General features: G+C 43.9%; 84 protein-coding genes, 16 tRNA genes, 1 pseudogene and 2 riboswitches. Of the genes and pseudogenes, 19 read left to right on the forward strand and 82 right to left on the reverse strand.

Going from position 1 to position 102,653, the window contains the following annotated elements:
* Positions 1-24: 24 nt before the first annotated feature.
* From COP04_RS16020 to COP04_RS16050, 6 genes are all read right to left on the reverse strand, one after another.
* The gene (locus tag COP04_RS16020) at positions 25-1,254 is read right to left on the reverse strand and encodes a metallophosphoesterase family protein (RefSeq protein WP_100488942.1); all 1,230 of its coding nucleotides are present in this window, start codon (positions 1,252-1,254) and stop codon (positions 25-27) included.
* Between the two features lie 471 nt (positions 1,255-1,725).
* A complete protein-coding gene (locus COP04_RS16025) occupies positions 1,726-2,115 on the reverse strand; it encodes a hypothetical protein (RefSeq protein WP_162297115.1) in 390 nt (129 codons plus the stop codon).
* A 613-nt stretch (positions 2,116-2,728) separates the two neighbouring features.
* Positions 2,729-3,568, reverse strand: coding sequence for a Cof-type HAD-IIB family hydrolase (locus COP04_RS16035; RefSeq protein WP_100488945.1), 840 nt, complete (start codon positions 3,566-3,568; stop codon positions 2,729-2,731).
* A gap of 197 nt (positions 3,569-3,765) precedes the next feature.
* On the reverse strand, positions 3,766-3,960 hold the full coding sequence (locus tag COP04_RS16040; protein WP_100488946.1) for an alpha/beta-type small acid-soluble spore protein: 195 nt from the start codon (positions 3,958-3,960) through the stop codon (positions 3,766-3,768).
* A gap of 135 nt (positions 3,961-4,095) precedes the next feature.
* Positions 4,096-4,644 carry a beta-class carbonic anhydrase gene (locus tag COP04_RS16045; protein ID WP_100488947.1) on the reverse strand — a complete coding sequence of 183 codons (549 nt, stop codon included), beginning with the start codon at positions 4,642-4,644 and terminating at the stop codon, positions 4,096-4,098.
* A gap of 281 nt (positions 4,645-4,925) precedes the next feature.
* The gene (locus COP04_RS16050; RefSeq protein ID WP_100488948.1) at positions 4,926-5,126 is read right to left on the reverse strand and encodes a cold-shock protein; all 201 of its coding nucleotides are present in this window, start codon (positions 5,124-5,126) and stop codon (positions 4,926-4,928) included.
* Between the two features lie 683 nt (positions 5,127-5,809).
* Here COP04_RS16050 and COP04_RS16055 point away from each other — a divergent pair.
* Entirely contained in the window at positions 5,810-6,616 is an 807-nt protein-coding gene (locus COP04_RS16055) for a DeoR/GlpR family DNA-binding transcription regulator (protein WP_239984901.1), read from the forward strand.
* A gap of 5 nt (positions 6,617-6,621) precedes the next feature.
* Complete coding sequence (locus COP04_RS16060; protein WP_100488949.1) at positions 6,622-7,440, forward strand: Cof-type HAD-IIB family hydrolase; 819 nt, start codon at positions 6,622-6,624, stop codon at positions 7,438-7,440.
* A 21-nt stretch (positions 7,441-7,461) separates the two neighbouring features.
* Here COP04_RS16060 and COP04_RS16065 read toward each other — a convergent pair whose 3' ends face one another.
* The gene (locus COP04_RS16065) at positions 7,462-8,169 is read right to left on the reverse strand and encodes a type 1 glutamine amidotransferase (RefSeq protein WP_100488950.1); all 708 of its coding nucleotides are present in this window, start codon (positions 8,167-8,169) and stop codon (positions 7,462-7,464) included.
* 350 nt (positions 8,170-8,519) lie between these two features.
* Between COP04_RS16065 and pflB the strand changes: the two genes are divergently transcribed.
* Positions 8,520-10,775, forward strand: a complete 2,256-nt coding sequence (gene pflB, locus COP04_RS16070) for a formate C-acetyltransferase (protein ID WP_100488951.1) — start codon at positions 8,520-8,522, stop codon at positions 10,773-10,775.
* 48 nt (positions 10,776-10,823) lie between these two features.
* The gene (gene pflA, locus COP04_RS16075; protein ID WP_100488952.1) at positions 10,824-11,585 is read left to right on the forward strand and encodes a pyruvate formate-lyase-activating protein; all 762 of its coding nucleotides are present in this window, start codon (positions 10,824-10,826) and stop codon (positions 11,583-11,585) included.
* Positions 11,586-11,649: 64 nt separating this feature from the next.
* Here the strand turns inward: pflA and nagZ are convergent, their stop codons facing one another.
* The 20 genes from nagZ to COP04_RS16170 all read right to left on the reverse strand — a co-directional run bounded on the left by nagZ (position 11,650) and on the right by COP04_RS16170 (position 37,673).
* Complete coding sequence (gene nagZ, locus COP04_RS16080) at positions 11,650-13,242, reverse strand: beta-N-acetylhexosaminidase (RefSeq protein ID WP_239984902.1); 1,593 nt, start codon at positions 13,240-13,242, stop codon at positions 11,650-11,652.
* A 102-nt stretch (positions 13,243-13,344) separates the two neighbouring features.
* Positions 13,345-14,493 (reverse strand): exo-beta-N-acetylmuramidase NamZ family protein, encoded by a 1,149-nt coding sequence (locus tag COP04_RS16085; RefSeq protein ID WP_239984903.1) that lies wholly within the window; start codon positions 14,491-14,493, stop codon positions 13,345-13,347.
* A 39-nt stretch (positions 14,494-14,532) separates the two neighbouring features.
* Entirely contained in the window at positions 14,533-15,483 is a 951-nt protein-coding gene (locus COP04_RS16090; RefSeq protein WP_100488953.1) for an N-acetylglucosamine kinase, read from the reverse strand.
* A gap of 35 nt (positions 15,484-15,518) precedes the next feature.
* Entirely contained in the window at positions 15,519-16,424 is a 906-nt protein-coding gene (gene murQ, locus COP04_RS16095; RefSeq protein WP_100488954.1) for an N-acetylmuramic acid 6-phosphate etherase, read from the reverse strand.
* The gene (locus COP04_RS19760; RefSeq protein WP_157800346.1) at positions 16,414-16,590 is read right to left on the reverse strand and encodes a hypothetical protein; all 177 of its coding nucleotides are present in this window, start codon (positions 16,588-16,590) and stop codon (positions 16,414-16,416) included. Before COP04_RS19760 ends, murQ begins: the two co-directional genes overlap by 11 nt.
* Positions 16,587-17,540 (reverse strand): GNAT family N-acetyltransferase, encoded by a 954-nt coding sequence (locus COP04_RS16100; protein WP_100488955.1) that lies wholly within the window; start codon positions 17,538-17,540, stop codon positions 16,587-16,589. Before COP04_RS16100 ends, COP04_RS19760 begins: the two co-directional genes overlap by 4 nt.
* A 186-nt stretch (positions 17,541-17,726) precedes the next feature.
* Positions 17,727-18,785, reverse strand: coding sequence for a serine hydrolase domain-containing protein (locus COP04_RS16105; protein WP_239984904.1), 1,059 nt, complete (start codon positions 18,783-18,785; stop codon positions 17,727-17,729).
* A 15-nt stretch (positions 18,786-18,800) separates the two neighbouring features.
* Positions 18,801-19,637: a MurR/RpiR family transcriptional regulator gene (locus COP04_RS16110; protein WP_239984905.1), complete on the reverse strand. Its 837-nt coding sequence runs from the start codon at positions 19,635-19,637 to the stop codon at positions 18,801-18,803.
* Between the two features lie 78 nt (positions 19,638-19,715).
* Positions 19,716-20,720 (reverse strand): ABC transporter ATP-binding protein, encoded by a 1,005-nt coding sequence (locus COP04_RS16115; RefSeq protein ID WP_100488958.1) that lies wholly within the window; start codon positions 20,718-20,720, stop codon positions 19,716-19,718.
* A complete protein-coding gene (locus COP04_RS16120; RefSeq protein WP_100488959.1) occupies positions 20,707-21,729 on the reverse strand; it encodes an ABC transporter ATP-binding protein in 1,023 nt (340 codons plus the stop codon). The genes COP04_RS16115 and COP04_RS16120 overlap by 14 nt, the downstream gene beginning before the upstream one ends.
* A gap of 1 nt (position 21,730) precedes the next feature.
* Complete coding sequence (locus tag COP04_RS16125) at positions 21,731-22,648, reverse strand: ABC transporter permease (protein ID WP_100488960.1); 918 nt, start codon at positions 22,646-22,648, stop codon at positions 21,731-21,733.
* Positions 22,649-22,655: 7 nt separating this feature from the next.
* Positions 22,656-23,648, reverse strand: a complete 993-nt coding sequence (locus COP04_RS16130) for an ABC transporter permease (RefSeq protein WP_204988047.1) — start codon at positions 23,646-23,648, stop codon at positions 22,656-22,658.
* Positions 23,649-23,718: 70 nt separating this feature from the next.
* Entirely contained in the window at positions 23,719-25,533 is a 1,815-nt protein-coding gene (locus COP04_RS16135) for an ABC transporter substrate-binding protein (protein WP_239985007.1), read from the reverse strand.
* Positions 25,534-26,097: 564 nt separating this feature from the next.
* Complete coding sequence (locus COP04_RS16140) at positions 26,098-28,488, reverse strand: glycoside hydrolase family 31 protein (RefSeq protein WP_100488963.1); 2,391 nt, start codon at positions 28,486-28,488, stop codon at positions 26,098-26,100.
* Between the two features lie 324 nt (positions 28,489-28,812).
* A complete protein-coding gene (locus COP04_RS16145) occupies positions 28,813-29,643 on the reverse strand; it encodes an FTR1 family iron permease (protein WP_157800348.1) in 831 nt (276 codons plus the stop codon).
* 463 nt (positions 29,644-30,106) lie between these two features.
* Complete coding sequence (locus COP04_RS16150; protein ID WP_100488965.1) at positions 30,107-31,522, reverse strand: SpoVR family protein; 1,416 nt, start codon at positions 31,520-31,522, stop codon at positions 30,107-30,109.
* A gap of 181 nt (positions 31,523-31,703) precedes the next feature.
* Positions 31,704-33,998, reverse strand: a complete 2,295-nt coding sequence (locus COP04_RS16155) for a DUF4129 domain-containing transglutaminase family protein (protein WP_100488966.1) — start codon at positions 33,996-33,998, stop codon at positions 31,704-31,706.
* A gap of 1 nt (position 33,999) precedes the next feature.
* Complete coding sequence (locus COP04_RS16160) at positions 34,000-35,106, reverse strand: DUF58 domain-containing protein (protein ID WP_162297116.1); 1,107 nt, start codon at positions 35,104-35,106, stop codon at positions 34,000-34,002.
* 74 nt (positions 35,107-35,180) lie between these two features.
* Positions 35,181-36,146: an AAA family ATPase gene (locus COP04_RS16165; RefSeq protein ID WP_100488968.1), complete on the reverse strand. Its 966-nt coding sequence runs from the start codon at positions 36,144-36,146 to the stop codon at positions 35,181-35,183.
* A gap of 240 nt (positions 36,147-36,386) precedes the next feature.
* Positions 36,387-37,673 (reverse strand): globin-coupled sensor protein, encoded by a 1,287-nt coding sequence (locus COP04_RS16170; protein WP_100488969.1) that lies wholly within the window; start codon positions 37,671-37,673, stop codon positions 36,387-36,389.
* A 418-nt stretch (positions 37,674-38,091) separates the two neighbouring features.
* Positions 38,092-38,209, forward strand: a riboswitch (SAM riboswitch).
* Between the two features lie 95 nt (positions 38,210-38,304).
* Here COP04_RS16170 and metE point away from each other — a divergent pair.
* Together metE and COP04_RS16180 are read left to right on the forward strand one after the other, a co-directional pair.
* Complete coding sequence (metE, locus tag COP04_RS16175) at positions 38,305-40,611, forward strand: 5-methyltetrahydropteroyltriglutamate--homocysteine S-methyltransferase (protein WP_100488970.1); 2,307 nt, start codon at positions 38,305-38,307, stop codon at positions 40,609-40,611.
* 88 nt (positions 40,612-40,699) lie between these two features.
* On the forward strand, positions 40,700-41,194 hold the full coding sequence (locus COP04_RS16180; RefSeq protein ID WP_100488971.1) for an N-acetyltransferase: 495 nt from the start codon (positions 40,700-40,702) through the stop codon (positions 41,192-41,194).
* Positions 41,195-41,273: 79 nt separating this feature from the next.
* On the opposite strand, the gene COP04_RS16185 is transcribed toward COP04_RS16180, so the two are convergent.
* The 3 genes from COP04_RS16185 to COP04_RS16195 form a co-directional block, all read right to left on the reverse strand.
* Complete coding sequence (locus tag COP04_RS16185; protein WP_100488972.1) at positions 41,274-42,851, reverse strand: peptide chain release factor 3; 1,578 nt, start codon at positions 42,849-42,851, stop codon at positions 41,274-41,276.
* A gap of 219 nt (positions 42,852-43,070) precedes the next feature.
* The gene (locus tag COP04_RS16190; RefSeq protein ID WP_100488973.1) at positions 43,071-44,813 is read right to left on the reverse strand and encodes a phospho-sugar mutase; all 1,743 of its coding nucleotides are present in this window, start codon (positions 44,811-44,813) and stop codon (positions 43,071-43,073) included.
* Positions 44,814-44,918: 105 nt separating this feature from the next.
* Positions 44,919-45,587, reverse strand: coding sequence for an HAD family hydrolase (locus tag COP04_RS16195; protein ID WP_100488974.1), 669 nt, complete (start codon positions 45,585-45,587; stop codon positions 44,919-44,921).
* Positions 45,588-45,845: 258 nt separating this feature from the next.
* Here COP04_RS16195 and yhbH point away from each other — a divergent pair, with 258 nt between their 5' ends.
* Positions 45,846-47,021 carry a sporulation protein YhbH gene (gene yhbH, locus COP04_RS16200; RefSeq protein ID WP_193437427.1) on the forward strand — a complete coding sequence of 392 codons (1,176 nt, stop codon included), beginning with the start codon at positions 45,846-45,848 and terminating at the stop codon, positions 47,019-47,021.
* Between the two features lie 406 nt (positions 47,022-47,427).
* Here the strand turns inward: yhbH and lepB (COP04_RS16205) are convergent, their stop codons facing one another.
* The 6 genes from lepB (COP04_RS16205) to COP04_RS16230 form a co-directional block, all read right to left on the reverse strand.
* Entirely contained in the window at positions 47,428-47,997 is a 570-nt protein-coding gene (gene lepB / locus COP04_RS16205) for a signal peptidase I (protein WP_100488976.1), read from the reverse strand.
* 177 nt (positions 47,998-48,174) lie between these two features.
* Complete coding sequence (gene lepB / locus COP04_RS16210; RefSeq protein WP_100489732.1) at positions 48,175-48,735, reverse strand: signal peptidase I; 561 nt, start codon at positions 48,733-48,735, stop codon at positions 48,175-48,177.
* Between the two features lie 93 nt (positions 48,736-48,828).
* Positions 48,829-50,724 (reverse strand): PrkA family serine protein kinase, encoded by a 1,896-nt coding sequence (locus COP04_RS16215; protein ID WP_100488977.1) that lies wholly within the window; start codon positions 50,722-50,724, stop codon positions 48,829-48,831.
* A gap of 180 nt (positions 50,725-50,904) precedes the next feature.
* On the reverse strand, positions 50,905-51,378 hold the full coding sequence (gene trmL / locus COP04_RS16220) for a tRNA (uridine(34)/cytosine(34)/5-carboxymethylaminomethyluridine(34)-2'-O)-methyltransferase TrmL (protein ID WP_100488978.1): 474 nt from the start codon (positions 51,376-51,378) through the stop codon (positions 50,905-50,907).
* Positions 51,379-51,532: 154 nt separating this feature from the next.
* Entirely contained in the window at positions 51,533-52,435 is a 903-nt protein-coding gene (locus COP04_RS16225; protein ID WP_100488979.1) for an amidase domain-containing protein, read from the reverse strand.
* Positions 52,436-52,529: 94 nt separating this feature from the next.
* Positions 52,530-53,069, reverse strand: coding sequence for a methylated-DNA--[protein]-cysteine S-methyltransferase (locus COP04_RS16230; protein ID WP_100488980.1), 540 nt, complete (start codon positions 53,067-53,069; stop codon positions 52,530-52,532).
* Positions 53,070-53,156: 87 nt separating this feature from the next.
* Between COP04_RS16230 and COP04_RS16235 the strand changes: the two genes are divergently transcribed.
* Both COP04_RS16235 and yvfG read left to right on the forward strand, forming a co-directional pair.
* Positions 53,157-53,825: a B3/B4 domain-containing protein gene (locus tag COP04_RS16235; RefSeq protein WP_100488981.1), complete on the forward strand. Its 669-nt coding sequence runs from the start codon at positions 53,157-53,159 to the stop codon at positions 53,823-53,825.
* Positions 53,826-53,867: 42 nt separating this feature from the next.
* Positions 53,868-54,113 carry a protein YvfG gene (yvfG, locus tag COP04_RS16240; protein ID WP_100488982.1) on the forward strand — a complete coding sequence of 82 codons (246 nt, stop codon included), beginning with the start codon at positions 53,868-53,870 and terminating at the stop codon, positions 54,111-54,113.
* 132 nt (positions 54,114-54,245) lie between these two features.
* On the opposite strand, the gene COP04_RS16245 is transcribed toward yvfG, so the two are convergent.
* The 3 genes from COP04_RS16245 to COP04_RS16255 all read right to left on the reverse strand — a co-directional run bounded on the left by COP04_RS16245 (position 54,246) and on the right by COP04_RS16255 (position 59,352).
* Positions 54,246-54,968: a Crp/Fnr family transcriptional regulator gene (locus COP04_RS16245; RefSeq protein WP_100488983.1), complete on the reverse strand. Its 723-nt coding sequence runs from the start codon at positions 54,966-54,968 to the stop codon at positions 54,246-54,248.
* 229 nt (positions 54,969-55,197) lie between these two features.
* Complete coding sequence (gene odhB, locus COP04_RS16250; protein ID WP_100488984.1) at positions 55,198-56,418, reverse strand: 2-oxoglutarate dehydrogenase complex dihydrolipoyllysine-residue succinyltransferase; 1,221 nt, start codon at positions 56,416-56,418, stop codon at positions 55,198-55,200.
* A 33-nt stretch (positions 56,419-56,451) separates the two neighbouring features.
* Positions 56,452-59,352 (reverse strand): 2-oxoglutarate dehydrogenase E1 component, encoded by a 2,901-nt coding sequence (locus tag COP04_RS16255; protein ID WP_100488985.1) that lies wholly within the window; start codon positions 59,350-59,352, stop codon positions 56,452-56,454.
* A 362-nt stretch (positions 59,353-59,714) separates the two neighbouring features.
* On the opposite strand from COP04_RS16255, the gene COP04_RS16260 reads away from it, so the two are divergent.
* Positions 59,715-60,584, forward strand: a complete 870-nt coding sequence (locus COP04_RS16260) for a CvfB family protein (protein WP_100488986.1) — start codon at positions 59,715-59,717, stop codon at positions 60,582-60,584.
* Between the two features lie 70 nt (positions 60,585-60,654).
* Here COP04_RS16260 and COP04_RS16265 read toward each other — a convergent pair whose 3' ends face one another.
* The 3 genes from COP04_RS16265 to COP04_RS16275 all read right to left on the reverse strand — a co-directional run bounded on the left by COP04_RS16265 (position 60,655) and on the right by COP04_RS16275 (position 63,370).
* The gene (locus COP04_RS16265) at positions 60,655-61,476 is read right to left on the reverse strand and encodes a metal ABC transporter permease (protein ID WP_100488987.1); all 822 of its coding nucleotides are present in this window, start codon (positions 61,474-61,476) and stop codon (positions 60,655-60,657) included.
* Positions 61,477-61,561: 85 nt separating this feature from the next.
* The gene (locus COP04_RS16270) at positions 61,562-62,338 is read right to left on the reverse strand and encodes a metal ABC transporter ATP-binding protein (protein ID WP_100488988.1); all 777 of its coding nucleotides are present in this window, start codon (positions 62,336-62,338) and stop codon (positions 61,562-61,564) included.
* 141 nt (positions 62,339-62,479) lie between these two features.
* The gene (locus tag COP04_RS16275; protein ID WP_100488989.1) at positions 62,480-63,370 is read right to left on the reverse strand and encodes a metal ABC transporter solute-binding protein; all 891 of its coding nucleotides are present in this window, start codon (positions 63,368-63,370) and stop codon (positions 62,480-62,482) included.
* 243 nt (positions 63,371-63,613) lie between these two features.
* On the opposite strand from COP04_RS16275, the gene rpiB reads away from it, so the two are divergent.
* Entirely contained in the window at positions 63,614-64,084 is a 471-nt protein-coding gene (gene rpiB / locus COP04_RS16280; protein ID WP_100488990.1) for a ribose 5-phosphate isomerase B, read from the forward strand.
* Between the two features lie 292 nt (positions 64,085-64,376).
* On the opposite strand, the gene COP04_RS16285 is transcribed toward rpiB, so the two are convergent.
* Positions 64,377-65,375 (reverse strand): NAD-dependent epimerase/dehydratase family protein, encoded by a 999-nt coding sequence (locus tag COP04_RS16285; RefSeq protein WP_239984907.1) that lies wholly within the window; start codon positions 65,373-65,375, stop codon positions 64,377-64,379.
* A gap of 257 nt (positions 65,376-65,632) precedes the next feature.
* Here COP04_RS16285 and COP04_RS16290 point away from each other — a divergent pair, with 257 nt between their 5' ends.
* Both COP04_RS16290 and COP04_RS16300 read left to right on the forward strand, forming a co-directional pair.
* Positions 65,633-65,821, forward strand: coding sequence for a hypothetical protein (locus tag COP04_RS16290; protein ID WP_100488991.1), 189 nt, complete (start codon positions 65,633-65,635; stop codon positions 65,819-65,821).
* Between the two features lie 747 nt (positions 65,822-66,568).
* Positions 66,569-67,609 carry a Rossmann-fold NAD(P)-binding domain-containing protein gene (locus COP04_RS16300; RefSeq protein ID WP_100488993.1) on the forward strand — a complete coding sequence of 347 codons (1,041 nt, stop codon included), beginning with the start codon at positions 66,569-66,571 and terminating at the stop codon, positions 67,607-67,609.
* Between the two features lie 402 nt (positions 67,610-68,011).
* Here the strand turns inward: COP04_RS16300 and COP04_RS16305 are convergent, their stop codons facing one another.
* Positions 68,012-69,001, reverse strand: a complete 990-nt coding sequence (locus COP04_RS16305) for a polysaccharide biosynthesis protein (RefSeq protein WP_100488994.1) — start codon at positions 68,999-69,001, stop codon at positions 68,012-68,014.
* 1,247 nt (positions 69,002-70,248) lie between these two features.
* Between COP04_RS16305 and COP04_RS16310 the strand changes: the two genes are divergently transcribed.
* Positions 70,249-70,872, forward strand: coding sequence for a DUF1796 family putative cysteine peptidase (locus COP04_RS16310; RefSeq protein WP_100489734.1), 624 nt, complete (start codon positions 70,249-70,251; stop codon positions 70,870-70,872).
* A gap of 426 nt (positions 70,873-71,298) precedes the next feature.
* Here the strand turns inward: COP04_RS16310 and COP04_RS16315 are convergent, their stop codons facing one another.
* Positions 71,299-73,266 carry a methyl-accepting chemotaxis protein gene (locus COP04_RS16315; protein ID WP_100488995.1) on the reverse strand — a complete coding sequence of 656 codons (1,968 nt, stop codon included), beginning with the start codon at positions 73,264-73,266 and terminating at the stop codon, positions 71,299-71,301.
* A gap of 316 nt (positions 73,267-73,582) precedes the next feature.
* Here COP04_RS16315 and COP04_RS16320 point away from each other — a divergent pair, with 316 nt between their 5' ends.
* Positions 73,583-74,479, forward strand: coding sequence for a pentapeptide repeat-containing protein (locus COP04_RS16320; RefSeq protein WP_100488996.1), 897 nt, complete (start codon positions 73,583-73,585; stop codon positions 74,477-74,479).
* A 224-nt stretch (positions 74,480-74,703) separates the two neighbouring features.
* Here the strand turns inward: COP04_RS16320 and COP04_RS16325 are convergent, their stop codons facing one another.
* From COP04_RS16325 to COP04_RS16340, 4 genes are all read right to left on the reverse strand, one after another.
* A complete protein-coding gene (locus COP04_RS16325) occupies positions 74,704-75,291 on the reverse strand; it encodes a cob(I)yrinic acid a,c-diamide adenosyltransferase (protein WP_100489735.1) in 588 nt (195 codons plus the stop codon).
* Between the two features lie 293 nt (positions 75,292-75,584).
* Positions 75,585-76,343, reverse strand: coding sequence for a DUF4430 domain-containing protein (locus COP04_RS16330; RefSeq protein ID WP_100488997.1), 759 nt, complete (start codon positions 76,341-76,343; stop codon positions 75,585-75,587).
* On the reverse strand, positions 76,340-77,743 hold the full coding sequence (locus tag COP04_RS16335; RefSeq protein WP_100488998.1) for a prenyltransferase/squalene oxidase repeat-containing protein: 1,404 nt from the start codon (positions 77,741-77,743) through the stop codon (positions 76,340-76,342). The genes COP04_RS16330 and COP04_RS16335 overlap by 4 nt, the downstream gene beginning before the upstream one ends.
* 84 nt (positions 77,744-77,827) lie before the next feature.
* A riboswitch (adenosylcobalamin (AdoCbl) riboswitch) is annotated at positions 77,828-77,936 on the reverse strand.
* Between the two features lie 228 nt (positions 77,937-78,164).
* Positions 78,165-79,598 (reverse strand): MFS transporter, encoded by a 1,434-nt coding sequence (locus tag COP04_RS16340; RefSeq protein ID WP_100488999.1) that lies wholly within the window; start codon positions 79,596-79,598, stop codon positions 78,165-78,167.
* A 136-nt stretch (positions 79,599-79,734) separates the two neighbouring features.
* Here COP04_RS16340 and COP04_RS16345 point away from each other — a divergent pair, with 136 nt between their 5' ends.
* Together COP04_RS16345 and COP04_RS19765 are read left to right on the forward strand one after the other, a co-directional pair.
* Entirely contained in the window at positions 79,735-80,097 is a 363-nt protein-coding gene (locus tag COP04_RS16345) for a winged helix-turn-helix transcriptional regulator (RefSeq protein WP_100489000.1), read from the forward strand.
* A gap of 130 nt (positions 80,098-80,227) precedes the next feature.
* Positions 80,228-80,371 carry a hypothetical protein gene (locus COP04_RS19765; RefSeq protein WP_157800351.1) on the forward strand — a complete coding sequence of 48 codons (144 nt, stop codon included), beginning with the start codon at positions 80,228-80,230 and terminating at the stop codon, positions 80,369-80,371.
* Positions 80,372-80,632: 261 nt separating this feature from the next.
* On the opposite strand, the gene COP04_RS16350 is transcribed toward COP04_RS19765, so the two are convergent.
* The 3 genes and pseudogenes from COP04_RS16350 to COP04_RS16360 all read right to left on the reverse strand — a co-directional run bounded on the left by COP04_RS16350 (position 80,633) and on the right by COP04_RS16360 (position 85,011).
* Positions 80,633-82,528: a PTS fructose transporter subunit IIABC gene (locus COP04_RS16350; protein ID WP_100489001.1), complete on the reverse strand. Its 1,896-nt coding sequence runs from the start codon at positions 82,526-82,528 to the stop codon at positions 80,633-80,635.
* A 263-nt stretch (positions 82,529-82,791) separates the two neighbouring features.
* Positions 82,792-83,783: pseudogene (locus COP04_RS16355) on the reverse strand (Gfo/Idh/MocA family protein).
* Between the two features lie 430 nt (positions 83,784-84,213).
* Positions 84,214-85,011: a sulfite exporter TauE/SafE family protein gene (locus COP04_RS16360; protein WP_100489002.1), complete on the reverse strand. Its 798-nt coding sequence runs from the start codon at positions 85,009-85,011 to the stop codon at positions 84,214-84,216.
* 543 nt (positions 85,012-85,554) lie between these two features.
* Between COP04_RS16360 and COP04_RS16365 the strand changes: the two genes are divergently transcribed.
* Positions 85,555-85,860, forward strand: a complete 306-nt coding sequence (locus COP04_RS16365) for a cupin domain-containing protein (RefSeq protein WP_100489003.1) — start codon at positions 85,555-85,557, stop codon at positions 85,858-85,860.
* Positions 85,861-85,938: 78 nt separating this feature from the next.
* Here COP04_RS16365 and COP04_RS16370 read toward each other — a convergent pair whose 3' ends face one another.
* The 4 genes from COP04_RS16370 to COP04_RS16385 form a co-directional block, all read right to left on the reverse strand.
* A complete protein-coding gene (locus COP04_RS16370; protein ID WP_338062855.1) occupies positions 85,939-86,301 on the reverse strand; it encodes a DUF488 domain-containing protein in 363 nt (120 codons plus the stop codon).
* A gap of 20 nt (positions 86,302-86,321) precedes the next feature.
* Positions 86,322-86,567 carry a ferredoxin gene (locus tag COP04_RS16375; protein WP_162297117.1) on the reverse strand — a complete coding sequence of 82 codons (246 nt, stop codon included), beginning with the start codon at positions 86,565-86,567 and terminating at the stop codon, positions 86,322-86,324.
* A gap of 290 nt (positions 86,568-86,857) precedes the next feature.
* Complete coding sequence (locus COP04_RS16380) at positions 86,858-87,736, reverse strand: hypothetical protein (RefSeq protein ID WP_100489006.1); 879 nt, start codon at positions 87,734-87,736, stop codon at positions 86,858-86,860.
* Positions 87,736-88,056 (reverse strand): PadR family transcriptional regulator, encoded by a 321-nt coding sequence (locus tag COP04_RS16385; protein WP_100489007.1) that lies wholly within the window; start codon positions 88,054-88,056, stop codon positions 87,736-87,738. The genes COP04_RS16380 and COP04_RS16385 overlap by 1 nt, the downstream gene beginning before the upstream one ends.
* A 656-nt stretch (positions 88,057-88,712) precedes the next feature.
* Between COP04_RS16385 and COP04_RS16390 the strand changes: the two genes are divergently transcribed.
* The gene (locus COP04_RS16390; RefSeq protein ID WP_100489008.1) at positions 88,713-90,698 is read left to right on the forward strand and encodes an ABC transporter ATP-binding protein/permease; all 1,986 of its coding nucleotides are present in this window, start codon (positions 88,713-88,715) and stop codon (positions 90,696-90,698) included.
* Between the two features lie 432 nt (positions 90,699-91,130).
* Here COP04_RS16390 and COP04_RS16395 read toward each other — a convergent pair whose 3' ends face one another.
* The 26 genes from COP04_RS16395 to COP04_RS16525 form a co-directional block, all read right to left on the reverse strand.
* Positions 91,131-91,391, reverse strand: a complete 261-nt coding sequence (locus tag COP04_RS16395; protein ID WP_100489009.1) for a Txe/YoeB family addiction module toxin — start codon at positions 91,389-91,391, stop codon at positions 91,131-91,133.
* Positions 91,384-91,650 carry a type II toxin-antitoxin system RelB/DinJ family antitoxin gene (locus COP04_RS16400; RefSeq protein ID WP_100489010.1) on the reverse strand — a complete coding sequence of 89 codons (267 nt, stop codon included), beginning with the start codon at positions 91,648-91,650 and terminating at the stop codon, positions 91,384-91,386. The genes COP04_RS16395 and COP04_RS16400 overlap by 8 nt, the downstream gene beginning before the upstream one ends.
* A gap of 183 nt (positions 91,651-91,833) precedes the next feature.
* Positions 91,834-92,082: a hypothetical protein gene (locus COP04_RS16405; RefSeq protein WP_100489011.1), complete on the reverse strand. Its 249-nt coding sequence runs from the start codon at positions 92,080-92,082 to the stop codon at positions 91,834-91,836.
* Positions 92,083-92,100: 18 nt separating this feature from the next.
* Complete coding sequence (locus tag COP04_RS16410; RefSeq protein WP_100489012.1) at positions 92,101-92,370, reverse strand: transposase zinc-binding domain-containing protein; 270 nt, start codon at positions 92,368-92,370, stop codon at positions 92,101-92,103.
* Between the two features lie 624 nt (positions 92,371-92,994).
* On the reverse strand, positions 92,995-93,378 hold the full coding sequence (locus COP04_RS16415; protein ID WP_100489013.1) for a DUF956 family protein: 384 nt from the start codon (positions 93,376-93,378) through the stop codon (positions 92,995-92,997).
* A gap of 509 nt (positions 93,379-93,887) precedes the next feature.
* A complete protein-coding gene (locus COP04_RS16425) occupies positions 93,888-94,799 on the reverse strand; it encodes a PTS system mannose/fructose/sorbose family transporter subunit IID (protein ID WP_100489015.1) in 912 nt (303 codons plus the stop codon).
* A gap of 19 nt (positions 94,800-94,818) precedes the next feature.
* Positions 94,819-95,619, reverse strand: a complete 801-nt coding sequence (locus COP04_RS16430) for a PTS mannose/fructose/sorbose transporter subunit IIC (RefSeq protein WP_100489016.1) — start codon at positions 95,617-95,619, stop codon at positions 94,819-94,821.
* A 32-nt stretch (positions 95,620-95,651) separates the two neighbouring features.
* The gene (locus COP04_RS16435) at positions 95,652-96,617 is read right to left on the reverse strand and encodes a mannose/fructose/sorbose PTS transporter subunit IIA (RefSeq protein WP_100489017.1); all 966 of its coding nucleotides are present in this window, start codon (positions 96,615-96,617) and stop codon (positions 95,652-95,654) included.
* A gap of 193 nt (positions 96,618-96,810) precedes the next feature.
* Positions 96,811-97,308, reverse strand: coding sequence for a PTS sugar transporter subunit IIB (locus COP04_RS16440; RefSeq protein ID WP_100489018.1), 498 nt, complete (start codon positions 97,306-97,308; stop codon positions 96,811-96,813).
* Between the two features lie 280 nt (positions 97,309-97,588).
* Positions 97,589-100,441: a sigma-54-dependent transcriptional regulator gene (locus tag COP04_RS16445; RefSeq protein ID WP_193437428.1), complete on the reverse strand. Its 2,853-nt coding sequence runs from the start codon at positions 100,439-100,441 to the stop codon at positions 97,589-97,591.
* A gap of 553 nt (positions 100,442-100,994) precedes the next feature.
* Positions 100,995-101,076, reverse strand: a tRNA-Leu gene (locus COP04_RS16450).
* A 22-nt stretch (positions 101,077-101,098) separates the two neighbouring features.
* Positions 101,099-101,172: transfer RNA gene (locus COP04_RS16455), tRNA-Cys, on the reverse strand.
* A 7-nt stretch (positions 101,173-101,179) separates the two neighbouring features.
* Positions 101,180-101,254 (reverse strand) — tRNA-Gly (locus COP04_RS16460).
* A gap of 6 nt (positions 101,255-101,260) precedes the next feature.
* A tRNA-Gln gene (locus COP04_RS16465) sits at positions 101,261-101,330 on the reverse strand.
* Between the two features lie 9 nt (positions 101,331-101,339).
* A tRNA-Gly gene (locus tag COP04_RS16470) sits at positions 101,340-101,414 on the reverse strand.
* A 6-nt stretch (positions 101,415-101,420) separates the two neighbouring features.
* Positions 101,421-101,492 (reverse strand) — tRNA-Gln (locus COP04_RS16475).
* Between the two features lie 6 nt (positions 101,493-101,498).
* Positions 101,499-101,574, reverse strand: a tRNA-His gene (locus tag COP04_RS16480).
* 13 nt (positions 101,575-101,587) lie between these two features.
* Positions 101,588-101,658: transfer RNA gene (locus COP04_RS16485), tRNA-Trp, on the reverse strand.
* 10 nt (positions 101,659-101,668) lie between these two features.
* Positions 101,669-101,750: transfer RNA gene (locus tag COP04_RS16490), tRNA-Tyr, on the reverse strand.
* Between the two features lie 40 nt (positions 101,751-101,790).
* Positions 101,791-101,866: transfer RNA gene (locus COP04_RS16495), tRNA-Thr, on the reverse strand.
* Positions 101,867-101,875: 9 nt separating this feature from the next.
* Positions 101,876-101,951: transfer RNA gene (locus COP04_RS16500), tRNA-Phe, on the reverse strand.
* 77 nt (positions 101,952-102,028) lie between these two features.
* Positions 102,029-102,104: transfer RNA gene (locus tag COP04_RS16505), tRNA-Asp, on the reverse strand.
* Between the two features lie 2 nt (positions 102,105-102,106).
* Positions 102,107-102,183 (reverse strand) — tRNA-Met (locus COP04_RS16510).
* A 12-nt stretch (positions 102,184-102,195) separates the two neighbouring features.
* Positions 102,196-102,271, reverse strand: a tRNA-Val gene (locus COP04_RS16515).
* A gap of 74 nt (positions 102,272-102,345) precedes the next feature.
* Positions 102,346-102,420, reverse strand: a tRNA-Glu gene (locus tag COP04_RS16520).
* 14 nt (positions 102,421-102,434) lie between these two features.
* Positions 102,435-102,526 (reverse strand) — tRNA-Ser (locus tag COP04_RS16525).
* Positions 102,527-102,653 lie beyond the last annotated feature (127 nt).

Here is a 102,653-nt window from a genome sequence, read left to right on the forward strand (position 1 = left end):
TCCTCCCTTAATATAAGCAGGAACTTACCGGTCGCTTCTCCCGGAAATCAAGCTGTCGGCAATTAATTGTTCGGCTTGTGCCTGTATCCTGGCGATCTCCTCTTCCCGCAACGGTTCAAGGAAGCGAAGTCCGGAGTGATGCTCAAAAAGTGAACTGACTGCTTCATTCACATTTTCCTTTGTTTCGATCAATCGAAAGGTATCACCAATAAAATGGGGACTTTCGAGTATACTGCTGCGTTCCCATTCGGGACGGAGCTTGAACATTATCGGCAAAAGCCAGGCAAAATTCCCACGTTCTTCTTCTCCATCGTTCAGAGCATCAGTAAGTTCGCGAACCAGTAAATCAATTTCATTCCAAGTCTGATCCGTTTTGGAAAAAATGAGCTCTATCCGAAGAAAAACACCTGCATAATCACGGCGCAACGCATTTCTGGACTGTTCAATTGCCTTTTCCAGACGGTCCGCAGTCACTTCACCCTCAATGGACAATTCCCGTTTCTCCCACAAAATGTCCGCTGTCGGAAAAAAAGCGACACGGACCGCCTGCTGATCAATTTCTACAACTGATGCGCCTTTTTCACCGGTTTCTTTTATCGAAAGCCCCTGCAAGTCACCCGGATACCAGATCGGCAGCGGGGGCGACACTTGCTGCCGTTTATGGATATGTCCGAGTGCCCAGTAATCGAAACCTTTTTCCGCCAGCTCACCGGTCGTAAAAGGAGCATACGAATCCTCCCCATCTCCTGAGCGCAGCGCCCCATGCAGAATGCCAATATGATAATCAGCGCCCTGCTGTTTAATATATCCTGATGTCATGTCCTCAGTGACCCTGCGCTGTGCATAACTGAATCCGTACAGATTCACCCGTTCTCCGTTTTCACTCCGGAAAGGGATCACTGACGGTACAGCCGGGAAAACATGAACATTGTCCGGAAGTTTCAGCCGGTTCCATGGATCATCCAGATGATCATGGTTGCCAAAAGCGAGGTACACAGGGATATCCGCCTCACGCAGAAGTGCCATCGCCTGAATAAAGCGGCGTTGTGCAGACAGACTTCTGTGGCTGTCGTCAAACACATCCCCGGCAATAATCAAAAAATCGGGCCGCTCGGCCAGCACCCTGTCTGTCAATCGACCGAGCGCCTTGAATGTGCTTTCCTTCACCCGTTCGTGCAGCGAGCGGGGGAGTTCCGACAATCCCTCGAACGGCCTGTCCAGATGCAGATCGGCAGTATGGATGAATCGAATCATGACTTGTTTCGCCTCTCTTTTCCCACTTGTTAACATTTTATCATAATCATCAGACGATCACACGTTCTCAATCGTTACAAGCATAAGCAAATACACTGAAAAAGCCCGCATGGACTGCGATCCATACTATCAAGCGACCACCAAAAATATAACAGGATAAGCGAAAAGGCATTCTGATGTGGAATTGTAAATCTTAAAAAATTGCTCAAAATAATCCTCGCTATTTCTTCCATCTCTAAAAAAAGTTGCCTCTAAAAATCAGAGGCAACTTTTTTTATTTGTTTCTGTCACTCTTAAAGATGTCTAATACATAACTAAGCAAAATATAACCGATTGCAAGTCCGAGAAAATAGTTTCCATTGTGCCTAGTATCAACAATGATCAAAAGAAGAAAAACTAAAGTAATAACTATTCTAAAAATCCAGTATACGCTTTTACTCATTCCGTTTAATCGTCCTCCCTCCCCTTACTTTACTTATAATAAGTGTGTGAAAGAGTTTTTAAAAGGTGGTGTCTGGCACTATCGCTGTAAAAATTATAATATGTTTTTTCTGCAAGAAGTTCTTGAGAATTATTCTTGAAAAATTCCCAATAGCGATAAACAACTTCGGTGATATATGCATTGTCTGCATATGCGGTGTGGTAAATTGAGGCGACATTCAATGCAACAGCTGCTGATGCCCATGGTATGAAGGGGGTGATCGCAGCAACGATAGCCGATTCCGTAACATGTAAAAATTTCTGAGAATATTTGAAGGTTCCATAATATTGCCATGCTTTATAGGGATAGGAACCGCCACCCTGAGGCGGTTCCATTACAAGGGTATGAAGGCCTCCATATGCTGTATTACTTGAAGACAAAAGTGAATCCGACGTGACTGGTGGATAGATTGTATTTGGAAGAATTACGTTCGATTCATTTGAAGATGTATTGCTGGTTGGTAATGTTGCAGCGTGAGCTGATGAAGCAAAAGGTGAGTATAGGCTTATGATATTTTTAATGGTAACTCTTTCCTATTATTTTTTCACCGAAAACTTTTTGCGTGCTTACCGCAAAAAAATTGCGTGATTTCCGCAAAACTCCGCAAAGAACTTGCATGGTTAGCTAAAATATTACAGTGTTATGTCACTTTTTTAATAAGCCGAGAACTTATGGACAGACATGAAAATTGCGGCCCGCTCTACTCTTACGTAATGGGGTCGCTCAGGCGGCGTCCTGAGAAAAATGAAAATGTTTAGGAGACAGTCATGTTATAAAATTAACTTTATAAAGAACAACTTATTAGAAGATATTTTAGATCTCCCGGACGATCAGATTGAAGCAATTCAAAAAGCAGTTGATGAATATAAAAAATCGTTAAAAGCAAAGCAGATTCTGCACCGTTCATTAATGGTTAAGTATGTTTATACTTTCTTATAGTACAAAAAAAAGATCACCCGGAAAACGGGTCATCATTTGTATGCTCATATCAAATTAATTATGAACGCGAAGCTGCTTGCGAAAAATTTCTCTGACGGCATAAGCCACGCCGTCCATATCGTTCGACCGCGTGATCCACCCGGCGCTTTTCTTAACCTCAGGAGGGGCATTGCGCATGGCGACACCAAGACCCACTTTTTCAACCATCTCGGCATCTTCTTGGCCATCACCGACAGCAACGATCTCATGAAGCGGTATGCCGAGCTGTCCTGCAAAAAAGAGCAAACCATTGAATTTCGACGTTCCCTGGCGCACCAGTGTCAGATCATACGGAGAGGTTCTCCGTGCATCAAGCGATGGGAAATAGTCTGCCATTGCCCGCTCAATTTCATCAATCACCTTTTCATCTTCCAGTTTAATTTTGACATCTGTGGCGCCTTCATAGTTCTCCAACAGATACTGACTGAGCGTATCCACATAAGTTACCGGATAAAAAAGCGGTTCATTCATGCCAACCGTCATTTTAGCAATCAGGTTCTTCTGGCGCGGCCTGTTGCTGATCGACAGGCGCTCATGAGAGATCTGAATCTGGCACGGATAAGTTTCAAGAAACTCTGCCAGCTGAATTAATACACTATGATCGATTTTACTCGTGTAAACCGGGTGATCCATCGATGAAGAAACAAACGCCCCATTATGTGTAATAATTGGATGCGTCAATCTTAATGCTCGGGCAACTTTCGCCGCCGAGTGGAAATGCCTTTCGGAGACCAGTGTCACAACAATCCCCTTTTTCACCGCATAAGCGACGGCATCTTTTGTCTGCCGATCCAGTCGATTATTACTGTTCAAAAGGGTCCCGTCGATGTCCAGTGCGAGCAAGCGATATACCAAGGTCCTCCCCCTTTTCGGAATTCCATTTCAGATACCTCATTCCTGTTCCCAATTTATGAAAGGTTGGCTGAAAATAGAACAAGGCATGACAGGCATTGGTCTTATGAAATCCATGATCGCAGGCGAGGAGGTACATATAAAAAAGAGCGGCAAAATCGCCGCCCTCCTATCATTCATTAAATCGTTCTTTCTTTATGTTATTTCTGATAGCCACCGAACTGAGACTGTGCCTGAGCAACCAGACGTTTGGTAATTTCTCCACCAACCGAACCATTTGCTCTGGAAGTCGTATCCGGTCCAAGATTTACACCAAATTCGCTGGCGATTTCTGCTTTCATCTGATCAAGCGCTTGCTGTACACCTGGCACAACTAATTGATTTGAATTTGCCATGTGTCTCACCTCCCTTATAGGCGTATTGTGCGCCACTGAAGATTTCTATATTCCCTTTTCATATGGTAATTTGTAGAAATCAGCACCTATTCGGGAGACGGTCGAAACAGAATAAGAAAACGGTTATCCGTTCAATTATTGCACCAGTCTCAGCTCACCGGTTTTCGGATCGATGACCAGTCCATAAACCGGCGTTCCACCCGGAAAAAACGGATGGTTTTTTACAACCGCGATACTGTTTTTCACCTGCTCATCAACCGAATGAAAGCCGTTCAGCCATTTTTCCGGACTGACTCCCTGATTACGCACGGCTGCAAAAGCCTGGTCATCGATTCCGTATTTCTTTATGTCTTCGATCATATTCTTTGCATCGAGACCATACATACCGCAATCCGTATGGCCGATTACATAAACGGCTTGCGAGCCTAGCTCGTACAAAGAAACCAGTATGCTTTTCATCGTGCTGCTGTAAGGATCCTCAATCATGCCTCCCGCACACTTAATCATAATCGCATCGCCATTCTTAATATTTAACGCCCGCGGAAGCAGTTCAATCAACCGGCAATCCATACAGGTGACAATCGTCATTTTTTTTGCCGGGTGACCTGAGGTTTCAAATGGCACATAGGCTTCATTTTCCACAAACTTTTTATTAAAAGCTAAAATTTCTTCCAGCTGTGACAAAATCAATTACCTCCATATCAAGTATGTATCCGATTTTATCTTATAAAAACTTCTTCTCTTAATCCAGCCTGACGCTCAGAGAAAATATAAAGAAAACCCGGGCAAGGCCAAAACTCTGGCGCGTGCTGAGTCTTAATTGTGACAGCCGGGGATGGCCTGTGCCAAACATGCCGCAGGACGTGGCGCTTTATGTTCGGTTACTTAGCCTTTTTTGTCTTTCTTAAAGCGTAAAAAAAAGCTGTCCTCCGATTAGGGAGAACAGCTTCTTCATCAGGATCGAATCACAGCTTCGTAACGTTAGCTGCCTGCGGTCCGCGGTTTCCTTCAACAACTTCAAATTCAACAGCCTGACCTTCGTCAAGTGTCTTGAAGCCATCGCCCTGAATAGCGCTGAAATGAACGAATACGTCATTTTCGCCTTCAACTTCAATGAAACCGAAACCCTTGTCTGCATTAAACCATTTTACTGTACCTGTCTTCAAAAAAATCACTCCTAAAAATTGTTATATGCGCATGTTTTATCCGAAAGCGACCGTTCTGCCTATCACTGCAACCCGCAAAATAAGCCGGATCTTCGCTCGTGTAAATAAAAAATTCACATATTATAAAAAGTATCAATAAAGATGTTGCACATTGATAACCCTTTATAACATGAGAATTATAAATGCCAAACTTTATCACACGATATACATAAAATTTTGCCTAATATAAACAAAAATTTCAAAACGCTTTCCGGCGCCGAAACAACGAAAGCCCTACCTCTCTTCCATCCTTACGGTTCCTCTGACCGAGCCAGTATGATTCAGCGCAAAACACCCTGATTTTTCATACTATCCCTCAATTCATTCTTTACACGAAAAAAGCAACTTATTCATCCGCAGGAAAAAAAAGGAATAATCAAACCGTTTATACTAGACATTTACATCATATATCTATATTTTAAAAATGTCAACATGTACGCGAGCACAGAAAATTTAATCAAAAATGATACCGGTTAGTCAGCGGACCTTAGTTAGTGTTCAACAAATACATTGTGTATTTTTTCAAGATCTTCTACCTTCTTGGCAAATAGCAGCACTCCTTTTTGCTTCTATTTACTTATGTATTAATTTTAATTACTTGAATTTAATTATGATATAACTTATAATTACTTATGTGGAAGGAGATGATCATTATTTTTCAAGAAGAAAGACTTGTGCTGATTCTCGAACATCTGAAAGTGACACGGACCATGTCTGTCGGAGAAATCTGTAATTTGTATCATGTATCCCGCGACACCGCCAGAAGGGATATCGTCAAGCTGGTTGAGCAAGGCGCGGCTACCCGGACACATGGCGGGATTGCGCTGCCGGACTTGCAGAACACAATTCTCGCCTATCGCGACCGGATGCAGAATTATTCCGGCGAAAAGATGCGGATCGGGGCAAGAACGCTGCCGCTGCTGAATCCCAGGGGCGAGTATTTTCTTAATGCTTCAACAACAGTCTCCTGCATGGCAAAACAGTTAAGTGATGAAATGACTGTGTATACGCACTCACTCGATACGGCTGAAGTGCTGGCGGAGCATGCAACAATTGAGGTTTTTCTGCTCGGTGGGATTCTGAACACCGCAAACCGGTATTTCTTTGATATGAAAAGCGTGAATCAGCTTGAAGCGATCCGCTTCGACGGTGCTTTTCTCGGCGTTGCGGGTATCGCGGCAGACGGATTCTATTATGATGACAGAGACGATGCGTATATGAACGGAACAGCCGCTTCCAGATCCGGGCAGACAGTTGTTCTTGCGGATCATCTGAAGTTCTCGAAGAAAAGCCGCTATAAGGGGCTTGACTGGAGCGATGTCGACATTGTCATTACTGATGCAGAAGTTCCAGCAGCATTCCTGGCTTTAGCACGGTCGAAAGATACGGAGATAATCGTTGCGGAAAAACCGTTGCACTCAGACAGCAGCGCATACAAAGAAGGGGAGTAGATAAAATGACGGTAAAAATGATTTTCAGTGATATCGATGGCACATTGCTCACTTCACACCACAGAATCAGCCGGGGAACGCGTGAAGCGATTCAGGACTGTTCAAAGAAACAAATTCCTTTCATTCTTGTTTCGGCCCGTATGCCCGGTGGTATCATTCCCCTGCAGGCAGAGCTTAATATTCCCGATCCGATTGTCTGCTACGGCGGTGCACTCGTATATCGCAAGCCTGTTCCTGGTGCGTTAGACTGCCCGATGCTCAATATTTATATGGATCCAAAACTCGTGTTCAATATTCATAGCACGATTTGTAAGCGGTTCCCGGACATTTGCTTTTCAGCTTACAGTCTTAATGAATGGCTAGTCCCCGAACCGGATAACAGATGGATTGTCCAGGAGGAAGCCATTACCGGCACCCCTGCCCGCCCTTTCAAATTCAGCAGCTCTGAAGGGAATATGTCGCGGATTAATAAAACCCTGTGCATGGGCGCTCCGGCAGCTATTGATTCACTGAATGATTATTTAAAAAAAGAAAATACGCCTGCATCCATTTATAAGTCCAAGCCCACCTACCTGGAAATCACCGATCAGAAAGCCAATAAAGCAGCGGCACTGGAATTACTGATCAATCACTTTCACATCGACCGTGACGAAACTATTGCTTTCGGCGACAATTTCAACGACCTTGAGATGTTGCGCTTTGCAGGCACAGGCTTCGCCATGGGGAACGCACCGGACGCCGTCAAATCCTCGGCGGACTTCATCACAGACTCCAATGATCAGGACGGCATTGCAAAGGCGCTTAAAAAGCTCGGCATTCTTTGATCCTCGGAAAGCTTTGTCTGTTCACCGAATCACGCCGGGCAGTGATGTCATCCATTCATCAAGAAATTGAAACAACAGGATTCGATTGACATTTATTTTTTCAGCTCTGCCCGTTATGTTTTCAGGTTTCTGGATATAAGGGCCATCCACAAATTCACTTTGCGAATGGCGAATCACGCTCTCTATGTTATCTTCAGCCATTTCCAGATGAAACTGAAGCCCTATCACTCGGTTTTCAAAGATAAAAGCCTGATTCGGGCATGCTGCGGTCGACGCCATCCGTGCTGCTCCGTCAGGCAAATCAAATGTATCGCCATGCCAGTGAAGAACATCAAGCCGATCCGGAAAAGTACGAAAGGGGCTGTGAGCATCAGCTTTGAACGAGACCGGGAACCATCCGATCTCTTTTTGTCTGCCCGGAAAAATTTTAGCGCCCAGACGATCAGCCAACAACTGTGAGCCCAGACAGATTCCCAGAATAGGGATTTCCAGATTCAGCGCTTCTTTAATCAGCTTTTTTTCTTCACTCAGCCAGGGATACTTATCCTCTTCATAAACATTCATCGGGCCGCCCATAATGACCAGCATATCAATCCGGTCAATGTCCGGAACCCTGAACCCTTTTTCATAAAAAAGTGTGCCGTCCATCTGATGATGCCGTGCTTTCGCCCAATCACGAATCATACCCGGCTGTTCGAACGGAACATGCTGAAAATAATGAATGTGCATTGGCAGAACTCCTCCATGGACTGGGTGTTTGACCCAGATGAATTTCTTAGTTTCAATTATACTCCTGAATGATTGACCGTTTAGCTTTTTTATATCAGTAACCGGTGAATAGCCTTAGATCATTGGATAGTACCGCATGTCTTCACGGATTGAGGTTACAGGGACAAGCTTCTTCATTAAAAACTATTAATTATGCGCTTTCTTCCATGACTCACGCAATAGCCGAACAATATTATTAACAAAATTGACACATATCTTTAGTAAGCGATTACATAACTTCCTTTATAATTATTAGTGTGATAAAAGATTCAGTTCAATCTTCGACCATCTTATGAGGAGATGAAAGAACAATGGAAGTAATTGTAGAAAGCAACAAAAACGAATCTGCATGGAATGGATTTGTAGAAGGAAAATGGCAGAAGGAAATTGATGTCCGCGATTTTATCATCAGGAATGTAACATCCTATACTGGCAATGAATCATTTCTTGCCGGACCGACAAAGGCAACAAAACTGCTCTGGGATCAGGTTATGGATCTGTCTCAGAAAGAAAGAGAAAACGGCGGTGTACTTGACATGGACACCGAAATCGTTTCAACGATTATCTCTCACCAGCCGGGCTATCTGAATAAAGATATTGAAAAGATTGTCGGTGTACAGACTGATAAGCCTTTTAAGCGTGCGCTCATGCCGTTTGGCGGCATTCGCATGGCAAAACAGGCATGCGAAGCATATGGGTACAAAATGAGCGACGAAATCAATAAAGTTTTTACGGATTACAGAAAAACACATAACCAGGGCGTGTTTGACGCTTACACGGACGAAATGAAACTTGCCCGCCATGTCGGGATTATCACCGGTCTTCCCGATGCATACGGCCGCGGCCGGATTATCGGCGATTATCGCCGCATTGCACTGTATGGTGTTGATTTTCTCATTGAGCAGAAAAAAATCGATAAACAAAATACAAGCAATAAAATGACAGAAGAAGTTATCCGTCTGCGGGAAGAACTAACGGAACAGATCCGCGCCCTTCAGGAACTCAAAACGATGGCTGCAAGCTATGGATTCGATATTTCCAGGCCGGCGGAAAATGCGCAGGAGGCCTTCCAATGGCTGTACTTCGGCTATCTCTCTTCTGTCAAAGAGCAGAACGGGGCGGCAATGAGCCTTGGGCGCACCTCAACCTTCCTTGACATTTATATTGAAAGAGATCTGGCCAATCATGTGCTAACGGAAGAACAAGTCCAAGAACTTGTTGATCATTTTGTCATGAAGCTGCGCCTTGTAAAATTCGCGCGCACTCCGGACTACAATGAACTGTTCAGCGGCGATCCGACTTGGGTAACTGAATCAATCGGCGGTATGGCTGTTGATGGACGTCCCCTTGTGACGCGGAATTCGTTCCGTTTTCTGCATACACTCGAAAATCTCGGACCGGCTCCAGAACCAAATCTGACCGTTCTCTGGTCAAAGCGTCTCCCTGAAGCTTTCAAAAAATACTGTGCGGAGATCTCTATCCGGACGAGTGCCATTCAATATGAAAATGACGATCTGATGCGCGTAGAATATGGTGACGATTACGGCATTGCCTGCTGTGTTTCCGCAATGAGAATAGGCAAGCAAATGCAGTTCTTCGGGGCACGCGCGAACCTGGCTAAAACTTTACTGTATGCGATCAACGGAGGCAAAGACGAAGTCAAAAATGTTCAGGTTGCCCCGCCCTATGCCGCTGTAACCGGCGATGTACTCAATTATGAAGACGTGATGCGGAAATTTGACCGAATGATGGATTGGCTTGCCGATCTCTATATTAATACGCTGAATGTCATCCATTACATGCACGATAAATACAGCTATGAACGCGTGGAGATGGCCCTTCATGATACACACATTCTGCGCACGATGGCCACGGGAATTGCCGGGTTGAGTGTAGCTGCCGATTCACTCAGCGCAATCAAGTACGCTAAGGTACATGTCCTGCGCGACGAGAACGGTCTTGCCGTTGGATTTGAAACGGAAGGGGATTTCCCGAAATACGGAAATAACGATGATCGTGTGGACAGCATCGCAGTGGATCTGGTTGAACGATTCATGACGAAGCTGCGCAAAGTCGGCACATACCGCCAGTCCGTACCGACACTATCCGTTTTGACCATCACATCCAACGTAGTTTACGGCAAGAAGACGGGCAGCACTCCCGACGGACGGCTTAAAGGAGAAGCTTTTGCCCCGGGTGCCAATCCGATGCACGGTAGAGACACAAAGGGCGCGCTTGCGTCACTTTCATCGGTAGCCAAGCTGCCTTATCATGACTCTTTAGATGGCATTTCAAATACGTTCTCGATCATTCCACAGGCTCTTGGAAAACAGGAAGAAACAAGATCCGCCAACCTGATTGCGCTTCTCGACGGCTATTCCTATAAAGGGGGTCATCACATTAATATTAACGTCTTCAACCGTGAGACACTGATGGATGCTATGGATCATCCTGAGAAATATCCTCAGCTGACAATTCGGGTATCCGGTTATGCCGTTAACTTTATTAAACTGACTCGTGAACAGCAGCTGGAGGTTATCCATCGTACTTTCCACAAAGCGATTTAAGAAAAGGCTTCAATGATGAAGTGAAGTCTGGGAAGGGAGGCCGGTCCAATGGTTTTGGGAAATATCCATTCAGTCGAATCGTTTGGAACGGTTGACGGACCCGGTATACGGTTTGTTGTGTTTGTCCAGGGCTGCCCGCTTCGCTGCAGATACTGCCATAACGTAGACACCCGCGCAATCGGTATCGGGAAAGAAATGAGTGCGGAGCAAATTGTCAGTGAATTGAAAGATTATTTGCCGTTCATCCAGTCATCCGGAGGGGGCATCACAGTCAGCGGAGGAGAGCCGCTGCTTCAGATTCCTTTTCTGATCGAATTGTTTCAAGCATGCAAACAGATCGGTGTCCATACAGCGATTGACACATCCGGTGGCTGCTATGTCGATTCACCCCATTTTCATCAAATGTTCGATGAACTGGCAAAATATACCGATCTTGTTCTTCTGGATCTTAAAGAAATAGATCCGGATAAGCATAAGTGGCTGACCGGTGTGCCGAACAAAAACATTCTTGCCTTTGCCCGTTACCTGTCAGAAAAAAGGATACCGATGTGGATCCGCCATGTACTGGTACCCGGAATCACAGACTCAGAAAGTGATTTAATCGGGCTAGGCGAATTTATCAGTACGCTGGACAATGTCGAACGGGTGGAAATCCTTCCTTATCATAAACTGGGTGTATATAAATGGGAGAACATGGGATTGGATTATACGCTCGAAGGTGTCGAGCCCCCGTCCAACAATGATGTCATGAGAGCGTACAAACTGCTTCAACAGAATGTTGGAAAAGATCTTGTGGTAATGCCCGAATAATAAGCAAAAAATCCCGCTAATATTGGCGGGATTTTTTTTGATCTTTTTTCTGTGCAGACTGGCTTCACAAACTTACAGGCAGTGTCCCGCTCACTGCTTCTAAACCGAAAAGTGATCTTATGACTATACTCAAGGAAGTTAAATTAAGATCGTAAGTACAGACATAGCCGTCTGTCTCCGGTAGTAAACGGGCATCATACGGACTTTTCCCTGCGATAATCACAATCGGTGTGTCGCAATTTTGTTTCAACCGCTCGATAACCTCTATCAGCTTACTCCCCTTCGTAACCGACACAGTTAACACAACGACCGCCTGATAATTTTCCTGACCGGAGATAGCTTTTTTTAAAAATGAATCAATCGAAGGATCCTCTATCATCACCACATCTGCTGAAGGATGGACAGACTTCACGATTGATTTCAAAAGTGGCAACTGGTTTTCATGATCTTCAGCTTGCGAAAAAGTAATTTTTTTACTGTAAATAAAGAGTACTTTTGAATTTTCGCTGCCTGACAAAGGAAGAACATGACCGACATTCTTAACAAGTGTAATTCCTTCCCTGTAAATATGCTCAGCCGCCAGGCGGTGTTCTTCACCTGTTTCGACCGAAATGATCTCCTGTTCCAGTGCGGAATCCCAGTCCAGATATTTTCCTTTGAGCCGATCCATCCTTTCCATCGACATCCGGATGGATTGAGCATTAATGTTTCCAGCCTTGACAGCCCGGCCGACCGCTTCAAAAGTCTGCTGCTGCTTTGCAAAAGTATGCGAAACCACAACCAAATCAGTCCCGGCCTGGAATGCCATCACTGCACCATGTGCCGTTCCAAATCGGTCGTCAATCGCCTTCATCTCCAGACAGTCAGTCGTAATAACTCCCTGATAATGAAGTTTTTCGCGCAGAAGCCCGGTCAGCACTTTCTTTGACAGAGTAGCAGGCAAACCGTATTGCTTTTCTATGGCCGGAAAGTAGATATGGGCACTCATGATCACATCCGCTCCGGCTTCAATGCATTGTTTAAAAGGAACAAGTTCAACTTCCTCTAGTCTTGGCAAATCATGGGGAATAACAGGAAGGTCAAGATGAGAATCAATGCCGGTATCTCCATGACCGGGAAAATGCTTCAGTGTCGGTATAATTCCTTCCTCCTGCATACCCTGCATAAAAGCCTGACCCATCTCCGCTACTTCCGCCGGATCTTCTCCAAATGAACGGGTACAGATGACCGGATTCTGCGAATTGTTATTCACATCGACGACCGGGGCGAGATTCCAGTTGATCCCGACGCTCTTCAGTTCATCCGCAGTCCTTTTTGCGATTTCATAAGCATTTTTTACTGAATGTGTGGCACCGATCAACATTGAACCCGGAAATTCTGTCGCTCCTTCCCCGAGCCGTCGCACTGCTCCGTTTTCCTGATCCGTACAGATCAGCAATGGATGTTTATGTCCTGCTTTCTTGGCCTCAGTCTGCAATTCATGCGTCAGATTTCGAATCTGGTCAGGGTGATCCAGATTTCTGGAGAAGAGAATAATATTACCCAGTTTGTCTTCATCAATGAATTTTTTTATTTCAGGCGTCATCTGTTTACCATAAAATCCGAAAACCATCAGTTGTCCGAGATTATGGAGTAAATCCATGATTTGGGCCGTCATTGGGAATCACCTTCTTTTTCGTTATTCGATTGGCCTGTCACTGTCTTCTCTCCCGAAAAATTTTTCCATCCTCCAGCAGTGCCACTTCAGGGGCATGGTAGTCTAATAGAGCAAATAAGGAACGACCTGTTCTCCAAAAGACATGCAGTCCGACTCGCAGCGTTCAAAAAAGTCTCCAAAATCGTTGCCAAGAACCATTTGCTGGATTGTTGCATCTCCGGATAAGAGATTAAACATGCATCGTTTCTGTTTGCTGTCTCTAAAAGCAAAATCAGAAGGATAGGCGGCAGCAATCAGACCGACAAGACGCAGCCCTGCTTCATAAGAATGAAACTGTTTGCTGTCGGTTATATGTATCTGTACACCTCGGCAGAGCTGTCCTTGAAATTTTGAATAGTAAGGAACAAAGCTGGTAGGTCTGGCCATGGTACCATCTAAGTTAAGATCATTGAATTTCTTTGCAAGATCCGAACCGTCGATATAGGGAGCGCCGACCACTTCGAAAGGACGGGTGGTTCCTCGGCCTTCCGATAATTCCGTCCCTTCGATCAGGCACATGCCCGGATAAAGCAAAGCCATATTTTCTCCGGTTGAATTGGGTGAAGGTTGTACCCACAACAGTCCGGTGTCACTGAATAACATCGATCGCTGCCACCCTTTCATAGGAACGACGGTTAAGGCGCAGTCAAGCCCGAACTGATACTTGAAAACCCGCGCAAGTTCGCCGATCGTCAGGCCATGACGATTGGGAATCGGTTGCAGCCCGACAAAGGATAAAAAGGATGTATCCGGAATATTTCCTTCCCTGCTGAGGCCATTAATCGGATTCGGGCGGTCGAGAACAATAACCTCTTTGCCTTCATCCATGCAGGCTTCCATAACCAGACTCAGAGTAGAGATGAATGTGTAATAGCGCACGCCAATGTCCTGCAGATCGACAACGATGCAGTCAATTTCCTCTAGCATCTTCTGACTCGGCTTTCTGGTTTTTCCATAGAGACTGTAAACGGGCAATCGTGTCATTGGATCAATAGATGAATCGACAGCAGAGCCTTCCAGTCCGTCTCCCCGGATTCCATGTTCAGGGCCAAAGAGAACCGTCAGCTGAATATCGGGCTGCCGAAAAAGTAAATCAATCGTTGCATTCATCTTGCTGTCAAGTCCGGTCATATTGGTCAGAAGGCCGATTTTCTTCCCTTTCAGCAGGTCCATTCTTTCCTGAAGCAGCATCTCAATCCCCAACCGGATCACGTTCACGGCCTCCTATTCATTTGATGCAATTTTGAACAACTACGCCGGATTATAAGTCTTCAATTGCAGCTTTAGCTGATCGAGCAGCTGCGTTTTCCGGTGCTCCCACTCATTCACACATTTTGCCATCGATCCATATACCGGTGGAAATTCAGGAAAAATGAAAGGCTGAGTCAGTCGTGAACAGACCGTGCGGCGAATAGCATGACACTTCCAAACTCCGCCGACGAGTACAGTTTCAGGTTCTTGAAAAAATCTCACGATCCCGCTGCGGATCAGCGAAATCAGCTGCTCTGCCGCATCATTCAGAATCTCCCCTGCCAGCCAATCACCCTGATCCGCCTTTCCGGCCACGATTGGGACAAGTCCAGCAATAACATCTTTTGTCGATCGATAAACAACCGGTACAATGTCGGCAATTGCTTGAACATGAAAATAATCTGTCAGGGCTTTTGTCAGCTCCGTTTCTTTTTCACGTCCGTCATAAGCCATTAAAACACGTCGGATTGTCTCCCGACCTATAGCATAACCGCTTCCTTCGTCACCAAAGAGATAGCCCCATCCACCGATCCGGAAAGATTCTCCGCTCTCAGGAACACCGAAAACTATAGAACCGGTACCTGCAATAATCACAAGCCCCGGCCCACCGTCCGTTCCGCTCCACAGAGCGTTCATTGCATCACTTCCAACAGACAAATGCTCGATCCTTACCGGGCACGCAGCACGAAGGCAATCAGCCAATCTCTGTACCAGCGCCGGATGATCAGATCCGGATAAACCGGCAAAACACCCGGCAATCCTTTCCGGTTTCGAAGAAGACAGCAATCTTGAAAACAAAGAGCGAAAATGTTCGGTTACCCGTGTAAAATCCATACCATTCGGATTCGTTCCCGCACCGATCACCCGATTGACGAGCAGACCATTCGCGTTGAATAAGACAGCGTCTGTTTTTGTTCCGCCTCCGTCAATCGCTATGTAGTATCTGTCCATATCCGCACATCTCTTCTTTAGAAATTAATGACGCGTCATTCAGGCCGGGCATCCTTATCAACAGCCCGCCTGATAAATCCCTTTGCATTTTTAAGCCGCTCTAATGCCTCTTTAAGTGGGCATTGAAGCAGTATCATGATAATAGCCGCCTTGACATTTTGATTGGATTTTTGATAATAATTTTGGGCAGTGATAAGATCCACATTGGTCGCTTCCATAATGATCCTTTTCGAGCGTTCAATCAGTTTTTCATTAGTCGGCTGTACATCAACCATCAGATTTTCATAGACCTTCCCGAGACCAATCATTGATGCCGTCGAGATCATATTCAGAACCAGTTTCTGAGCTGTTCCCGCCTTCAAGCGTGTAGATCCTGTCAGTACTTCCGGTCCTGTGTCTACTTCTATTGCCACATCTGCATACCTGCTGACCTGTGAATAACGGTTACAGCTCAGGCTTGCTGTCGCAGCGCCAACCTGCCCGGCATATTTCAACGCACCAATCACATATGGAGTCCTGCCGCTCGCTGCAATGCCCACGACCAGATCTTTCTTTGTCAGAGAAAGACCTGTAAGATCCTGTGCACCCATTTCCTCCTTGTCTTCGGCACCTTCTACCGCTTCAGTGAAAGCCCGTTTCCCACCGGCAATCAAGCCAACAATTCTCTCCGGGGATGCACTGAAGGTCGGCACACATTCCACAGCATCAAGCACACCTAATCTGCCGCTTGTACCGGCGCCCGTATAAATTAACCGTCCACCGGACTGAAAAGTATGGATTGCAAGCTTGATTACCTGCTCAATCTTATCTAATTCCATAGAGACTGCCCGGGGCACATTCTGATCTTCCCGGTTCATGGCTCGCAAAACTTCATGGACGGTCATCATATCCAGATTTGTCGTTTTTTTATTTCGTGCCTCTGTCGTAAGTTTATCCAGCATCATAACCATCCTTTTTGGGCCCTTTATCGACATAAGCGGCCCAATCATCCGGCAAGGCTTTTATATGTTTCCTGCGCACAAGCTCCCTGACCTGAACCCGCTCTTTCAAATGACAAATAATAATTTCATCCTTTTTGCTTGCATCCGTGAACAATTTTCTGATCACGCTTTATTCACATTTTTTGAATAGGTCGCGTAAGCCTTCCACGGACGCGCACCGGCTTTCCTATAGAAATCCACCAATTTCGTCCAGTCAATAACAATATGTTTCAAGCCGCGCTGGCTGAGAATAGCTGTGCCGGCCTGCACAATAGCCAGTCCGTATCCCTTGCCGCGTTCATCCGGATCGATGCCAAGCGGCCCCATACCGCCTAATCCGTCCGAAAACAGCGGGGACCAGTAAACATTCTGAGCAATTTGTTTTGACTGAGGATCGTTTATTCTGCAAAAACCGATAACCTGTTCAGCTTTCTTTAGAATGACAAACTCTCGCCCGTTCCCGCCTCTTTCGAAATACTTGATCGCTTCGTACTCCCATCTCCCAGGGAAGCAGCGTTGGAGAAAATGAACGAGTGCTTCTTTATCTATTCGCGTCTTTAACAGAGAAAAATGGGCTGCCTCAACCTTTGGAATCTCCCGGACTGCCGTTTCCAGCAGTAAATCATACTCAGTTCCCCCGAATTGATACCCCCTGGCCATAAACCAATTTTTCACGTTCTGATAATGATCCGGTATCCCCGGAAAATAGTGCCAGACATCTTTCCCCAGCAAAATTTTTTTCACACCGCTCTTCACCAACACATCTTCGGCCCGTTTCAGGAGAGCTGTACCAATGCCCTTGTGCCTATCGTCAGTTTTTACCAGTAATGCCTGAATCCACCCAATTTCCGGGCTAAGGTTGGCGATCGATTCCATATATTTTTTCGCTATGATAAATCCGACGAGACCGCCCGCGTCATCAATTGCCAGACAGGATCCCGCCTTCAGAACATTGACATCTTCATAGCTGTTCTGAATGAAAAGCTCTTTTCTCATCGGAAATTCATTTCCGATTTCAAGATTCCAGAGCCTGACAATTTGATCCAGACGGACTTGAGTGAATGGTTCATAGTTCATCCGTTTCGTCTCCCAGCAAATTTATTCGGTCCGATAAAAGGCGTATAAGTGCCTAACATCAACTGATCTGCAGTGTCGAGGGCACACAGATTTCAACGGGGTCCCGGTATGTGATAAATTGTTTGGCCGTATGAACCGATAAGATTCATCTCTTCCATTGTCACACCTCCGCCCGGTGATACTTGTTCATGGTTTTAAATGATGCACTTCAGCATACTGAGTCATAAAGAGATTATGAAAGATCCTCCTGATCCGGTTCATATTGATTTGGCGGCTGATATGCACCCGGTTGCTTAATAAAATAAACCCGAGATGGTTATCCGGATCGATCCAGAAAGAGGTGCCGGTAAATCCGGTATGGCCATAACTTCGGTCAGACATGAGATAACCTGCCGGAGAAAAATGGTCATCAACAAGCTGCCAGCCCATCCCCCGATTATAATTAAACTTTTCCGTATAATTTCTTTGACTTGCCCTCAGCGTAGCAGGGGACAGGAAATAGTCCCCTGCATCCGTTCTCCCCTCATTCATGAGCATGCGCACGTAAATTTGTAAATCATGTAAATTTGAAAATAAACCGGCGTGTCCGGAAACACCCCCCATATAACGGGTATTCTCATCATGAACCGTTCCCCACTGATATTTCTTTTCATCAGGCAGCCATTCAGTTGCAGCGAGGGAATGCAGATCCGCATCAGGGTTGAAACCAGTGCTTTCCATACCCAGCGGCCGATAAATGTTTTCCTGAGCAAAAAGATTCAAGGGCTGATGCGTCAGACTTTCAACCAGGAAGCCAAGCAGGATGAAGTTCAGGTCACTGTATACCACCTTTTCGTCCGGTTTGCTGTCAATCGAGAGAATATAGTCCAGAATCTGTTCTTTCGACCACTGATATTTATAGAACGGAACAGATGGCGGAAAACCGCTTGTGTGGGTTAATAAATTTTTCAGTGTAAGTTCACCATTGACCTCGTTTCGAAAAAAAAGATGAACCGGATCGTCGATATCGAGTCTCCCCTGCTCCAGCAACAAAAAGATACTTGGCAGAGTGGCACATACCTTCGTTAAAGAAGCCAGATCAAATAATGTATCAAGCGTCATGGGTATCTTTTTATCCTTATGTGCATAGCCCACAGCGTTCTCAACAAGTGTCTCTTTCTCGTTGATCACGGCATATACAGCACCGGGAATCTGATTGATTTTAACCATTTTTTTAAAAAAATGATCCAGAGTAGCAAAATTCATGGACATGTCTCACACCTACTTAACTCGAAAACTTTTTTTAATCGCATTTAATGAACGATTGAGATATTTCAACGAGGTATCGTACTGATGCCCGGCAACAGTGAGATAGATGATATCAACAAGATTAAGCTGCACAATCCGTGATGAAGTTGCCGCGCTCCGCACATCCGATTCTGCAGAGACTGTACCGATGTGAACATCGACAAGCTGACTTAGCGTGCTATTCCCGTAACGTGTGATTCCTATGGTCTTGGCACCTGACTGTTTAGCTGCCTTTATACATTCGACAGTCTGAAGTGTCTCTCCGGAATTTGAGAAAGCGACTGCCACATCATCACTTGTTAGTGTGACAGCCGAAGTCAATTGTAAATGGTTGTCCGCGTATGCCGTACTGGCCTTATTAATGCGCATAAATTTAACCTGAGCATCTTGTGCCACAAGCTGCGAGGCCCCCGAACCGTAAAAATCGATCCGCTGCGCTTTCTCAATTAAATCAATAGCGCTCTGTAATTTTGACATGTCGAGTACCTTCAGTGTTTCATTAATTGAAAAAATGGTGTTGTTCGATACTGAAGCAGCAACCGTCCTGACATCACTGTCCGGATTGATTTCTTTATACTCATCCCCATTCATTGATGAACCTTGCAAATCACCTGCCACGCATAATTTTAATTCCTGATAGCCCTTCAGACGAAGTGTTTTGCACAATCGAATAATTGCGGATTGACTTGATCCGCTCGCCTCCGCAAGTTCACTCACCGTCATTTGAACCATCTGCTCCGGAAAATCCAAAGTGAATCTAGCCGCTTTTTGCTCTGAAGGATTCAGAGCCGGGAATGATTCTTTTAACATCGAAAGTCCACCGCTTAGCATGTCATCACCCATCCGATTGATTTATTATGTCTTGCAATCCTGATTAATGCTTAGAAATTAACGCTCTTTTTCAATAGCAACTGCGGCCACGTCACGAATCTTTGGAAAAAAGCAGGCACTGTCTCCATAATCAGCCAGCTGAGGCCGTTTTTCCCTGCAAATCTGCTCACTGAACGGACAGCGATCTGCAAAAAGGCATCCGGCCACTTCTTCACTATTTTGACGGAATTCCGAAGTCAGAACAAACCGATCCTTCCCCGGTTTTTCGATACCATTGAGAATAGGCATGGCACTTAGCAACGCCTGGGTATAAGGATGATGCGGCTTCCGTATGATCTGTTCCGTTTCCCCTTTCTCAACAATCATACCTTTATATACGACATAAAGCTTGGTATTGTTGCCAAGATATCGGACCGAGGCTATATCATGCGTAATAAATAATATAGAAATGTTGAATTTATCCCGCAAATCGCGCAGTAATTTCAAAACACCAAGTCTCAGTGAGACATCAATCATCGAAACGACTTCATCAGCAATTAGAACTTCCGGTTCCACGGTTAGCGCTCGAGCGATAATCACTCTTTGTCTCTGCCCCCCGGACAGCATGTGTGGATATTTAAAAAGGATTGTGGACGGATCCAGTCCTACCAAATTAAGCAGCTCCTCCATACGCTGCCGGACCCAATCAGATTTCTCCTTTTTCTGCTTTACCATTTTTTTCAGAGTCGCGTACATCATCTGATAAATCGTATGTGTTGGATTCAATGCCTGATAAGGATCCTGATGAATTAATTGTATCTTTTGCAGCGCATGCATACGTTCCCTGCGTTTCATCCGGGAGATATCCCTGCCATTAATAAGGATTGTCCCTTTTGTCGGCACTTCCAGTCCGCATAGCATTCTTCCAATGGTTGTTTTGCCACAGCCTGATTCCCCAATCAGAGATATGGCCCCGCCATCCGGAATTGAAAAGCTGACATTCCGAACAGCATGGATCGTCTTGCGGTCAGAGAATTTTGCCTTGATATGAAAAGTTTTTTCAAGATTTTTAATTTCTATCATCGACACCCACCCTGAAACACGCAACTTTATGCTCCCGGCCGATCTGAGCCAGTTCCGGTCTGCTTTTCAGACACCCTTCCGCCCTGATCGGGCAGCGGTCATAAAATAAACAACCGGGTTGCTGATATGTTTTATAATCCGGGGATGAACCCTTCAGAGGTTCAGCAGAGTCAATATTCCCCGAGATTCTGGGAATCGCACGAATCAGACCTCTTGTATACGGATGTTCGGGATCGGAAAGAATTTTACTGGTCCTTCCCTCCTCGACAATCTCCCCGGCATAAAAAATTTCGATTCGTTCGGAAAGATCGGCAACAACTCCGATATCGTGCGAAACTAGTGCAATCGTCAAGTGCTTTTCTTTCTGAAGTTCACGTATGATTTCCAGCACCGATGCCTGTGAAAGCATATCCAGCGCCGTAGTTGCTTCATCAAGAAAGACAACATCCGCATTCAGGACAAGTGCAAACATAATGCCAACACGCTGCCTCATACCGCCGGAAAGTTCATGCTGATAAGAGGCTAGCACCCGGTCGGCATCAAGCCCGAGCCGGGTCAGCAACTGTTTGGCGTGCCTGATCAGGCCTCGCAGATCTTTAATATCATGGGACCGGCCCAGATCCAGTATCTGCTGTCCGACGCGCCGAAGCGGGTTAAGCGAATTCTGCGCTGCCTGAAAAACGAAGCCGATTTCTTTTCCGCGTATTTTTCTCTGCTGTTCACGGCTCATCTTCAACAGGTCGCCTTGCCCGTTAAGTATCACCGATCCGCTTTCAATGTTTCCCGGTTTTGTTACTGCATTCATAATCGCCATAATCAGAGTTGATTTCCCCGATCCGGATTCACCGATGATTCCTGTAATACTGCCCTTTGGCAAATCCAAATCCACATTTCTGACTGCGGGAATCCGCCCCGTAGGTGTCGCATAGACAACATTGATATTCCGGACACGGATAGCAATCCTTTCATCCGTCTCTATTTCCGCATTTGCAGCAGAATGATTAACCATTTTACACATCCTCCCTTAAACGGGGATTGAAGATTTCGTCAATCGCATCCAAAAACAGAACAATACCCAGCGTAAGAATCAGCAATGCCAGGAGAGGGGATAACAGATATGGCAGAGCAGTCGGACTGGACATTGCTCCGGCAGAGAAAACAGCCATATTGAGCATGACCCCCCAATTATTTACATGGAAAGGAACGACGCCTAGAAAGAACAGGCCAACCTCGGCATAAATACAGCCGGTGATTGAAGTGAGCAGATTCATTCCAATGTATGAGCTGACATTTGGAAGAATTTCCCGAAACAGAATGTAGAATGGCGACAACCCAAGACCTTTCGCTGCCTCAACGAAGCCACGTTCTCGCAGAGAAAGAGTCTGTGAGCGGACAGCCCTCGCCATGCCGCCCCAACCCGTAATCCCTAAAACAAAGCCCATGGCAAGCGGTTGCCCGAAATTCCATACAGTTGACAGTACCACGAGCAATGGAAACGACGGGACCGTCAGGAAAAGATCGGTCACTCGCATAATGATCGAGTCTGACCAGCCTACAAAATATCCGGCAATAAGACCCAGAACTGTACCAAAAATAACTGTAAAAAGTGCACCAAGTGCTGCGGCAAGGAGCACATATCTTGCTCCGGTAATAATCAGAGCTAAATTGCTGGTTCCCTCAAAATCTGTTCCCAGGAGGTATTTCCAGCTTATTGGTGCATAGATGGCATTTGAATCAATCGGAAGTTCTTTAGGATACAAATTCGGGCCAATGATAGCCATCAGTGTAAAAAACAAGATGATAATGAAACCGGCAAAACGGCTTTTTTTCCTGATTATAGCCTTCCAGGCTGTTTTCAAAAATGACTGTTTGCTTTGCGCTGCAGTCTTGTATAGTTTGGGAGATTGAATTGAACGCTCTGCATTCACCTTTAAATTACCTCCTTATGCGGGGATCAACCATAGAATAGAGAAAATCGGTAACAATATTCGATATAATTACTGCAATCGTAATCAACAGGAATGCCCCGCTCATCAACGGGTAGTCTCTGGCGTCTATGGACTTGAGCAATAAATTACCCAGCCCAGGATAATCAAATATATTTTCAATAAAAACGGATCCACCAAACATAAAACCAATCGACAGTGTAAATAGAGTGAACAGTGGAAGAATTGCATTATGTGCAATATATCTAACCCTTGTTGCGGCCTTCAATCCCCTGATTTCGGAAGCTAAGATAAAATCATCACCCAGAACCGTAATCACACTTGACTTCATCGTCAGAAGCCAGCCTCCATAACTGGAAAGAGCATAGGTCGCAACCGGCAGAACAGCATGGCTGATAAGCGATGAAACAAAGGGTAAATTAAATCCTGCAGCTATTGAAGAATCATAGGGCGCTCCAAAAGGTAAAATAGGCCAAAGTGTTGTAAATACGTAGGCCAATAGCAGCCCCATAACAAATTGTGGAACACCATGAAGCAGTGAACCGGATATAGTAAGCGTAGTGCCCATCGGTGACGAACGTTTAATCGCCGCAATAACTCCCGCCAACACCCCTATTAAGAAACTTGCTACCAAACCTGTAAACACAAGAATCAAAGTCCAGGGAGCAGCGTTCAGGATTATATGCGACACACTGACCCCTTCATATGAAACCGACTGCCCAAGGTTTAAGCGCAAAAGGTTCGCAATATAAGTCATGTACTGTGAGGCAAGTGAAGAGTGCGGGATAAATCCGTACATCACACGTACTTGATTTTGAGCCTGAACAGGCGTCATGCCCTGCATGATCAACTGGTTATACTGAGCATCTACCGGATTTCCAGGCATCATTCGAACCAGAAAGAAGGTCAATGAAGCCACAACCAGAACCATTATGATCCCAGAAAAAATCCGCCATATAAGGCGGATTGAAAAATCTTTCATAAAAATTTGCATCCTCCTTCTAACTGACTTCTTTTTGTTTTATTGCATTCATCTCTGTCCTTCTTTACTTTCATTTTGAAGATTTCGGATTGACATAGCCAAGAGACATCCAGACGCCTGGTTGGTTATTCATTAAACCCATATCGTGTACAGGGAAATTGGTAAATCTGCTCGTATTGACAAACTGAATATTTACATAATCCCAAAGTTCAATAACAGGAACATATTCATTTGTCGTCAATGCCAGCTTCTGAACATTCGACCGTTGTTGACTCACTGGCAATGTATTCAGCTCATTCGTCAATTCTCCGGGATTAACCGTTTCTCCTGTTGCTAGTTTCAGAGTTTCAGGAAGGCCAATCCAGTTTCCTTGTGTCTTATCCTTCTGTGTATAATGAACCAGTTTGCCACCGACCACATTGTATCCGTCAGGCAAACCATAAATTCTTCCAAACGCTGTGTACATGCTTGCTCCTAAAGAATCCAGCCAGAAACCAACTGCATACTTTTGTGCTGCAAGATCAGCCTGATACTGAGCAAAACTGCTCACAATATTTGGATTGGCATCAATACCAAAATTCGTTAGCTCAGTCGAAATGACTTTTGCGCCCTGAATCCAGTCGCTGAATCCATCGACAGCGTAGATATTCATGGTCCACGGTTTCCCGTCAGGCATTATCCATTTACCATTTGTCTTTTTGAAACCCTCCTTTTTCAGGATGGACGTAGCTTTACTGATATTCAGATTGTAAGGATCCATTTTAGACTGTGTGGAAGGGTCGATCCAATTTTTAGCCACACTGTCGATCATTCCGTCTGTATATTTTGCTGGAGTCCCGACAACCGGCTCAGCAATTTTTTGAACGGCGTTTCGATCAATAACATAAGCTAGAGCTTTGCGAACATTTGTATTTCCATAAGGATAAAAATTTTGATCAAATGCCAGAGATGCGGCAACATAGCTTGGTGAAACCACTTTCTGATTGTTTTTTACTCTGATAATGTTATTCAGGACATTTTGTGGCATAGCTGTAAATGGTGCCGCATCCAGTTGTCCGGAAGTCAGATAATTCCAGATCTGCTGGTTCCCTGTATAATTTCTGAGTGATACACTGTCCACCTTCACTTTACTGTTCGCGTAAAAATATTTGTTTTTCACCAGATATGCTTCGCCGGGGTTAAGCCGTTGTAAAACGAATGGTCCGGCTGAGATATCGGTCTGCGGCGCGAATTGCGTGATCTTCTTGCCCAGTGCTGTCAACTCGCCCTGTGCTTTTGTGGCCAAAGCAGCTTTCGTCTTATCTGTGCCGGAATACTGAGACTGCTGGATGATTGTCCAGATATTTTTTGGAAGCTGCCCGCTGTATTGAAAATCCGGCACAACGGTCTGTTGGAGCAAATCATGCAGGAACAGATTGTACTTTGAACCAGGTAGCTGACTCAATTCAACTTTTTTCTGAGAAAGAACTTTGACAGAACCGAGAGAAAATGATTGCGCGGTGCCCTGAGTAAAAGCCACTGCCATGGATGTTTTAACATCGTTTGCAGTAACTGGTTTGCCGTTCGACCACTTTGCGTTTGGTTGTAGTTCTATTGTTGCAGTAGTTCCATTGGCATTTGTGCTCCATTTTTGTGCCAGCCCAGGATAAAACTTATTCAGATTAGTCGCTGAATCGGCTGACCAAGCCAGCTGCATTTTATCAAAACTTGTAAAAGAATTACCTGTAGCATTAAAAGGATTTTTAGGTGCTCCGGGAGAAATAGGATGATAATAATAAACAGTAGTAAACTGGGTACCCGTGTTACTGCTTGAAGAAGTATTACCACAAGCCGTCACAGACAATGCTAAAACTGCGCCCATCATAAAAAAAGAAAGCCGTTTCATTACCTTCAATACAAATTCCTCCTCCTTTTTCTTACCATATCGGTTCTGCAAATTTACGAAATACAAATAAAACACCACCTCCTTCAAGAATCTGTTAAGCAAAGCTTTTTTTCTGACCATTTTTAGCAACAGAAAAATATAATATTTTTTACCGTACAAATATAATAAATCTAAAATATTATTTCACTTAATGTCTATATGGTAGTTTCACTGTTCATGATTGTCTATACTTTTGTTAAGAAATCTTACATGAATTTTTATAGAATATTTAAAAATAATGAATAATTCAGAAGTAAAGGTTACATTTGCGCAAAAAAAGCATTATAGATCCGTATGGACCCATAATGCTTATTTAACTTTCTTGGACATTCTTTATCTTTACTGGTTTTTATTTTTTCAGGGCCAAACACTCGAACATAAACTTGTCTTCAATTTCACAGGTCACAACAGTCATTTTTAGTGACACAAAAGAGGAACAAAAAGGTTGTGCTCAGCACTTTACATGTGTAACACGATTCTTTTCTCTGATCATCTAATTAAACCAAGGGACTGTTGTTCCAATGTTTACAGCCTGACAATGATGTCTCCGGGTTCTTGCACGGAAAAGACTGTCCGATTCCCGGAAACTTCAAAGGAAACGCTTGTCTCTCCTGCTATAATTGCTGAAGGCTCCACGTTGTTCAGAATAAACTTAAATGATGTGTATCCTTTGCCATAACCGGCATGCTTTTTTTCTCCCTTTATTCTGATCCGTTTTGCCGGTTCATCTGCCTGGACATCAAATGCATAAAGATTGTAAGCGCCCTTCCGATAATCGAAACTCTCACCGTCATCCTGGTAGTGAACATAGCTGCCGATCTTCCCTTTTTCAGGCAAGTAGATGTCTAAGGTCAGCTGTTTTACAGGATTCTCACCGACATAGTTCTGTACCGGATAAAGCGGGACAATGCTGCCGGCTTTAATATAAATCGGGCAAATGTCGAGCGGTGCCTCCTTGATCGTGTACTGCCCGCCTTCAAATGTTTGTTTTGTCCAGTAATCAATCCAGGCATCTCCTTCAGGCAGATAGACCATGCGCGCTTTGTCTCCCTGTTCAACGATCGGCGCGACAAGTATATTTTCCCCGCACAAAAATTCATCATTAATTTCATAAGTTTTATCATCATTCTGGTAATGGAGTAAAAGCAGCCGGATCACCGGCAACCCGTTGGACTCTTCTTCATGCATGATATCGTAGAGATATGGAAGCAGCTTGTATCTCAGTTTGATATATTTTCTGTTGATTGCTTCTGTTTCTTTATCAAATGCCCAAGGCTCCTGATCCCTTGTGAAGATACTGGAATGGTTTCTGAACAATGGGGTGAATGCACCAACCTGAACCCAGCGCGACAGCAGTTCCGCAGTGCAATCGAAACCGAATCCGCCGACATCGGTGCCACAGAAAGTCACACCACTCAGCCCAAGGTTCATCAGCATCGGCAAAGACATTCTCAAGTGTTCCCATAGACTCTGATTATCTCCTGTCCAGACAGTAGAATATTTCTGAGTCCCGGCATAGCAGGCCCGCGTTATGACAAACGGACGCTTGCCGGTAGCCTGTTTAATGCCTTCATAAGTAGCCTTTGACATATAATGTCCGTATACATTATGCATCTCGCGATGATCGGCAGGCACGCCGTCATTATTGAACGCAACATCATCCGGAAGCGGTCCGTTAAAACTGGCCGGTTCATTCATATCATTCCAGATACCCGCCACCCCTGTATCTGTCATGATTTTCTGATTAGCCGCCCACCACTTTCTGACCTCACCATTTGGAAAATCCGGATAAAGCGAGTCGCCCGGCCAGACGCGATTTACATAGGGAACGCCGTCTTTTTCGGTCGCAAAATAGCGGTTTTTGAGACCCTGATCATAAATCGGATAACCTCTGTCTTTTTTCACGCCGGGATCAATGATTGTGACCACTTTGTATCCTTGATCCTTCAGTTCTTTTAAAGTTTTTTTCGGATCCGGAAACTTCTTCTTATCCCAGGTAAAAACCCGATAACCATCCATATAGTCAATGTCCAGATAAAGCACATCGCAGGGGATATCCTTCTCCCTGAAGGCAGCGGCAATTTCGTGCAGCCTTTCCTCAGGCGTGTAAGACCATCTGCACTGCTGATAGCCAAGTGTCCATAATTGCGGCAGCGGTGTGGTCCCGGTCAGATACGTATAACCATTTACCACCTCTTTGACCGCCGGACCATAAATAAAATAATAATTGAGATTTCCGTCAACAGCGCCGAAAGAATAATAGTTACTGTTCTCTTTACCAAGATCGAAGACGGATTCAAATGTATTATCAAAGAACAAACCGAAAGCCTGTTTCTTTTTCAGAGTAATAAAAAAGGGAATCGATTTATACATCGCTTCGAAGCTCTCAACGTGCGGATCGGGGTTATCTGTATTCCACATTTTATAATGATAGCCCTTTTTGTTCAGATGTCCGGTTTTGTCCCCCAGGCCATAAAAGAACAGCTCTTCGTCCATCTTTTTTAAAACCCGGACTTTCAGCCTGTTTTTTTCCAATTCCAGTTTGTGCCCTTCTTCGGCGGCTACATCCAGACCTTCGCCGGATCCTCTCCGTACAAATGGCTCGGCACTGCCTCTGTAATCCGCGCAAAGCAGATTTCCCGCTGCATCATAAATATCAACGAAGAACTCATCGGAAACAGCGATCTTCAGCTTTTCAGTTTTTACCACAATTTTCCCGTCCACACGGTCAACAGAAACAGCTCCCGGGTCAACTCTTAAATTTTCAACTGCCTTTGAAACGCGGCGTTCAGAAGCAATTGAGGCAAAAAAGTTAATGATTGAAGGTGTGACTATTTCAATGCTGGCATTTCTCCGCTCAAATTCAATAATAATTTTGTTCGCCTGCCGGTTATAACCTCTGATCTCACCAAACATTAGACTTACCACCTTTTTCATAACGTTCTCCGCACGGGTAATTGCTGCGCAGATAAGCGAAAGCTCATCTGCGCAGCAACCGGTCTGAAAATATACAGCGTTTTCATTATTGATCAAAACCAACTTATCACAAGCTGAATAAAATAACAACAGTTTAAAAACAGTCAGTAAGCGGCTAAAACTAATGCCCCTTCTCTGGCATATTCAACCGCAGGCATTATTCTGTTCCCAATATTCAGGAGAAAGATTTCCTATAATTACAGAAAAAAAGCAGCCATTCAGCTGCTTTATAATTGCCACATTATTGGTATTGGCACTCATTTTTCACTGCTGCGCCATTTCTTTTCTTGACTGAAGTTTATCTCCCTTAATGAATAAAAGCAAAACAATCAGCAAATACCCACACCAGATCGCGCTCTGGAGATAAGTCGGATGATCTGAGTAGCCGAACAATGCATGCAGTATACTACCAAGAACACCCTGCTGGCTCAGAACACTGCTCAAATCATACATGTACCCGGTTTCCGGAAGTACACCCACATCTGTCAGTTCGTGAACAGCATTTCCCAGCAACCCGGCCGCTACGACAATCAGCAGGCAGCCCATAATCCGGAAGAAGTAGGACAAATTGATGCGGTACGTTCCTTTGTAGATGCCATAACCGATCAGCACTGAAAGGCCAAGCCCTGCTGCAGCTCCAGACATGACCGAATAACCATTTGCTTTCTGATCACTAAGTATGGCGAGAATGAACATGGCTAGCTCAGCACCCTCACGGATCACTGTAATAAACGTCAGAAACACAAGCTGGAACATGCTGCCTTTTTGCAGCACATCAGTAATTTTCTCTCTAATGCTCCCATTCAGGTTTCTGCTGTTTTTCTTCATCCAGAACGTCATGTACGTCAGAATCGTGACCGCTAAAATGAAAATGACTGTCTCAAAATAAGCCTGATAGGCCCAGCCGCCAGTTCCGTTGACATGATAGATGATTGCTGCAAATCCCGAGGAAACAAGTGCAGCCAGGACAACTCCGGCCCAAATATATAGATATTTTTTCTTTTCTTGGATCTTATTTAAGTAGGCAAAAATGATGCCAACAATCAAAGAAATTTCCAATCCTTCCCTTAAAGCAACGAGAAAACCGGCATACATGATTTTCATCCTTTCGTTATATAGAAATGATAATCATTATCAGTTATATTATCATGTTATATAGACGGGCGCAATACTTAACGCGCCATCAAGATCATTGCCGGACCATCCGCGTGCTTTCTTGGAAATGATAAAGAAAACTTACCGATTGGCAAGCCTTTAGGCGATGCCAGAGGCCTAGTTACACTTACACTTTAATCCTTGAAATTTTTATACTTTCTTAAAGTGTAAAGAAAACTTGCCAAAGCTAAGCCTCTGGCGCGGGCTGAGCCTTAGTTGCGCTTATACTATAATTCGCTAAAATTTTATACTTTCTTTTATAGCTTTCTTTTATAGTACAAAAAATCGGAAGAAACTCCCGATTTCTCTCCATTAATCCTCTTTTTCTAGTGCTCACAGCTTATGTTATTTCCGGCATCAAGCCGCTCTTAGCCGTCACGTCTAAAAGCATCATTAAAACTTGTTATTCTTCCAATCTTTTGCGCCGGACTTCGCCATTCTCGCAGCTGAACAATGTCGGGTGTTCATCAATGATTGTCTGTAGATGAACCGGTCGGCCCCAAAGCTGGACCAGATAGGTCAGCACGCCTTCCATATCACGGACATCCAGTTCAATGCCTTCATACCTGTGCTTGAGGAGCAGTTCTCCATTGCCCCGGTAGTCTCCATCCTCCACAACAATATATGGAAAACCTCCGTTGACCCGCATCGAGACAAGCTGATCCCGCACGTTTTTCCAGTCCTTATCTGTAATCGTATAATTTTCCCCTTTTTTCTCAAACAGAAAAAGATCTTCGTGCTGAACCAGATCTTTGCTCAGATAATTTCGGATAAATGACTGGTCGGATTCAAGTTCACGGACTTCAAACATTTTTTCACGGCCTGATCCTTCCTTTATGCCCATTTTAATCATCTCTTCGCTCGGATGATTATACTTTTCTTCAATGTCTTCATAAATTTTGAGACCGAGGTAATACGGATTAATGTTCTGATGCGAAGGCTGAACCACCTGGGCATTTAGTTTTGCAAATTCGACAGCCTCACCAGATGTCAGATCCAGTTCACGCATAATCCTGGCATGCCAGAATGAAGCCCATCCTTCATTCATTATTTTTGTTTCAAGTTGCGGCCAAAAATAAAGCATCTCTTCCCTGAGCATGGTTAATATATCACGCTGCCAGTTTTCCAGTTTCCTACTGTATTCTTCGATAAAAAACAACAAGTCCTTCTCCGGCCTTTTAGGAAATTTCTCTTTAATTTCCTCCTGCCGGGTCTCGGCTTTTTCATCAAGATTCAGGAGATCCTGATAGGCAGATAATGGCCGCTTTTTCTTTTTTACCGGTTTTCCCGGCTTATTATCAAGCCAGTCACCCTTCCGTATAATGCGCGGATCCACATGTTCCTGAATGGCCAGAACGGCATCGATAAACTTCTCTACTTTTTTTCTTCCATGCTGCTCTTCATACTGGTGAATCCGTTCGGCTGTCGCACTCATGCTTTCAACCATATCCCGGCGTGTGTTGACGAATCGGACATTATTTTTGAAAAAATCGCAATGAGCCAGCACGTGGGCTACAATCATTTTATTCTGAATTAAGCTATTCGTATTCAGCAGGAATGCATAACAGGGATCCGAATTAATAACAAGCTCATAGATTTTACTCAAGCCCAGATCATACTGCATCTTCATTTTGTAAAACTGTTTGCCGAAACTCCAGTGGGAGAAGCGGGTCGGCATTCCGTAAGCTCCGAAAGTATAAATGATTTCTGCCGGACAGATTTCATAGCGCATGGGGTAAAAGTCAAGGCCGAAACCTTCTGCTATTTCGGTAATTTCATCAATTGATCTTTCCAGTGCTTTGAGCTCCTCGTTTTTCATTAGCGCCCAGCATCCTTTCCAAACCGATTTCTTCTCAGCAGCTGTTTTCTTTTTATCTTATGAAGCTGCCCTGCATATTAAAACCGTCAGTGGCATACGGCATGTGTTAAAGAAAAAGCTTGAGTAACCTTAAATAATAAGATCACTCAAGCCTCCATCTCTATATTAAATGTTTATCCCGTTATTTCTTTCTTCCATCAGCCAGCTTTATAACGAGGTGTCCGATCAGATTGCCTATTTTAATTTTTTCATTTTCTGAAAGGGTAAATTGATCCGAGTAGGCAAGCCGCTCATAGTATCCGGTCAGTTCTGACAGATCATTTCCGAGAAACTGATGATCCACTATTTCAGAAAATTCACGCAGTGTCTGTGTTTTCCTGCGGTGCAAGCCGTTTAGCCCTAAAAGACGGAACAAATTGGCGTAGGCATTCATGAACGATTTTTTATCTTTTACAACCATTTTGGCCTGCTTTTTTGCATAAAGTGCAGTCAGCCATCTGATCCGTGTCAGAAATACCAGAATGGCAGCCATTGCAAGCACAATACAGACAATCATGGGAAAAAATTTCCAGCCCGGTTTTTCCGGGCCATTCCTATGCGACATCCTTCTCACGTCACCGGTCTTTGTTTTGACCTGCTGCTGGTTCGCCCTTGTTGCGTTATTACTCTGGGGGGGCTTTGCCTGTGACTGCTGTTGACGCTGCTGATTCTGTCCCCCACCGGTGGATGCGTTTTGTCCCGCATTTTTGTTTGTACTGATCGATGCAGCCTTTCCGTTTCCCTGCGCCGCACTTGCAAACTGGCCTGGATCCGTAAAGGTCGGTGTCGGGTCGAAGCTTACCCATCCGCTGCCCGGAAAATAAACTTCGACCCATGAATGCGCGTCAGCGTTTCTGATTTCATAAACGGACCGTAACACTCTTTTACCGCCTACTCTGTCCTCGGACTCTCCCATATAAGTACCACTTGAAAATCCCTTCACCCAGCGGGCGGGAATGCCTTCAGACCTCAGTAGGACAACCATGGACGTTGAAAAGTTATCGCAGTAGCCGACATGAGAATCAAACAGGAACTGATCCACATAGTCCTGATTCTTGGCGGGACGCGGCACTCGGTTGGTCGAATAGCTAAATCTGGAAGACTTCAAATATCTGACCACCGCCATCACCTGGTCATATCTATTGCCTTGACCTGCCATGATATGACCAGCAAGTGTGCGCACACGATTTGGAAGCTCTTTCGGCAGCTGCAGATCCAGATTGCGGATTTGAATCGGGTCATTTCCCGATGTGACCTTCCGCAGAGCCGAAACCTGGAAAGTCGGTTCAAAATAGCTGATTTGCTCGGATTTTGCCGGCTGCTCTTTCTTTGTCAGCACTTGTCCGGCTTCCTGATTCAGACTCAGCTTCCCCCCCGGGACGCTTATCGCCGTCAGTTGCCCCACATAAGGTAAAATCGGAGGACTCGCCTTGAAAAAAGAAACTGACGCTGTTTCCTCTGTTACTTTTGTGCTGCCTTCATACAAGGTAAGAGCACTTTCGCTTGAAGGTTGTGTCAGTGGAATAGTGTTGGTGCCGCCGGATGCCCAGCCTTTTCCAGTATAAGTATCTTTTGAAGCAACGCGCCAATAGCTTGATCCGCCACTCACATGTGCGGTGAACAAGACCGTTGCGTCCATTCCTATAGAGCCGCCAAGATTCGAGTCATCCGAATCATAGCCAATCCGCTGGCCGGCGGAAAAAAATGAACCGCCCGCATTAAAACCTTGTAATCCCTTGTTTTGCAGAAATGCAATCGGGCTGGGCCACTGCGGCCCGGGCTTAGGGCCGGAGAAACCTAGAAACAATAACAGGGCGGCAAGGACAACGATAGAAGTCCAATATCCGAAAGATTGTCCTCTTTGATTTGTCGGCGTGTTGCCCCGCATCTCAATAAATCTCTGGATACCCAGTATCAGCAATCCTGTCAAAATCACGATGACAATCGATGGCCCTGTTTTATAAAATGTAAATGTGTCAACAAGGCTAAGACTGGCGACTGCAAGGAAAAAAAGCAGATAAAAGCGGCCTGTTTTCAGCCAGTGCCACAGCGTAAAACAAATCAGCCATAGCAGCACAAAAAAAAGAAAGGCACTGAATAAATCAGATAGTTTCCCGAGATCCCCCCGCCAAACCAGCAGCGCGTTTCTATAAATCTCACCTGTCGCAGAGAGAATCCAGCTGCGGCTGAATATCGGCTCATTTCTGTAAAAATAAAAATGAATACCGTTGCTGATCAGCATGACACCCGCCAGCGCGTTGAGCCATCCGGGCACACGAAAATAAAACAGCAGCATGGGAACTATAATGAACAAAAGAAGCAGCAGGTGATTATTTAGAATGGTCAGCACAAGCACAGGTTTGACGCATTCCCATAACATAAAAACAGCCAGACAGAAGATGGCTGCACGGAGCCATTTATTTGAAATACTCTGCATATTAGTTCCCCGCCTTCAGAATCTGCCTGAAGTCGTCACCGGCAACAAGATAAAGTGAAAAGAAAGGCGAAAGGTAATGAGCCATGCCCTCTTTTTCCGGATCATCAGTCACATAGAAAAGGGTTTGAACCTGACGGGAGGAGCGTGCGCCCGTGGTCAGCTGTTCAAAAATTTTGGAATCGGTACTTACGGCAAAAGCCGTTGTTTTCTTACGGATTGAGATTGGGAAATCACTGCTTTTCAATGCATCCTCTTTTGTCAGTTCAGCGAGAATCCGATAAGCTTCCGTCAGTTCTTTTAAATTTTTTCGGTGAAGAATCAATGCTTTTTTCGTACGGCTGCAAGTCAGCTGAACTGTATAATCTTTTTGAAGGAGGGTTTTGACAAGGGATGCCGTATAAGAAATGCTCCGCTCAAAGATGTTCTGTGAACAAGCTTCATCTGAAATATAAACAACGGAAGCCCGAGGCTCTCCTTCAGGTTCGTATTGTTTTGTCACTAATTGATTGATTTTAGCTGTCGATTTCCAGTCAAGCCAAGACAGCCTGTCGCTCGGCTGATAAGCTCGGACACCGTTGAATTGAGAAAGATCGGCGTCATTTGCCGAAAAGCGGAAAGTATTATTGCCTGCCTGACCCTCTGAAAGATTGATGGGCTGCATTTTGGGATAGACGAGAATGTCACTGCTGCACGGCAAATTAACTGTTTTCCGGTAAAAGCCAAATGGATCTTCTATTTTTAATTTGATGGAAGAGAGAGCATATTTCCCCCGCTTCATGTCTGCAATAGAACAGGAAAAAGAGGCTTTTCGCCCCAGCCAGACAGATAGGCCGGAAGATGAAGCATGGAATACAGCACCTTCTCCATACTCTGTATCTTCACGGGCTGTGACTAGGAAAAAAGGAATGAGTAATCTTTTTTTTAAAATAAGCTGTGTCCGCAGCGTATCCCCTGCAAATATTTGCCCATTTTCAACTACCCTCGATGCTTCGATCCATCGAAGCGGATAGACTGCCAAAAAGATTATGTAGAGCATCACAGGAAGAAACGCATAAAAGATAAACCAACTGACAAAGCCGCCCTGGACCATCGCAAAATAAAACATCAACCCAAAGACCGCTATTACAATCCCTAGCCTGAGTATGCTGCGTCGTTGATAGCGAAACAATGAAGAAATGTGACTCATTTGATCATTTCACTCGAAAGGATGGGGACATCAATCTGTTCAATGAGCTCCCGGATCACCGATTGTGCAGTAAATTCCGAATTAGCCGTACTTTGTCTCATTACGATTCGATGTGCGAGCACAAATGGCGCAACGGCTTTAACATCATCGGGGGTGACGTAATCCCGTTGATCAATGAAAGCATAGGCACGCGAGGCTTTCAATAAATCAAGCGCCCCCCTCGGGCTCACACCTAGATAGATCATTGGCTGCTTCCTTGTCGCAACGACAATATCGAGCAAATAATTTTTTACACTGTCTGATGCATAAACGTGTGCCACCAGTTGACGAAGCTCAAGTATATCGGAAGTAGTCAGTACAGGTTTGACACCAGCCAGTTGATTTTCACCCGACATCCTGTCCAGAATCGCAAGCTCATTTTCCCTGCTGGGATAGCCCATCGACAATTTCAACAGGAATCGGTCCAGCTGTGCCTCCGGGAGCGAATAAGTCCCCTCGTACTCGATCGGATTCTGAGTCGCCATGACGAAAAATAATTCAGGCAGAGACCGCGTCACCCCATCCACTGTAACCCGCCGCTCTGCCATACCCTCGAGCAGTGCAGACTGTGTTTTCGGCGAAGTCCGGTTAATCTCATCGGCAAGTATCACATTACCCATCAGCGGGCCCGGCCTGAATTCAAATTCTCCGCTTTTCTGATTGAAAATGGACAGTCCCGTAATATCCGAAGGAAGTAGATCCGGTGTAAATTGAATGCGTTTAAAATCAGCGCCTATTGATTGAGCGATTGCGCGGACAAGTACCGTCTTCCCCACTCCCGGGACATCTTCTATGAGTACATGCCCGCCGGCGAGCAGCGCGACGGTGATCAGCCGGATAATCTTTCTTTTCCCGACAATGACTGTTTCTACATTATTGATCATGTCTTCAATCAACTGATTCGCAGCAAGACTTTGTTTCATAGCGCTTCCTCACTTCTTAATAATATCTGACTATTAAATCTTTAATTTCTAATTTCATTGTACAAAAATGATATTTTTAATGCCAATAAACTGGTTTTACTATTTTTTCATTAATTCCAAAGTTTCACAAAGCTGATAAAAATTTGAAACTCAGAATATACCAAAGAAAAAAGAACCACACGATCATATTATTCGCATGATTCCGCTATTTTCAGTCTATTATGTTTTGATAGTCGGCCGTTACAACTTCTCCATTAGCTGGTTTGCGGCATCTGTCAGTGTTTCTGTCCCTTGGCCAAGTTTCTCCGCAACTCCTGCCATGACATCCATATATTGATCAATTTCACCGGACAGTGCACTGTTCTTATCAACTGATTTAATAATATCCTCAAATTTCTGGCCGGTTTGCTTTGATTCTGCCATTCCTTTTTCAATGATTGCTGTTGTCTTGGTCAGCGATCCAACGACATTAACCGTTACATCGGCTGAATGGGCAGTCAGGTCGGAAATCTGTGCCATCGCTTTATTTGTTTCCTCAGCCAGTTTTCTGATCTCCTGAGACACGATTGTGAAGCCCTTTCCGTATTCACCTGCTCTTGCCGCCTCGATTGCGGAGTTCAAAGCAAGGATATTTGTCTGTTCGGAGATATCTTTGACAAGGCCGGTCACCCTTCCGATTTCCTGTGAAGAACTTTCCAGATTCTGAACCATTTCCCCCATTTCTCTGACCGAACGGCTGGCATCATTAACTTGAGAAAAAAGCTGTTTCAGCTGAATCTTACCGCCCGATGCCTGTCCTTTGGCCCTTTCGGCTTCTTCACTGCTTTGATGCACTGTTTCTCTGACATGTGAGAAATGATTAAGCAAATCATGGACAGAATCATGGGTTTGCGCTGACAATTGCGTCAGATCGCTGCTGACCTGCCTGATTGCCGATCTCAGATCCTCACGTCCTTCTTCATACTCTTTCTTCAGATTTTCGGCATATTCCGCCTCATAAACTTCAAGAACAATTTGTTGCTCCAAACTGATCATTTTATTTATTGCGCAGATCATCCGCTCTGCCGCGGCAGGCTCCACTGTCAGACGAAATACAATCTGAACTAAGCTTGACTGAAGGTTCTGAAAGGTGCCCATGTAGTACGACGGGGTCAAAGCTATTTTATAATGCATTTTCCCAACGCGGACCCTTCTTTCAAGGAAGGAGTCATCAATAACCCCGGAAAAGAAATCCATGACATGGACGGCGAGTGTCTGACTCAGTTTCTCTACCGAACTGTAACGATCAATAATTTCTCGAAGTTCATCGATCTGATAGAAACTGGAATAAAAGTCTTTTGCAATCTGGTTGATTTCTTTTTTTACAAAAGGCTGTAATGTTTTAAGCAGCTGCAAATCGGAAACAGTTAAATCTAGCATTTTAAGCTTGTCCATTATTTTCGGATCATCAACAGTGATTGAAGTTCTTTCAGATTTTGCTTTCTCAAGCCAGCTCATACCCGGCCCTTTCTTAACACTAAAAACCATGCTTATCTGCCTGCTTTCTTTTTATGCCGAAAGATTTTTAAACATTGCTCCTGAGACATTGATATGCCCGGATGAACAGATCCAAGCATTTCACATTTACTGATTTGAATGTGCAATCTACGAATGACTGTTGCAAAATTTCTGTGGCTCTATTACCTATGGACCCTGCCCTGCTTCCGGAAACAGATACTTTCACTTAAAATTCTCCTCAGGAAGAGGTTTACTATAATAATATCCCCTTTAGTCCTTAAATACGCGGATAAATTTTTTACCGCTTTAATGTTTTTAAAGAATACCACTTATTTATCGGCATAAAAGTGGATTGACTTAATAGCCATTGCAACCTTCTTAAATTAAATTGACGAACAAACGGATTCATGATAAACTCTTTTTAACTTAAAAATGGTGTTTTTGTTGACTCTTATTAAGAGTGGCGGAGGGACTGGCCCTATGAAGCCCGGCAACCTTTCAATTTTTATGAAAAAGGTGCTAATTCCAGCAAAGCTTCCAAATTTGGCGGCTTTGAAAAATAAGAGGGTGCGGATGATCGATCAAGCCTCTCTAACGAATAGAGAGGCTTTTATTTTTGCCCCTCAGAGATGATCACTGATAAACAGGAGGATGGAGAAAAATGGCAAAAGTGCTGAGTTCAAATCTTGGTTATCCAAGAATCGGCGAAAAAAGAGAATGGAAGAAGGCTCTCGAGCAGTTCTGGGCCGCAAAGATTTCAAAGGACAAATTTTTGAAGACCGTGAAAAATCTGAGGCTCAATTATCTGAAAAAGCAAAGGGAAGTCGGTGTGGATCTCATACCGGTCGGCGATTTCAGCCTTTACGATCATGTGCTGGATACCGCCGTTCTGTTCGGACTGATTCCTGAACGATTCAACAAAGACGAAAAGGAAATTTCACTTGAGACCTACTTTTCAATTGCCCGCGGCAATAAAGAAACGGAAGCGTCGGAAATGACAAAGTGGTTCGATACAAACTATCACTACATCGTTCCTGAAATCAGTAATGAAACCCAACCTCATATAACATCAAACAGGCTGCTCGCGCTGTTCAATGAGGCGAAGGAAGAATTGGGAATCACCTCGAAACCGGTCATTGTCGGACCTGTAACTTTGCTGAAGCTTTCCAAGGGCTATGATCAGGAACACTTTCAGACTCTGCTGGATTCACTGATTCCACTTTACATTCAGATCTTCAGTGAATTGAAAAATGCCGGAGCTGAATGGGTGCAGATTGATGAACCAATTTTAGTAAAGACGCTGACGCCCGATGATCTCGCCGTTTTTCAGAAAGTCTATCAGGCATTCAAAGAAGGCGTTCCGGGTCTGAAACTGCTGCTGCAGACTTATTTCGAAGCGGTCGATGACTATAAAGAAGTTGTAAAATTACCGATTGACGGCATCGGTCTCGATTTTGTTTATGGCAAAAAAGCCAATCTTGAGGCAATCAAAGCTTATGGCTTTCCCCAAGATAAAGTGCTCGCAGCCGGTGTGATCGACGGACGCAACATCTGGAAAACAGATCTTGCCGCAACTTTTGATGAACTTGAAAGTTTGCTCGCCACTGTCGGGGGAAAAGATAAACTCTGGATTACCCCATCTTCCAGCCTGCTTCATGTCCCCGTCACAATCGAGAACGAGAAGGAACTGGACCCTGTCCTGAAAAACGCACTCTCGTTTGCCGATCAGAAACTGGCGGAAGCAGTGGCTCTGGCAAAAGGACTGAATGAGGGCAAAGAAAACATCACAACTATTATAGAAAAGTCCGGCAGGGACCTTGATGCACTTCAGCAGTCGGCCCACCGTAACAATAAAGATGTCCGGAAAGAGCTGGATCAGCTTGACAGCGATCTGCCGTCACGCCCGGGTTCCTACAAGCTGCGGCAGCAGATCCAGCAAGACGCATTTCAGTTGCCACTGCTGCCGACGACCACAATCGGAAGCTTCCCGCAGACAAAAGAAGTCCGCCAGGCCCGCCGCAATCTGCGAACAGGCGAATGGACGAAAAAACAGTATGACCAGTTTATAAAAGATGAAACGGCCAAGTGGATCAGTATTCAGGAAGATATCGGCATTGATGTGCTTGTTCACGGAGAATTTGAGCGGAACGATATGGTAGAATACTTCGGTGAAAAACTGGCCGGATTCGCATTCACCCGTTTCGGCTGGGTACAATCCTATGGTTCACGCTGTGTAAAGCCACCGCTGATATTCGGAGATGTCGCATGGAACTCGCCGATAACCGTTGGAGAAAGTGCCTACGCCCAGTCGCTGACCAAAAAACCGGTCAAAGGCATGCTGACGGGCCCTGTCACGATCTATAATTGGTCATTTGTTCGCAATGATATCAACCAAGCCGACGTGTTTAACCAAATCGCACTTGCACTGAAAAAAGAAATCCATTCGCTTGAAGAAGCGGACATTCGAATGATTCAGGTCGACGAACCGGCGCTGCGTGAAGGTCTCCCGCTGAAGGAAGAAAAAAAGGCCGATTATCTGCACAGTGCCATCTACGCATTCCGCCTGACTACTTCATCTGTCAATAATGATACCCAGATTCATACGCATATGTGCTATTCAGAGTTCGATGAAATCATCGAAGCTATCGATGCGCTGGATACCGATGTCATTTCGATTGAAGGCGCCCGCAGCCACGGTGAAATGATATCAACTTTTGAAGCATTCAAGTATAAAAAAGGAATTGGTCTGGGTGTATACGACATCCACAGCCCGCGTATCCCGAGCGTTGACGAAATGAAATCCTACGCCGAACGGGCACTGAAAGTACTGGATCCGAAAATCTTCTGGATCAATCCGGACTGCGGCCTGAAAACCCGCCGGCCGGAAGAAGCCATTCCGGCATTAAAAAACATGGTTGAAGCCGCTCAAGAAGTCCGCGCCGAACTCGGAGACATAGTTGAAAAATAAAAAAATATTATCCGGAAGAGCCGTGGCATTGCCACGGCTCTTTCTAGTTGTGATGGGATCAATCTTTTAATTACAAGGAGGACAGAATATGCATCGTGTCAGAAAAGCAGAAAGTAAGGAGATGGATACGATTTATATGATGGGATATGACGTCTGGTCCAATCATTCGGCACCCAATGAATATCTGGAAATTTGCAGACATTCAGTCAAGTATAAGCAAGGAGAATGGTACGTTCTGACGGAGCTAGGGACAAATAGATTGCTCAGTTCACTCATTGTATATAAACTCGATCTTCACGATCAAACAGTAATCAGAGGAATTGGTTCAATAGCCACGGTAGGTTATTGTCGAAAAGCGGGAAATGCAACTGAACTTGTTAAAACTGTAATTAGTATTTTGACAAAGCAGGATGCTTGCGATGATTTTTTCTTATATAGCGATATTGGAGCACAATTTTACAACAAGTTAGGCTTTAATGCACTCCCCCGCTCCCGGCAAAAATATAAAGAAAGTATCTGCATGTACTATTCACAAACAAAAGATACCCCTTCTTCTGACTGTAAGATCCCTGATTATTTTTAAACTAATGTAGTTCTCTGTCTTTTGTAATTAAAAAGCAGAAGAGATAGGGCTTTCTCGCTCTACCTCTTCTGCTCTATATTCACATATTATGACTCGAATCCCGCAGTTCAATCTTCGGGTTCTTCTGCTGGAACCAGCGCAGCGAGAAATCATTTTCAAAGATGATCACCGGCCGGTCTTTATAATCGGTCACTACGAGATTATTCGAATTACGGCGCAGCTCTTCGGCGTCATCACGATCTGCGATCCATTTGGCAATCTGGTGCGGCATTCGCTCGATATCCAGATCCACACCGTATTCAGCCTGCATCCTGTAAACAAATACATCAAACTGCAGTGGACCAACTACACCAAGTATCGTTTCCTCATAAGGCGTTTTGTAAACCTGAATGGCACCTTCCTGGGCGAGCTGGCTGACACCCTTCAGAAAATGTTTCTGTTTCATCGCATTTTTTGCGCGCACCTTGGCAAAATGTTCAGGTGAGAACTGTGGGAGCGCGCCGAAATTGAATGTATCCTTTTCATCACAGACCGTGTCGCCGATTTGATAGAATCCGGTATCGTAAAGCCCGACAATGTCGCCCGGATAGGCGTCGTCGATCAACTCGCGGCTGTCGGCAAAAAACTGCTGCGGCTGAGCAAGTTTTAGTTGCTTGCCCGTACGGTCGAGATAAACGTTCATTCCCTTTTCAAATGCTCCGGAGACAATCCGGAGAAAAGCAATGCGATCACGGTGCGCCGGATTCATATTGGCCTGGATTTTAAAAATAAATCCCGAGAAACGCGGATCATCCGGCTGGATAATGTCTGCGCTCGATTTTCTCGGCTGCGGATCCGGAGCCATCTTGAGATAATGCTCCAGAAAAGTCGGCACGCCGAAACTTGAAATCGCGCTTCCAAAGAAAACCGGTGTCTGTTTTCCTGCCTTAACGGCTTCAAAGTCGTAGGTGCTGCCCGCTTCATCGAGCAACATCAGATTTTCTTCAAGCTGGCTGAGTGTGTAATCGTCAACAGTTCCCTTAAGAATATCGGGAAGTTCGTCGACCTCCCCCAATTCCTGAACCTGGCGCTCACGCTTCTCATTGTACCATTCGATTTTATGCTCCTGCCTGTCGTAAACCCCGCGGAACGACTGACCCATGCCAATCGGATAGTTGATCGGATAAGACTCAATACCAAGCACATTCTCGATCTCTTCGAATAGTTCCAGTGGATCCCGGCCCTGGCGATCCAGTTTGTTGATAAAAGTAAAAATTGGAATGCCGCGATCACGGCAGACTTTAAACAACTTGATGGTCTGCGGTTCCACGCCTTTTGCCGCATCAATGATCATGACCACGCTATCCACAGCCATCAGTGTCCGGTATGTGTCTTCACTGAAATCCTGGTGTCCGGGAGTGTCCAAAATATTAATTTTGTAACCATTATATTCAAATTGCATCACACTGGAAGTGACTGAAATACCTCTCTTTTTTTCAAGCTCCATCCAGTCCGATGTGGCAAATTTCTCCGCTTTTCTCGATTTAACAGCGCCTGCTGTGCGGATGGCCCCACCCAAAACAAGCAGTTTTTCCGTCAGCGTCGTCTTCCCGGCATCCGGATGAGAGATAATTGCGAATGTACGCCGTCTTTCTATTTCCTGTTGTAACTTATTCATTTTTTCCTCCCGAACTTGCTCGTCAGACAAACGATTTAATATTCATTTTACCCAAGAAAAGGGCATCCGCTGCTTTTTTCAGCCGGACAAGAAAACTTCCGTCTGAACAACCGAGCCACTTTCACACGCGAATGCCCTTCTTAGAATCTATTCATATTATAAACAAAAATAAAGAATAATGTGCAGGAACATCGAAACCAACGCCCGCACGTATATCATTCATTTGCTTACAAGCCCGTGCACACGATCCATAACTTCTGTTTTCAAAGCAGCGAATTTCGTGTCACGATCGGCTGCATCTTTGCCTTGAACACCAAAGTAGAACTTGATTTTCGGCTCTGTGCCGGACGGACGCAGGCAGAACCACGAGCCATCATCCAGTTTGTACTTCAGGACATTGGATACCGGCAAAGTGATTGCAGTCTTGCTGCCGGACTTTACATTTGTAGTGACGGATTTTTCATAGTCTTCAATCACGTCAACAGCTACACCGGAAACCTGAACCGGCGGATGATCTCTGAAGTCGTTCAGAATCGAATCAATTTCTTCTTTACCCTGAATCCCCTTCAGTGTCAGCGATTCAAGCCCCTCTTCAAAATAACCATACTTTTCATAAATATCCTGAAGTGCATCATAGATTGATTTGCCCTTTGACTTATAATAGGCAGCCACTTCCGCAGCAAACACCGCAGCCTGGACCGCATCTTTGTCGCGGACAAACGAACCGATCAGGCAGCCGTAGCTTTCTTCATAGCCAAATAGAAAAGTATGTGCACCGGTTAACTCATATTCATGAATTTTTTCTCCGATGAACTTGAAACCTGTCAGCGTATCAACAGTCGGAATACCAAATGCTGCAGCAATCGTGCGGCCGATTTCCGATGTTACGATCGTTTTAACCACGATGCCGTTCTCCGGCAGCGTTCCTTTTTCTTTACGCTGCGTAAGCAGATAATCCAGAAGGACTGCCCCTGTCTGGTTGCCGGTCAAAACAGTATATTCTCCCTGTTCATCTTTTACTGCGACACCGAGTCGGTCTGAGTCAGGATCTGTGCCAAGAAGAATATCGGCATCCAGTTTTTTTCCATAGTCAATCGCTATTTTAAAAGCGGTGTGTTCCTCAGGATTCGGGGATTTCACAGTTGAAAACTCCGGATCCGGTTCCGCCTGTTCCTTAACGACCGTGACATTCGTGAATCCCCAGTTTTTCAAGCCGTTGACGATCGGATGGTAGCTTGATCCATGCAGTGGTGTAAAGACGATTTTTAGATTCGATCCGACTTTTTTAATGATGTCTGGATTCAAGGACAATTTCTTCAGATTTTCCTGATAGGCGTCGTCCACATCCTTGCCGATAATCTGGAGCAGCCCTTCTGCCTTCAATGCCTGTTCGTCACCGACTTTTACTGTCAGCTCATCCTCAACAGAGCCAACAAACTTAATCACTTCGTCCGCTTCAGCTGGAGGAAGCTGGCCGCCGAACTCGTCGTAAACTTTATAGCCATTATATTGCGGCGGATTGTGGCTCGCCGTGATCACAATGCCCGAAAAAGTGTGCAGATAACGCACCGCAAATGAAAGAACCGGTGTCGGGCGCAGTGAATCAAAGATAAACGTTTTGATCCCGTGCGCACCCAGCGTTTTTGCAGCTTCCAAAGTAAATTCAGCGGAAAAATGGCGCGGATCATGAGCAATCACGACACCTCGTTTTACAGCCTCTTCACCGGAGCTGAGAATATATCTTGCCAGCCCTTCCGAGGCCTTCCTGACCGTGTAAATGTTGAGCCGGTTTGTTCCCGGTCCAATTTCACCGCGCATACCGCCTGTACCGAATTCCAGATTTTTGTAAAAGCAGTCTTCCAGTTTGGCCGGATCTCCGGCAATCGCGTCAAGCTGTTTTTTCAAATCCTGATCCAGTCCTTCATCAGCCTGCCATTTCTCATAAACTGTTTTCCAGCTCATAGCTTTCACCCCATTTGCTTAACGTTCTTTCCCACTTACCTATTATCTATTATATAACAAAACGTAAAAGAGCGCTGTCATTCATTTCATTATTACAAGTGCAGATTAATTATTGCCAACCGGAGTAAAATATTGAATCAGCTTTTCGAGCGATACATCCTGAAGCGATTTGAAACAGCCGTCGACATGTCCGAATGGCATCTGCTTCGTTACCGCATTCGGAACAACAATACAGTACATTCCCGCCTTTTTCGCCGCCAAAGAGCCGTTAAAGGAATCCTCAATGGCGATAGCTTCTTTGGGCTGCACTTGAAGGCTTTGGAGGGATTGAATGTAAAGTTCAGGATCAGGCTTTACTTTCTGAACGTCATCCATGGACTTGATGCTCTGAAAATAGTCGGAGAGGCCGAGACGTTTCAAATGTCTGCGCGGCCAGTCTCCCTTAGAGCTCGTTGCAAGCCCGATTTTAAGGCCAAGGATGTTAGCCTGGCTGAGCACCGATTTGACACCCGGCAATACCTCTTCTCTGTCTACCAATGTATTAAAAAGATGATCGCGTTCTCCTAGAAAAGAAGCTTTATCTATTTTTACATGGCCGCGTTCTTCAAGGTATTTTATTGAATCAAAGCCGTGCTGTGTGCCTATGGCCTGGCTCCACAAGCTGAGCGGAAGATTAACGTGATATTCATGAAACATTTTCTGCATGACGAGATACATAATTCTCTCGCTGTCAAGAATGACGCCATCAAAGTCAAAAACGATCGCTTTTATCATTTTTTACAACCCTTCTGCGTGGTCTCAAACTTCATTTTACCACGGCTTAGCCATTTTATCGTTTTAATATCACAAATTTTTCCCCAGTAGAATTGGCTGGTGGTCAAAATGTCACGAACAGCTGAACTGTCCATTTTTAACAGCGATGCAAATTCTAAGTCAAGTTTCCGTCATTTCTACATAAACTGAATTAATCAACCCTCATTACTCATCAGCAATGACAAGGAATGTCCGCAGAAAACTTAATACAGGGAGGGAATGGCTGTGAAAAATTTTTTGATTTCAGAGGAGCAGTGGGATCTTCACCAGAAGGGCGACCAGGATCAACGCAGGCATGCGGAAAAAGTCAGAGAGGCAATCAAAAACAATCTGCCTGATCTGGTCAGTAGTGAAAGTATTATTCTGTCTGACGGGCAAAAAATGACGCGCATTCCGATCCGGTCTCTGGACGAATATAAACTTCGCTATAACTTTGACAAAGCCAGGCACGTCGGCCAGGGCAAAGGAGACAGCAAAGTCGGCGACGTGATTGCCAAAGCACCCGGTAAGCAGGCAGGGCAGGGGCAGGGGCAGAGCCCGGGGAAAGGAAAAGGAGCCGGGGACCGTCCGGGGATCGATTATTATGAAGCCAATGTCTCGATCATGGAGATCGAGAATCTGTTTTTTAAAGAGTTGGAACTCCCCCATCTTAAAAGAAAACAGGAGCCTGATATTATCGTAGAAAGCATTGATTATCGGGACATCAGGCGAAAAGGGCTGATGGGAAATATCGACAAGCGGCGCACCATTCTTTCGGCGATCAAAAGAAACGCCAGCTCCGGCAGCGCCCAGATTTATCCGATCCATGAAGAAGATTTGCGTTTCAAAACATGGGAAACAATTGTCAAACCCGAAAGCCGTGCCGTTGTCCTGGCGATGATGGACACAAGCGGATCAATGGGTGTTTGGGAAAAGTATATTGCACGTAGTTTCTTCTTCTGGATGACGCGCTTTCTCAGAACAAAATATGAGAAAGTGACGATCCAGTTCATTGCTCACCATACGGAGGCGACAGTCGTCAGCGAGGAAGACTTTTTCTCCAAAGGGGAAAGTGGAGGAACTATTTGCTCCTCAGCCTATGTGAAAGCTCTCGAACTGATCGACCAGTCCTATCCGCCATCGAAATACAATATTTATCCTTTTCACTTTTCAGACGGTGATAATTTATCTTCGGATAATCCGAAATGTATCCGCCTCGTTAATGAAATCATGGAACTTACCGACTTTTTCGGATACGGAGAAATCAATCCATATCATCGCTCCAGCACGCTGATGGGCGCTTACCGTAACATTCAGAATGATGCTTTTCATTCTTATATTTTGAAACAAAAAAGCGACGTCTACCATGCAATGAAATACTTTTTTCAGAAAGAGTCGGAGGATGCCGCAGTCTAATGATCATTTGCATAGAGGAACAAAAAGCTTTGATTTTAATCGGATAGAGCTCTCAATTCCAGTCTCTTTAAACTGAGGCGCACAGTCATTGGATGCGAAAGAGTTTTTTCCCTTATAGCATCAACTTGTGCTGAGCTTGCCTGATTTGTTTGAACCTTCGACATTGGACTGAACTCCGACTCTATTTAGCTCAACTGAACGTTTATCTTTAAATGATTTAGGATATAAAGAAAACGAACCGAATCAAGTAAAACTCGACAGAGTGTAGTATATCAGCCGATTCGGATGACCCCCTTGAGCATTCTACAGATCGTTCAACGGACAGTTATCCAGTTGTCCACAAGTTGATATTTTATAGTTTCCTAAACAACAAAAAAGCGTTCCCGGACGGAGCGCTTTTTCATTTTCATCTATGAATCATGCCAAACGAGTTCAGCGGCCAGTAACGCAGATCGACTTTCCCGACGACCTTATTCTCGCTGACAAATCCGATTTGAGGAAACCGGCTGTCTACGCTATCCTGCCTGTTATCCCCCATCACCCATAATTTTCCTTTAGGTACTTTTGTCACACCCGTCAAACCTTTAAGTGTGAAATTCCATGTCAGTAGTTCACCCTTATGCATTTCTTTTTTCAGGGGAGCCAGAAACGGTTCATTGACCGGTTTCCCGTTGACATAAAGCTGATCATTTTTGTACATAATGGTGTCTCCGGGAAGTCCGATGACCCTTTTAACATAGTCAGCTGTAGGTGTAGCATGGAAAATGACAACATCGAACCGTTGCGGTTGTGAAAAACGGTAATTTATTTTATTGACAATCAGTCGATCGCCATTATGCAATGTCGGCATCATCGACGGGCCGTCAACGATGTAGTTGCCCAGAATAAATGACCTCACAATGATGACGGCCAGAACTGCGAAACCAACCGCCCAAAACCAGGACAAGAATTCACTTTTCTTTTTTTTTCGGTTCATATTTTTTACACGGACTCCCAGTCTGTTCAATTCCCAGTCATGTCACAATATACCTTCTTAATAATGTAAACGAATGTTTCCAAATTAACAAGAAATTTTCCCCAACTTTTCAATCTTTCATGTTTTCTCAAAGGGAAAAGCGCCTGGTCGGTCTGTCCGAAGCGCTTCGCAGGTAATCTATTGGATAAGGGCGGCCAGATGGACCGTTCCCCATTCGTCCATCGGCCAATAACGGAAGGCCACTCGGCCGACGACTTCTTTTTCATCCACAAATCCGAAATAGCGGCTGTCTTCACTGTTCTGCCGATTATCACCCATCACCCATAATTTGCCCTTTGGCACACGAACTTTACCTGTCAAGCTTTTAAGGTTGAAATTATTCGTTAAATCCGTTCCCTTAGGCAATTCTTCTTTGTATTGCTTCAGATAGGGTTCACTGACCGGTTTCCCGTTGACGTAAAGCTGGTCATTCCGATAGGCGATCGTGTCGCCCGGCAGGCCGATAATTCTTTTCACATAATCATCGGTCTTTGTCGCATGAAAAACAATGATGTCAAAACGGTGAGGCTTACCGAACGTGTAGCCGACCTTGCTGACAATCAGGCGATTGCCGTCCTGAAGCGTCGGCATCATTGATTCGCCTTTGACAATATAATTACTGAAAACAAATTGACGGACAAGAGCCACAACAATCAGAGCAATCACTATAGCTTTGACCCAGCTCCAGATTTCTTTCATCACGTTTATCGACTGCCCCCTGCTTTGCAGAAAGCGCGCCGTCTGGCTTTCATTTTCCGAATCCGTTGCCGGGTACATCCGGGACTCCGAAGGTCAGCGGTTTAGCAGACTGCCTACATACCTTAATAATTCGTTTGCTGAAGTGGAATTATAGCCGTATTCATCGACAAGCCGCGCAATTACCTCATTAACACGTTTCAGCTGGGCCTCATCAGGTGTCTTACTGGAAGTTGTAATTTTCACGACATCTTTCAGATCGGCAAACAATTTCTTCTGAATAGCTTCTTTAAGCCGTTCATGGGATTGATAGTTAAAACGCTTGCCCTTACGCGCGTATGCGGAGATCCGGATCAGGATTTCCTCTCTAAAAGCCTTTTTTGCATTTTCGGAAATGCCGATCTGTTCTTCGATCGACCGCATCAGTTTCTCATCCGGATCCACTTCATCACCGGTGATCGGATCAAAAATTTTATTGCTGTTGCAATAAGCTTCGACATTATCGAGATAATTATCCATCAGCGTTTTTGCCGACTCTTCGAAGGAATAAACAAATGCTTTCTGAACTTCTCTTTTGGCCATTTCGTCATATTCCCGGCGTGCAACGGCGATAAATTCAGTATACCGGTCCCGCTCCTCTTCGGCAATCGAAGGATGCTGATCCAGCCCTTCTTTGATGGAACGCAGGATATCCAGCGCATTAATCGAAGGCACACCTTTCCTGATGATTGCTGAAGAAATTCGGTTGATGACATAGCGCGGGTCAATGCCGCTCATACCTTCATCAGAAAATTCATTCTGAAGTTCTTTGATATCTGCGGCATTATATCCTTCGACGATTTCACCATCATAAAGGCGCATTTTTTTTACGAGATCAATGCCCCGGGTCTTGGATTCTTTCAGACGTGTCAGAATGGAAAAAACCGCCGCTGTCCGGAGCGCATGGGGTGCTATATGGACATTTGCCACATCGCTTTCGGAAATCAGCTTCTGATAGATTTTTTCTTCGTCACTGACTCTCAGATTATAAGGGACAGGCATGACGATCATACGCGAATGCAGCGCTTCATTTTTTTTGTTGCTAATAAATGTACGGTATTCTGTCTCGTTCGTGTGAGCAACGATCAGCTCATCGGCAGAAATCAATGCGAATCGTCCGGCTTTAAAGTTTCCTTCCTGAGTCAGCGAGAGCAAATGCCAGAGAAACTTCTCATCGCACTTCAGCATTTCCTGAAATTCCATCAGGCCTCGATTGGCTTTATTCAATTCACCGTCAAACCGATAAGCACGCGGATCTGATTCCGACCCAAATTCAGCGATCGTTGAAAAATCAATACTGCCTGTCAGATCAGCAATGTCCTGGGATTTTGGATCCGACGGACTGAATGTTCCGATTCCGACACGCTTGTCTTCCGACAGAAAAATACGCTCAACAGGCACATTTTCTATTTTTCCGTCATATTCTTTCTCCAGTTTCATCGCATTGAGCGGCGAAAGATTTCCCTCAATCCGGATGCCTGTCTCCTGATAGAAATCCTCCCGCAGATGAGCTGGAATCAGGTGCAGCGGATCTTCATGCATCGGGCAATCCTTGATCGCATAAATAGCGCCTTCATCTGTCCATGAATACCGTTCAAGCCCGCGTTTCAGCAGCGTCACGATCGTTGATTTTCCACCGCTGACCGGACCCATTAATAGTAATATACGTTTTTTGACATCCAGTCGTTTTGCTGCCGGATGAAAATATTCCTCTACCAGCCGTTCAATCGCTTCTTCCAGTCCGTAAATCTGTCCGTCAAAAAAGTGATAGCACTTATGTCCGTCTTTTTCGGAGACGCCTGCAGAAATAATCATCTGGTACACTCTTGAATGTGCAGACTGTGCGATCACTGGGTTCTTTTTCACCAATTCCAGGTAGTCTGCAAAAGTGCCTTCCCATTTCAACTGTTCCTCATAATTGCGGAATTGTTTCAGCTTATCAAGAAAATTCATAAAATCCCCCCAGAAAAGATTAACCCAAGTACTAAAGTGTATGCGGGGATCTGACAATCTTTCATGAAATGTCTGAAGCCTTGTTCCACTCGAGAGCAAAAAGCCGATCAAGATAGACTAAAATGCCCGAGAAAAAATAGTCGTTCTACGTCTCCGCCGGATTTAAGTACTCCTTAAAACTCAGGCGAGATCCGGAAAGTGCTGCTGGCGCAGCGCTTCATAAATGATAATTGCCGCTGAGTTTGATAAATTGAGCGAACGGATTTTATCGGTCATAGGCAAACGCACGCAACGGTCGCGATATGCGGCAATAAAATCTTTTGGAAGCCCGGTGGTCTCACGTCCAAAAAAGAAAAAATAATCTTTTCCCGGATCGCTATAGTCATATTCACTGTAAGGCCGGCTGCCATCCGTTTCCACAAGATAATAGTCACCGTTCGGATGCTTTTCAAAAAAATCGGCCAGCGATTCGTAATAGTGAAGGTCGACCGACGGCCAGTAATCCAGTCCGGCCCGCTTCAGATGCCTATCGTCAGTCGAAAAACCAAGCGGCCGGATCAAATGCAGTGAGCTGTGCGTGCCGGCACAGGTTCGGGCGATATTTCCGGTATTTGGCGGAATCTGCGGCTGATAGAGGACAACATTAATACTCATATTTCTGCACACCTCTGAATTTCTCCAGTCTGACGGACCGGTCAGACTTTGTAAAAAATATCCTGTAAAACTCACTAAAAAGCGGCCACATCAGCGGCCGTCCATTCTTTGTTTTCGAAAAAATCTCTTTTATTATAGCATATCTAAAGTTTGTTCAGGCTTCATCCTCAATATGAAAAAATTTATATTGAATTTTATCCGTCCAAGCGGGTGAATCGGTGTAAGACCAGCTCCGGCTCCGTGCATCGTAAGTATGCGCATTAACCAGCGGCCAGCCGGATGGATCCAAGGCAGTGACCATTGTATTGTGATTCCAGTGCCCGTCTCCCTCAAAATCGTAGCAGATCACATCGCCAGGCACGAGTTTCTCGGCGCTGTCGACCTCAACGGCTCCGATCACGTTGCCGTGTCTGCTTAAATACCAGCGCAGATTATTGGCGACCGCCCAGCTGAAGCTCCAGTTGGTCCGCTCATACCACCAGCCTCTGCCGCGGACCGGCTGTCCCCACATTGGAATATGACCGGCAAAAAGACATTGTGAAATAAAATTGGTACAGTCGTTTTCTACTTTAGGGAAGACGGGATTTCTGCGATTCCACCAGAGTTCAGCGTAGCGGACTGCGTTTAACCGGTCGTAATTGCGCTGTTTACTGCGAATTCCGTCCGATGGATCATTGGATATTATAAAAGGTTCAGCGGCTCTGACCGGCTGTAAGGCAGCATTCAATCGGTCGGACACAACATTATTACCCCGCAGGACGGCCTGCCTGGTCTCCAATTTTTCTTCAAGATAGAATTGTCCTTCTTGCCGGATCAACCACTGGCTATGGAGCCGATAATGGATCACGCGATCTTCTCTTTTATTCTCCGCTTTTATAAGGTTTACCCGCATTGCAGTTTTTTCAACTTCAGCGTTTCTTTCTTGCAGCGTCTTATTTTTTCGCAGCATTCGCGCCTGTTCATCAGCCGTAAGGATCTGATCAAGGCAGTCGGTCTGATTCACCCACCACTCTGTCAGGTTACAGACATGCCCCTGGAAGACTTCCTGCCACTCCATCCCCATTCCCCCGCTTTCGAAGCTTTTCGCCATACTCTATGCGGGGCTTTTGAGGTTCATGCAAATCAAGCCGTCCAAGTAGCACGGACGAATCTTATTCTGTTACAGTTTCTTTTTCCTCTTGTTTTTCGAGCAGCAGCATCTGGCTTTTTTTGCCTAGTCCCCCGCCATACCCAACCAGTGATCCATTGGTCCCGATGACGCGATGGCACGGAATAACAATCGGAAGCGGATTTTTATTATTGGCCCCGCCAACTGCGCGGACCGCTTGAGGATTGCCGATATCCGCCGCAATGTCCTTATAGGTCCTCGTTTCTCCATAAGGAATGTGTGCAAGTGCCATCCAGACTTTTTTCTGAAAAGCGGTTCCTTTCATCAGCAGATTCAGATCAAATCCCTTACGTTCGCCTGAAAAATAGCTGCGAATCTGGGCAGCCGCATCTGCTAAATCAGTCTCATTCTCTCTTAAATCAGCCGGAAGTCCAGCAGATTTCGCCCATTCAGCCAGTTTAGTCCTTGTTTCATCCAGAGTTCCAAAATCAATGTGGCACAAACGCCGATCATAAGATGCCAGCGTCAGCGGGCCAACCGGCGTGTCCATACTGAATACAGACAAATACTGCTTTTGATCCATCATTAAATCCTCTTTTCAGTTTTTTTTAAACAGGCGGTTACAGAAATTGTGCTAAACTAGATGTAGAATGAATATCGGGGGCGCGCCATGCTTGACTTTTCTGTTTCCGAGAAGCTTAAAAAACTTGTTCCGGATTTCAAGGTAAGTGTCATCTGTTATCATCATATCGTAATTTCCGAACTGCCGCCAATCATTTCAGAGCGGCTTCCGCTTTTTTATGAAAATATAAAACTGTCTCTGGAAAACCAGCCGTTCAGCGACATTCCCGGCATCAAAGAGTGGCGATCCATGTTTAAGCAGGCAGGAACGGATCCGTCGCGATACCGTCCGTCTCAGGAAGCATTACTTAGAAAAATAAAAAAAGACGGCAGGCCGCACATGATTCATTCCGCCGTTGACCTGAACAATTTTTTCAGTGTCCAATACAGCATCCCGATGGGCATTTATGATCTGGCTCAGATCAATGCTCCTGTCCGGCTTACCGTTGGCACTTCGGCAGACACATATGATGGACTGAACGGCAGAATGATGAATATGGAAAATAAAATTATTTCTGCCGACAGTGAGGGCGCATTCGGAAGCCCGATTGTCGATTCCAGGCGCACCTGTGTTACGGAGCATGCGGAACATGCACTGCAGATCGTCTATCTCAGACCCTCGATGCCTGATGAGGAGGCGCAGCGGCTGACCGGAAAAATAGCTGAAATGTTTACTCAGGTTCACGGCGGAGAAAATGAATGGACAATCATCCGATAGCATATATTTCAGCAATACCTATTCAGGCAAGGAGTGAAACATATGGATTCAAATCTTTTCAGTGTTGATTATTTCAAAGACGCGCTTCGCCTTCAAATTAATAAACGGAGCGATCGCTTTTCACCAAACCAAACGATGAACAGCTATTATCATACTGTCGTTTCAGCAATTATTCAGGACCGGATCAATAAAAATTTTGAATTAATCCGCCGCATCCGCAATTTGGATGCCGCATATAAAGCCGTCAAAGAGGAAATCATGGTCCAGGAGCAGCAACAGCAGCAGTAAGCTGATTGACCGAAAAATGAAAAAGGCCGTTGACAGGCATAGATGCTTATCAGCGGCCTTTGCATTGCTGGCGGGGCATAAGAATATTCATGTCAGCAAAAATCGGTCATTCTCGGCAAACTCGCCAATCCATCATAAACGGCAGATGTTCATAGGACATTTATCTTCACAGTGACAGATTGCTTTGATATAATCCACATTTTTAATCACAATGGATCCGTGATAGTAATTGATGGCTCCATCGTTTTTCCAAGACTGCAGCATCCGGTTCACCGTTTCACGTGTGGAACCGATCAGCTGCGCGAGATCGGAGTTTGTGAGGTTGATCGTATAGTGAATCCCGTCTTCTTCTTTTTTTCCGTATCCGTGTGCCATGCGCAGAAGCGTTGAAGCAAGTGCTCCGTTTTTCCCATAAAAAAGCAGGTCACGCAGTTTGATCTGCGTGTACTTGCTCATTAATCCAATCCATTTCATGAATTCGAAAGACAGACTTGAATTAGGCAGCAACAAGGCTTCCAGATCCCTTTCGGCAATGACGCCGATCGTGCAGTCCGTCACGGCATGTGCAGTAAACGAGTACTCCTCAAAGCCAAAACAGGCCAATTCACCAAACAAATCGCTAGGCGTGAAGTAATGGAGCACCAGGTCTTTCCCGTCATAGGCCGATTTATAAAGTTTCACACGGCCCTTAATCAGATAATAAAGTTTGTCGGACGGGTCGCCTTCCCAGTAAATGCTTGAGTCTTTCTTAAAATCAGTCACATTCATGACCGATTTTATGATATCCAGGTTCTGCTCAGTGAACATCGCCGTATTGTTCATCTGCGCCTGTTCCAGGCCTGCCGCATTTCCCATATCGATCACACCTTCATTGGTTAAAGGCCTGTGCCCGGCAGCACAATGCCTTTTCGCGCAAAAATTTTTCTAAGTCAATTATACTAGATAAATTCTTATTTTTGTGCGATTTGTGTGACGAAAATCATACATATAATAAAAAACGACAATAATTTAGTGTTTTCACCATTTTTCAAAGCATTTTTTCACTTTAAGCTTCAGTGCAGTTTTCCAAAAATCAACTTGTTTTTCAACTTTCAAGCAGAAGTGTCTCCGGATCTTCCAGCAGTTTTTTTACGGTGACTAGGAATCGGACTGCCTCGCTGCCGTCGACAATCCTATGGTCATAAGACAGCGCAATGTACATCATCGGGCGAATTTCAATTTTGTCACCTTCGAGTGTTTCCACTGCGATCGGACGTTTCTTGATACCATGCATGCCGAGAATGCCAACCTGCGGTGCATTGATAATCGGCGTTGATAGCAGCGAACCGAATGTCCCGCCGTTTGTGATTGTGAATGTCCCGCCCTGCAGATCACTGAGTGTCAGCTTATTGGTCCGCGCTTTGACTGCCATGTCCTTGATCGACTTTTCGATCTCCGCAAAAGTCAAACGATCCGCGTCGCGGACAACTGGCACGACAAGGCCCTGATCTGTAGCCACCGCAATGCCAATATCATAGAATTTTTTTACCAGTATATCTGTACCGCTGATTTCCGCATTGAGCAGCGGAAAATGCTTCAGTGCACCAACAACTGCTTTAGTGAAAAAGGACATAAAACCCAGCTTGACATCATGTTCCTGAACGAAAGATTCTTTTCGCCGCTTGCGGACAGCCATAATCGCAGTCAAATCCACTTCATTAAAAGTTGTGAGCATGGCGGCTTCATGCTGCGCGGCAACCAGCCTGCCGGCAATAGTCTGACGACGGTGCGTCATTTTAATCCGCTCCACAGGCTTTCCAGGCTCACTCTGAACGGATTCTTCAACAGTCGGTGACGCTTTACGTGGCAAGGGAATTTCCATCTGATGGGCAATGTCATCAACCCGGATGCGCCCCAGTGGATCGCTTGACTGTACTGAAGCAAGATCAATCCCCTTTTCCCTGGCAAGCTTTCTTGCCGCCGGTGACGCAATCTGACTGGCGGATACCATGCTCTCGCGAACAGCCACTGGGAGCGTAGGCTTCACCGTCACGGGTGGCGTCACACTTTCAACAGTATCCGCTTTTTCAGCACTCTCATCAAGAAGTGCGATGACTTCACCGACTTCAACAATATCGTCTACTTTTTTCTCAATTTTTTTCAAAATCCCCGTATGTTCAGCACTGATCTGGATATTGACCTTATCTGTTTCGATTTCAGCAATATCGTCGCCCTGATTGACCTGATTCCCGACATCAACCAGCCACCTGACAATTGTTCCTTCTGTAATAGATTCCGCAAGTTCCGGTACCTTGACTTCGATCATCCTGATCCCCTCCCGAATCGCTGAAAACTTTTTTCAATATTTATGCAGCGTTTCATAGATAATCCGCTTTTGTTCCTGCTTGTGAAATTTTGGCTCTCCGGTAGCTGTGCTTGACCGCTCCGGGCGGCCAACATAGCTCAATGCAACACCCTCCGGAGCGATGCTGCGGATATGGGGCTCCATGTAATGCCACGCGCCCATGTTTCTGGGCTCCTCCTGCAGCCAGACAATTTCCTTCAGCTGCGGGTACCGGTTGAAAAACTTTCTGAGATCCTGTTCCGGAAAGGGATACAGTTCTTCGACACGCAGAACCTTCAGCCACTCCAGATGCTCCTGCGATGATTCAATTTCCACAGCAAGATCAATGGCTACCTTGCCGCTACAGAGCGCGATACGTTCCACTTTTTCTGATTCTCCGGAAGTCAGCGGCTCTTCGAAAACACTTTTAAAACAACCTTCCGACAGATCGGCAGGTGATGATGTCGCCTTCGGATGCCGAAGCAGGCTCTTCGGAGTCATAATCACAAGCGGCCGGACCAGATCCGTGTTCAGAATGGCTGCCTGCCTGCGCAAAATATGAAAATACTGTGCGGGTGTTGTCAGATTGGCCACAACCCAGTTGTTTTCAGCGGACAGCTGCAGGAAGCGTTCCAGACGGCCGCTCGAATGTTCCGGCCCCATACCTTCATAGCCGTGCGGCAGCAGAATCACCAGGCCTGATTTCTGGCCCCATTTGGCACGGCCCGCCGTTACAAACTGGTCAAACATTACCTGACCGACATTGGCAAAGTCACCGAACTGTGCCTCCCAAAGAACGAGCGTCTCAGGAGCAAAAACATTATATCCGTATTCAAAACCAATCACTGCTGTCTCCGAAAGAGGACTGTTATGGATATCGAAAGCAACATTCACATTTTTCAGATGGTGAAATGGTGTGTAGCACTTACCCGACATCACGTCATGCAGTACTGCGTGACGATGGGCAAATGTCCCGCGTTCCACGTCCTGCCCTGTAAAACGGATCGGTGTCCCGTCGCGAAGAATTGATGCAAAGGCCAGTGACTCACCAGTCCCCCAGTCAATTTTGTGGCCGGCATTCAATGCGGTTTCCCTGCGCCTCAGAATTTTTGCCAGTTTCGGATAGACACGCAGATCTTCAGGCCAGTCAAGAAGCTCGTCATTCAATTTCCGAAGCCGATCAACCGCCACTTTTGTCTGAATGTAACTGAGCGGTTCTGCTAGTTTTTTTGGAAAAGGGACTTCTTTAAGATCTTTTTCCCTGTCGCGTGACGCGTTATAAATCTCCTGAAATTTATCAAGCAGGTGTGTTTTGTATCGGATCAGTTCATCTTCCCCGATCAGCGACTCATTCTCCAATTTTTTTTGATAAATACTGCTTACGGTCGGATGTTTCCTGATCAGATCGTAGAGGAGAGGCTGTGTCGCCGAAGGATCGTCCGACTCATTATGGCCGTACCGTCTGTATCCGCACAAATCAATCAAAAAATCTTTGCCAAATGTTTTTCGATATGCATAAGCAAGAGTGATTGCACTCAGGCAAGCCTCGGGATCATCCGCGCTGACATGGACAATCGGCATTTCAAATCCCTTGGCAAGATCGCTGGCGTACGCAGTTGACCGCTCGTCCTGATAATCTGTCGTAAATCCAAGCTGATTGTTCGCGATAATATGAATGGTTCCTCCCGTATTGAAGCCCTTCAACCTGCTCAGATTGAGCGTTTCAGCCACAACACCTTCACCCGGAAAAGCCGCGTCGCCGTGAATCATAATCGGTATTGCCTTTCCTGCGTCCTGCTCAGGATAGCCCTGCACCCGTCGGTCATCCTGAGCCGCGCGGGCATAGCCTTCGATGACCGGATCAACGGCCTCCAAATGACTCGGATTGTTCGCCAGCGTCAGCCTGACTTGAAAAGCAGTCTCTTCGCCACCTTTTTCGTTCGTATACTGAAGCAGATATTTCTTATGGCTGTCCTCGATGGATCGAGCTGCACCTAAGTGATACTTGACGTCACCAGTCCACCCGTAATTGATTCCCTTGGATCCTTCCGATGGCACCATGCTTTTGATCGGCGCATGAACAAATTCAGCCAGGATTTTTTCATAAGGTTTGCCAAGAATGTGGGCAAGCACGCTCAGCCTTCCGCGATGGGCCATGCTGATCATGACCTGCCTAGCACCGTCGCTTACGCAGTATTGAATCAGCTTATCCAGCATCGGCACCAGAACATCCAAACCTTCAATCGAGAATCGCTTCTGACCGATGAAGGTCTTGTGAAGAAAATGTTCAAAAGTTTCTACTTTCACCAACTGCTTCAGAAGATCCTTTTTTTCATGGTCGGAAGCTGTGTATTGAAAAAGTTTGCTTTCGACTGCTCTGTTTAACCATTTTTTCTCTTTAAGGTCCTGCACATGACTGAATTCGTATGCGAGCGAACGCGAATAGAGATCGCGCAGGTAGTTGACGACATCCAGTGCATTCTTTACATGATCCGGAGCCTCCGGCCAGATCACTCGTGATGGAATCGCTTTCAGTTTTCTGGGTGAAAGATTGAACGAAGCAAGATCCATCAGATGTGTTTCAATGACATGATGATCATGCAGCGGATTGACATGAGCGAGCAGATGCCCATATGCTCGGATCCTTTCCGCCAGACGGACGGCACCGACTACCTGTGCCAGTTCGAAACTGCTTTCCGCAAAACTGTACATCGGCTCAGGCTGAGAACCGGCCGGATTACTGTCAATATTCTTTGGCCTTCCCCATTTGTCAAAAAGCTCTTTCAACGTTGGATCCACCGTTTGCGGATCATCAAGATATTTGTCATACTGTTCATCAACATAACCGAGATTCAGTCCGGAGAAACCTTGCCAGGGATTGGTTTTCGCTAACGTATACAGTTCAAAGGCTGACATTTCATCGCTCCCCATCAATAAATGATTTAATTCTGAAAAAGATGGATATGCACTACTTTTGAATATATCTTTATTCTGTATTTACTCTTACTTTTCTTGTAGATTCATTTTAACACAGCATATTTGAAGTTTAAATTGTTACGATATTATGAAATAATGATTTTTTGTAATCGTATCCATTCATTTTCCGGTTCCCATCCATTGACATATTTCATCATATGTATTTTAAAAAGCCGATGAATAGGCTAGCCGCGTTTTTTGATTTGTTCTGTGCATGCTATAATAAATAGCAGACGCTGATCCCGTGTTAAATGTATCAGTCCCGATTCAGGGCACCGGATCAGAGAAAGAAGGCATGAAATTTGGACGAACTGAAAGCGGGAACGGTAGTCACCCTTAATTTTTCGCATAAAGCGCCATTCGGTTATTTTCTCACTGATGGCGAACAGGATATACTGCTTCACGAAAATGATGCCATTGAACCCGTTGATGAGCTGGCCCCTCTGAAAGTATTTCTGTATCAGGACCACCAGGGCAGGCTTGCTGCCACGATGAATGTCCCGGATATCCGCCTGGGTGTGTATAACTGGGCGAGCGCTGTTTCAATGCATAAAAAATACGGCGTGTTTGCCGATATCGGTATTAATAAGGACATATTGCTTTCAAAAGATGACCTTCCCGATGAATGGCCGGACTGGCCCGAGACTGGCGACAAAATTTATTGCAGTCTGAAACTCGATAAAAAGGATCGTCTCTTTGCCAAACTGGCTGACGAGTCAATAATGAAAGTGATCTCTCGGCCTGCAAACGAAGAATTATTAAATAAAGAAGTGAATGCCACGGTTTACCGTCTTTTGCTTGAAGGTGCGCACTTCATCACAGATGACGGATTTCTGGGCTTTATCCATAAGAATGAAACAACGGGAAGGCTTCGTCTCGGTCAGGAGATTCACGGCCGCGTGACTGAGGTTAAAGAAAATGGATCCATTGATCTTTCAATGCATCCGAGAAGCTATGAACTGATCGACCGGCACGCCGAAGCAATTCTTCAGTATATGGCAGGTCGCGGCGGAGCTATGCCATTTTCAGATAAAAGCCTGCCTGAGGACATTAAAAAGCAATTTGCAATCAGCAAAGGCGACTTTAAAAAAGCGCTGGGGAAGTTGATGAAGGAAAAAAAGCTTTATCAGGAAGACGGCTGGAGCTATCTTAATGAAATCAAAAGCAAATAACATCCTGAAAAACCAAAGGGGCCCCGTTAGGGACCCTTTTTTTGGTAATAAAATTCAGAGGAAATGGGATTTACTCTGTTTCAGTTTCAACACCGCGGCGCCTTCCTATGATCGCCTGAAAAGCCATACCTAGAAAGTATACAAATGCATCAAAGGCCACAATAAAAAAGCTGACCGGGGCATTTGTATAATAGCCGGCAACCAGGCCAAACCAGACACCAAGCACCGCAATAAACGAGGAAAGCAGGATCATTCCAAATATAGACTGGGTATAAAACCTGGCAGCTGCTGCAGGCACTGTCATCAGAGCAAAAACAAGCAGAGCACCAACGATCTGGACAGTCACACTGACGGCGACTGCCATTAACAATAGAAAACCAATGGAAATCCAGCGGATCGGCAAACCTGCCGCCTGAGCGCCAACTTGATCAAAAGAGTCAAACTTGAGCCAGCGATAGCTGGCGGCCAGCGCCAGAAGTACAAGAATAGTGATGACGACAATCTGCCAGACATCCTGAAGATCAATACCGACGACACTGCCGAAAAGCAGAGTTCTTGAATAGTTACCCTGTATATTTCCGAGCGAGAGAAATAATATGCCCAGAGCCAATGCCAGACTGAGGATCACACTGATCGACGCATCGCGTCGGAACATTCTGACGCCCATCTGTCCGACACCAACCGCGCCCAGCAAGGTAAAAACGAGCAACCCGATCAATGGATCCATCCCAGTAAAAGCGGCAAATGCCGCACCGGCAAAACCGATATGCGAAAGAGTATGTGCAATGAAAGAAAGCGATCGTGCTATAATGAAAACCCCGATCACGCCGCACATGATTGCAATCAATGTTCCCGCAATAAACGCGTGCTGCATGAAATCGTACTGAAACATCTTCTTCCCTCCGTTAACCGCACCACATTAAAGAATCAGTTTTCCAACAATTATTCTAAGCAGGGCAGGTTCTTTGAAATTCTTTTTATTTATAAGAAGCTGAAAGCGGCAGTTCAGAGGAAGAGGGTTCTTCTTGATAAGGGATACCCGCGCTGTCAGCAGAAATAGATTGATAGGCATTTTTCAGAACCATCTGGTCATCAAGTATTGTACGCGCATCGCCAGTCTTATAAAAACCGCGGGACATGAGCAGAATACGATCTGCATACTTGCTGACCTGCTCAAGGTCATGGCTGATAAAAATAACTGTGACACCCCAGTCCTGTGCCGCTCTTTTCACGAGTTCCATCATCCGGGCCTGAGCATTCGGATCAAGATTTGCCGTCGATTCATCCAAAAGCAGCAAATTCGGACGACGAACGAGTGCCTGCGCCAGAAACGTCCGCTGGCGCTCTCCGCCTGATAATCTGCCGATCGGTTTTCTCGCAAATCGTTCCGTATCGGTAAAGGTCATTATTTCCTTTAATGTTCTTCTTTCCTGTCTGGACGGCCATGGAAAAAATCCAGATATCTGTCCGAGGGAAACAAAATCTCTCGCACTGATCGGTGTATCTTCATCAATGACTCGCGATTGCGGCACATAACCGACGACAGCTTTCTTACCGTCGGTCGCGAGCGATATTTTCCCGCCTTGGGGACGGATCAATCCAAGGATAGATTTCAGCAGCGTTGATTTTCCAGCCCCATTGGGTCCAATGATGGCAAACATTTCACCTGCAGATACATCGAAAGAAAGATCCTGCAGCACTTCCTCACCATTAAAGCTGACCTGAAGATGACTCACTTGGATTTGACGAAGCATTAGAAAACCTCCCTATCTCGCAAACTATATGTAAAACCGACCAAATAATGTCTGAGACTAAACAGTGCGTCACATTGATAAATAGTAATAATTTCGATTTGTTTTGTCAAGCAATCTTTATTCTCACCGCAAGAAACGACTTCAGTGATTGTTCTGCGCCGTTTCAATCTGCTTCAGTTGATCCATCATCCAGGTTTTATAATCTTTTCCTGATGGCAAGGTTTCAGTCACTTTGACGACGGGCATTCCATATTGGCCGGCCAGGGCCATCATTTTTTTCACAGTCGGGCTGATTTCCTGAATATTGCTGACGAAGAAAGCAAACCGTTTCTCTTTGATATCCTTTTGCATGTTTTCGATATCTCTTGGTGATGGGTCCAATTCATTCTCCACCGTAATTTCAAAGTGATTATTGGCTACTTTGTAACCCAACGCGTCGAGCGTATAATCAAAAACGGGTTCGGAGACATCAACCAGTTTACCGGCTGACTTCTTGCTGAGCTGAGCAATCTCGTCTTTCACAGATTTGACTTCAGCAATATATTTTTCAGGGTTTTTCTTGTATTCAGCAGTATGCTTCGGATCAATTTTTGCAAGTTTGCCAGCCAAATAGTTTGCAAGTTTCGGCATTGTTTCCGGCTGATACCAGAGATGTTCGTTGTCCTCATTCTTTTTGCCTGGAAGATCCTCGCCGACACGAATGAGCGTCTGATCCTTGTTATTTGACACCAGTTTGTCCATCCAGCCTTCATAACCGATGCCATTATAGAGAACCACTTTAGCCTGGCTAACAGACATGGCAATTCCAGTTGTCGGCTCATAGTCATGAGGATCCATTCTCGGTTTGTTAATTACCGAAATCACGTTCACATGATTTCCCCCCACCGCTTTAATCATCTCTCCGTAAAAATCCTCGGCAGCAACTACATTGATTCTGGAGTTATTACTGGTTCCGCCTGAACCTGATTGACTGCAGCCAGCAAGCGTGCCGATTAATAAAATAATGACCCAAATAAAAAAACGGAGCGGCAAACAAAAGCTGTTGGTCTTATTTCCAGAGAACCTCCAAAATATGTAATTGGCCAGTTTAAATCGTAACAGTTACTATTTAGCTCCTGCAATTATAGATAGTAAACGTTACGTTTTACTTTGTCAAGAAGGGACTTGGAAAAGCATCCCAACGTTCTGTCTTGACTGCGGCCGGCCAAAGCTATAAGTTTAGGGTGATATGAAGTTTTTTCTATCTGCAATTTAAACTAATTGGAGGAATCGACAATGAAAATAGCTATGGCCAGTGACCACGCCGGTTTTGAACTGAAAGGTGAAATCAAAGCGTGGCTTGAAAAAGAAGGACATGAAGTCATTGATTTTGGCACGGACAGCAAAGAATCGTGCGATTTATCGGATTACGTCTATCCTGCGTCGCTTGCAGTCGCCAAGGGAGAAGCAGACCGGGGTATTTTCGTTGATGGCGTCGGCTATGGCAGCGCTCTGATCGCGAACCGTATTTACGGTTTGACCGCGGCAGTCTGCCAGGATCCATTCTGCGCGAAACTGGCCCGTCAGCACACGGACAGCAATGTCCTCTGTATTGGCGGGAAAATTATCGGCTCAGGGATTGCTCTCGAAATTGTCGATGTCTGGATGCATACCGATCCGATAACAGACGTTGATAAATATGTCCGCCGCGTAAAAAAAGTACAGGCCATCTCGGAAAAGCATTTGAAAAAGCTTTCGGAAATCTGAAAATTGCAGAGATCTACCAATACTGTTTTTAAAAAGACCGGAGTGAACAGCAGCATGTGTGAATGCTGTTTCACTCCGGTTTTCATATGAAAGAAAGTCGTCGTTAACATTAAAAAAGACGTAATCGGCAAATAATCCCCTGATGGGGGGAGTTATTTGTCCTGCATACTTTTAGCTCAACATGTTTTTTTATAATAGAGGGCGTTCGAAAAGTCACCTTTTGAACAGGCTCCAATAGCAAAACTTTAAAAAGATATTAGCTGGTTTACTATACTCACCACGACCTCACTTCTTACTTCTCTCTTATTTTCTCCAATAGTTCGCGCTCACGTTCAGCCGACATCCCTGCTTTCCAATCAGCATTTGACGGTCGCGATTTCACCCATTCAGCTGTATCCCGGATCGTTTCTTGAACAGGGCGAAATGATAGCCCCGCTTGAATCGCTTTACTGTTGTCTACAGATAAAAATCCTTTCATATTGACTTTTTTTGGTATCCAAAGCGGCATCTCTGTCCAATAGTCAACACCCTGATCAAGAAGAAAACCTTCTTCGGCCCATTGAAACTGTACCTTGGGGTTCAGCGTTGCCGCACATGACTTCAAAAAAGTTCTCAAAGTGAGCGATTCTGCCGGGCCTGTTGCATGGTATGTGCCTGCTTGCTTTCTTTCGGTCATTTCGAGAATCCATGAAGCGAGATCCCGGACGTCGATCCATTGAATAGATGCCTCCGGATCTCCGGGTGCCAGTATCTTTCCTCCCTTCATCACACGCCATGGCCAGTAAGTAAAACGGTCAGTCGGATCATACGGTCCCACGATTAAACCAGGACGGACAATAAGCGATCGGCCTGGTAATTCCTCCTTAACGGCGGATTCACAAAGCGCCTTGAGCGGGCCGTATGTATCGCCAGTAACCTCTTCAACCGATTCATCTTCCAACTTGCTTACACCTGTTGTTTCATTGAGTCTGGATTTACTGAAATCTTTATAAACAGAAATGCTGGATATAAACGTATAATGATCGGTTGATTGCGCAAACAGCTTGGCTGATTTGCGGACAATCCTTGGAACGTAGCCTGACGTGTCAATGACCGCATCCCAAGCTCTATTCTGCACCGCCTTCAGATCCCCATCGCGATCTCCATGCAGCTGTTCGATATCAGGAGCGATGTCAGGATGATTCCCGCGATTGAATAATGTGACAGAATGGCCCCTTTCTCTAGCAATCTCTCCAAGATGTCTGCCCAAAAAGACCGTTCCGCCCAGAATCAGTATGTTGATGTGGATCACCTTCCCGCCTCTATTTGTCTGTTTAAACGATTTTTGATCAAAGATTGTTACATGTATTGTATTTTTTTTACCATGAGCAGTAGCATTGTGGATTAGACAGAAAGAGGAATGCAGAGAAATATATGACGCATCACAACGATCAGGAACGTGAACGAACAATATTTTCTCAAGGACATTTGCTGTTCATAAAATATACTGTATTTTTATTCCTTATTCACCTATAATTGACTCAACAAATTAAAAGACAGGTGATTCATATGCAAGTATTCAGTCTGGGAACAATGATTTTTCAGCTTGTCATGTTTGCGTTGCTACTGGCGCTCCTTTATTTCGTTATTAAAGGGATCATCTTCTTTTCCGTGCAGCCCAAGGTAGCAAAGAAACAGCATGAAGAACTATTGAGGAAACTGTCCGAAATCAGTGAAAAACTGGATCGTCTTCATTGAAGACATGTACAGTAGAAATTCCGGTGCAATGTGCACCAGGAACGGTTCTATGATTGGGTTTTATCGCTTTTATATTTTTTCTCTTTCTTTTGCCCACTTTATTCGCTTGTTCCTCTATCACTGGAAATTCCGGGTCTGCGAAAGACCGAGTAACCACACATCTGAAAAGACATCTTCTGCGCCGCAAAAGCAACGCTTCATGACATGGCTTCCAGTAGATCAGGAGCCCAATAAACGCGAAATATGTAGTCCATATGAACAGATCATGATTCGATTCAAACTCAAGAATTTTCTTTATGAAACATCCCTGACTATCTTTTATTCCCCAACCAGACAACCGGCAGTACTGATCATAACCGGATAGTGTGAATGCGTCTCCCAAATCAAAAGAAAGATGAAAAGCCAACCAAACCGGCAATGTAAAACATTCGTCTATTTGTACTCACTAACAGTGACCGACGAGAAATGATCGGCGCGGCAGGCCTTCGCTACGCTTTTCCAAGTTAAATCGTATATCCTTATCACCCCTTTTCAACAATACGTTTTTTCATTTCAATAATCTGGATTTGTTCGATTTTCCTCCAGGAGAGTCACAAAAAGCCCACATCTTGAATATGATTGAAGTGACTATTTATATTTATTCTTAATCATCATTTTATTTGCTTGCTCATTGCCTGATAAACAAATTTGGAAAGCAAATTTTTCTTAAAACAAATAAGCAAACATGGATGAAGAAAAAAGATCGCAATGGAGATGATTTCTAAAAATATGATTGATAATATTCAACTGATCAAGAAAGAATTGGAATATCTAAAAGGCATTAACGACAAATCAGTCGGGATTATTAGTATGACGGCTAGAAAATCAAATGGATTACGTACGTTACCAAGAAGAGCTGCAATGGGCTTTACTGCAATAAATTTTTTGGTAACGAAAATAGAACAGGCGAGAGATTGCCTGTTCGCTCTGGACGGTCAAGTCGACTATATATTAATTGATATTGAGGAAAAACAGGATATATCCCTTATTCGTGAAGCAAGACGAATCATAAAAACATCTAAAGTTATTACCTGTAAACCCAATGATGCCACTATAGAATCCTGTGATCTGTTCATAAGGCATCATTATAATGATGAATTGGAAAATAAGTCCGTGCTAGTCATTGGGTCTGGAAATTTAAGTACTAAAATAGCTTTAAGACTCGCTGAAAGACAGGCAATTGTGCATTTGCACAGTAGAAGCTATCAAAAGACAGCTCAAATTACTGAATCTTTAAATTTAATTCTTCCTAAATTCTCTAAACCAATACAAGCAATCAATAAGCCAAAACAAAAGTACAACATAATAGTTTCTTTTTTATCTGCTGAAGCAATCATTGGAGAGGAGTATTTGCCGATATTGAGTGAGGACTCGTTAGTCATCGACGGAGGTATCAATAATTTTAAATCCGCATTTATTAAAGGAGCTTTGGAAAAAGGAATCACTTGCTATAGATTAGATGTCCGGATTGCTTTTCTCTATTATTTACTCTTTCTAAGCAATGAAGTAGAATCATTTTTTACACATGTAATGGGTCGCATAGAGTATCAAGATAACGGCTATCATTTAGTTTCAGGGGGTATTATCGGCAATATAGGCGATATTATTGTAGATAAAGTGATGGAACCCACTCAAATTGTAGGTATCGCAGATGGATTAGGAGGAGTTAAGAGCGAGTCCCATTATTCTCAAGAGGAAAAGATAAAGATCACGGAAATATCAAAACAATTAAGCGATCATTCAGGGTAAGGAAATGTCAGCTTATTACTTCGCAGTAGTGTACAAAAGAACCACACCTTTTAAAAGAAGGCTTCGTTAAACTAATCTGTTGCTTTTCGCTCCAGTAAACAAAGTGGCAAAACCAACGTTGAACTTTAACATAGCCTATAAGGAAATAAACAATATACTGAACCTAGTTTTCTTTATAGAGATTTTACCCCGGAATGTAAATAAAATTCAATCATAAAAGAACATGGAAAAAGGTAGATAAGCCCTTAGGCGTCTCTACAGGTTCATGACAGGAAAGTTGAAAACAATCACCTGTTTCGCTGGTTCTCTTGAAGGCCATGTAGATCTGGATCAAACCAAAATGGTGTTAGCCATCGCCAAAAAATTTTGTCCGAAAATGCTCTTCTCCTACGATCAACAACTTTATTTAATGAATCCGCCTTTTTTTAACATCTCTTTGATTTCATCCTTACTCATTAGTCCTTTTTCAGAACTGTAATTTCCTATTTTTACCGCGGGATATTTAGCGTAATGTTCCATTAACCCATCTATATGAATGGTTGGCAAGATAACAAAGTATTCTTGATCATAAATAATTGTTTTCATACTTTCATTTGCAGAAAGGAGCAGCTCATGAATTTTTTCCCCGGGACGAATTCCAAGAATATCAAATTCAATATTTTTTTCTCCAGAGGCTGCTATCAATGCCTGTGCAAGATCAATAATTTTACAGGAGGGCATTTTCATAACAAAAATTTCTCCCCCAATACTTTCATAAGTGGCCTCTAGAACAAGTTTAATTGCGTCCTGTACAGACAGAAAGAAACGTGTCATGTTTGGGTCCGTAATACCTATCTTCTGTTTTTCCTGAATCTGTCTTTTAAAAACATGTATAACGCTTCCGCTTGTTCCTAATACATTTCCACCCCGGATACATACAAACTTTGTATGAGTACTCAATGTATTAGCATGAATAATTAACCTCTCACCCATTGCTTTTGAAAATCCATAAAAATTCAATGGATCAGAGGCTTTATCAGTCGAAATATATACCACTTTTTTCACGCCAGACTGAATAGCTGCTTCAATTACATTTTGAGTTCCTATAACATTGGTCTTTAATGCCTCCATAGGCTGTTCTTCACAAACAGGGACATGTTTTAATGCTGCCAGATGAAAAATATAATCAACATCTTGGCACGCTCCAATTAAAGCCTCTTTTTCTCTAATATCTCCAATAATAAAACGTAATTTAGGATTATGATCAAACATTTGCTTCATTGTAAATTGATTGGCTTCATTTCTGGAAAATATTCTAATTTCCTTTGGCTTTTTATCTAACAATTGATTAATTAACTCGTATCCCCATGAACCTGTACCACCCGTTACAAGGATGATCTGATTATTCAACAAGTCTAATGCCTCCTATATTCTAAGTTACGATAAGCTGAATACATCTTTAAAAATACAAAAGAATAAATAAACTTCGACCCGAATCCTATTGTTTGTTTAAAATACTTTCGTAAAAAAAATTATATTAATTTGAATCCTCCAGCCGTCTTATAAATGAATAGCGTTACTTATTTGAACAACCTCCAACTTCTATAATGTATGCATTGCTCCTTTAGTTGTCATAGGCAGTCTCTTTAACTTAGATTAAATTCTTTAGAGAGCGTTTAAAAAGTCACCGAATGATCGGCGGCGAATCTCTTCGCTGGCTTTAGTTAAGAAGAAATTGCTACATAAGAATGAAGTTTTCGGAAGGGGAAACAGACTCAGGTGGAGTAAACTGATTAAACCGCTCTTTTACCGCACAGCTCGACTCAGATACATGAACTGGCTTTGAAACCTTCGAAGGAATTCCTGAAAAAAACGGTCTGATACTTATTGTCCATGGTCTCATGAGAGGGCTGCCTGTTTTTTCATCTAATCAATGATCACACTCAAGCATTATATTGACTTCAGACAAAGCACCGCACCTCTCTCTGAGAAAAGTGCGGGGAAAGTGTTCCATTAATTTTGAGAATGATCGTGTCTGAAACGAAACGCTCAAGATAAGCCATCAGTCGCTGAGGGTTGATGGTGTCGGGAATTGGCCTCCGTCTTCCTTCAGATTCTACAATACCATGCTAAAAGGTAAAAAGGGATATTTTAATTCTCAGGTCAACCATCCAAACCAAACACACGATTGAATAATAAATTAAAATATACAACGAAAGCGGGATGATTAACCTTTGAATATACTGCTTGCCACATATGGAGCTGTTCCATGTGTGGGGGTTTGAGAATCCACGATCCAGTCAAAAAAAATCTAGAAAAGTTAGAATGTAAGGCCGATTTATTAGGACATGGCGAGGATAATATCTATATTCATCTAGTTTTTATTAGGTAGCGACGAGCTAAGAGAAACACTAAGATCCATTTGCAGAAAAATGAGGGATAAGCCATTGTCCTCAAAAAAGGGCTGCAAGAAATTAATAAAAATCTATGAACAGACAAATGAGAAGCAGGAAAGGATAAAACTAATGATACGAACTAATTTGCTGATATTTAACAACAAGTTATTAAACTGGTTCTCAAAAATATTTTCTTGGATCAAACGATTTTGGAAAGTTAAAACGGATCAACCAGCTAAAGAGGAAATAAGGAGGATGAGGACCATGGATCTTAAAACGATAAATGGAAATTATGATGCTATTTTTAGCTTAGGCGATTTGTGTCTGGCAAGTATTCAATTAAGAAAGCATAATTTACGCCCCTTTGCCGGTGTCATCGATTGGATGGGATCACCATTTCTTTATGAAGTTAATAGACTTCTTAAAAATAGGTTTCAGGGATTTATGGAGTTATCAAATGTGTCGATCAGAGGCTATGCAAATGAACAAAATCTGTTGGTAGCAGATGATCAGTACAATATTATGTCTAATCATGACTTTGATACAACCAGAAATACACTAACTCAATTAGCGACTTACCCAGAGGTTAAAGCAAAATTTGATCGCCGAATTAACAGGTTTCTAAATAAGCTAGAGACAAGTAAACGGATACTTTTTGTTAGAACTGAAGGGACATTTGATGAGGTTAAGGCATTGGAGGAGACATTATCTGAATTGGTGAAAGGTGATTTCCGCATCCTTGTTATCAATCATACGAATGTTAACGATATAGTGGTCAAAAACTGGCCGCTTAAAAAGGTTTGTTCTCTGGAGTTCCCTAATATCGAAAAGTGGGAAGGGAATAACGATCTATGGGACCGGGTTTTAAAAGATGTTCATATTAAATGAGCGTTTTGGGCGCCAGTCCTTTGTCAGGGCACAAATGAAAGAATTCTATTCTGAAAACAAATAATGACTCAACTTCTGCAGAGCGAAAATCAAGGTGATCATTTGATCTCACACAGGACGGAGCAGACGAACTAAGGTTCTTAATAAAATGGCTATGTTTAAACTCAACGTCGATTTTGCTCCTTTGTTTGAGCGGAAGCTGTGAAACTCCTGCGGGAACAGCGAGCGCATGGAACGAAAAGCAAACAGACAGCCAACAAAACAGAAAGACACCCTACATTTGGTATAGTGAATTTGTCTAGAAAACACTGCCAAATAAAAGGGTGTCCTTCATTAGGATAACGAATAACAATCAATTCCCTGTCGCAGTTAATTCAGCACAGCAACAGTATTTATTGCAGAAACGCTTAATGAACAAAACATACATTACTTAGTTTTAAAAGATGAAACAATTTGATTGAGTTCCTCAGCCATTTCCGACAGAGTCGTTGCATTGCTGGCTATTTCTTCCATAGACGCAGATTGCTCCTCAGTAGCTGCGGAAGCATTTTGTGATTCACTATTTACTTTTGAAGCTGCTTCATTAATGTTCTTAACGGCGGTGTCAACCTGTCCGGTTTCCTGAGCTATCATTTTGATCGCTTGCGTCATTTGCAGAATCTCTTTTGAGACACTGTTCATTGAAACGGCAATGTTTTCGAAAGAGTCCGCGGTTTTATTTACTGATTCGAGACCCTTATTTATCTCAAGACTACCATTTTGCATCGATTCCACAGATTTCCTGCTGTGTATTTGCAACAAATTGACCACTTCTGAAATCTTTTTTGTTGAATCAGCAGACTGTTCGGCAAGCTTTCGAATCTCATCAGCAACGACAGCAAATCCGCGTCCCTCTTCGCCAGCCCGCGCAGCTTCAATCGCTGCATTCAGCGAAAGAAGCTGCGTTTGTGCAGCGATATCGTCAATTAGCTTATTCATTTCTTCAATGCTTGCTACTTGATTTGCAAATTCTTCAATCGTCCTTAATGCCTCTTCTTGTTTTTCGTCTATAATCCGGATTTGATTGGTCGTTTGTTTTAATGTCTTTTTTCCAAGTTCTACTTTACCCATGGCATCATCGGAAACGCGATGCAGCTTATCGGCATTTCCATCAATGAGTTCAATCTGATTTTGAATCGAATCAGTGGAAGCAGCGGTTGATCCTGTCTCCTTATAAGAATCATTTGCCCCGATAGCCATCTGCTGAATGGATTGAGCAATTTCATCTATTGTTGCTTTACTTTCTTCTGTCGAAGCTGTCAGTTCTTCAGATGAAGCAGCGAGCGTTCCTGCCTTATCACTGACAATATTGAGAACATGGCGTAATTCTTCAATCATCTTATTAAATCCTTCGCCAAGGCGCTCAAATTCTACGAAGCTTCCGACTTTCACTTTGTGCGTTAAGTCTTTGTTCACGACATATGAAGAAACTTCTAATATTTTCTTTATTGGGCTGATGATCTTACGAACAGCTAATAGAGCAATGAGAACGCCTAATATCGCCATAATTAAGCAAACAATCACTGTTTGAATCAGAATACCAGATAAATCCGAATTGATTTCCGCTTCCGATACGTTACCAATAAGGATCCAGCCTGTAAAGTTATTATGTATAAAATTAATCTGGCGGGGAACACCCAGCTGGTTAGAAAAGTAAGAACCGCTGTTTTTTTTGAAAAGATATTTATTCGGCGCTACTTTTCCCGTTTTCACTAAATTGCTTACAAGTGCAACAGCCTTAGCGCTATACAAACTGGTATATCCTGTTTTTCCAATACGCACTCCTTTAACGATATTCTGCAGCGAGTTTATATTTATCGTTAAGTTAACAACACCCTGACCGTCTTTTGTTGTTCTTGCCAGTGATACGACGTATTGTCTGCTGACAGCGGATATATAAGGCTCTGTAAGAACAACTTTTCCTGGATGCGCAATTGCCAGTTGAAACCAGGGGCGTTTCCGCGGATCAAACCCTTTAGGCGCTTTCTGTCCATTTCCGTTTACGTTATAGCCACTATTATCGGCTGCTGAAATATTTTCTGTCATGTTTGTACTATGGTATTGGTTGTTTAATAAACTGTACACAAGGCTGCTCTTTATATTGGAAGAATTAATAGTATCCGCCAGATAATTAAGACGAACCGCCTGCTCCCCCATTGTCTGATTAATGTCTTCACTTAGAATTTTAATGCTATTGATAGCATTCCCATTAACACTTGTCATCATCTGATTCTTGGCACTAAGATAAGAAAAAGTTCCGACAATACCTGTAGGAACAATAACAAGTAAAACAGCTATGGTAATTAGAACAAATTTTAATTGCAACTGAACGCGCCCATGTTTTTTTTCGACCATTTAGAATACTGCTCCTCGTCTACTTAATATTTTTTTAATAGGGGGGTTAAACAATCAGTTAGAACCGTCAAAATTCGACAAAATTTCCTCTTTTTTTCATCGGTGTTTTATAAATTATGTTTAATATCGGATTCTAAATTTTTCCTTATCATAAAATATGATCTTTTCATTGAAGTCCCGTCTTATACTGCAATAAATTAACAACTTAATTTTCTAGGCGGCAGATTATCTGCTATTATTTTAATTAGATGCTTTACTATCATCTTCTGAACTCATACCATATCGGAATAATATCAAAATAAAGGGGCTGCACTTATTGTCTGAGAACTACGATGATCCAAATGCAAGACGTGATATTCACCGCACCAGTCTGCGCCCTGACTGCGAGAGCTGCTTTGGTTTGTGCTGTGTTGCCCTACCCTTCGCAGCTTCAGCAGATTTTGCGATCGAAAAAGATGCCGGCAAGTCATGCCCCAATCTGCGATCAGACTTCCGCTGCAGCATTCATAAAAACCTCAGACAGCAGGGATTTAAAGGGTGCACCGCTTTTGACTGCTTCGGTGCAGGGCAAAAAGTTTCTCAAGTCACTTTTGGAGGAACGGACTGGCATGAAGATGCAGCCACGGCAAGGAAAATGTACCATGTGTTTCCAATTATGTTACAGCTCCATGAGATGCTCTGGTATCTGACTGAGGCTCTTATGTTGAAAACGTCTCTTCCGATTCAGGGAGAGCTACGCCTCGCACTTGATGAAACGGAACGACTGTCTCAACTTGATCCCGAAGCACTCATGGAACTGGATGTTCCCTCTCACCGAGCAAATGTAAACGTTCTGCTTCTAAGAACAAGTGAACGAGCATGGGCGGAGTCACAGCATAAAAGTGATAAAAAAAGGAAGAGAATCAATCGTCAAGGTGCTGATCTGATGGGTGCAAATCTTAGAGGAGCTGATCTCGGAGGAACCAACTTAAGAGGAGCGTATCTGATTGCCGCTGACCTCCGGGACGCCGATTTGAGAGCAGCCGACTTTATCGGTGCTGATTTACGAGACGCTGACCTTCGAGGAGCCGATCTCACCGAGAGTATCTTCCTCACTCAAGCACAGATTAGCTCGGCGAAGGGCGATGCACACACTAAATTGCCGCACTTGCTTTCTCACCCAACACATTGGTCTGTTTTTGGTAAAAAAATAAATAAAAGAACTGAAAAGTAACACCCAATCCATCAAATCAGTTGATGATCCCCGCATAAAATTATTCGGGTTTTACCGATCAAGGGCCATAAATAGAAGCAGGAAGGGGAAAACCTCTTCCTGCTTCTGCTCTAAATATTTAAGATTCATGTCTCAGGCATGGTTGCCCGCTTTAGGTGTTGCTTCCGTCGAGAGCACGGTAAAGCCTTGAAGGGTTTTGCTGCTTTCAGCCTGAGGCCGGCTCATCATTCGCTACGATCAATCTGCTTCCACTTGGTTACGGTCTCTTCTTTCTTACCGGCACATTTATTCAGATACCGGGCCAGGACGAAAAAATAGTCCGAAAGACGGTTCATAAAAATATAACTTTGCGGAACCTCTGCATTCAGGCCATTCAGAAGCGTCACGTAATCCCGCTCGCAGCGGCGGACGATCGCACGTGTCATTTGAGCGTAACTTGCCGGAGCCGTACCGCTGTATAGGATAAATTCGGTCAACGGATCCATACGCTGATCCAGCCGGTCGATTTTCGACTCAAGTGATTGAACAACATTTTTGTCGATATAAATTTTTGAAAAATCTGAACTGATTTCAATTCCAATATGATAAAGCGCATTCTGAATCCAATTCAGGTTCTTCAGTTCAGCCTTTGCGTATTCCAGATTGTTTCTCCCGCCTAAAGATTTATTGATCAGCGAAGACAGATAACCGATTGATGCAGAAACCTCGTCGATACTTCCGTTCAGCTCAATAAGCGGGCTGCTCTTAGACGGACGCGCACCGCTCAATGTATTTGTTTTGCCAAGATCACCGTGGCCTGTATAAATCTTCATGAGCCTCTCCCCTTTCCTGTCAGTGTCGGCGCTTAAAAAAACTTCCCGCATGATCAGTCATACCTCCATAAAAGTAGTATAAATCAAATGTCCAACATTTTTTGAGGATAAAGATTATTCGGGGCTGTCGTCTAACACCGATTAATGTGGTCAATGAACTTGAAAATACTGTAGCCACTATGCCAAATAGTAGTATTAAAATAGATTCATACCGCTCTGCTAAACAAGCAGTAGCTACCCTATATGCCCGAACTATTGCCGCTTTCTCCGGAAAATTTAAAAATAACTGATCTTTATTTTGAATAATACCAGTTAATCGCGTCATTGGGCTGTACGTGATATGCACCGGCGCTGATGTTGGGGGCTTTTCCGTTTACGGTGTACATCCATCCGCTGGCGGGAGATGTCTGGCCGGCTTCCTGATTGTTAATGCTGCTAACATAAATTGAACTGCCGAAGCCGTAATAACTGAGCTCAATATGCTTTGCTTCAGTGAATCGCTGCAGCTCGGAAAATACACTGTCATTGGATCGATAAGTAACGGGGCCTTGCGTATTAAAACCGTTCAGACCCTGTATGGTAATGGAAACTGTTTGCTGCCCGGCGGCAGAGCTCGACGAAGAACTCGATGATGCTGTTTGTTGACTTGTTCCTGACTGATTATTTTTTTGAGCAGCGTGATTATTCTTAGCAGCAACCTTTTCAGCTTTAGCAACAGTATTTGTCGCTACACTCTGTGACGTACTGCTCTTGCCTGAAGACATGCTTGATGAGGATTTAGCACTGCTTTGTGTTTGACTTACCTTCTTTGAACCGGCAGCTGATAAACTCTGACCTGACTGTTTCTCTTTTTTCACAACTTTTTGCATTGACTGATTACCGTTATTCTTGTGATCAGTCGATGCAGATGATCCGGACGAATAGGTTTGGACAGCGACGGATGGATGCGTCGCGACCTTTTTGGCCTGAACCTGAAAACTGCCGATGACCAGTCCGATTCCGATAACAATCGCAAGTATAGGAAGAACAAGGGTAAGAAGTATTTTTTTCATGCTCTGCGTCTCCAGATAGCCTTTCTAAAAATCAGCGCTGATGCACCGAGAGCGGTAACGATTGTTCCGCTAATCAGAATTATGGGATTTACAACTGTGCTTTGTGCTGCTTTAGTTTGTAGATGATCCTTTTTACTTCCGGCAGCCTGAGCCTGTTGCGAAGTTTTATGTTTCTTTACCGATTTGTGTGTTTTAGGTCGATTGTTCGATACTTTCGTTTTTGAAACAGGACTGTTCTTAGTTTTCTCTGCGGCAGGATGGGACGCAGCTGTGGAGACAAGAACAGTCGAAGTCGTATGCTGAACCGAAGGTATTTTCTGGATTGGCAATGTTTTCTGATTTGCAGCCGGGTGACTGGATTTAGGCACGATTTGGACTACCGATTTTTTTGTTGACGTTTTTTTACCGGGTCCTGACGATTGGGACGTTGGCAGAATCTTTACCGGCACCGGAGTTTTCACGGCAGGGGTTGAAGATGCTGCAACAGGGAACACAAACAATTTTCCCCCGGAGAGAAACGCTTTGTACGCGACAAATGCTTCAAGCACTTCGTCGTTTGTCATTGGATCTTCCGTATCCCCCTTCTGCCACACATAGCCATCCCCGGACTGGTATGTGTAGAGATTGTTCAGCGGATTTTTGCCGTCTTTATCAAATTTTCCGACTGTCGGATCAATGCCAACGGAAGTCAAACCAATGACCGCTTCGGCTGTTGAATCTGAGCTTTCGCCATAGTTGGAAAATCCGCCATCGGGTAATTCGATACTGGCAAGATATTCGACTGCTTTGTTAATCGCCTCTTTCACGTCCGCCTGATTCTGATACGGAGCAAGAGCGGCCAGAGCGGCACCGGTGGTATCCACGTCAGCAGGTGGTCCCGCATAGCCCCAGCCTCCATCCTGATCGGCCTGGGATAGTATTTTCTGAATCAGACTGGCGGGGGTGTTTACTGCACCGGCGGGGAGCCTGTCTTCATATTTATCGAACGCGATCAACGCATAAATATCGGCAGAAGGGGTGTTCACTGAAGTATCTCTGCCCAGTTCACTGATCAGATTTCTGCCGTTGAAATCGGTTGGGTCCTGTTTCAGAGCCTTGAGAGCGATGATGACTTTTTCCAATGCAGTTCCCGACAGATTTGTCTCTGAGCGAAGCTTGCCCAGATAGGCAGCCTGATTCTCCTGATTCAGCGCCCCATCCCGCGCCAGTGCAATAGCAGCCCAGTCGTCAGGCTGTCCGGACTGAGCCGCCTGCAAAGATTGAGCCAATTGTCCGGACTGGACATGATTTTCCAAACTGGTCAGATGTGTTTCAAAATCATCAGATGGTGCGGCTGAAGCTGTGAAAGGCAGCAGAATGGCTATAAAGAAGGCTAATATAATAGCTGTTAAACGTTTCATTTTCGCGTGCTCTCCTTAATGAAGTTATAAATAAAGCCTCCACTCAATAGAAAATGGAGGCTTATTCCCTGACCTGTCTACCGCAAGTGGTTTGATCATTAACGATTGTAAAGGAAAGATCGGACTTTACCGTGACGGGATCGTTCAGGAATTTCACCTGATTCCATCCTTTACAACTCATGTTCATTTTTTGATTGCTCATAAAGCATATATCATCAATAATGATTTTACAAGCCATTTTGCGTGCAGCAGAATCTCATCCCCGCCCAACGATAAATGATAATATGGGAGTCATCACAATTCAATTTTTAATTAACATTCCATTCTTATGGATCTATTTAAGTATCTGCACTTTCGTGATTAATCTCAGAAATCAGCAGAGCCATACAAAGAATGGCTAATCATATGGACTATATGTGTTTTAATTATCTTGACTCTTGCTTCTTAGAAATAGAGCTATTAAAAGCGCCGTGAGTATACAAAGTGCTGTGTTAATTACTATTGCTAGACTTATACCTGAAAGTATTGTCATCTTTGTCTGATGACCAAGAATATTCATTCGGGCAGTTGCTATCGCTGACATAATTGGAATCCCCATCGTTATCCCAATTTGCTGACTCATCGTAGCCAGACCCGTAGCTAGACCCTGTTCATGATCTGGTAATCCTGATGTCGCTGTAACCATAAAACCTACAATTGCTGCTAGATTGGCAACCCCGCCAATAAAAGTAACCACAAGCAATAAAATAAGCCAACCAGATCCTACATTTAAAAAAACAAGAGGAAATGTAGCTGCTGCCTGAACAACAAAGGCTACTATAATCGCATGCTTAGCACCGATTAAATTGATAATTCTGGGTCCAATGACTCCTCCAATTATTGTACCCACTCCCAAAGCCGTCAGTGAAAGTCCAGCGGATAAGGGTGTATAACCCAGAACATCTTGAAGATAAAGAGTTAAGAGGAAGACAAGTGAAGTTTCAGTTATAAATGCAAGCAAACCTGTAAAGTTTCCCCATACAATATTTCCCTGCTTCAGGATTGAGATAGGCACAAGGGGTTGAGGCGTATATTTTTCGGTGAACCAGAACATCAAAAGTAAGACTGCACCTATTATTAGCGAACCCCAGGCGGAACGATCGGACCAGGATGTTGTTCCAGCAGTCGTAAACCCATAAACAATAGCCAATAAACCAGCAGTAACTGTGATTGCACCTAGAAAATCGACTTTGGGTCGATAATTTAGTTTACTTTCTTTAAGTACAAAAGGAGCGATTAAAATCACAGCAATGGCAACAAAAACATTAATAAAAAATGCCCAGCGCCAACTGAGAACAGAGGTGAGGATACCGCCCAGAATAGCTCCCGTAGTAAAACCTGCTGCCATTAATGCCCCATTCCACCCCAGTACACGATCACGTTGTGGTCCTTCAGGAAAAGAAGTCGTCATAAGAGACAGTGCAGCAGGAGTTACTATTGCTGTAGCAAGCCCTTGAGAAGCTCGAGCAATTAAAAGGAGTACAGGTTCTTCAGCTAAACCACCAGCTAATGACGATAGCCCAAGAAGAGTAATCCCAATCAGAAATAAGCGTTTTCTTCCAAATAAATCAGCAATTCTGCCAAAGAACAGCGTAAATCCTGCTGCACACAATGAATAAACGGTTGCAATCCACTGGAGGTGTTCCAATGAGAAGCCAACGTCTTTCCCTATTGTAGGCAGAGCTACATTTAGAACCGAAAAATCTACTGCAAGAGTAAAATTGGCCATGAGTAAGACAAATACAATAGTTTTGTTGTAGACTTTTCCATTAACACTATTTAACAGGTTATCACTTCGTATTCTCTCGTTTTGCATAGCGTATAATTACTCCTTTACTTTATTTGATAATGTATATAGTATTGTTTGTGGAGTAAATATTAGCAAGTAGGGATTTTAAAGTTATATAGATACCTTTAGGTTACATATGTAATAAAAAGGGGTGTTATAGAATATGAAAAAAGTATACAATATTGGAATGGAAGCATCTCTAGAAGTAATTGGCGGTAAGTGGAAAGCAGTAATATTATGCCACTTAACTACAGGGGCAAAACGTACTGGAGAATTGAAAAGATTAATTCCAGAAATTTCTCAAAAAATGCTAACGAAACAGTTAAGAGAATTAGAAACTTCAGGTATAATTGATCGAAAGGTATACAGACAAGTTCCTCCAAAAGTCGAATATAACTTGAATGATTATGGGAAAAGTTTAACAGCTATTTTAAATAAATTATGTTTGTGGGGAGAACATCATATAGATTATCTAGAGTCCGAGGGGAAAAATATTGTTCTTTTACAGCGTCATGGTCATAAGTGAATTAGCCTCAACAAACATTTTATATGAGTTATTTTAATCTTAGTTGCTTTAATTAATCATAAAGAGATGAAACATTTTGCTTAAAGCTCAGGTTTGAATATCACGGAAATGACGAAGTCACATAAAAGGAGTGGGTAAAGAACAATTCGCCTCCATGGCGCACGGATTGAATGATTATATTGCCAAGCTTGTAGTGGACTTTCACTGCCAAGTTGTCGCCCATGCCAGGCGCAACAAAAAACCGGTCATTAACCGGTTAATAATCCTTGCCTAAATATCTATTTTACATACTCCGACTTGCTATGTTGTGAGGGGGATAACTGTCTGCATGTCCCATGTCCCTATTATTATGGGAGAATATGATTATTTATGAAGGAATCCCCGTTAAGCATAGAAAAGTTACTTCCATCAGGCGTATTTTTGAGGGTTTAATACGACTTATTTGGTGGAGATCCGTTATTGATGCGCTTTCATTTTCATCTTCACGAGAATATCTTATTAATCTGTGACGCGCTGTGACAGTTCTTCCCGCTTCTCAAGAGGCTTTCTCAAGAGGCTTTTTCCAGAAGCCGATAATCAGTCCGGCGATCACGGCACCAATCAGAATAGCGGCGATGAACAAAAATGGCTGATTGCTCAGGGCAACCACAAAGATACCGCCGTGCGGCGCCGGAATGTTGACTTTCCATAATTGCGTCAGAGCGCCCGCGGTTGCCGAACCGATAATGCTTGAGCAGATAATCCGCAGAGGATCGGAGGCGGCGAACGGAATAGCGCCTTCGGTAATAAACGATAACCCAAGAACATAGTTCGTGATCCCTGCTTTTTTTTCATCATCAGTAAACTTATTTTTGAAAAATGTAGTAGCAAGCGCTATTGCCAGTGGGGGCACCATTCCGCCAGCCATGACAGCAGCCATCATTAGCCCGCCGTTTGGTGCACCGCTGGTAAATACGCCGATCGCAAAAGTATAGGCGGCTTTGTTGACAGGGCCGCCCATGTCAACAGCCTGCATCCCACCAAGAACAAGTCCAAGCAGTATGGCGTTCCCAGTGCCAAGATGACTCAGCGCACCGATCAGGCCCGTATTAATCCATGTAAAAATTGGGTCGAGAATGTAATACATGAGCCCGCCGGTAATCAGCAGGCCAAACACCGGAAAAAGCAGAATCGGTTTCAGGCCGTTGAGTGTTTTGGGAAGTCCGGAGAATACTTTTCTCAGGAGGATAATAACCCATCCGGCCAGAAATCCGGCGGCAAGGCCGCCAAGAAATCCGGCGTTCGATGAGTAGGCCATAAATCCTCCGACAACACCGGGCATTAATGCCGGGCGGTCGCCGATGCTGACGGCGATATAACCGGCCAGAATCGCAATCAGGAAGTGGAAGGCACCAGTTTGGCCGCCGGCAACCGTGCTCAGCATTTGGAAAATTGGATTGTTCTTGCCCAAGTGTTCAAACATGAAGGAGATGGCAAGCAAAATACCACCGCCCACAACAAAGGGAAGCATATGAGAAATGCCGTTCATCAGGTCCTTATAGATCCTGTTCCAGACACTGTTTGTGCTTTCTGTCCCGGATAAGTCCAGACCGCTTTCCGCATGGTATATCGGCGCCTGTCCGTGAAGCGCTTTAGTGATCAGTTCTTCAGGCTTGCGGATACCGTCACTGACCGGTGTCTGCAGTACCTTCTTACCGTCAAAGCGGGCCATTTCAACTTTTTTATCAGCCGCAACAATGACTCCGGCCGCGCGTGCAATTTCGTCGCGTGTAAGCACATGCTTTGCACCTTCAGACCCATTCGTTTCGACTCGGATCGAAACGCCCATCTCCACAGCTTTTTTCTTTAGCGCATCTTCTGCCATATAGGTATGCGCGATCCCTGTCGGGCATGCGGTTACGGCAACAACAAATCTCTCATTATCCGTCACTTTCGAAGCCGGTTGGGAAGCTTCTTTCTTTTCCCTTTCTTCTTTTTCAGCCTGCTCGTCGTCAAATAACTGAGCAACCTCTGCAGGTGTCTCAGCTTGCTTCACTTTAGCGACAAACTTCTGATCAATCAGCAATCGTGAAAGCGCGGCCAACGTTTGCAAATGCACATTGGCTGCCCCCTCCGGTGCGGCAATCATAAAGAAGAGATAAGAAGGTTTGCAGTCAAGCGCTTTGTAATCAATACCCTTCCTGCTGCGTCCGAACACAACAGTTGCCTCGTTAACCGCTTTGGTTTTCGCATGCGGCATGGCAATGCCGTTATCGATTCCGGTACTCGATTCTGCCTCTCTTTTCAGAATCATTTCTTTGAAGAGCTTTGGATCATTGATCCTCCCATTCTTCTCCAGGCTGGCGACGAGTTCGTCAATGGCTTCTTCTTTTGTTGTCGCCTGCATATCCATCACCATTGCGCGCTCAATCATCAGATTGGTAATTTTCATTTTGTACTCACCCCTCATGTTCTATAGGACATCGTCATCGAATTGTTCAGACTGGTGCAGAGGTGTTCATCTGTCGGTCAGTTTCCTTTGAAAGGCCTTCAAGCGCGGAACACAGCCATTTATGGAACCGATTACATTTAATACCGCTACCAACCGGTCCCTTTAATGGACTTTCTCAGCACCCGCTTTTCAACAGGAATTGAGCTGCACTTTGAAAGTTTCCTTCTTCTTTTATTGAAGATGATCTGCGCTGCACTTTCGTTTTAAATATCCGTATGATCAAACGGGTACTTCATTCCCCACTGGTTCCGCACGTTAGTCAATATGTCCATGATATCTACGGATAAGGCAAATTCACCGTCATCATGGCCTTGCTCAATATATCTTTGCATATCCTGAACTTCGTATTGCAGGGCAAGGGATTCATCTCCCGCGGTCAGCACTTCATGTGATTCCGTGTGTGCATCTTTCGTATAGGTAATCTCGGCTTTTGTGGCCCGCGGATAGTTTGATATTTCGATGTATCCATTGGTGCCTGAAATCACCCCACGTTTCGGCTGTTTCGCACGCATCGACAAGGACATAACCGCTAATTGATCATCCAGATTTTTTAAGATAATACCTGATTGTTCATCGACCCCTGTTTCAAAATATTTGACGGTGGTCAGGATATTCGTTGGCTGCGCTTTCAGGAATGAGCGTACAAAAGCTGTGGCATATCCGCCAATATCTAATAAGGCGCCGCCGGCTAAGTCTTTGTTGAAGAAACGATTCCTGACATCGTAATCTTTTAAGCTGCCAAAATTAACCTGTACCAGATTGACATCGCCGAGTTCTCCGGACTGAACGAGCTGCTTGACTCTTTTATACAGCGGCATGTGGAATAATGTGAGTCCCTCTGTAACAATCAATCCCTTTTGAGCAGCCAATTCCTTAACTTTATTCAACTGTTGCGAATTGACCGTGATCGCTTTTTCAGCAAAAACATGCTGTTTGCCTGCAGCGCTTTCATAATATAGCCATAGTGAAAATTATGCGGGGTCGCAATATAGACCACATCGACATTGGGATCTTTAAGCAAATCGTCCGGATTTGAGAAGGTGTGCGTCACCTTTTTCTCCTGACTGAATGCCTGTAAAGCCGCTTCATTCACATCGGCTACAGCATAAATTTCTCCATTCACGGCATTTAATGCGTCAGCCATTTCATGTGCGATCCATCCAGTACCAATCATTCCCCAGTTAAACGTTTTCATTTTATTCATCCTCACATTCATTGTTTTTTTTCTGAGTCAGCCTAGACGATTTGCGATACACCATCTTTAAAGAAAGAACGATTGAGAGCCTCACCTCCCTGCTATTCAAAATGAAAATAATTTCAACAATTAAATTTACCATGTAACTTATTTTAATATATCACTCGAATCTTTTTTGTCAATAAGAAAATTCGTCTTAAAGCTTCCACATGATCGCAACATGTGGCCCCATAAGCGGTTGAGCAAAATTAAAACCTCTGAATACAACAAAAAAGCCAGTACCTTGATTCACTCGAAGTACTGACTTTTCCCATTATTTGACACTTACACTTGTCTAATCTTCTTTTAAATGATTGTCATTCATTCGTGCTCACACTTTTTTGTCTCATAAAGTTTCACCAAAGTTCCTCAAGTCTCATATAAAAATGTTTTACCCAAAGTAGGTCTGTATGAATAAAGACGTGGCGAGCCCCATCGCCCCAATGGCTATGACGATTTTCATCACTTTAGAAGGAATAAGACGCACAATATAGGGACCGATATATCCGCCGATGAAAAGTCCGGCAGCCAGGGGTGCCACCGCTAGCCAATAGATATGTGAGCGAATGGCATAAAGTAACGTGGCTACAAGATTTGATGCACCTAACGATACATTTTTCATTGCGTTATACTCCGCAAATTTTGCATGGCTTGTTGCCGCAAAGATGGCCAGCATAATCACGCCGCCAGCCGCGCCGAAGTATCCCGTATAAGCCCCAACAACGAGAATGGCTATACTATAAGCGACTTCAGCCGCTTTCAGTCGAAACATGCCTTCCTTATTTTCATCGCTGATGGCGCTTTGCTGCCTGCTCTTATCCTTACTCGTTTGCTTCGGACGTAAAATCAGTAACGCCGCGCCGAAAATGAAAAAAGGGACAACATGCTCAAATGTTGTCGCCGGTGCTATTAATAAGAGTATACTGCCACAGATGCTGCCGATTATAGTAAGCGGTAACAGTTTAATAAGATTGTGACCATGACCGCGCAACTCGCGCTTTGATGCTATTCCCGACCCCACTCCTGTAAATATGAGTGCGGCAGTGTTGGTTACATTGGCATACACGGGCGGTATCCCTAAGGCGAGCAATGCAGGATAGGAAACGAGTGAGGCAAGTCCTACAGACGAACTTATTATTCCTGCTAAAACACCAACCGGAAAAAGAATGAACAAATAGTGATATAACATGAATCATATTTCACCTTTCCATAAAAAAAGTTTGCTTCATTCTAAAGTAATGTTGCATATACATCGAATGAGTATTCACGAGAACCATCGATATTATTATAAACGGTCGTATTCTCATTGCTTTCACAACTTATTATAAATCTATACATTTGAAGAAATTTTGTAAAACCTATTGCCTCGAAAAAAATCCTTTCACCGATCAGACTGTTGATCCAGCGTTTTCCATCACTATTTTGCCGATAAACGGCGGCCAGCCCTTTAACAATGAAAAAAATAATGAGTCAGCGATTTGCCTTTAAGAAAGACCAGTGTTTTGGCCTGATAACTTTTCAACGCCTGCCGAGGGATTCCATTTGGCGCAGTGCGGATTCATGAGCCTTCTGTACGCAAAACGGACATTGACACCCCCATAAGAGCTTTTATCATAGCCATACTCTTAATCAAAGAAACTTGATCTGGATCATGGTATGATGCCTGCCTATTCCTTATTATCAATGATAGGAATTATCATTTAAAACAGTTAAGCTGAAAAGAGGAGAAAGGATGAACGTTTATACACTGCACGAACAAAATACCCGGCTGAAGGAAATACTTTTTATCGATCCAGCGGTCACTATCGTCCATCTGTCTTTGAAGGAAGGACAGGAAATAGGAAAACATCATGGTGGACCGGCACGGGTCACCGTGATTCCGGTCAAAGGTGAAGTGATCTTTTCGACAGAGGAGCAATCGGTACAGCTCGTTCCGGGGAAATTCGTCCGGCTGAATGCCGGTGAAGAACATGGGCTGAGGGCCAATCAGAACAGCGAAATTATCATTATCAAGCAGCCCGATGCGGCAGCGGAATGACTGTCCAGACCAGGTGCACAGCAAATAACAGGCAGGACGGAGTCCGATTATTGCAGGACCCTCCTGCCTGCCGTTTGTCTACACATCATATTGAGTACGGAGAAATATCAGCAGCACGATGGCATGATTCACCAACGGATCTCTCGCCGCATAAACAAGTGTGATTGTCCCCTCCCTGCTTTCGGTGGCAATCCGCTCCAACAACAGCCGTTTCTCCTGATCATGCGTAAGTTCATCTATATACTTACTCCGAAACAATTCGAACTTGCCCGCCTCATGGTTGAACCAGCGACGCAGCTCAGGACTAGGCGCTAAGTCTTTAAGCCAGCCCACCAGCCGGGCGCGGTCTTTCGACACCCCCCGCGGCCACAGCCGGTCGACCAGATAACGCTGCCCGTCCTCAGGCACAGCCGGTTCATAGATGCGTTTGATTTGAATCATCGGCATAGCCCCCATGCTCCTTAGTGTTCTTTGATTCCGTCAGTGAGCGGATGTTCCCCTACTTCAATCGACTCAGTCGGACAGCCCATATAGGCGTCCTCCAGATCCTCAAGAAGCTCTTCAGGAATTGGACGAATACCCTGATTCCCGTCAATAAGCGAGAAAGCGATCCCCTCCTCGTCACAATCAAAAATGTCGGGTGCCGACGCCTGACAGGCACCGCAGGCGATACAAGTATCCTGATTCACACGCGTATATTTAGCCAATCCTGAAAACCTCTCTTTCCAAACCCAGCCTGTTGCATAATCATAAATATCTGGGTTACTGAATTCATTCACAAGCATAACAGCCGGATGAGAGAATCTCCATGATCTCGATCAATTTGCGTGCGACCCCGTCGTATAACTCAAGATCTCTCAATAAATGACGTGAATTAAGTCAAATAGAGATGCAATAATCAGTGTGAGGAAAATCGTGAACCAACACCTGATCAGAATTTTAGCCAAAGTGTATTTCATCATACAATCTCTCTAAATAATAAAATTTTCTCATGAAATTACGCTTGGGTTATCTGGTCAAGTCCTTTTATTGATCCACGTTTAAGCCCCATTGAAGCAAAGATGGTACCCAGTGACATCAAGAATAGACCTGTAATGAACATCAGGCTATTCACATCTTGTGTCATAAATAATTGCGGTGAATGAACAGTAATCTGAACAATTAGGATGGTCGAGAGCACTACTGATACCGCCATGCCAAACAGAATGACTATTTCAGGGATATATACAAATTTTATTTCAGATAATTGAAACTCAGTTCTTATGACAACAAGTGAGACCGCAGCAGTACCTGCAATTAATAGGAGAGTCGAAAGGATTAAGTACCCAATCAAAAGGGCAAAGATATAAGCTTGCAAGTGCCAGAACACAAGCATTACCGTAAAGATTGCCGTAAAAAGTGCAAATAAGAGTAAACACGAAAGAGAGAACCAAAATGGATGTAACACATCTGATTTTCTATTTTTGAATGCCCGTTTAACAGAAATGAAAAAGATAGGAAGACCACCAATTAAAATCGTTAAAAATGAGATAGAACCAACAATAAAAACGGCATGATAAAGAACTCCAAACTCCGGATGAATTTTGTCGACCACTTGAAAGTTAGGAACAGGGTCATTGAGCCGTTGAAGCAAACTCCAACCTACGCCATATAGCACAAAGGCACCAAAAACCATCACAATCCCTGAACGAATTCGGTTTGTCATATATGAAACTCCCTCTGTAAAAAAACTGAAATTTAAATTTGCATCAAGGGCTCCTATTAGTAAGTCAATCATCGTAACAAGTGTTATTTTGTGTTCCTCTAAAACAGCTAACATTTCATCTTCATAACGCACACGCCAAGCACGCGGATAAAGTTTTAATAACCAACGCATCAGAACCCCTCCAGTGTTGCCAATCGTCTTTTTCCGGTCATGGCAATTTGTTCTAATGTTGCTACCTGCTCCCTAAAAACGGTTGCTCCCTTGTTTGTGATGTGATAAGGGCGGCGCCTTTCCTCGGCAGCCAGAGCTTCGATCCATCCCAATTTCTCTAATCGTGCAATTGCGCCATACAGTGTTCCTGGTTCCAGTTGAGTACCACTGAATACCTTAATGTCTTCCATCATGGCATACCCATGTTTCGGTCCGCTTGCCAAACTAGATAAAATAAGAAATGACACATCAGAAAAACGGCCTAACTCCTTTTGTCTCATTTAAAATTTCCTTTCCACTTTATTAAGTTAAACTTACTAAGTTTTGCTTAATAATAAAACATCCTTTTATTGTTGTCAAGATTTTATTAGATCCCGGGCGATGTCCATAGAATGAATAGGCACGACTTTCCCTCCACACTGAGCACATGAGGAGCCTCCTTGTATGTTTTGGGTTTGGTCACCTATAATCATACAAAGGAGTAGCTCCTTTGTATCACCCAGTCGGTGGAAATTAGAAAATTACTTTAACACTCGCATGGAACAGGTCTTAACTAGATTGACTAATGAAGAATTAAGGATTAATTTGTCTTATCTTGCAAACAATGTCACCATATTTAAATAGATCAACCGCTTTGCGTTTCCATTAAGCACAACTTAGGAATTCTATTTAATTGTCGTGTTGAAAAAGGATATTCCGCGGTATCTTCTTTTGCACCACTTCAAAAAGAAGTCCATCCAGTTAATATTCAGTTAATTTTTCCATGTTACACTCTTTTACAACAACATGAGAGGGGGTAGTCGATATACGGGTCAGGAGCGATCAGAAGACAACTTAGCCAATGGCTTCAAGCTGGTAATAAAAAAGTTTTTCTTAACGAATAATGTGTATCAGAAACAGAAACTCAGATTCGCCTACATAAGAGGAGGCAGTATCAGTGCACTTTTTGGAGCTCAAGAACATCCACAAATCATACTATTTAGGCAAAGAAGAACAACCCGTTTTAAAAGGTATTAATCTCAGCTTTGAACGCGGTGAATTTGTATCTATTCTGGGTGAATCCGGTGGTGGAAAAACAACGCTGATGAATATTATCGGTGGGCTTGATCGAAATTTCAGCGGCGAAGTATTGATAAATGGCCAACGATTAAATCACTCGAAGGCTAAAGCATTGGACCGGTTTCGCCGGGAAACGGTGGGCTATATTTATCAATCTTATAATTTAATCAGCCATTTGAATGTACTTGATAACGTCATCATTTCACTGGATATGACGACACTGTCCAAAAGTGAACGCGAAGAACGGGCCAAAGCATTGTTAAAAAAAGTCGGGCTGCTGGACCATATCCGAAAATATCCGAGCCAGCTGTCCGGTGGTCAGAAGCAGCGTGTAGCTATTGCCAGGGCTTTGGCCAGTGACCCGAAAATTATCATTGCGGACGAGCCTACGGGGGCATTAGACTCACAAAACACCGAAGAAGTCCTGCGCATTTTAAACCAAATTGCCAAAGAGGGGCGGCTCGTTATTGCCGTCACTCACTCTCAGGCCGTTGCCGATTATGGCACGCGTATTGTTCACTTGAAAGACGGGAAAATAGACCAGGAAGAAACTTTGAAAGATGCCTACCCGATACCTGCGGAGACCGCGCAGATCCAGTCGCGTCCGCTTCCGGCCTGGGCAAGCTATTTTACGGCATTTAAACACCTTAAATTCCATTTTGGGCGCAATTCGCTTATTATCCTTGGTACAGCTATCGGACTCTCCGCCGTCATGTTGTTCAGCGGTTTAGGCAACGGAGTTAAAGGATACATTAACGAACAGGTCAATTCATTGGTCAATCCGCAGGCGATCACCGTATCAAGATACAGCAATTCGGCAACTGCTTCTCCCCGGGGGGCGGCACGAACGGCAATGGCAACGACCAGTACAGGTAACACCCTGAGCTCGTCCCAAATTCAGCAGCTGAAAAATTTAAAACACGTTGTAAGTGTCGAACCAGGCTATAGAATCAGTAATCCCACAATAACGATTGGCAGTAAAACACTGACTCTGTCGTCTATTCAAACGTGGACGCACAGTCTGCAAACTTCAATTATTCAAGCAGGGCATGCGGCCGGTGATAATGAGATTATGGTTGACGAAACAGCAGTAGCAAAAGAATGGTCAGCCACAAACTGGAAGAACATCATCGGTAAGAAAGTCACTGTGACCTACACGGCCTATAATTCTCATGGCAAACCGATCCAGATTCAAAAGAAACTGACCGTTTCCGGAATTACGAGCAGCAGCGCCGCCGCCCAGAACGGCGGGATCAATGCCATGAATTATAACACCATGTATGATTCATTAAAAAATGCAAATGCCTCGACTCAGGCCACGTTTGCCACGGTTAATGTCGATAAAATGAGCCACGTTAAAGCTCTGGGAAATACAATTAATAAGATAAACACGAGCAACAAGCGTGTTTTCAATGCGATCGTCATTTCTGATACATTGGATACCATCAACACATTTATCAATTTAGCATCCAATGTACTGTCTGCAATTGCCGGCATTTCACTGCTAGTCTCGGCGCTGATGATCATTGTGACCATGTTTATGTCCGTCAATGACCGGATAAAAGAAATCGGTATTTTACGTGCAATGGGTGAAAGCAAACGCGATATCCGCCGGCTCTTCACGAGCGAATCGATCCTCATTGGTTTGTTAAGTTCTGTATTTGCCACAGTGCTCGCCTATGGGGTCGGTAGTGCTCTTAACCATGTACTCTATCACTTGGCTAAATATAACCTTGTGCAAGTCACGTTTAACAATGTGCTATTTGCCTTTATCATCGCTCTGATTATTGCTTTTATTGCTGCCCTGTTGCCGGCACGGCGCGCGGCAGGCTTGAATCCTATTGATGCATTAGCTTCAGAATAAGATATCCAAAACAATGAAGCTGTTCCGAATGGATAAACACAAAGGATAAGTGTAAAAATTTCTTCCGAACTACTATTATGAAGCTCACACCGTTGAATCGGCGTGAGCTTTTTGTAGTTATGATAAGGGCAGATGCGCGAGGATGACGAGAAGCGCACCCTCGGAGTGCTTGATATCATCGTCATGTTATGCGGAAGATTTGTGGAAAGAAAAGATAAATCTTATCGTTTCTATGCCTCACACGGCAAATAGCGAAGAGCTGAGAAGTACTGATACATCAGCATTTCTCAGCTCTTCAATAATAGCACCGTGACTGGATAAAACATAGAAATACCGGTGGTCGGGGGTCAATAAAGGTGTCAAAGTATTGATTTAATAGGCTTTTGCAAGTTCATGTGTAAAATTTGTCTTTTGAATCTCGATTGTATCGTTTTATCTTTCATAATGCGTTCGGCATTGCAAGACATACAGCGTATCATGATCAATTTTAAAAACTAATCGATTGACTTGGTCTATCCTTGTACTATACCAACCGGATAAATTACCCTTTAATTTTTCTGATTTACCTATACCAAAGTGCTCATTACGGTCAATATCTTTCAGCAGCATATTAATACGTTTCAATGTTTTTTTATCTTGCTTCTGCCAATATAAATAATCTTCCCATGCGATGTCGGTAAACGATTTATTCATCGTCTTCACCAATAAGCTTATGTGTTTTGATTCTCCCCTGCTCAAATTGCTTTAGCGATTCTTTTAATACGTTCTGATTTTCCTCACTGAAAAAAGGATCGGCAACAATTTCAAACGGAATTCGCCGTTGCGTTACCGTTTGTTTAATGAATAATGTAATCGCGGAAGTCATAGTTAATCCCATTTCATTAAACATTTTATCGGCATCTTCTTTTAACTTTTTATCAAGACGAATCTGAACACTTTTCGTTTCTGCCATTTTAAAAACTCCTTTCATTTATATTATAATGCACATTCATTAATATGTGTATACAATAAAATTATTTTGCACTATTATATATGCAGGATTTGCCGCACTATTTTGCGAATTGACTTCAGACATCTGAATAACGAAAATCATTGCGAATAGGTTCCAATTTTCATTCGCTGTTTGTACAGACAGTCACATCAACATCAATGCAATGGAAAAACTAAGCAGGTTCTCCATAAAAACATTTGTATTTTTATGGACGCCCAAATTTCCGTTGATCAAAATTTTATTCTGAGGCGCTGCCCCTGAATAATAAAACTTAAAGACTTCAGCGACCTTCCAGCTTAACTCATTGAGTTTCGATCGATCATAGTAGAAAACATTCCGCAGTTCTTTGGGAACAGTAAAAACCATATGGCGGTGAGGCACATCAAAGATCATGTTCTGTTGCTTCTACGATCAATCATCCGTATACTTCTTTCCGTACTTATGGCAAAAACGGCTTTTACAGGTAAAGCAGACGAAGACAGGAACAGGATTTTCTTCACAACCTAAGCACTCATACTTGGCATAGCCCAGGTCACGTGTCCCGCATTTGATCGCCTTCTGAACCGTTTCCCTGATATCCTCACGATAAGCTTCGGGAAACTGATCCGAGCGGAGTTTCCAGAAGCCATCGAAATGTTCTTTAAGAATCTGCTTAACCGCACTGCTTTTCCGTTTCTCCATGATTCGGACTCTCCCTGAATGTTCTACAGCTAGTTTAACGGGCAGTTATCCACAAGTCGATATTTTATAGTTTCCTAAACAACGAAAAAAGCTCACAAATCCCCTCACATCAAGGATTTACAAGCTCTTCTCAAGATTCTAACGTCACGTATCTGAACCTAGAAATACCGGTGGTCGGGGTGGAACCGACTCCTTGCGGAACACGATCTTGAGTTCCATTTATTGTTAATAACGTTTTTTACTGTTAAACAGGTATCTCTAAAAATGACCCAACAAATTCTGTTTTAGTAAACTTAAGTCATATATAATGGATCGGTAAAGGAAAGGGAAACACTGGAACCTGCTGATAAAAACAAAATAATTTTCATAAAAAAAGGAATCGGGCTTGTATTAATACTGATTTAATTAATGATGATTTTGAATACTCATTATACGCTTAGAAAAAAAATACCCATTCAGAAAAACGGCCATAGATTTTAAGAGTTTTGAAAAAAACTTGCTAACATAATTTAAATACTAGCGAATTAACTTTGCAAATGTTTGCTCTTGTAAAAACAAGAGATCCAGCATATTTGAGAAATCAAAAATCAAATCAGTTTAAACATGACAGCGAAATTCAGAATACTAATTACTACTTTTTCGACCGAACTTGGCTTTTAGGCCGCGCTTGACAACTTGAAAGAACGTCAGCGACCTAACCATTCGTTCCGGTTTAACGTATTTACGTATCTCACGCAGAACTTTCTTCGGATGCTTGGAAGCGAAAGTGTAAGTTCCATTTTTCTTGGTTCTTAATGCATAGCGAGGAATCCACTTTCCCTTGAACATTACTGAAGCAATGACACAATCAATATCATCCCAAGGAATTTGAATATATTTTCGGGCATCCCGGTCATTATAAAACTCAAAACCCTTGTCGCCAATCATGATTTTACCATAATCAGTCAGTCCGATATAAGAATTGGCAGCGGTTACAAAGTCGACTTTTGTATTCATTGATTGAACCATCTTTTAGCCCCATTCCCCTTCATTTTACAGCTTTATTATACTTTACTTCTATCAGTCAAACAATATAGTTCGCGTATTCTTGAGCGATCAAATAGATTTGAGAATAAGCAGATCAGTTCGCGCCATGGAGATGGCTGTAACTGGAAACCAATGATAGCGGAATGTGTTTTTTGGGGGGAGGCTTCAAAATATTTTTCAGACCGTCATCATACTTCTTGGACCGACTCTGTTTACCCGTTACGGAATCCAATTCGCCGGGCCAATTTCGATGATAGCGTGTCCGTTTTTTATTCCATCCCACAGTCCAAACAGATCCATCCGCAGTGGCCATACCATTTTCCTTTTTTACATGGACTCATAACATCTTTCACGCAAAGACATGGTAGAATCACGCTATGTTTCAGTAGAAGAATCGAAAAAAAAGCCTGAAATCCTTGACTTAAAAGGAATCAGGCTCAACCTGATGACACAACGATTAAATAAAAATACTCAAACCAGAATCTTCGACATTACATTACGTTGAGTAAGTGTAAGCCGATACCAACCACGAACAACCCAAGAATCATAATAATTGGAGAAACCTTCTTCTTAAGCAGCCACATGCAAAGAAGTGTTAATGCCAATGCAGCTAAGCCAGGAATTAAGCTATCTAAGTTGTTTTGTAAAGTCGTTATTTTAGTAGCCTCTAATGAAAGGCCGGAAGCTTGCTGTTCCAACACAGCTTTAATCCCTTGCGCTCCTGAAGGTATATGATTCCAATCAATATAAGCGCCATTGGAAAGTTTAACTGAAGAGACAACTGGCGTGAATTTTACAGATACCCAACGGTTGACCAATGCTCCAAGGACGAACATGCCAAGGATTGATGCGCCTCTCGTAATATCTTGAAGTAATCCGCCGGATAAGTCCTCAGTAATTTTAGACCCGGCTTTGTAACCGGCCTCTTGTGTATACCACATGAATGCCATACGAATGATATTCCATGCAACGAAGTAAATAATTGGTCCAAGTATATTACCAGTTATAGCGAGAGAAGCCGCTAATGCACCAATAATTGGTTTAACTGTGAACCAGAAAGCCGGATCCCCGATACCTGCTAAAGGTCCCATCATGCCGACTTTAACCCCTTGAATGGCTACGTCGTCAACGGGCGCACCATTTGCACGTTCCTCTTCAAGCGCTAAAGTCACACCAATAATCGGTGAAGCGACATATGGGTGAGTATTAAAGAATTCCAAGTGACGTTTTAGTGCAGCAGTACGGTCTTCCTTAGATTTGTATAGTTTTTTGATTGCGGGAATCATTGTATAAACCCAACCACCGTTTTGCATACGTTCATAGTTCCAAGAGCCTTGGAGGAAAGTTGAACGCCACCAAACAGAAATACGATCTTTTTTTGATAATTCTAATTTTTGTGCCATTTTTATGCCCGCCTCCTTCTTAGTAGTTATCAATAATATCGTCTAGAGGATCACCGGTGTTTCCGCCATTACCTGAGCCGCCTTGTTTGGAAAGCGCTAAATAGATAAGTGCAAGAGCCACGCCGATGGCCCCAAGACCGATAAGTGTGATTTGTGTAACCGTCGCGAGTACGAAACCAATTGCGAAGAACGGCCATACCTCTTTGGTAGCCATCATGTTAATAACCATGGCATAACCAACGGCTACGACCATGCCGCCACCGATTGCTAAACCGGCTGTCAGCCAAGTTGGCATAGCTGCGAGCAGGCCTCTCACTGGACCGGCACCAATAGCTAAAATTAATGCAGCCGGGATCGCAATACGTACCCCTTGCATGCAGATAGCGATGATGTGCCAGAGTTCAACCTTTCTGATATTTCCTTCATTGGCTGCAGCATCCATAAAGTGTACAAATGCTGTGGCAATCGTACGGCAGATGACTTGTAATAATAAACCTGCAACTGCAAGCGGAACGGCGATTGCGATTGCAGAAGGGACACCAGCACTGCCCTGTCCGCCAAGGACTAAAATAATTGCAGATGCAATTGATGCCAATGCAGCATCAGGCGCTACAGCGGCACCGATATTTGCCCAGCCTAGAGCAATCATTTCGAGAGTACCGCCTAAGATAATACATGGTATTAAGTCTCCTGTAACTAAGCCAATTAACGTACAAGCGATTACTGGTTGGTGGAAGTGAAATTCATCCAGGATTCCTTCCATACCGGCTAGAAATGCGACGATAACGACTAATATTATTTGAATAATATTTAAAGTCATGAGTAATCCTCCTTTTCTCCTGATAATTAAGATTATCTTAATTTGTTTAACTCATCTTGAGCTCTCTTGATAATTTCGTCCATGTTACCTTTTGAATCGTTTGGTACTTTACGTACATCGAAGTCGAGCCCTGCTTTTTTTAACTTATGGAAAGTATCAATATCGTCTTGGTCAAAGGCCAACACTTTGTTCGGTTGGACTTTACCAGTTGAGTGAGCCATCGAACCAACGTTGATTGTCTTCAATGGAACGCCGCCTTCAACCGCTCTGAGCGCATCTTGCGGATTTTCGAAAAGAAGTAGCACGCGTTCACCGCCGAAGTGTTGATCATCTTTCGCAAGTTTGATCATTTGAGCGACAGGAACAACATGTGCTTTGACGCCTGGCGGTGCAGCTTGTTGGATCAATTTCTTACGAAGCTCATCATTAGCTACTGCATCAGATACGACGATGATACGCGTCGGCTGAGTCGTTTTTGCCCATGCCGTTGCTACTTGCCCGTGGAGTAAACGAGAGTCAACACGTGCGAGTACGTATTTAAATTTACCAGGGGCCCCTTTCTTTGATCGTTGAACAGGCGCAGTTGCTCCTGCTGGCTCTAACTCTTCAGGTTTTACTTTGACCCCTTCTTTAGCTGTGCCCAAAATATGTGCAGCGATTTCATGCGCTGTGTTCATTGATAAGCGTGAAGCATACGCTTCGATCAACATCGGTAAGTTCATACCAGCAACGATTGCCCATTTGTCTTTGTGTTCTTCAAACAAGCTGTTGACTTGGTTGAAAGGTGTCCCGCCCCAAAGATCGACTAAGAACAGCACTTCTTCTTGATCGTCGAAAGATGCAATTGCTTTTTGCATTTTTGCCTTAATGTCAGCGGGACCTTCGTTTGGCATTAAGGTAACAGCTTTGACATTCTCCTGCTCTCCAAAAATCATTGAGCCGGATTGGAAAATGCCTTCAGCAAAACCGCCGTGGCTTGCCAGGATAATACCTACCATTGTTTAATACCTCCCTATATAAATATTTTCACTTTAGCCTATTGCTAAAGCATTCAGCAATGTTATCGCTTCCATAAGTTTGGAACAACATACTGAATCCCATGTATTGTGCTGAAATGCTTCTCACCACCCTTCAATGTTGGGGGAACTAGACGGTAAAGTATGGCAGAAAATTATAAAAGAATCATTTGATCTACACTAAGCCCTTTTCGGAAAGCGACTTCCAAAGATTTTTTGAACTATCATTGGAAACCTTGCGGACGTCAAGCTTAATACCACGATCATGAAACCACTTGAAAGCCTCCACATCGGCAGCATTAACAGCTATCGCATCGGTAACCATTACCCGCGTAGTGTCAAAACTAATAGCACCAATATTGATAGAATCAATCTTTATGCCACCTTCGACAACACATCTTGCATCAACTGGATCCTCAACCAGAATCATAGGTTTTAAAAAGGCAAAACGCGGATCATGATATATTCTTATCATTTTCTCCACCGTGATGACATTCGCTCTAATTCCAGGAGGTGCAGCTTGTACGATCAATGTCTTGCGTGTCAGATCGTGCGCCACACGATCTGACACAACTAAGATACGATTAACTTTTATAGCTTTTGCCCAATTAGTAGTAACCTGCCCATGCAGCAAGCGACTGTCAATACGTAATAAACGAACATCCATCGTCATGACAATCCACCATCATTTCTAGTGCGGCTAATACAACTAACATCACCCTCCACTTTTGCCGAGTAATTAATCCACGTACATCACGCGTTCGTAGTTTCTGAGTACACCATAGCGCTTTCATGATTTGGGTTTCAAACCGCGAAATGGCCAAACTCCTCAGATAATACCTACACTTCAGTATAAGCAAGTTACGTGCCACTTTTTGTGTATCGCATAAAAGAACCGGCACAACAGGATTTATCCACTAACAAAAAAACAATTGACACACTAAAAAAGTGTATCAATTGTTTTGTGTATCATTTTTTTCTTTTTCTGTATTAAATAATTCGACGATATAATACACTTCAGCATCTGAAAGATTGATATTAAGTGTTTCATACAGAACCTCATTCGCCTGTTTAACGATAGGATACAGTTTTTCCGTTTTGACGCTAGATAGTCTTTGCTCATCGACACTCATTTCTGAGCGTGTCAGATAACGCTCAAGCGCTCCTGCCATATGCATGATCAAACTAACTTTGAAAGCATTTGACATTTTAGACTTACTGCGCTGCTGAATAAAATCACAATAATTCCACAATATTTTTACAATTTTTGCAGGATTAATGAATGTAAAGTACTGTCCCAAATATTTCTGAGTCATTTCTTCCGTTAAAAACTCCGAATGTTCCAGAGTCTCCGCCTCACATGCAGCACGATTGTTTATTTCTTCGATCAGACTGACAAAACTCTCGCCTCCACCCTGCAACAAATTTTCTAATGAGACAAATGGAGCAGCAACTTTGGGCTTCACAACACCGGTCGTGGCCACGATTTTATATTTTTGCTGAATCTTAGCAATTTGTTCTTTCATATTCACGACCGAAACTGTGATCACTGTAATATCATCGATCAGATTGTCGACTAATATCTTATCTAACAGGTCCTTAATTCTCCCAGCTGTTCCTTCACCAGTCGAACAAATCGCAATAATAGCCTTATCTCTTTGATCTGATATTTTCTGAACATAATTCTTCTTTTTCTGGACCTTTTCGATCGTTCGTGAATAACCATCAAATTCACGCAATTCCCGATATACTGTTTCAAGATCACTATCTATCAGTGCTGTTTTACGAGCTGCTTCCAACACCATCGCTGTAGTCACCATATCGATCGTTTTGACATGCACATTAGTTTTCTCTGTCAGTTTACTGCTAAATGTGCTAAGAGACCCCATGTCAACCAATAGTAAAACGCCGTCGCCCTGATCGATATTTTTAACCTGTGATGCAATGCCATTCAATGCGACTTTAGGACTCATTTCAAGCGGCATATCATATGCGGCGATATTATCGACAGACAGCAGTTGCGAAACAACTTGCACCATTGAGGATGCGGTACTGTTACCATGGGCTGCCACAACGATTCCAACTTTTCCGGTTTTAGGTTCTGATTTTAAAGATACTAAAAGAATCGCCATGTAATAAACTTCAGATTCAGGAATAGGAAAATGATAATGGTCCTCGATTAAATCTTTAATTCGTTCAGCAATCTTGAGTTCAGCTGGATAATCATGGACCATTGAAATCAAATCAGCCGAAATATTGCGCAACGGTTTTCCTGACTGGACCCGTTTAATAAAAGAACTGATGTGTAAACTCATAGCATAAATGAAACTATCCCTGACTGGATAATTCTCTCTTTCCTGAAGCAGCCGCTGGATCTGCTTTGTTAAATCAATAATTTCTTGATCAACGATCTCATTCAGACTGCTTACTGTTTTTTCCAGCTTCCCTTGACGATAAAAAGATTTTAAATGCAGATTGATATCGGTCATAATGAAGTTATTGATTGCTGCCTGATCCAATCCTTCGTCTTTCAGCAGCGCGGCTTTATCGCCAATGATTTCATACAAATTATAAGGCAGTTCATAACTGTCAATGTCGGGCAGACCGCGCTTAGCATCAGGCTTGATCACCATCGTCGGTTCGAGCAGACGGCTCAGATTCCCCAGTTCTTGCCGATTGTTAGCCAAGTTGGAAAGTCCATCTTTGATATTAGATGGCAACTGGCTAAAAAGCAGGGTTATTTCATTTTTATTATGCATGCTATTCAAAAAACCTTGAGCACACACTAATTGAATATTAGATTTCAACTGTCCAACATTACCGTATGTTACACTTCCCAGCAAAGCTTGAACTACATCTTCACTTAAACGAATATTTTTATGAATACGATTAGCTTCAAGCGTTAATAATTGTTCTAATAATTGCAATTTTTCGCGCGCGCTTCTTTGGTTAAAGCCCGGCAGTTGAATTATGATAGGAATACGCCGGACAAAAGTCTGCAGCAATGAACTTTCCGGGTCTTCAGTCGTTGCATAAACAAGTCTGACGTCCGCATGATGAACTTTGGTAGTTTCGCCTAAACGGCTGTATGTTCCATGATCCATAAAATAAAAAATCATTTCTTGTCCCTCAGGCGGCAGACGATGTACTTCATCAAGAAAAAGCATTCCACCATCAGCTTCCTGAATCAGGCCATCTTTATCACCGTTGGCACCAGTAAAAGCCCCCTTGACGTAGCCAAATAGATGCGACATCAATAGCTGCGGATTGTGTGCGTAATCTGCACAATTGAATGTGGTAAATCCCTTTTTGGAAATGATCTCCCTGTCCAGTGCAAAACGGTACATTTTATTAGCAAAATACGTCTTACCGGATCCTGTCGGCCCAATGACCAGTGTATTCAGTCCATGCGGTGGATAAAGCAACGCTGCTTTGGCCTGCTCGACTTGATTCTTCAGGCTATCGCGACTGCCGATCATGTTCTCAAAAACATCCACTTCGTTCTTATTTGCAGTATATTTTTCTTTAATGCTCTGATTATTGATACTAGCATCTCCTGCAAACCCGATGTTGGGTTTCTGCTCCATCTTAGTTTTACGTTTCCCGGCTGCATTATTCACGACATAATGAACCGGTCGGCCATTTGTCTTCTTTATCCTTCCCTCTCTAACCAGCTGATTTAACTCCTTGCTAACATTCGGGCGAAGCAAACCGATAGCTTCGGATATTTCGCTAGTTGTGACACCTTGAGACATACTAAGTGCGCGCTTTTCCAGATATGTTAAAACTTTTTCACGCCGTGTCATTATATGCCCTTCCTTTTTTAACTATATTGTGTATCGCTAGTGTATCACAAGTCAAAAAAGTAAGCGAGTTCATTATCTTGAATACAAGATTTATTTCAGCTTAAACGGCATACATTTTCAATGGATTACTTCTTTCAGTTAGCAAAATATTATTATCACGAAAGGGCAGGAAGACATGCTCTACCCTAATTGAGTTTATTTAAAATACGGGATTAGCCCCTCACCTTTATCACAGTTTCCCAAAAAAGTATAGAAATTTTGTACCGTTTTTGTTGACTATAGTTAATGGATAAAATCGGATGTCAACAGAAATCAAAATTGATATTCTTGGAGGATAACCTTGACTACGGAAAAAAATTGTTTATTACACTGGTTGAATCAGCAAACAATCTTTTGAAGGTAAACATTGACGCTCACCATTTCGGCACAGAAGGAAGTGGTTGAGTCGATCAATAAGAAACCTACAAAAATGAAAAAAGCCCATAAATCCCTCTATATTAAGGATTTACAAGCTCTTCACAAGATTCTAACATCACGTATCTGAACCTAGAAATACCGGTGGTCGGGGTCGAACCGACACTCCTTGCGGAACACGATTTTGAGTCGTGCGCGTCTGCCAATTCCGCCACACCGGCACAATAAATAAAACATTAAAAATGGAGGCGACACCCGGAATCGAACCGGGGATAAGGGTTTTGCAGACCCGCGCCTTACCGCTTGGCTATGCCGCCACCATAATGGAGCGGAAGACGGGATTCGAACCCGCGACCCCCACCATGGCAAGGTGATGTTCTACCACTGAACTACTTCCGCAAAAAACTGGCCCAGCTGGATTCGAACCAGCGCATGACGGCACCAAAAACCGTTGCCTTACCGCTTGGCTATGCCGCCAGCATAATGGAGCGGAAGACGGGATTCGAACCCGCGACCCCCACCATGGCAAGGTGATGTTCTACCACTGAACTACTTCCGCAAAAAACTGGCCCAGCTGGATTCGAACCAGCGCATGACGGCACCAAAAACCGTTGCCTTACCGCTTGGCTATGGGCCAAAAATATGGGGCGGTTAGTGGGGATCGAACCCACGCATGCCGGAACCACAATCCGGTGTGTTAACCACTTCACCATAACCGCCATAACAAGAAAGCAGGGGTAGTAGGAATTGAACCCACACTGGAGGTTTTGGAGACCTCAGTTCTACCTTTAAACTATACCCCTATAATATAAATGGAGGGAGAAGGTTTCGAACCTTCGAACCCAAAGGGAACGGATTTACAATCCGTCGCGTTTAGCCTCTTCGCTATCCCTCCACATCTATAGGTTAAGGATAGAGAGTAACCCATAAAAAAATGGTGCCGGTCAGAGGACTTGAACCCCCAACCTACTGATTACAAGTCAGTTGCTCTACCAATTGAGCTAGACCGGCATACCATAATGGTGGCTCGGGGCGGAATCGAACCACCGACACGAGGATTTTCAGTCCTCTGCTCTACCGACTGAGCTATCGAGCCAAAATATAAAAGAAACAGCATGCTTAAGATTAATTCATTATGTAATTAAAACATACTGATGATTAATTAAAATAAAATGGCGGGTCCGAGCGGACTTGAACCGCCGATCTCCTGCGTGACAGGCAGGCATGTTAACCACTACACCACGGACCCATTGGTTGCGGGGACAGGATTTGAACCTGCGACCTTCGGGTTATGAGCCCGACGAGCTACCAGACTGCTCCACCCCGCGATAAAGAATAAATGGTGGAGGATATAGGGTTCGAACCTATGACCCTCTGCTTGTAAGGCAGACGCTCTCCCAGCTGAGCTAATCCTCCATGCATAATAAAAATATTCCGGCCAGAAACACCATTATATTTTATTATATAGAATACAAAAAATCAAGATAAAATGGTGACCCGTGCGGGATTCGAACCCACGAACCCACCGTGAAAGGGTGGTGTCTTAACCACTTGACGAACGGGCCATAACCAAAAATAATGGCGGAGAGCGAGGGATTCGAACCCTCGAGACGGCCTTGACCGTCTACACGATTTCCAATCGTGCTCCTTCGGCCTCTCGGACAGCTCTCCAAAAGGCTTCGCGGCAAAGAGTCAAATATTCAAAGCACATTGGCACAACTTATACCGAATTATGGCTAAAAATCCGACCCAATTGGTTGCTTACGAAGCATAATATTCAGTTGCATTCGATTCGCCT

This window comes from Sporolactobacillus pectinivorans, from assembly GCF_002802965.1.
Classification (GTDB): Bacteria; Bacillota; Bacilli; order Bacillales; family Sporolactobacillaceae; genus Sporolactobacillus; species Sporolactobacillus pectinivorans.

Bases quoted from the DNA above. Each gene is read 5' to 3' on its own strand.
- COP04_RS16020 (WP_100488942.1), bottom strand. From the start codon at position 1,254: ATGATTCGATTCATCCATACTGCCGATCTGCATCTGGACAGGCCGTTC.
- COP04_RS16040 (WP_100488946.1), bottom strand. From the start codon at position 3,960: ATGGCAAATTCAAATCAATTAGTTGTGCCAGGTGTACAGCAAGCGCTT.
- COP04_RS16055 (WP_239984901.1), top strand. From the start codon at position 5,810: ATGATCATTATTTTTCAAGAAGAAAGACTTGTGCTGATTCTCGAACAT.
- COP04_RS16060 (WP_100488949.1), top strand. From the start codon at position 6,622: ATGACGGTAAAAATGATTTTCAGTGATATCGATGGCACATTGCTCACT.
- COP04_RS16065 (WP_100488950.1), bottom strand. From the start codon at position 8,169: ATGCACATTCATTATTTTCAGCATGTTCCGTTCGAACAGCCGGGTATG.
- pflB (WP_100488951.1), top strand. From the start codon at position 8,520: ATGGAAGTAATTGTAGAAAGCAACAAAAACGAATCTGCATGGAATGGA.
- pflA (WP_100488952.1), top strand. From the start codon at position 10,824: ATGGTTTTGGGAAATATCCATTCAGTCGAATCGTTTGGAACGGTTGAC.
- nagZ (WP_239984902.1), bottom strand. From the start codon at position 13,242: ATGACGGCCCAAATCATGGATTTACTCCATAATCTCGGACAACTGATG.
- COP04_RS16090 (WP_100488953.1), bottom strand. From the start codon at position 15,483: ATGGACAGATACTACATAGCGATTGACGGAGGCGGAACAAAAACAGAC.
- murQ (WP_100488954.1), bottom strand. From the start codon at position 16,424: ATGCTGGATAAACTTACGACAGAGGCACGAAATAAAAAAACGACAAAT.
- COP04_RS16100 (WP_100488955.1), bottom strand. From the start codon at position 17,540: ATGAACTATGAACCATTCACTCAAGTCCGTCTGGATCAAATTGTCAGG.
- COP04_RS16105 (WP_239984904.1), bottom strand. From the start codon at position 18,785: ATGAATTTTGCTACTCTGGATCATTTTTTTAAAAAAATGGTTAAAATC.
- COP04_RS16110 (WP_239984905.1), bottom strand. From the start codon at position 19,637: ATGTTAAAAGAATCATTCCCGGCTCTGAATCCTTCAGAGCAAAAAGCG.
- COP04_RS16115 (WP_100488958.1), bottom strand. From the start codon at position 20,720: ATGATAGAAATTAAAAATCTTGAAAAAACTTTTCATATCAAGGCAAAA.
- COP04_RS16120 (WP_100488959.1), bottom strand. From the start codon at position 21,729: ATGGTTAATCATTCTGCTGCAAATGCGGAAATAGAGACGGATGAAAGG.
- COP04_RS16130 (WP_204988047.1), bottom strand. From the start codon at position 23,648: ATGAAAGATTTTTCAATCCGCCTTATATGGCGGATTTTTTCTGGGATC.
- COP04_RS16135 (WP_239985007.1), bottom strand. From the start codon at position 25,533: ATGAAACGGCTTTCTTTTTTTATGATGGGCGCAGTTTTAGCATTGTCT.
- COP04_RS16140 (WP_100488963.1), bottom strand. From the start codon at position 28,488: ATGTTTGGTGAGATCAGAGGTTATAACCGGCAGGCGAACAAAATTATT.
- COP04_RS16145 (WP_157800348.1), bottom strand. From the start codon at position 29,643: ATGTATGCCGGTTTTCTCGTTGCTTTAAGGGAAGGATTGGAAATTTCT.
- COP04_RS16150 (WP_100488965.1), bottom strand. From the start codon at position 31,522: ATGAAAAACGAGGAGCTCAAAGCACTGGAAAGATCAATTGATGAAATT.
- COP04_RS16155 (WP_100488966.1), bottom strand. From the start codon at position 33,998: ATGCAGAGTATTTCAAATAAATGGCTCCGTGCAGCCATCTTCTGTCTG.
- COP04_RS16165 (WP_100488968.1), bottom strand. From the start codon at position 36,146: ATGAAACAAAGTCTTGCTGCGAATCAGTTGATTGAAGACATGATCAAT.
- COP04_RS16170 (WP_100488969.1), bottom strand. From the start codon at position 37,673: ATGGTTTTTAGTGTTAAGAAAGGGCCGGGTATGAGCTGGCTTGAGAAA.
- metE (WP_100488970.1), top strand. From the start codon at position 38,305: ATGGCAAAAGTGCTGAGTTCAAATCTTGGTTATCCAAGAATCGGCGAA.
- COP04_RS16180 (WP_100488971.1), top strand. From the start codon at position 40,700: ATGCATCGTGTCAGAAAAGCAGAAAGTAAGGAGATGGATACGATTTAT.
- COP04_RS16185 (WP_100488972.1), bottom strand. From the start codon at position 42,851: ATGAATAAGTTACAACAGGAAATAGAAAGACGGCGTACATTCGCAATT.
- COP04_RS16190 (WP_100488973.1), bottom strand. From the start codon at position 44,813: ATGAGCTGGAAAACAGTTTATGAGAAATGGCAGGCTGATGAAGGACTG.
- COP04_RS16195 (WP_100488974.1), bottom strand. From the start codon at position 45,587: ATGATAAAAGCGATCGTTTTTGACTTTGATGGCGTCATTCTTGACAGC.
- yhbH (WP_193437427.1), top strand. From the start codon at position 45,846: ATGGCTGTGAAAAATTTTTTGATTTCAGAGGAGCAGTGGGATCTTCAC.
- lepB (WP_100488976.1), bottom strand. From the start codon at position 47,997: ATGAACCGAAAAAAAAAGAAAAGTGAATTCTTGTCCTGGTTTTGGGCG.
- lepB (WP_100489732.1), bottom strand. From the start codon at position 48,735: ATGAAAGAAATCTGGAGCTGGGTCAAAGCTATAGTGATTGCTCTGATT.
- COP04_RS16215 (WP_100488977.1), bottom strand. From the start codon at position 50,724: ATGAATTTTCTTGATAAGCTGAAACAATTCCGCAATTATGAGGAACAG.
- trmL (WP_100488978.1), bottom strand. From the start codon at position 51,378: ATGAGTATTAATGTTGTCCTCTATCAGCCGCAGATTCCGCCAAATACC.
- COP04_RS16225 (WP_100488979.1), bottom strand. From the start codon at position 52,435: ATGGAGTGGCAGGAAGTCTTCCAGGGGCATGTCTGTAACCTGACAGAG.
- COP04_RS16230 (WP_100488980.1), bottom strand. From the start codon at position 53,069: ATGGATCAAAAGCAGTATTTGTCTGTATTCAGTATGGACACGCCGGTT.
- COP04_RS16235 (WP_100488981.1), top strand. From the start codon at position 53,157: ATGCTTGACTTTTCTGTTTCCGAGAAGCTTAAAAAACTTGTTCCGGAT.
- yvfG (WP_100488982.1), top strand. From the start codon at position 53,868: ATGGATTCAAATCTTTTCAGTGTTGATTATTTCAAAGACGCGCTTCGC.
- COP04_RS16245 (WP_100488983.1), bottom strand. From the start codon at position 54,968: ATGGGAAATGCGGCAGGCCTGGAACAGGCGCAGATGAACAATACGGCG.
- odhB (WP_100488984.1), bottom strand. From the start codon at position 56,418: ATGATCGAAGTCAAGGTACCGGAACTTGCGGAATCTATTACAGAAGGA.
- COP04_RS16255 (WP_100488985.1), bottom strand. From the start codon at position 59,352: ATGTCAGCCTTTGAACTGTATACGTTAGCGAAAACCAATCCCTGGCAA.
- COP04_RS16265 (WP_100488987.1), bottom strand. From the start codon at position 61,476: ATGTTTCAGTACGATTTCATGCAGCACGCGTTTATTGCGGGAACATTG.
- COP04_RS16270 (WP_100488988.1), bottom strand. From the start codon at position 62,338: ATGCTTCGTCAAATCCAAGTGAGTCATCTTCAGGTCAGCTTTAATGGT.
- rpiB (WP_100488990.1), top strand. From the start codon at position 63,614: ATGAAAATAGCTATGGCCAGTGACCACGCCGGTTTTGAACTGAAAGGT.
- COP04_RS16290 (WP_100488991.1), top strand. From the start codon at position 65,633: ATGCAAGTATTCAGTCTGGGAACAATGATTTTTCAGCTTGTCATGTTT.
- COP04_RS16300 (WP_100488993.1), top strand. From the start codon at position 66,569: ATGGAGATGATTTCTAAAAATATGATTGATAATATTCAACTGATCAAG.
- COP04_RS16310 (WP_100489734.1), top strand. From the start codon at position 70,249: ATGGATCTTAAAACGATAAATGGAAATTATGATGCTATTTTTAGCTTA.
- COP04_RS16315 (WP_100488995.1), bottom strand. From the start codon at position 73,266: ATGGTCGAAAAAAAACATGGGCGCGTTCAGTTGCAATTAAAATTTGTT.
- COP04_RS16325 (WP_100489735.1), bottom strand. From the start codon at position 75,291: ATGAAGATTTATACAGGCCACGGTGATCTTGGCAAAACAAATACATTG.
- COP04_RS16330 (WP_100488997.1), bottom strand. From the start codon at position 76,343: ATGAAAAAAATACTTCTTACCCTTGTTCTTCCTATACTTGCGATTGTT.
- COP04_RS16335 (WP_100488998.1), bottom strand. From the start codon at position 77,743: ATGAAACGTTTAACAGCTATTATATTAGCCTTCTTTATAGCCATTCTG.
- COP04_RS16340 (WP_100488999.1), bottom strand. From the start codon at position 79,598: ATGCAAAACGAGAGAATACGAAGTGATAACCTGTTAAATAGTGTTAAT.
- COP04_RS16345 (WP_100489000.1), top strand. From the start codon at position 79,735: ATGAAAAAAGTATACAATATTGGAATGGAAGCATCTCTAGAAGTAATT.
- COP04_RS16350 (WP_100489001.1), bottom strand. From the start codon at position 82,528: ATGAAAATTACCAATCTGATGATTGAGCGCGCAATGGTGATGGATATG.
- COP04_RS16360 (WP_100489002.1), bottom strand. From the start codon at position 85,011: ATGTTATATCACTATTTGTTCATTCTTTTTCCGGTTGGTGTTTTAGCA.
- COP04_RS16365 (WP_100489003.1), top strand. From the start codon at position 85,555: ATGAACGTTTATACACTGCACGAACAAAATACCCGGCTGAAGGAAATA.
- COP04_RS16370 (WP_338062855.1), bottom strand. From the start codon at position 86,301: ATGATTCAAATCAAACGCATCTATGAACCGGCTGTGCCTGAGGACGGG.
- COP04_RS16380 (WP_100489006.1), bottom strand. From the start codon at position 87,736: ATGCGTTGGTTATTAAAACTTTATCCGCGTGCTTGGCGTGTGCGTTAT.
- COP04_RS16385 (WP_100489007.1), bottom strand. From the start codon at position 88,056: ATGAGACAAAAGGAGTTAGGCCGTTTTTCTGATGTGTCATTTCTTATT.
- COP04_RS16395 (WP_100489009.1), bottom strand. From the start codon at position 91,391: ATGAATAAATCGTTTACCGACATCGCATGGGAAGATTATTTATATTGG.
- COP04_RS16400 (WP_100489010.1), bottom strand. From the start codon at position 91,650: ATGGCAGAAACGAAAAGTGTTCAGATTCGTCTTGATAAAAAGTTAAAA.
- COP04_RS16405 (WP_100489011.1), bottom strand. From the start codon at position 92,082: ATGATCTTTGATGTGCCTCACCGCCATATGGTTTTTACTGTTCCCAAA.
- COP04_RS16410 (WP_100489012.1), bottom strand. From the start codon at position 92,370: ATGGAGAAACGGAAAAGCAGTGCGGTTAAGCAGATTCTTAAAGAACAT.
- COP04_RS16415 (WP_100489013.1), bottom strand. From the start codon at position 93,378: ATGGTTCAATCAATGAATACAAAAGTCGACTTTGTAACCGCTGCCAAT.
- COP04_RS16425 (WP_100489015.1), bottom strand. From the start codon at position 94,799: ATGGCACAAAAATTAGAATTATCAAAAAAAGATCGTATTTCTGTTTGG.
- COP04_RS16430 (WP_100489016.1), bottom strand. From the start codon at position 95,619: ATGACTTTAAATATTATTCAAATAATATTAGTCGTTATCGTCGCATTT.
- COP04_RS16435 (WP_100489017.1), bottom strand. From the start codon at position 96,617: ATGGTAGGTATTATCCTGGCAAGCCACGGCGGTTTTGCTGAAGGCATT.
- COP04_RS16440 (WP_100489018.1), bottom strand. From the start codon at position 97,308: ATGACGATGGATGTTCGTTTATTACGTATTGACAGTCGCTTGCTGCAT.
- COP04_RS16445 (WP_193437428.1), bottom strand. From the start codon at position 100,441: ATGACACGGCGTGAAAAAGTTTTAACATATCTGGAAAAGCGCGCACTT.